This is a genomic window from Streptosporangium sp. 'caverna' (genome assembly GCF_003203775.1).
GTDB classification, from domain to species: domain Bacteria; phylum Actinomycetota; class Actinomycetes; order Streptosporangiales; family Streptosporangiaceae; genus Streptosporangium; species Streptosporangium subroseum.
In genome coordinates, this window is the sequence record NZ_CP029711.1 from 741,481 (window position 1) to 856,823 (window position 115,343).

The following is a 115,343-nucleotide window of genomic DNA, read 5'->3' on the forward strand; positions in this document are numbered from 1 at the left end:
TGTGTTTCATTCATGAAAATCAGGAGTGTGACTCGCATTACAACAGGAGTGCGAATCCCATTACAGGTTAAGTCTTATCGAAGGAAATGTGAGCAACGGGGTTTCAGTGGGCACTGCCTACGTGCGACCGTAGGTGCACGTGTAGTCAGGACGACGCAGGGGCTGCCATGAGAGCGGATGTCTTCGTCGGCAGGAAAACCGAGCTGGCCGACGTCTCCACCCTGCTCGAAAGGGTGCGTCATGTCACGCTGACCGGTCCCGCCGGCGCCGGAAAGACCTGTATCGCGCTGCGCCTGGCCCGTGCTCTGGAACACGAGCTCCCGGGAGACGTCCATGTCGTCGAGCTGGCCGAGGCCCCGGCCGACCTGGAGGTCCTGACCGGCATGCTCGCCGACACGATCGGCGTTCGCAGGCAGCCGGACGTGCCCGTGCTGCGATCCCTGATCGACGAGCTCATCCCACGCCGCAGTGTGATCGTCCTCGACACCTGCGACCGCGTCGTCGGTGCCGTGGGCGTCCTGATCGGCCTGCTGCTGCGGTCGGTCGAGGGACTGCGCGTCCTGAGCACCAGCAGGCAGCGGCTGGGGCTGCCCGGCGAGCACCTCTACCCGGTCGGAGGTCTGCCCGACGCGGATGCCGCCCACCTGCTCGACATTCTCGCCGGCAGCCGGCTCATCGGGACGGACCCGGAGGAGCTCTGCAAACGGCTCGACAACCTGCCCCTGGCGATCGAGCTTGCCGCGGCCGGCCCCGATCCGGGGGAGGCCGACGTCTTCGCCACCGCCCCCGGCACCCGGCGGCACGGTTCGATGCGCGCCGCCTACGGCTGGAGCCACGAGCTCTGCAGTCCGCAGGAGCGCCTCCTGTGGGCTCGGGCGTCGGTCTTCTCCGGCACCTTCGACCTCGAAGCCGCGGAAGGCGTCTGCGCCGGCGGCGTCCTCGGAGCCGAGGAGGTTCTCGACGCCCTGCTCGGCCTGCTCGACAAGTCGATCCTCGCCCGCGAGGAGGGTGAGGGCGGCGTTCGCTACCGCCTGCTCAACACCGTCCGCGAGTTCGGCGCCGTCTGGCTGGAGCGCCTCGGCGAGACGGAGGAGACGGGGCGGCGCCACCGCGACCACTTCCTCGGCCTGTCCGCCCGCGCCGAGATGAGCTGGCAGGGCAGGCAGCTCGAGTGGTACCGGAGGCTGGTGCTCGAATGCGCCAACATGCGCGGGGCCATCGAATACTGCTACTCCCGGCCCGAGGAATACCGCAAGGGCCTTGACCTGGTCGGCAACCTGTGGTTCCTGTGGGCGTGCTGCGGCATGCAGGCCCCCGGGGACGATCTTCTCCAGCGTGGTCTGGAGCTTGACCAAACCCCCAGCCCCGAGCGGGTCAAGGCACTGTGGGTGCACGCCTGGGTCTCGATCCAGCGCGGCGACCTCGACCGGGCGGAGAGCATTCTCACCGAGTGCGCCGCCGAGGACGCCGACGGCTATGCCACGGCCTACGTCAGCCAGTTCCAGGCCCACCTGGCGGTCGTCAGGGGCGATGTGGTGGAGGCCCTCCAGCTCATCCAGCACGCCCGGGTGCGCCACCGCTCGACCGGCAACGTCTTCCCCGGCTTCCTGCCCACCTACACGGTCGTGGCCACCGCCATGATGCTCACGGGCCGTCATGACCAGGCCGTGTCCGTCCTCGAGGAGGGCCGCGAGCTCTGCGAGTCCTGCGGCGACTACTGGACCCTCATACGCCTGGATCTTCTCCTCGGCCAGGCCGAGCATCTTCTCGGCAACACCGCCTCCGCCGTCGTGGCCGCCCGCGGAGCTCTCCGGGGCGCCCGGCTGTTCGGAGACACGATCTCCCTCATGGAGGCGCTCGAGGTGTTCGTCGTGATCGCGGAGACCGACACGAACGACACGTTCGCCGCGACCATGTTCGGCGCGGCCCAGGCCGCCTGGGAGAACGCCGAGGTCCCGCCCAGCCGTTCGCCCATGATCACGAGCCTGCTCCGCAAGGCGGAGCTGAGGTTGCGCGGCCGAATGGGCAGGGCGGAGTTCGAGCGGCTGAACGAAGAGGGAGGGATGATCGGCCTTCGAGCCGCGGTGGAACACGCACTTCAGGGAGCTTTTTCTTGACCTCGCGCGGGAACCTTCCGGCCGAGATGAGCAGTTTCGTCGGCCGTGCCTATGAGCTGGAGGAGATCGGGAAGCTCCTCGCCCGAACCCGTCTGCTCACCTTGCACGGCTCCGGCGGGGTCGGTAAGACGCGCCTGGCCCTGAAGGCCGCGCAGAACGCGCGGAAGGACTATCCCGACGGCGTCTGGGTGGTCGAGCTGTCGCCGGAGACCAACGGCGACCTGCTCGCCGGCCGCATCGCCGGGCTGCTGGGCCTGCACCTGCAGTCCGGACACTCGGTTCTGGAGGCGCTCACCGAGTTCCTCGCCGAGCGGCGCCTGCTCCTGGTCCTCGACACCTGCGAGCACCTGGTCGGCCCCTGCAGCGACCTGATCGTCTCCATCCTGACCGATGCGCCCGACGTCCGGATCATCGCCACCAGCCGCCAGGAGCTCGGCCTCCCCCTGGAGGTCGTCATGGTCGTCAACCCCTTTCCCGTCCCCCCGCCCGAGACCGCCGACCTCGCCAGCTACGACGCGATGAGCCTCTTCCTGGACCGCGCGAAGGCCGTGGCCCCCGGGCTGCGCACGGACGAACGGGCCATGATGGCCGTCGCCCGGCTCTGCCGCAGGCTCGACGGCGTGCCGCTCGCCATCGAGCTGGCGGCCAGCCACATGCGCGGCCTGTCCGCGATCCAGCTCGCCGACCAGCTCGACGACCGGTTCAAGCTGCTGGCCGACGGTGACGGCCTCCTCATCCGCCACTACACGCTGCGCACCGCCGCGGGCTGGAGTCACGAGCTGTGCACTCCCGCCGAACGCCTGCTCTGGGCCCGTCTGTCGGTCTTCGCGGGTGCCTTCGACGTCGAGTCCGCCTGCGGCGTCTGCCAGGACGAACGCCTGCCCGACGTGCCCGCCGTGCTCTCCTCGCTCGCGACGAAGTCCGTTCTCGCGCGGGTGGGCGATCACTACCGCATGCTCGACACCATCAGGGACTACGGGCGTGACTGGCTGAACGAGCTCGGCGAGGGCAACCTCATGATCCGCCGGCACCGCGACCACTACCTGTCCACCGCCCGCCGCATGGACGCCGAGTGGTACGGCCCGCGCCAGCTCGAATGGGCCTACTGGGCGCACAAGGAGCTCCCCAACCTCCGTACGGCCCTCAACCGCTGTCTCACCGCCGGCAACCATCGGGCCGCCCTGGAGCTGAGCGGGGCCCTGTGGGTGCTCTGGTGCCATCTGGGCCTCATCCGGGAGGGCCGCTACTACCTCGACCGCGCGCTGGCCGCCTCCCCCGGCCCCAACCCGGCCAGATCCAAGCCTCTCTGGGCCGTCGCCCACCTCGCGCTCATCCAGGGGGACATGGTCCTGGCCCGCAGCCGGGCCGAGGAGTGCCTCGAGAACGCGCGGCGGTACGGCGACACCGACGCGGAGGCGAACGCCTACCTGCGCCTCGCCGGCAGTTGCCTGTTCACCGCCGACCTCGGCGGCGCGCGGGCGTACGCGCTGGAGGGAGCGGTCAAGTTCCGGGAGACGGACCCGGAATCCGTGAAAGGGCCGTCCATTCCCCTGCTCCTCGCCATGGCGGCCACCTTCGGCGGCGACTTCGACGAGGCGGTGGAGATCCTGCGGGAGGTCCGCCTCCGCTGCGAGGCCTGTGGCGAGCTGTCCCAGCGTTCGCTCTGCGACTACGTTCTCTCCCTCGCCCTTTTCAACCGGGGCGAGGTCGCCGGGGCGGCCGAGGCTGCCAGGGCGTCGCTGGAGGTCAAATGGCAACTGCGCGACGTGGTCGGCAGCGTCCTCGCCATCGACCAGATCGCACGGGTCGCCGCGGCAGCGGGTGACGGCGAGCGCGCCGCCTGGCTCCTGGGCGCCGCCCAGCGCATCTGGATCACCTTCGGCCTGCCCGGCCTCGGAGCCGACGCCATGACCCGCCCTCGCGAGAGCGCCGCGACCCGTGCCATGGACCTGATCGGCCCGGCCGCCTACGCCGTGGCGTTCGAGGAGGGCGCGACCTCCCACATCGAGGCCACCGTGGCCTACGCCCTGAAACCTCTGGAGATCTGACCCTCGGATCCACGGACCGGAGGCGCGGTTAAGGCGGCAGACGCCGCACGGAGATCTGCCCCTCGGATCCGAGGGGCAGGCGGCGCCCGCCGTATGGAGATCCGACCCCCGGATCCGGGGCGAAGGCACCCGCCGCGGGAAGACCCGGCCCCCGGATCCGCGGATCCGGGGGTGGTGAAGAGGCGGCGCCCGCCGCCCGAGCCCGATGATCGTCGCGACCCTCGGCCCGGGAGACGAGACGGACCTCGGGATCGATATCGACGAGGGCCGGGCCTCTCGCGTCCGGTACGGCTAGCGGCTCTCGCCCAGGAACTTGGCGATCCGGCCGACTCCCTCGATGAGGTCGTCGTCGCCGAGGGCGTAGGACAGGCGGAAGTAGCCCGGGGTGCCGAAGGCCTCGCCAGGGACGAGGGCGACCTCGGCCTCCTCAAGGATGAGCTCGGTGAGCTCGGCGGAGGTCTGCGGGCGCCTGCCGCCGAAGTCCTGGCCCAGCAGCCCCTTGACCGACGGGTAGACGTAGAACGCGCCCAGGGGCTCGGGACAGAGCACGCCCGGGATCTCGTTGAGCATCCGGACCATGGTCCGGCGGCGGCGGTCGAAGGCCTCGCGCATCTCGGCGACGGCCGACAGGTCGCCGGTGACGGCGGCCAGGGCCGCGATCTGGGCCACGTTGGAGACGTTGGAGGTGGCGTGCGACTGCAGGTTGGTCGCGGCCTTCACGACGTCCTTGGGGCCGATCAGCCAGCCCACCCGCCAGCCGGTCATCGCGTAGGTCTTGGCGACGCCGTTCAGCACGACGACCTTGTCGCCCAGCTCGGGAACGACGGTGGCGATGCTCGCGAACGTCGCGTCGCCGTAGGTGAGGTGCTCGTAGATCTCGTCCGTGACGACCCACAGGTCGTGCTCGACGGCCCAGCGGCCGATCGCCTCGACCTGCTCGGGGCTGTAGACCGCGCCGGTCGGGTTGGACGGGGAGACGAACAGCAGGACCTTGGTGCGGTCGGTGCGCGCCGCCTCGAGCTGCTCGACGCTCGCGAGATAGCCGGTGGTCTCGTCGGTCACGACGTCGACCTGGACCCCGCCGGCCAGCTTGATGGCCTCGGGATAGGTGGTCCAGTAGGGGGCGATGACCACGACCTCGTCACCGGGGTCGAGCAGCGTGGCGAACGCCTGGTAGACGGCCTGCTTGCCGCCGTTGGTGACCAGCACCTGGGCCGCGCCGACCTGGTAGCCGGAGTCGCGGAGCGTCTTGTCGGCGATGGCCTGCTTGAGCTCGGGGAGGCCGCCGGCCGGCGTGTACTTGTGGAACCGGGGGTTCCGGGCCGCCTCGACGGCCGCCTCGACGATGTAGTCGGGAGTCGCGAAGTTCGGCTCTCCGGCGCCGAAGCCGATGACCGGGCGGCCCGCCGCCTTCATCGCCTTAGCCTTGGCGTCCACGGCGAGCGTGGCGGACTCGGAGATCGCGGAGATGCGTGCTGAGATGCGAGGACGGGTCATGCGTCCATGTTTACAGATCCGCCCCGCCGTCTCCGCTCCTTATCCATGATGCGGACGGCGGGTCACGGTCCCCGCGCGCCGTTCACGATGCGGCCGGCCGGCCGCGGGCACCGCGCGCCGTCCATGAGGCAGACGGCGAGTGACAAGCCGTACAAGCCGTACAAGCACGTAAACGGGTCCTTGATCTGGGCAATCGGCCGCTGGTTCGACGTAGTGGCCATTCCGACGTAGAATCCGACGTGGTCTTTCCGCCGCATGCCTGAACCGGCGGCGTGAGACCGTGAGCCGCGACCAAACTTCGGTCCAACCGATGTATGGTGGTTCATGTCTTAGGGCACTAGCGCAATTGGTAGCGCACCGGTCTCCAAAACCGGCGGTTGAAGGTTCGAGTCCTTCGTGCCCTGCGAGGAGCGGTCCGCGCATCTGGCGTCTAGCGCGCCGCTGATATGCGTTGGACTCGACGGATCAGGTGAGGACTGTGGCGATCGACACGCGCGGCGAAACCGCAGACAAGCCGAGTGGTGAGAAGAAGGCCAAGCGCACTTCTCCCGCCCTTTTTTATCGGCAGATCATAGCTGAGCTGCGTAAGGTCATCTGGCCTACGCGCAAAGAGCTTATCTCTTACACCATCATCGTTCTGGTCTTCGTTGTGATCATGATCGGAATCGTGTCCGTGCTGGACTACGTGTTCACCGAGGGTGTGCTGAGAATCTTCGGCGGAGCCTGAACCGGCATCCGGCGGGTTGTCCCGCGGTCAGTCCATTCAGCCCATCGACGGAAAGAGAATGAGTCACCGTGTCCGAGTCTTCACAGTCGGCTGGCGAGTCCCGCGCGGAGCGCGTGGAGGAGCCGGAAGCCGTCGACGTTGCGGAGGGTTCGCTCGACGAGTCCGATGAGTCGGCCGTCGCTGCCGGATCCGACGTCGACGTCGACGCTGAAACCGAGGCCGAAGAGGCCGCGGCCGGCGCCGTCGACGAGGACGGTGACGTCCTTCCCGGCGCCGAGTCCGATGAGGACGACGCCGACGAGGACGACGACGATTACGACGAGTCCGATGAGGACGACGACGTGGCCGCCGAGGCCGCTGTGGTCTCGGAGGCCGGCGCCGTCGACGAGGACGGCGACGTCCTTCCCGAGGTCGACCTGGTCGAGGAGTTCAAGGACCACCTGCGGAGTCTGTTCGGCGAGTGGTACGTCATCCACTCCTACGCGGGTTACGAGAACCGCGTGAAGTCGAACATCGAGACCCGCACGCAGTCCCTCAACATGGAGGACTACATCTTCCAGGTCGAGGTGCCCACTCACCACGTGACCGAGGTGAAGAGCGGCAAGCGCCAGCTCGTCAAGGAGCGGGTCCTGCCCGGCTACGTGCTGGTCCGGATGGAGCTCACCGACGAGTCCTGGTCCGCGGTGCGTAACACGCCCGGTGTGACCGGCTTTGTCGGCCTGTCCAACAAGCCGAGCCCGCTGAGTCTCGAAGAGGTCGCCAAGCTGCTGGCGCCGGAGCCGTCCGAGGAAGTCAAGAAGTCGACCGCCAAGGCCTCGGCCGCGACCGTCGACTTCGAGGTCGGCGAGTCCGTCACCGTCATGGACGGCCCGTTCGCCACTCTGCCCGCGACGGTCAGTGAGATCAGCGCCGAGTCGCAGAAGCTCAAGGTGCTGGTGTCGATCTTCGGTCGTGAGACCCCGGTTGAGCTCTCGTTCAACCAGGTCTCGAAGATCTGACCGAATCGCATAAACTAAGTCGTTCGGGGGCCGTGCTTCGCGAAGCGCGGCCCGCCGACATGCTCCCCGTGTCTGCGTGGGAGCCGCACCAACCCGATTGAGGACCCGGAGAGAACCATGCCTCCTAAGAAGAAGATCGCGGCACTGGTCAAGGTCCAGCTTCCCGCTGGCCAGGCCACTCCCGCACCGCCGGTCGGTACCGCCCTCGGTCCGCACGGCGTCAACATCATGGAATTCGTGAAGCAGTACAACGCTGCCACCGAGGCCCAGCGCGGCAACATCATCCCCGTTGAGATCACCATCTTCGAGGACCGCAGCTTCGTCTTCATCACGAAGACGCCCCCGGCGCCCGAGCTGATCAAGAAGGCCGCCGGCGTGGCGAAGGGCTCGGCAGTCCCGCAGAAGGACAAGGTCGGCAAGCTCACCAAGGAGCAGCTGCGCCAGATCGCCGAGACCAAGATGCAGGACCTCAACGCCAACGACATCCAGGCGGCCGAGAAGATCATCGCCGGCACCGCCCGGTCGATGGGCATCACGATCGTCGACTAGCAGCACCCGATCATCCGGGCCGGGCGGTGAGACGGACCCCATCGGGATCCGCGACATCGGCCAGGAGTCCGGCAGCGACCGCGACCAAGAGCGCGTTCGTCACCACAACGTCGAAGTAAGTGGAGGGGCCAGGCGCTGGCCCGTACCACGGACACTCGGATTCACAGGAGTGAGCAAGTGAAGCGCAGCAAGGGATACCGCAACGCAGCGGCCCAGATCGACCTCGAGAACCTGTACAGCCCGGCCGAAGCCGCCAAGCTGGCCAAGGACTCCAACGTCGCCAAGTTCGACGCCACCGTCGAGGTCGCCCTGCGACTGGGCATCGACCCCCGCAAGGCGGACCAGATGGTGCGTGGCACCGTCATCCTCCCGCACGGCACCGGTAAGACCGCCCGGGTCCTGGTCTTCGCGACCGGCGACCGTGCAGAGGAAGCCCGCGCCGCGGGTGCCGACATCGTCGGCGCCGACGAGCTGATCGAGGAGGTGGCCAAGGGCCGCCTCGACTTCGACGCCGTCGTCGCCACCCCGGACCTCATGGGCAAGGTCGGCCGCCTCGGCCGCGTGCTCGGCCCGCGTGGTCTGATGCCGAACCCCAAGACCGGCACCGTCACCCCGGCCGTCGGCAAGGCCGTCACCGAGATCAAGGGCGGCAAGATCGAGTTCCGTGCCGACCGGCACGCGAACCTGCACTTCATCATCGGCAAGGTGTCGTTCGGTGAGCGTCAGCTCATCGAGAACTACGCCGCCGCCCTCGACGAGGTGCTGCGTCTGAAGCCGTCCGCGGCCAAGGGCCGCTACGTCAAGAAGGTCGTGTTCGCCACGTCCATGGGCCCCGGCATTCCGGTCGACCCCAACGCGACGCGCGGTCTGACCGCAGAGCTCGACGCCTGATCTCAGGCGCTTTTCGCGAAAGACCTCAACCGAATGGCCATTCGGTTGAGGTCTTTTTTCGTTTCTTCGTTCTTTCGGAGGACGCGCCCGAGTTTGCTGCCACGTAGTGTCGTAGACAAGTTCATCGGGGGACACGAAAGGGTGAAGACGAATGCGTCGATTGGCTCCCGCACTTGCATTGGGAGGGGCCGCGTTGATCGCGGTCGCGGGATGCGGTGCGCAGAGCACCAGCTCCCTCGGAAACGTCAAGCTCGCCGCCGCCGAGGCGGTGCAGCAGAGTGTGCAGAAGGCCGAAGCGGTCACCTCCTACTCCGGCGACGTGGTCCTGGAGGCCACCGGTGGTGACAAGGGCGCGAGCAAGATCCAGGGCAGCCTGCTCTACCAGAGCAAGCCTCAGCTCGCGACCGACATCAGACTGGACACGATCACCTACGGTGGCCAGAACGTGCCCGGCGGGGCGCGGGCCATCCTGTCGGATGACACGGTGTACGTGAAGTCGGAACTCCTCAACAAGTTCGCGGGCGCGACCAAGCCCTGGATCAAGGTGTCGCTCGCCGACGTCGACGCCAAGGGACAGGCCGGGATCAAGGGTTTCATGGACCAGGTCCAGCAGTTCGACCTCGCGAGCACCGTCAAGCTGCTGACCGTGTCGAAGGACGTCAAGGCGGTCGGCACCGAGACGGTCGGCGGAGTGGACACCACGCACTACAGCGGCACCTTCCCGGTGGCCGAAGCCGCCCAGGTGATCGACCCGGCCAGGAGCGAGCAGCTCCAGCAGGATCTCTCGCGGGTCAAGAACGTGAAGTTCGACTTCTGGTCCGACGCGCAGAACCTGCCGCGCAAGGTCACGCTGAGCGGCTCCGAGCAGGGGAACACGTTCAACCTGACGGCGTTCTTCAAGGGCTTCAACGAGCCCGTGGAGATCGCGGCCCCGCCCGCCGACCAGGTGGGCGACCTGCCGAAGAACCACATCGGAAACTGACGCACGCGCGGCTCGCGCCCCCGGCCCCCCGGCCGGGGGCGCGAGCCTTTTTCTTGATCTGGTCGAGCTTTTTCTTCGATTCGGTACGGGTTCCAGGTTTGATTTGGCACAAGTCCCGTCAGGACGTAAGCTGTCAACGCCGAAGACCGCCGGTCGTCATCGGGCCTCATGGCCTGATGACCCAAGGATCCACTTCAGTGGACGGCCTGCGCAGGTTGTGATGTGAGTTTTCATCTGGACTAATCCTCCTTATGTGAGCCCCGCGCGCCTGCGCCGGGGCTCGTTTGCTTTTAGGGGCCTTCACGCCGGCGGCACATCTGGAAGGAGGCCCATGGCGAAGGCAGAAAAGGCAACGGCAGTAGCCGAGCTCACGAGCAGCTTCAACGGCTCCAACGCTGCCGTTCTGACCGAATACCGCGGTCTCACCGTCGCCCAGCTCAAGCAGCTGCGCGTTTCTCTCGGTGAGAATGCGAAGTTCGCCGTGGTGAAGAACACGCTGACCAAGATCGCGGCCACTGAGGCCGGGTTCAGCCAGCTCAACGACCTGCTCGCGGGTCCGTCGGCGATCGCGTTCGTCAACGGCGACGTGGTCGAAGCTGCCAAGAGTCTGCGTGAATTCGCCAAGGCCAACCCCCTCCTGGTCATCAAGGGCGGCGTCGTCGACGGCAAGTCGATGAACCCGGCCGAGATCAGCAAGCTTGCCGACCTCGAGTCGCGCGAGGTTCTCCTCGCGAAGCTGGCCGGCGCCATGAAGGCGAAGCAGGGCCACGCGGCCGCTGTCTTCAACGCGCTGCCCACCAACATGGCTCAGCTGGCCGAGGCCCTGCGCGCCAAGCGCGAAGGCGCCGGCGAGTAGGTCCGCGCAAGCGGTCACAGGGGATTTAACGCATACCGCGGTCCCATTTCTTAGTAGTTAGATTCATACGGAGGAACCACCATGGCGAAGCTCAGCACCGACGAGCTGCTCGACGCTTTCAAGGAAATGACTCTCCTTGAGCTGTCCGACTTCGTGAAGCTCTTCGAGGACACCTTCGACGTCAAGGCTGCCGCCCCGGTCGCCGTTGCCGCCGCTGCCGCCCCCGGCGCCGCTGCCGAAGAGGTCGAGGAGCAGGACGAGTTCGAGGTCATCCTCGAGTCTGCCGGCGAGAAGAAGATCCAGGTCATCAAGGAGATCCGCGCCCTCACGAGCCTGGGCCTCAAGGAGGCCAAGGACCTCGTGGACGGCGCTCCCAAGTCCGTCTTCGATGGCAAGGTCAACAAGGAGCAGGCGGAGAAGGCCAAGGCCGCTCTCGAGGCCGCCGGCGCCGGCGTCACCGTCAAGTAATTCAGTTTCACCACGTAATTCGCTTCACCAGAAAAGGGCGGGTCCACCAGGTGCCGGTGGTCCGCCCTTTTTCTGTTTTCCCGCTTCTGTTCCGTGCCGGCAGACCTTCCGGCCCGGCACGGGAGGAGCGGTACGGGTGCGACGAGGCGCAAAACGGGTAGCCAAAGCCTTCCGTACGGATGTGCGCGGCGGGTTATGATCCGGCGACCGGGGGGCTCGTCGGTTGGGACGAAGGCTCCGTGCTCACCGGCCGGCGTTCCGGAGACCGTGCGATGGGAGAGAACGCATGGCAGTACATGCCGCCCGGCCCCGTCGCCCGCTGGGGATCGCAGGGCCGGTGCTGGGCGTGCTGATCGCGGTGCTGCTGGCCGTGGCATTCTGGGTCGGCAGGGACCTGGGCGCCGCCCAGGCCGCGGCCGATGACAGGCAGGCGGCGATGCGGGTGGCGGGGGCCCACGCGGTCTATCTGCTCTCCGTCAGCCACCAGAGCGTCGACGCGGACATCAAACGCATCCTGGATACTTCCACCGGCCCGGCCAGGACGGAGTACGTCAGGACCGCTGAGGCGCTCAAGGAGGCCACGGTCAAGGGCCGGATCGTCCAGGCGGGCGCGCTCCGTGCCACCGGGCTGGTCTCGCTCAAGGGGACCACGGCTCAGGTGATGGTGGTGGGGGACACGGTGATCCGGAAGGACGGCGATAAGAACGCTCCACAGGAGCGGTTCTACCGATGGAACATGGAGGTCACCAAGATCGGAGGGGTATGGCTCGTGTCAAAGGCGGAGGTGGTCCTGTGAGGCGTGTCTCCCTGTTGGTGATCGGGATGCTGACGGTCGTGGCGCTGGCGCTCACGGCCGTTATCTGGATCATGTTCACCGATCTGAACCGGCTGCGGACGGAGGAGACGGCAGGAGCGGAGGCGCTCGCCGCTGCCCGCTCGGTCGCCTCCGCCATGCTGTCCTACGACTATCGTACAATCGAACAGGATTTCGCAAGAGCAGGCGGTTATACCGCCGGTGGTCTCACATGGCACTACAAGCAGCTTGCCACAACTCTGGTGCCCCAGGCCAGAAAAGAACGGACCGTGCAGCAGGCGACGGTGTCCGGGGCGGGGGTGGAGTCGATAGGTTCCGACCGGGTCGAGGTGTTGTTGTTCATGAGCATGAGCACCGTGAGGACCCTCCCCGGAGAGAAGGAACCCCGGCGGCAGGTCAGTCAGAATCGGGCCCTTTTCGTCATGGTCAAAAAGGATTCTCGCTGGCTGGTCGCGGAGCTGTCCACGCTGCTCGGAAGCCCTCCGAGACCCTAGTCGGCGTGGCGGGTTACCCAATTGTTAGTAAAGCTTCGGTTTGAGATGTGTGCTGCGGGGGGTACATCAGCCACGGCAGCGTCGATCGTCAGTCGAACATCGGCTAGCGTTCGATCCGCCGTGTGACTGAGCGTCAGCCGCACCAGGTCGGGGTACCGTCTTGGACGCGGTGGTGTGCGCAGGTCATCCGGTGGGAAAACTCCCAGCATCTCGGCTATTGCTTGGCCGAAATGTCGGCTCGCGGGCTTGACGTTTCGGCGATGACGGGCGATGCTGCGACCAACGTGGAGCTTGCAGCGAGACTGAAGTGGACAGGTGTGTGCCGTTCGGCTACACTGCCCCTTTGCGCTGCCCTTTGACGACCCGCTTCTTTTGGTGCTCTGATGCATGGTCGTCTGGCGTGCGTGTAGTCAGTCCGCCGCGAGCCCTCGGAAGGACATCCTGTTGGCAGCCTCGCGCAACGCCTTCGCCGTACCCGCCGGTCCCCGTCGTGTGTCTTTCGCACGAATTCAGGAGCCGCTCGAAGTTCCTGACCTTCTCGCTCTCCAGACCGAGTCCTTCGACTGGTTGCTTGGCAACGAGAAGTGGAAGGGGCGGGTCGAGGCGGCTCGCCAGGCCGGGCGCAAGGACGTTCCGGCCCAGTCGGGTCTCGAAGAGATCTTTGAAGAGATCAGTCCCATTGAGGACTTCTCCGGAACCATGTCCCTGTCGTTCCGCGATCACCGGTTCGAGCCGCCAAAGTACTCAGTAGATGAGTGCAAAGACAAGGACATGACCTACTCCGCCCCGATGTTCGTCACGGCGGAGTTCATCAATAACACCACTGGTGAGATCAAGAGCCAGACCGTGTTCATGGGCGACTTCCCGCTCATGACCGGCAAGGGAACGTTCATCATCAACGGCACCGAGCGTGTCGTGGTCTCCCAGTTGGTCCGGTCCCCGGGCGTCTACTTCGACCGTAGTGTCGACAAGACCTCCGACAAGGACCTCTACGGATGCAAGGTGATCCCCTCCCGGGGCGCCTGGCTCGAGTTCGAAATCGACAAGCGCGACAGCGTCGGCGTCCGCATCGACCGCAAGCGCAAGCAGGCCGTAACGGTCCTGCTGAAGGCGCTCGGGTGGACCAGCGAGCAGATTCTTGAGCGTTTCGGACAGTACGAGTCCATGCGCGCAACCCTGGAGAAGGACCACACGGCCGGCCAGGACGATGCTCTGCTGGACATCTACCGCAAGCTGCGTCCTGGCGAGCCGCCGACCAAGGAGTCGGCACAGACGCTGTTGGAGAACCTGTACTTCAACCACAAGCGTTACGACCTCGCGAAGGTCGGCCGCTACAAGATCAACAAGAAGCTCGGAGTCGACAGCGAGATCACGCAGGGCACGCTGACCGAAGAGGACATCGTCGCCACCATCGAATACATCGTCCGGCTCCACGCCGGCGAGGTCTCGATGCCCGGCGCGAACCGGGAGATGGTCGTCGAGACCGACGACATCGACCACTTCGGCAACCGTCGCCTTCGCACGGTCGGCGAGCTCATCCAGAACCAGGTCCGTCTGGGCCTGGCTCGTATGGAGCGCGTCGTCCGCGAGCGGATGACCACTCAGGACGTCGAGGCGATCACGCCGCAGACCCTGATCAACATCCGTCCGGTCGTGGCGTCGATCAAGGAGTTCTTCGGAACCTCCCAGCTGTCGCAGTTCATGGACCAGACCAACCCCCTGGCCGGTCTGACGCACAAGCGTCGTCTGTCCGCGCTGGGCCCCGGTGGTCTGTCCCGTGAGCGGGCCGGCTTCGAGGTCCGTGACGTTCACCCGTCTCACTACGGCCGCATGTGCCCGATCGAGACGCCTGAAGGCCCGAACATCGGTCTGATCGGTTCGCTGGCCTCCTTCGGCCGCGTGAACTCCTTCGGATTCGTCGAGACGCCGTACAGGAAGGTCGTCGACGGCCGGGTCACCGAGCAGGTCGACTACCTGACCGCGGACGAGGAGGACCGGCACGTCATCGCCCAGGCGAACACGCCGATCGGCCCTGACGGAACGTTCCTGGAGCCGCGCGTGCTCGTCCGCCGTAAGGGCGGGGAGTTCGAGTCGCTGCGGGGCAACGAGGTCGACTACATGGACGTCTCGGCACGCCAGATGGTGTCCGTGGCGACCGCGATGATCCCGTTCCTCGAGCACGACGACGCCAACCGCGCGCTCATGGGTTCCAACATGCAGCGCCAGTCGGTGCCGCTGCTCAAGAGCGAGGCGCCGCTGGTCGGCACCGGCATGGAATACCGTGCCGCGACCGACGCCGGCGACGTCATCACCGCGGAGAAGGACGGTGTGGTCGAGGAGGTCTCCGCCGACTACATCACCGTGATGAACGACGACGGCACCCGCACGACCTACCGTGTCGCCAAGTTCAAGCGCTCCAACCAGGGCACCTGCTTCAACCAGAAGCCGATCGTCAAGGAAGGCGATCGGGTCGAGGTGAACCAGGTCGTCGCCGACGGCCCCTGCACCGAAACCGGTGAGATGGCGCTCGGCAAGAACCTGCTCGTGGCGTTCATGCCATGGGAGGGCCACAACTACGAAGACGCGATCATCCTCTCCCAGCGTCTGGTCCAGGACGACGTCCTCTCCTCGATTCACATCGAGGAGCACGAGGTCGACGCCCGTGACACCAAGCTGGGCCCGGAGGAGATCACCCGGGACATCCCGAACGTCTCCGAGGAGGTCCTGGCAGACCTCGACGAGCGCGGCATCATCCGCATCGGCGCCGAGGTCACCACCGGTGACATCCTCGTCGGCAAGGTCACGCCCAAGGGCGAGACCGAGCTGACCCCCGAGGAGCGCCTGCTCCGCGCGATCTTCGGTGAGAAGGCCCGTGAGGTCCGTGACACCTCACTGAAGGTGCCGCACGGCGAGCAGGGCAAGGTCATCGGCGTCCGCGTGTTCAGCCGCGAGGAGGGCGACGAGCTCCCCCCCGGCGTCAACGAGCTGGTCCGCGTCTACGTGGCCCAGAAGCGCAAGATCACCGACGGTGACAAGCTGGCCGGCCGTCACGGCAACAAGGGTGTCATCTCCAAGATCCTTCCGGTCGAGGACATGCCGTTCCTTGAGGACGGCACGGCGGTCGACATCATCCTCAACCCCCTGGGCGTGCCCGGCCGAATGAACGTCGGTCAGGTCCTGGAGACCCACCTCGGGTGGATCGCCGCCAGAGGATGGGATATCTCGGGCATCCAGGAGGCATGGGCCGAGCGGCTACGCGACAAGGGCTTCGCCCAGGTCGCACCGCGGACCAACATGGCCACCCCGGTGTTCGACGGTGCCAACGAGGAAGAGATTATCGGCCTGCTCGACAGCACCCTGGTCAACAGGGACGGCGGGCGCATGGTCGGCGCGAACGGAAAGGCCCAGCTCTTCGACGGCCGTTCCGGCGAGCCGTTCCCGCACCCGGTCTCGGTCGGTTACATCTACATCCTGAAGCTGCTCCACCTGGTCGACGACAAGATCCACGCTCGTTCGACCGGCCCGTACTCCATGATCACCCAGCAGCCGCTCGGTGGTAAGGCCCAGTTCGGTGGACAGCGTTTCGGCGAGATGGAGGTGTGGGCGCTCGAGGCGTACGGCGCCGCCTACGCACTCCAGGAACTGCTCACGATCAAGTCCGACGACGTTCTCGGCCGGGTGAAGGTCTACGAGGCCATCGTCAAGGGCGAGAACATCCCCGAACCGGGCATTCCCGAGTCGTTCAAGGTCCTCATCAAGGAAATGCAGTCGCTGTGCCTGAACGTTGAGGTGCTCTCCAGCGACGGCATGTCCATCGAGATGAGAGACACCGACGAGGACGTCTTCCGCGCTGCGGAAGAGCTCGGCATCGACCTGTCCCGGCGTGAGCCGAGCAGTGTCGAAGAGGTCTGATCCAGAAGCTGAGGAGGGGATTACAAGTGCTCGACGTCAACTTCTTCGACGAGCTTCGGATCGGCCTCGCGACCGCCGACGATATCCGCCAGTGGTCGCACGGCGAGGTCAAGAAGCCCGAGACGATTAACTACCGGACCCTCAAGCCCGAGAAGGACGGACTCTTCTGCGAGAAGATCTTCGGCCCGACCCGGGACTGGGAGTGCTACTGCGGTAAGTACAAGCGCGTCCGCTTCAAGGGCATCATCTGTGAGCGCTGCGGCGTCGAGGTCACTCGCGCCAAGGTGCGTCGTGAGCGGATGGGCCACATCGAGTTGGCCGCGCCCGTCACGCACATCTGGTACTTCAAGGGTGTCCCGTCCCGTCTGGGATACCTGCTCGACCTGGCCCCGAAGGACCTTGAGAAGGTCATCTACTTCGCGGCCTACATGATCACGCATGTCGACAAGGAAATGCGTGAGCGTGACCTGCCCTCGCTCGAGGCGAAGATCTCCGTCGAGCGGCAGCACGTCGAGCAGCGTCGTGACGCCGACATCGAGGCCCGGCAGAGGAAGCTCGAGGCCGATCTGGCCGAGCTGGAGGCCGCCGGGGCCAAGGGCGACCAGCGCCGCAAGGTCCGTGAGGGTGCCGAGCGCGAGATGCGGCAGCTCCGTGACCGGGCCCAGCGCGAGCTGGACCGGCTGGACGAGGTCTGGAGCCGCTTCAAGAACCTCAAGGTCCAGGACCTTGAGGGCGACGAGCTGCTCTACCGCGAGATGCGCGACCGTTTCGGCCGCTACTTCCGCGGTGGCATGGGCGCCCAGGCCATTCAGGAGCGTCTGACCAACTTCGACCTCGCTCTCGAGGCCGAGAACCTGCGCGAGACGATCCGCAGCGGCAAGGGCCAGAAGAAGGCCCGCGCGCTCAAGCGTCTCAAGGTCGTGTCCGCGTTCCTGAACACGCGCAACTCGCCCAACGGCATGGTCCTTGACTGCATCCCGGTCATCCCGCCGGACCTGCGCCCGATGGTGCAGCTCGACGGTGGCCGGTTCGCGACCTCGGACCTGAACGACCTGTACCGTCGCGTGATCAACCGGAACAACCGCCTCAAGCGTCTCCTTGACCTCGGCGCCCCCGAGATCATCGTGAACAACGAGAAGCGGATGCTCCAGGAGGCCGTCGACGCACTGTTCGACAACGGCCGTCGTGGCCGTCCGGTCACGGGCCCCGGCAACCGTCCCCTGAAGTCCCTCAGCGACATGCTGAAGGGCAAGCAGGGCCGGTTCCGCCAGAACCTCCTGGGCAAGCGAGTCGACTACTCCGGCCGTTCGGTCATCGTCGTCGGCCCGCAGCTGAAGCTGCACCAGTGCGGTCTGCCCAAGCAGATGGCGCTGGAGCTCTTCAAGCCCTTCGTGATGAAGCGCCTGGTCGACCTGAACCACGCGCAGAACATCAAGTCGGCCAAGCGGATGGTCGAGCGTGCACGCCCGGTCGTGTGGGATGTCCTCGAAGAGGTCATCACCGAGCACCCCGTGCTGCTCAACCGCGCGCCGACGCTGCACCGTCTGGGCATCCAGGCCTTCGAGCCCCAACTGGTCGAGGGCAAGGCCATCCAGATCCACCCGCTCGTCTGCACCGCGTTCAACGCGGACTTCGACGGCGACCAGATGGCGGTGCACCTGCCGCTGTCGGCCGAGGCTCAGGCCGAAGCCCGCATCCTGATGCTGTCCACCAACAACATCCTGAAGCCGGCGGACGGCAAGCCGGTGACCATGCCCACCCAGGACATGATCATCGGTCTGTACTCCCTGACCACGCTGAAGGACGACACCCAGGGCGGAGTCGGCGAGGGCCGGGCCTTCGGCTCGGTGTCCGAGGCGCTCATGGCCTTCGACCGCCGCGAGCTGGACATCCAGTCCAAGATCCAGATCCGGTTGAGGGGCGACGTCCCGCCGCCCCGCGAGTGGACGGCTCCGGAGGGCTGGGAGCCGGGCGACACCTACCGCCTGGAGACCACGCTCGGCCGCTGCCTGTTCAACCAGACGCTGCCGGCGAACTACCCGTACGTGAACGCGCAGATCGGCAAGAAGCAACTGTCGGTCATCGTCAACGAGCTTGCGGAGAAATACCCCAAGGTCGAGGTCGCGACCGCGCTCGACGCGCTCAAGGACGCCGGCTTCTACTGGGCGACCAGGGCCGGTGTGACGATCTCCATCGAGGACGTCATCGCGCCGCCGAACAAGGCCGAGATCATGGAGACGTACGAGCGCAGGGCCGACAAGGTCCAGCGGGAGTACGAGCGTGGTCTGATCACGGACGAAGAGCGCCGTCAGGAGCTCATCGAGATCTGGACGCACGCGACCAGTGACGTGACCGACGACATGCAGAAGGCGTTCCCGAAGACCAACCCGGTCTGGATGATGGTCCAGTCGGGCGCCCGAGGAAACCTGATGCAGGTCCGCCAGATCTCCGGTATCCGCGGTCTGGTGTCCAACACCAAGGGTGAGACGATCCCGCGTCCGATCAAGGCCTCGTTCCGCGAGGGCCTGTCGGTGCTGGAGTACTTCATCTCCACCCACGGACAGCGGAAGGGCCTCGCGGACACCGCGCTGCGGACCGCCGACTCGGGTTACCTGACCCGTCGTCTGGTGGACGTCGCGCAGGACGTCATCGTCCGCGAGATCGACTGTGGCACCGACCGCGGTGTCCCGCTGCACGTCGGAGAGCGTGACGCCCAGGGCAACCTGGTCAAGGCCGAGAACGCCGAGAGCAACGTGCACGGCCGCATCCTCGCCGAGGATGTGGAGGTCGACGGCAAGGTCATCGTGACCGCGGGTGTCGACATCAACGACATCCACGTCACCGCGCTGGTCGAGGCCGGAGTGGAGACCGTCAGGACCCGCAGCGCTCTCGTCTGCGAGGCCAAGATCGGTGTCTGCGCCACCTGCTACGGCCGGTCGCTCGCGACCGGCAAGCTCGTGGACGTCGGCGAGGCGGTCGGCATCATCGCCGCCCAGTCGATCGGTGAGCCCGGTACCCAGCTGACGATGCGTACCTTCCACACCGGTGGTGTGGCGGGCGCGGACATCACGCATGGTCTGCCCCGTGTCCAGGAGCTCTTCGAGGCGCGCGTCCCCAAGGGCGTCGCCCCGATCAGCGAGGCCGAGGGCCGGGTCCGCATCGACGAGACCGACAAGACCCGGAAGATCGTGGTCGTCCCGGACGACCCCGATGCCGAGGAGATCGCTTACCCGGTCTCCATGCGGTCGCGCATGATGGTCTCCGACGGTCAGCGTGTCGGCGTCGGTCACCAGCTGATCGCCGGTGCGGTCAACCCCAACGAGGTGCTGCGCATCCTCGGCCCCCGGGCCGTGCAGCTGCACCTGGTGGCGGAGGTCCAGCAGGTCTACCGCTCGCAGGGTGTGTCGATCCACGACAAGCACATCGAGATCATCGTCCGGCAGATGCTCAAGCGCGTGAACGTGCTTGAGTCCGGCGATGCCGACATGCTGCCCGGTGAGCTCGTCGAGCGGCCCCGCTTCGAGCGGATCAACCGCGAGTGCGTGGCCGAGGGCGGTACGCCGGCCTCCGGTCGTCCCGTGCTGATGGGCATCACCAAGGCCTCGCTCGCAACCGAGTCCTGGCTGTCGGCGGCGTCCTTCCAGGAGACGACCCGAGTGCTCACCGACGCGGCGATCCACGCCAAGTCGGACTCGCTGCTCGGTCTCAAGGAGAACGTCATCATCGGAAAGCTCATCCCGGCCGGTACGGGCATGCCCCAGTACCGCAACATCCGGGTCGAGCCCACCGAGGAGGCCAAGGCCGCGATGTACACGGTCGGCGGCTACGACGGCTCCGCGGCGGACTACACCTTCGGTTCGGGCTCTGGTGAGGCCGTGCCGCTGGAGGAGTACGACTTCGGTCAGTACAACCGCTAAGTGGTCATAGGCAGCGCCCGGTTCTCCCTTCGGGGGACCGGGCGCTGTTGTCTTGTCAGGGGTTTTTGAGTACCTTCGCCACCACCGCCCGGGTCCTTCACCGGCTCGGATCCCTCCGCGGAGATGTCCGCGCGCCGGGTCTCTTCCCGGGCGCCTTCACCCGCCGGCGCCCCTTCCCGGATCCTCGTCCGTCGAGTTCGGAGGCACCGTGTCCTTTCCTTGACCGGAATGTTGCGGCGAAAGCCGTGCGTTAATGAGGCGAACGGCTGGAGAAGTCCTCTGCGGCGGGTAAACTCAGCACGGACCCAACAGCGGTCGGCCGGAAACCGATCGCGGGAGTCACGGCACGAATACGGGCGCCGATAACGGCGCGCGGCAGACGTAACCGTTTTGACGTGTTGCGTTGGACTAGGTAGTCTTGCCCTTCGTGCCCGTGGCTTCATGGGCTCTCATGCGTGCGCGTCGACAGGTTTCCCGCGGGGAGTCGGCAGAGGCGCCGTATGGCCTCCTCCACTGGACTGGCCTAGCTGGGGTGTGGCGCGGTAATTGCGCGACACGCCCGACCGCGTGGGTCGGAGTGGACGGAAAACCCGCAGGTCATGACACCGGCAGTGCCTGCAAAATGCACGATATTCGAATAACCGGCAAGCACGAACGGAGACGCGGTGCCCACGATTCAGCAGCTGGTCCGCAAGGGCCGCCAGGACAAGGTCACTAAGACCAAGACCCCGGCGCTCAAGGCCAGCCCCCAGCGACGCGGCACCTGCATGCGCGTTTACACCACGACCCCGAAGAAGCCGAACTCCGCCCTCCGCAAGGTCGCGCGTGTCCGGCTCACCAACGGCATCGAGGTCACGGCCTACATCCCCGGTGTCGGCCACAACCTCCAGGAGCACTCCATCGTGCTCGTCCGCGGCGGTCGTGTGAAGGACCTGCCGGGTGTTCGCTACAAGATCATCCGTGGTTCGCTGGACACCCAGGGTGTCCGCAACCGCAAGCAGGCCCGTAGCCGTTACGGCGCGAAGAAGGAGAAGTAAGAATGCCTCGCAAGGGTTCTCCTGGCCGTCGTCAGCTCATGGCTGACCCGGTCCACAACTCGCCGCTGGTCACCGCCCTGATCAACAAGGTGCTCCTGGACGGCAAGCGCTCCATCGCCCAGTCCATCGTGTACGGCGCCCTTGAGGGTGCCAAGGAGAAGACCGGCAACGACCCGGTCGTCACCTTGAAGCGCGCGCTGGACAACGTCAAGCCCACTCTTGAGGTCCGCAGCCGCCGTGTCGGTGGCGCGACCTACCAGGTCCCGGTCGAGGTGCGCGCGGCGCGCAGCACCACCCTGGCCCTGCGCTGGCTGGTGCAGTACTCCCGCGCCCGCCGCGAGAAGACCATGACCGAGCGCCTCATGAACGAACTGCTCGATGCCAGCAACGGCCTCGGCGCCAGCGTCAAGAAGCGCGAGGACACCCACAAGATGGCCGAGTCCAACAAGGCCTTCGCCCACTACCGCTGGTAACAGCGGGTTCGACGAGACGACGAGGACGCGAGAGAAGTGGCCACCACGACCGCTCTTGACCTGGCTATGGTCCGTAACATCGGGATCATGGCCCACATCGACGCGGGCAAGACCACGACGACCGAGCGCATCCTGTTCTACACCGGTATCAACTACAAGATCGGTGAAGTCCACGATGGCGCAGCCACGATGGACTGGATGGAGCAGGAGCAGGAGCGTGGTATTACCATCACCTCCGCCGCTACCACCTGCGAATGGCTCGGCCACACGATCAACATCATCGACACGCCGGGCCACGTGGACTTCACGATCGAGGTGGAGCGCTCGCTCCGCGTCCTCGACGGTGCCGTTGCCGTATTCGACGCCGTCGCCGGTGTCGAGCCCCAGTCGGAGACGGTGTGGCGTCAGGCCGACCGCTACGAAGTCCCCCGCATCTGCTTCGTCAACAAGATGGACCGTGTCGGCGCGGAGTTCCACCGCTGCGTAGACATGATGATCAGCCGCCTGCACGCGACCCCCGCGGTCATCCAGCTTCCCTGGGGCGTCGAGGCTGACTTCAAGGGTGTCATCGACCTGGTGAAGATGAAGGGCCTGCTCTGGAGCGCCGAGGCGGCCAAGGGCGAGATGTACGACATCGTCGACATCCCGGCCGACCACGCCGAGACCGCTCGCGAGTGGCGCGACAAGCTCGTTGAGACCGTCTCGGAGAACGACGACGAGCTCATGGGCCTCTTCCTGGAGGGCATCGAGCCCACCGAGGAGCAGCTTGTCGCGGCGATCCGTCGCGCGACGCTGTCCAGCGCCATCAACCCGGTCCTGACCGGCACCGCGTTCAAGAACAAGGGCGTTCAGCCCCTGCTCGACGCGATCGTCGCCTACCTTCCGGCTCCCATCGACCTCAAGCCCTTCAAGGGCCACGCGGTCGGTAAGGAAGACGAGGTCATCGAGCGCCACGCGGACGTGACCGAGCCTTTCTCCGCACTTGCCTTCAAGATCATGAGCGACCCGCACCTGGGCCGTCTCACCTACATCCGCATCTACTCGGGCACGCTCGAGACCGGCACCGCAGTCGTGAACTCGGTGAAGGGCAAGAAGGAGCGGATCGGCAAGATCTACCAGATGCACGCCAACAAGCGCGAAGAGCGCCCGTCGGCCGTCGCTGGTCAGATCGTCGCCGTCATGGGTCTGAAGGACACCACCACCGGTGACACCCTGGCCGACCCGGCTCACCCCGTGGTCCTGGAGTCGATGAACTTCCCGGCGCCGGTCATCAGCGTCGCCATCGAGCCCAAGACCAAGAGTGACCAGGAGAAGCTGGGCACCGCGATCCAGCGTCTGGCCGAGGAGGACCCGTCCTTCCAGGTCCGTCGTGACGACGAGACCGGGCAGACGGTCATCTGGGGAATGGGTGAGCTCCACCTGGAGATCCTCGTCGACCGGATGCGCCGCGAGTTCCACGTCGAGGCCAACATCGGCCGTCCGCAGGTGGCCTACCGCGAGACCATCCGCCGCAAGGTGGAGAAGATCGACTACGTCCACAAGAAGCAGACCGGTGGTTCCGGCCAGTTCGCCAAGGTCATCATCGACCTTGAGCCGCTGGGCGAGGGCAACGACGGCTACGAGTTCTCCAACAAGGTCTCCGGTGGCCGCATCCCGAGGGAGTACATCCCCTCGGTCGACGCGGGTGCCCAGGAGGCCGCCCAGTTCGGCGTGCTCGCCGGCTACCCCATGGTCGGGGTCAAGGTCACCCTGCAGGACGGTGCCTACCACGAGGTGGACTCGTCCGAAATGGCCTTCAAGATCGCCGGCTCGATGGCCTTCAAGGAGGCCGCGCGCAGGGCGGACGCTGTAATCCTGGAGCCGATGATGGCCGTCGAGGTCACCACGCCCGAGGACTACATGGGTGATGTCATCGGAGACCTCAACAGTCGCCGCGGGCAGATCCAGTCGATGGACGAGCGCTCCGGTGCTCGCATCATCACGGCGCTCGTGCCGCTCTCTGAGATGTTCGGCTACGTGGGCGACCTCCGTAGCAAGACGCAGGGACGCGCGAGCTACAGCATGCAATTCGACTCCTACGCGGAAGTGCCTGTGCACGTCGCCAAGGAGATCGTCGCGAAGGTGCGGGGCGAGTAAGTCCAGCATCCGTTTCGGTGAGGGTGGCGAGGATATCGCCGCCCCACCACCGGAGGGGTGCGGGGCGAGTAAGTCCGGCACCCGTTTCGGTGTGGACGGCGAGAGATCGCCGCCCAGGCCGAGGGGTGCGGGGCGAGAACCTCTCGTCGGCCGGTTCCGGGAGGAACCGGCTTCCCCAAGCCCGAATAAAAAGACGCAAGTCAAGTCAGAATCTCTAAGGAGAGAGCAGTGGCCAAGGCCAAGTTCGAGCGGACCAAGCCGCACGTAAACATCGGCACCATTGGGCACATCGACCACGGCAAGACCACTCTGACCGCGGCGATCACCAAGGTACTCCACGACCGTTTCCCGAACCTCAACGAGGCGACCGCGTTCGACAAGATCGACAAGGCGCCCGAGGAGAAGGCTCGTGGTATCACGATCTCCATCGCGCACGTCGAGTACCAGACCGAGAAGCGCCACTATGCCCACGTGGACTGCCCCGGTCACGCCGACTACGTGAAGAACATGATCACCGGTGCGGCTCAGATGGACGGCGCGATCCTCGTGGTCGCCGCCACCGACGGTCCGATGCCGCAGACGAAGGAGCACGTCCTCCTGGCCCGCCAGGTCGGCGTCCCCTACATCGTGGTTGCCCTTAACAAGGCCGACATGGTGGACGACGAGGAGATCCTGGAGCTCGTCGAGCTCGAGGTCCGTGAGCTTCTCTCGGCTCAGGAGTTCCCCGGCGACGACCTGCCCGTGGTTCGCGTCTCGGCGCTGAAGGCGCTCGAGGGCGACAAGGAGTGGGGCGACTCCATCATCGCGCTCATGGACGCTGTGGACGAGAGTGTCCCCCAGCCGACCCGTGAGACCGAGAAGCCGTTCCTCATGCCGATCGAGGACGTCTTCTCGATCACCGGCCGCGGCACCGTCGTGACCGGTCGTATCGAGCGTGGCATCGTCAAGGTCAACGAGACTGTCGACATCATCGGCATCAAGGAGACCAAGACCACCACCACGGTCACCGGTGTCGAGATGTTCCGCAAGCTGCTCGACGAGGGCCAGGCGGGCGACAACGTCGGTCTGCTCCTCCGCGGCATCAAGCGTGAGGACGTCGAGCGCGGCCAGTGCATCATCAAGCCGGGCACGACCACCCCGCACACCGAGTTCGAGGCTCAGGTCTACATCCTGTCGAAGGACGAGGGTGGCCGCCACACGCCGTTCTTCAACAACTACCGTCCTCAGTTCTACTTCCGTACGACTGACGTGACCGGTGTTGTGACTCTGCCCGAGGGCACCGAGATGGTCATGCCCGGTGACAACACCGAGATGAACGTCGCCCTCATCCAGCCCATCGCGATGGAGGACGGACTCAAGTTCGCCATCCGCGAGGGTGGCCGCACCGTTGGTGCGGGTCGCGTTACCAAGATTCTCAAGTAAGACGATCGCGGAGTGGCGGTCGGCCCTCATCGCAGGGCCGGCCGCCGCACCACAAGGGGGTTCGTGCCGTAAGGCACGCACCTTCACAAAGTCCCACGAACCGTGATCTCGCAGTTGGTTCGGCCGCACGATGACCGAAGTAACTGCCAGATCACGGAAGAAAGCGCAGATCAACAGCGTCTGCTACGTGGGGTTTGGCAATGAACGGCGGCAACAGGCCGCATGTAACTTTTTCAGACGACAGCGAAGGACACCGAGGCCATTATGGCGGGACAGAAGATCCGCATTCGGCTCAAGGCCTATGACCACGAGGTCATCGACGTCTCGGCCAAGAAGATCGTCGAGACGGTGACAAGGACTGGCGCCAAGGTCGCAGGCCCGGTGCCGCTGCCGACCGAGAAGAACGTGTATTGCGTCATCCGCTCGCCGCACAAGTACAAGGACAGCCGCGAGCACTTTGAGATGCGCACGCACAAGCGGCTCATTGACATCATCGATCCCACGCCGAAGACGGTCGACTCGCTTATGCGACTCGACCTCCCCGCCGGCGTCGACATCTCGATCAAGCTCTGAGGGAACGCACTGACATGGCTAAGCAGATCAAGGGCGTCCTGGGCAAGAAGCTCGGCATGACCCAGGTCTTCGACGCAGACAACCGGATGGTCCCGGTGACCGTCGTCGAAGCAGGTCCGTGCGTCGTGACCCGCGTCCGCACCCCCGAGAAGGACGGCTATTCCGCCGTGCAGCTCGGCTTCGGGCAGGTCGACCCGCGGAAGGTCAACAAGCCGCTCGGCGACTACCTGCGCAAGCACGACATCACCCCGCGCCGGTATTTCACGGAGATTCGCACCGACGACGCCGGCAACTACACGCTCGGCCAGGAGCTTCTGGCCGACACCTTCGAAGCCGGCCAGTTCGTCGACGTGACGGGCAAGAGCAAGGGCAAGGGCTTCGCCGGCGTCATGAAGCGTCACGGGTTCAAGGGCCTGGGCGCTTCGCACGGCACGCAGCGCAAGCACCGTTCGCCGGGTTCCATCGGCGGCTGCTCCACTCCGGGCCGGGTCTTCAAGGGCGTACGGATGGCAGGTCGGATGGGTAACGTCCGCACCACCATCCAGAGCCTGAAGGTCCACGCCGTGGACGTCGAGAAGGGTCTCATCCTGATCAAGGGTGCTATCCCCGGCGCCAACGGCAGCCTGGTTCTCGTCCGTACCGCTGCCAAGAAGGGGGCTGCCAAGTGAGCACCATTGACGTCCTCGACGTGAGCGGGACGAAGACCGGCACCGTTGACCTTCCCGAAGACATCTTCGGCGCGAAGGTCAATGTTCCGCTGATTCACCAGGTTGTCGTGGCGCAGCTCGCCGCTCGCCGGCAGGGCACCCACAAGGTCAAGACTCGTGGCGAGGTCCGCGGCGGTGGCAAGAAGCCGTACCGCCAGAAGGGCACCGGTCGCGCCCGTCAGGGTTCGACTCGCGCCCCGCAGTTCGCAGGCGGTGGCATCGTCCACGGCCCGCAGCCGCGTGACTACAGCCAGAAGACTCCCAAGAAGATGAAGGCCGCCGCTCTGCGTGGCGCCCTCTCGGACAGGGCGACCGGGGGCCGCGTTCACGTGGTCAGCGGTCTGGTCGCGGGGGAGACCCCGAAGACCAAGGCGGCTCTCGAGTCGCTGCGCAAGATCACGCAGACTCGTAGCGTCCTGGTCGTTGTTGACGAGGGCGATGAGCTCACCTGGCTGAGCCTGCGCAATGCTCCCGAGGTCCACTTGCTGGATGCCGGGCAGCTGAACACGTACGACGTGCTCTGCTACGACGACGTCGTTTTCACTCAGGAGGCGTACGACCAGGTCGTCACGCGTCTGAGCAAGAGCGGGAAGGAAGACGCCTGATGGAGAAGATCGCCGACCCGCGCGACATCATCATCAAGCCGGTTGTCTCCGAGAAGAGCTACGGCCTGATCGACGAGCACAACAAGTACACGTTCCTGGTGCGGAAGACGGCCAACAAGACGCAGGTCAAGATCGCAGTTGAGAAGATCTTCGGCGTCAAGGTGGCCAGCGTCAACACCATCAACCGCCAGGGCAAGCGCAAGCGGACCAAGTTCGGTCACGGTCAGCGCCCCAGCACCAAGCGAGCAATCGTGAGCCTGGTCGAGGGAGACCGGATTGACATCTTCGGCCAGATCGGCTGACCCGCTCGCTCAGTAAGTACAGGGAGAGCGCCCCTTGCCGGTAGGCAAGGGGCATTCGACCAGATTAACCGACGAAGGATGAACGAATAAGATGGGCATCCGTAAACTCAAGCCGACGACCCCGGGTCGCCGCGGCGCCAGCGTCTCGGACTTTGCCGAGATCACGCGCAGCACGCCCGAGAAGTCGCTGCTTGCTCCCCTTCACAGCAAGGGTGGCCGTAACGTCCACGGCCGAGTCACCACGCGTCACCAGGGTGGCGGTCACAAGCGCGCCTACCGGATCATTGATTTCCGGCGCCACGACAAGGACGGGATTCCGGCCAAGGTCGCTCACATCGAGTACGACCCGAACCGTACCTCCCGTATCGCGCTGCTGCACTTTGCCGACGGGGAGAAGCGCTACATTCTCTGCCCGACCGGCCTCAAGCAGGGCGACAAGATTGAAAACGGCCCCACGGCCGACATCAAGCCGGGCAACTGCCTGCCGCTGCGCAACATCCCGACCGGTACTTTCATCCACGCGGTGGAGCTCCGTCCGGGCGGTGGCGCCAAGCTGGGCCGGTCCGCCGGTGCGCAGATCCAGCTCCTCGCCAAGGAAGGCCAGTACGCCACGCTGCGTATGCCCTCCGGCGAGATGCGCCAGGTCGACGTTCGCTGCCGGGCCTCCATTGGCCAGGTCGGCAACGCCGAGCAGGGCAACATCAACTGGGGCAAGGCCGGCCGTATGCGGTGGAAGGGCAAGCGCCCCACCGTCCGCGGTGTCGCGATGAACCCGGTCGACCACCCGCATGGTGGTGGTGAGGGTAAGACCTCCGGCGGTCGTCACCCGGTTAACCCGAAGGGCAAGCCCGAGGGTCGTACTCGTGCGGCGAACAAGGCCAGCGACCGGCTGATCATCCGTCGTCGGACCAAGCGGAAGAAGCGGTAGGAGCAGCCAAAATGCCACGTAGCCTTAAGAAGGGTCCCTTCGTGGACGACCACCTTCAGAAGAAGGTAGACGTCCAGAACGAGAAGGGCACCAAAAACGTCATCAAGACGTGGTCGCGGCGCTCCATGATCGTGCCCGACATGCTCGGTCACACGATCGCCGTTCACGATGGTCGCAAGCACGTCCCGGTGTTCGTCACCGAAGCGATGATCGGCCACAAGCTGGGCGAGTTCGCGCCGACGCGGACGTTCCGCAGCCACGTCAAGGAAGACCGCCGCAGCCGGCGGTAAGCGCCTGTCGAAGAAGGTAAGAGGAGTAAGCGATGGAAGCCAGGGCTCAGGTGCGATTTGCGCGCCACACGCCCATGAAGGCCCGCCGTGTGGTGGACCTCATTCGCGGGCTGCCCGCTTCGGAGGCGCAGGCCGTGCTGCAGTTCGCTCCCCAGTCGGCGAGCGAGACCGTGTACAAGGTGCTGTCCAGCGCCATTGCCAACGCGGAGCACAACTTCAAGCTCGACCGCGGCACGCTCTTCGTGAGCCGTGCCTGGGTCGATGAAGGCCCGACGCTGAAGCGGTTCCGTCCCCGCGCACAGGGTCGTGCCTATCGGATCAACAAGCGGACCAGCCACATCACCGTGATCGTGGAGTCCCGCGAGCCGAAGGGGAGGACCCGCTAGTGGGTCAGAAGGTTAACCCGCACGGGTTCCGCCTCGGCATCACGACCGACTTCAAGAGCCGGTGGTATGCCGACAAGCTCTACAAGTCGTACGTTGCCGAGGATGTGGCGATCCGTCGCATGCTCAAAAAGGGCATGGAGCGGGCCGGCATCTCCAAGGTGGAGATCGAGCGGACCACCGACCGGGTACAGGTCGACATTCACACCGCCCGTCCGGGCATCGTCATCGGCCGCCGCGGCGCCGAGGCGGACCGGATCCGCGGTGACCTCGAGAAGCTGACCAAGAAGCAGGTCCAGCTGAACATCCTCGAGGTCAAGAACCCCGAGATCGACGCTCAGCTCGTCGCTCAGGGTGTGGCCGAGCAGCTGTCCAGCCGTGTCTCGTTCCGTCGAGCCATGCGTAAGGCGATGCAGTCGGCCATGAAGAGCGGCGCCAAGGGCATCCGGGTGCAGTGCTCCGGTCGTCTGGGCGGCGCTGAGATGTCTCGTTCGGAGTTCTACCGCGAGGGCCGCGTGCCCCTGCACACGCTCCGTGCGGACATCGACTACGGCCTCTACGAGGCCCGTACCACCTTCGGCCGTATCGGCGTGAAGGTGTGGATCTACAAGGGTGAGGCTCCGACCAGCCGCGCCGAGCGTGAGGCGGCTGCCGCCGGCGCTCGTGCGGGCCAGCGCCGTGACCGTGACGACCGTCGCGGCCCCGGTGCGGGTGGCGGCGCCGGCGGCGGCGGTGACCGTCCCCGTCGTGGTGGCGGCCCCGGTGCCGGTGGCGCCCGTCGTGGTGGCGGCGCAGGCGGTGGCCGTGGCGACCGTGCACCCAGGACTGAGGCGGCCTCGCAGGCTGCCCCCGAGACCGGCCCGGCTGCGCAGCCGGGTGCTGAAGGGAGCTGACCATGCTGATCCCGCGCAGGGTCAAGCACCGCAAGCAGCACCGGCCCGACCGTCACGGAGCCGCCAAGGGCGGCACCAGGGTCGTGTTCGGCGAGTTCGGCATTCAGGCGCTTGAGCACTCCTATGTGACCAACCGTCAGATCGAGTCGGCTCGTATTGCCATGACCCGCCACATCAAGCGTGGCGGCAAGGTCTGGATCAACATCTACCCGGACCGTCCCCTCACCAAGAAGCCCGCCGAGACCCGCATGGGTTCCGGTAAGGGTTCACCTGAGTGGTGGATCGCCAACGTCAAGCCCGGTCGCGTCATGTTCGAGCTGTCGGGTGTCGCTGAGCCGGTGGCTCGCGAGGCCCTGCGTCGTGCGATGCACAAGCTCCCCATGAAGTGCCGGTTCGTTAAGCGTGAAGTAGGTGAGGCGTGATGGCTAAGGGCCTGACCGCCGGTGAGCTGCGGGTGGAAGACCAGGACACTCTGGTCAAGAAGCTGAAGGAAGCCAAGGAGGAGCTGTTCAACCTCCGCTTCCAGGCTGCGACCGGCCAGTTGGAGAGCCACGGGCGGCTGCGTGCCGTTCGCCGCGAGATCGCCCGTATCTACACCGTGATGCGCGAGCGGGAGCTCGGCATTGTAACGGTTGAGAAGGAGTCGATCGATGGCTGAGACCGAGACCACTGAGGCAACGACCGAGGCGCGGAATTACCGCAAGACCCGTGAGGGTCTGGTCGTCAGTGACAAGATGGACAAGACTGTCGTGGTCGCTGTTGAGGACCGCGTCAAGCACCCCCTGTACGGCAAGGTCATCCGTAGGACGACCAAGTACAAGGCGCACGACGAGGCCAACGCCTGTGGCGTTGGTGACCGGGTTCTCCTGATGGAGACCAGGCCGCTGTCCGCCAGCAAGCGCTGGCGCGTCATCGAGATCCTCGAGAAGGCCAAGTAAGCAACGCGCCTCGTGGGGGTGGCCCAGCCACCCCCACGGCGGTGTCCAAGGGGGCGAAGTAATCTTCGCCTCGCCTGCGACGGCGGTTGGTTCAGCTGACGTCGGAGGAAAAAGACCCCATCGGTTCCGCAAGGCTCACCCACCGGGTGAGAACCAGCGAGACAAACAGGAGTACAAGTGATCCAGCAGGAGTCGCGACTCAAGGTCGCCGACAACACTGGTGCAAAGGAAGTTCTTTGCATCCGTGTGCTCGGTGGCTCGGGTCGGCGCTACGCGGGAATTGGCGACATCATCGTCGCCACAGTCAAGGACGCCATCCCTGGCGGCACCGTGAAGAAGGGCGACGTCGTCAAGGCTGTCATCGTCCGCACTGTCAAGGAGCGCCGCCGGCCCGACGGCTCCTACATCCGCTTCGACGAGAACGCCGCCGTCATCATCAAGGACAGCGGTGACCCTCGTGGCACGCGTATCTTCGGTCCCGTCGGGCGTGAGCTGCGTGAGAAGAAGTTCATGCGCATCATCTCGCTCGCGCCGGAGGTGTTGTAAATGCCGAAGCTTCATGTGAAAAAGGGTGACCTCGTACTGGTCATCGCCGGTAAGGACAAGGGTGCCAAGGGCCGTGTGATCGCCGCCCACCCGCGCGAGGACCGCGTGGTGGTCGAAGGCGTCAACATGGTCAAGAAGCACTCCAAGGAGACCAACGAGGGCCCGCGCGGCGCCAAGACCGGCGGCGTGCAGACCATGGAGGCTCCCATCCACGTGAGCAACGTCAAGAAGCTCAAGGATGAAGAGAAGCCTGCCAAGGACGAGAAGCCTGCCAAGAAGGAGTCGGCCAAGGCCGCTTCTGACAAGTCGGGTGAGGACAACTGATGACCGCGAACACTGAAGAGCGGACCCTTCCGCGGCTCAAGCAGCGCTATCGCGAGGAAATCATCGCGAAGCTGAATGAGCAGTTCGGGTTCGAGAACATCATGCTGGTGCCCACGATCACCAAGATCAAGGTGAACATGGGTGTCGGCGAGGCCGCGCGCGACTCGAAGCTCATCGACGGCGCCGTCCGCGACCTCACCGTGATCACCGGTCAGAAGCCGGCGGTCGTCCGAGCCCGCAAGTCCATCGCCCAGTTCAAGCTGCGCGAGGGCATGCCGATCGGTGCGCACGTCACGCTGCGCGGCGACCGCATGTGGGAGTTCCTGGACCGGCTGCTCTCACTGGCGCTGCCGCGTATCCGTGACTTCCGCGGCCTGTCGCCCAAGCAGTTCGACGGCAACGGGAACTACACCTTCGGTCTCACCGAGCAGGTCATGTTCCACGAGATCGACCAGGACAAGGTCGATCGCCAGCGTGGTATGGACATCACGGTCGTGACCACCGCTAAGACCGACGACCAGGGCCGGGCGCTGCTGAAGCTCCTCGGCTTTCCGTTCAAGGAGGCCTGATCATGGCGAAGACATCGCTCAAGGTCAAGGCTGCTCGCAAGCCCAAGTTCGAGGTCCGGGGTTACACTCGGTGCTCGCGCTGTGGGCGCCCCCGCGCGGTTTACAAGAAGTTCGGCCTGTGCCGTATCTGCTTCCGCGAGATGGCGCACCGAGGCGAGCTGCCTGGTATCACCAAGTCGAGCTGGTAGCAGTCCGCGCGGAGAGATCCGCACGGCGCCGCCACCCCGTACCTAGAAGTCGTATTCACCGGACGCTGTTTCAAGCGCCCATGACCGCACCGTAGGTCCCTTGTGGAAACCGCGGTGAGGAAGGCCACCGGCCATGACGATGACTGACCCGATCGCAGACATGTTGACCCGTCTGCGAAACGCGAACTCGGCTTACCACGACACCGTGGCGATGCCGTACTCGAAGATCAAGGCGCATATCGCCGAGATCCTCCAGCAGGAGGGTTACATCCAGACCTGGACCGTCGAAGACGCCAAGGTCGGAAAGAACCTCGTGGTGGAGCTCAAGTTCGGGCCGACCCGTGAGCGATCGCTCTCGGGCCTGCGCCGGGTTTCCAAGCCCGGCCTGCGGGTCTATGCAAAGAAAGACAACCTGCCTCGAGTCCTGGGTGGACTGGGCGTCGCGATCATCTCGACGTCCGGTGGCCTCATGACGGACAAGCAGGCCGGCAAGCGTGGAGTGGGCGGGGAAGTCCTCGCCTTCGTTTGGTAGAGGGGAGAAATCACAGCATGTCGAGAATCGGACGGCTGCCCATCCCTGTACCGAACGGCGTGGACGTCGCCATCGACGGCCGGGACGTCACGGTCAAGGGCCCCAAGGGCACACTTTCTCACACGATCGCTGAGCCGATCGAGATCGCCAAGGGCGATGACGGCACTCTTGCCGTCACGCGCCCCAACGATGAAAACAAGGTTCGTGCGCTGCACGGCCTGTCCCGCACGCTGGTCGCCAACATGGTGCTCGGTGTGACTCAGGGCTACTCCAAGACCCTCGAAATCGTGGGTGTCGGTTACCGCGTTCAGGCCAAGAGCCCGACTCAGCTCGAGTTCGCTCTGGGCTTCAGTCACCCGGTGATCATTGACGCTCCCGAGGGTGTCTCCTTCCGCGTCGAAAGGCCGACGCTGTTCCACGTGGACGGCATCGACAAGCAGAAGGTCGGCGAGATCGCCGCAAACATCCGCAAGTTGCGCAAGCCTGACCCGTACAAGGGCAAGGGCGTGCGTTACCAGGGTGAAGTTATCCGCCGCAAGGTCGGAAAGGCTGGTAAGTAGGCATGGCTGGCAAGACTGCGTTCGGCAAGCACACGGCCGCCCGCGCCGTCTCGCGGGCCCGCCGCCACGGCCGAGTCCGCAAGAAGGTTGTTGGCACGGCCACGCGTCCGCGTTTGGTCGTCAACCGCTCCACGAGGCACCTCTTCGTCCAGATCGTCGACGACGCCCAGGGCCACACGCTGGTGAGCGCTTCCACCATGGACGCCTCCCTTCGTACGGCAGAGGGTGCCAAGACGGACAAGGCGAAGCAGGTCGGCGAGCTTCTCGCTCAGCGGGCCAAGGCAGCCGGGATCACCGCGGTGGTGTTCGACCGCGGTGGAAACCGCTACGCGGGCCGCATCGCGGCCCTCGCGGACAGCGCCCGCGAAGGCGGGCTGGAGTTCTGATGACTCCCTCCCGTGGATCGCAACCGATGGCCCGTTTTACGAGTGAGAAGAGGAACCACTAATGGCTGGAGCACCGCGTCGCGGTGGCGCCGCCGGTGGCGAGCGGCGTGACGGTCGTCGTGACGACCGTCGCGGTGGCAACGCTGACAAGGGCGTTTCGTACATCGAGCGCGTCGTAAAGATCAACCGAGTGGCCAAGGTCGTGAAGGGCGGTCGTCGCTTCAGCTTCACCGCCCTCGTCATCGTCGGTGACGGCAACGGCATGGTCGGCGTCGGCTACGGCAAGGCCAAGGAAGTGCCCGCGGCGATCGCCAAGGGTGTCGAAGAGGCCAAGAAGAGTTTCTTCAAGGTCCCTCGCATCCAGGGCACCATCCCGCACATCGTGCAGGGTGAAAGGGCCGCCGGGGTCGTGTTCCTCCGTCCGGCCTCTCCCGGTACCGGCGTTATCGCCGGTGGCCCGGTGCGCGCCGTACTGGAGTGCGCCGGCATTCACGACGTGCTGTCCAAGTCGCTCGGCTCGGACAACCCGATCAACATCGTGCACGCGACGGTGGCCGCTCTGAAGGGCCTCAGCCGCCCCGAGGAGATCGCGGCCCGTCGTGGCCTGCCGATCGAGGACGTCGCTCCCAAGCGCATGCTCAGGGCTCGCGCCGAGGGCATCGCAGAGGCCGCGGCGGCTAGGGCGGTGAGCTAGCCGATGGCACGCCTGAAGATTACCCAGGTCCGCTCGAAGATCGGCGGCAAGCAGAACCAGCGTGACTCGCTGCGTTCGCTCGGTCTGAAGCGAATCGGCGATGTCGTCGTCAAGGAGGACCGCCCGGAGATCCGTGGCATGGTCACCGTGGTGACGCACCTTGTCACCGTGGAAGAGGTCGACTAGACATGGCAGAAAACACTCCGCTCCGTATCCACCACCTGCGTCCGGCTCCGGGCTCCAACAAGTCGAAGGTCCGTAAGGGCCGCGGCGAGGCGTCCAAGGGCAAGACCTCAGGTCGTGGCACCAAGGGCACGAGGGCCAGAAACAAGGTCCCCCTCGGCTTCGAGGGTGGTCAGGTTCCGCTTCAGCGGCGTCTGCCCAAGTTCAAGGGCTTCTCCAACGCCCTGTTCAAGACGACCTACCAGGTCGTCAACCTGGACAGGCTCGGCGAGCTGTTCCCCGAGGGTGGGGACGTCAACGTCGAGACGCTCGTCGCCAACGGTGCCGTCCGGAAGAACCAGCTTGTCAAGGTTCTGGGAACCGGCGACATCTCCGTTGCGTTGAACGTGCAGGCACACGCCTTCTCCAAGAGTGCCAAGGAGAAGATCGCTGCTGCCGGGGGCTCCGTCTCCGAGCTGTAGGTATCACGACGCGGCGCGGAGGCTCATAATGGGCCTCCGCGCCCGTAGTGCGTTAGAGTTCGCTGGACAGTGGGCCTCGACTCATTTCCTTGGGTTCGCTGACTTGAGATGGCAAAGATGGATTACCCCCGCACCATCGCTGACCGACCTCGCCTTTTAGGCGCGCAGGAGGGACCGTGCTGACCGCGTTTACCCGAGCGTTCCGTACGCCGGACCTGCGTAAGAAGTTGCTCTTCACCTTGGGCATCATCGCGCTGTTCCGACTTGGGTCGGTTTTTCCGACCCCGGGTGTACATACCGAGAACATCAGCCGCTGTCTCACTCAGGCGCAGGCCGGAACCAGCGGCAACATTTATGGAATGGTGCAGCTGTTCAGCGGCGGCGCCCTGCTGAAACTTTCAGTGTTCGCGCTCGGCATCATGCCGTACATCACCGCGAGCATCATTCTTCAGCTGCTGGTCGTGGTCATCCCGCGTCTGGAGGCCCTCAAGAAGGAGGGCCAGGCCGGTCAGACCAAGATCACACAGTACACGCGTTACCTTACGGTCGGCCTGGCGATTCTCCAGTCGACCGCCTTCATCGCCCTGGCACGCAGCGGGCAGCTGTTCCCACAGTGTCGTGAAGACATTCTTCTCGACAAGGACAACGTCTTCTCCATCACGGTGATGGTGCTGACGATGACCGCCGGAACCGCCGTCATCATGTGGCTGGGCGAGCTGCTCACCGACCGTGGTGTCGGTAACGGCATGTCCATCCTGATCTTCACCCAGGTCATCGCGGTCTTCCCGTCCGAACTGGTGACGATCGCCCAGACCAAGGGTCTTTTCGTCTTCGCCGTGGTCATGGTGACCGGTATCGCGATGATCGCCTTGGTGGTCATGGTCGAGCAGGCCCAGCGACGGGTTCCGGTGCAGTACGCCAAGCGGATGGTCGGACGCCGGATGTACGGCGGTACCTCGACCTACATCCCGCTGAAGGTGAACCAGGCCGGCATCATCCCGGTCATCTTCGCCTCCTCGTTGCTGTACCTTCCGCAGCTGGTCACGTCGCTCTTCAGCAACGCCCAGGAAGCGCCGAATCCGATCGTCCAGTGGATCTCACAGGAGTTCGGCGGCGGCGGCACCACTCCGACGTACATGATCACGTTCTTCCTGTTGATCGTCTTCTTCACTTACTTCTACGTGTCCATTACCTTCAACCCCGTTGAAGTCGCTGACAACATGAAGAAGTACGGTGGGTTCATCCCGGGTATCCGCCCGGGCCGGCCGACGGCTGAGTACTTGAACTTCGTGCTCACGCGACTCACCGCTCCTGGCGCGCTGTATCTGGGCCTGATCTCCATGGTGCCGATCGTCGCGTTGGCGCTCGTCGGTGCGAGTCAGAACTTCCCGTTCGGAGGGACGAGCATTCTGATCATGGTTGGTGTCGGCCTTGACACCGTGAAGCAGATCGAGAGCCAGCTGCAGCAGCGCAACTACGAAGGCTTCCTGAAATAGTGCGTCTCGTCCTGGTCGGGCCCCCCGGAGCGGGTAAGGGGACACAAGCCCAGTTCGTCGCATCGAACCTGTCCATCCCGAAGATCTCGACAGGTGACATCTTCCGCGCCAATGTCTCGGGTGGCACGGAGCTCGGCAAGCTTGCCAAGGAATACATGGACCGCGGCGACCTCGTACCCGACGAGGTCACCATCGCGATGGTCCGTGACCGCCTCTCGGAGAGCGACGCGCAGGACGGTTTCCTGCTCGACGGCTTCCCCAGGAACGTGCCCCAGGCCGAGATCCTGAAGAAGATGCTCGCTGAGTTCGGGGTCGGTCTGGACCTCGTCTTGGAGCTCGTGGTCGACGACGAGGAGGTCGTCCGCCGGCTGGCAGGTCGTCGCACCTGCAGTCAGTGCGGTCGTATCTGGCATGTCGATTTCGACGACAAGAAGGACGACGTCTGCGACGCCTGCAACGGACGGCTTTACCAGCGGGACGACGACAAGGAGCAGACCGTTCGGCATCGGCTGGAGGTCTACCAGGAGCAGACCGCCCCGCTGGTGTCCTTCTACGCCGACGAGGGCATCCTGGTCGGCGTGGATGCGACTGGTCCGGTGGAAGAGGTCACCCAGCGTGCGATGGAGGCTCTGAGCCCGTTCGCCGATTAGAAATATTCGTCCGGTACGCCATCCATGGGTTCCCATGGGTGGCGTGCTGTCGTTTAGGGCAGAATCGGGGGAATTGAGCTCTCCGATCGCCCGTTGAACCACCCCAGGGGGTGTGCACGTGTTCAAAAAGAACAAGCATGGGATCCAGATAAAAACGCCTGAACAACTGGAGAAGATGCGGGCGGCGGGCCTGGTGGTCGGCCGGACCCTGCAGTTGCTCCGGGAGAGCGTCCGGCCCGGCATGACGCCGCTGGACCTCGACGGGATCGCGGAGAAGGCGATCAGGGACGAAGGCGCGATCCCCTCCTTCAAGGGGTACCAGGGCTTTCCGGCGACGATCTGCGCGTCGGTGAACCACGAGGTCGTCCACGGGATCCCGGGTGACCGGCGGGCCCTGCAGGAGGGCGACATCATCTCCATCGACTGCGGCGCCATCCTGGACGGCTGGCATGGCGACGCGGCCGTCACGGTCCCGATCGGTGAGGTCGACCCCAAGCTGACCGAGCTGATGCGGGTCACCGAGGAGGCCATGTGGCGCGGCATCGCCGTGCTCACCGTGGGCCGCCACCTGTCCGACATCGGCCATGCGGTGGAGAAGTACGTCCGTTCCCAGGGTCGCTACGGCATCCCGCAGGAGTACGGCGGGCACGGCATCGGCACCGAGATGCACATGGACCCTTGGGTCGCCAACCACGGCAAGCCGGGCCGCGGGCCGCGCTTCGAGCCGGGCATGTGCTTCGCCGTCGAGCCGATGGTGAATCTCGGTACGGACAGGACCAAGGTGCTGGCCGACGACTGGACCGTCATCACCGTCGACGGCAAGTCCTCGGCGCACTTCGAGCACAGCGTCGCGGTGACAGATGACGGCCCTCTGGTGCTGACCGCCCTTGACGGCGGAGCGGAGCGGCTTGCCGACCTCGCGAAAGATCCCGAACAGGTAATCTGACAAATCTGGTAGCACTGTCCAGCGGTGAGCGGATGTGTGGTTGACGATGGCGGCTGGTCCGAACACCCGGGCCTCGGACGGAGATCGCGACAAGGTCGCCTCGGTCCTGCGGGAGCACTATGCGCAGGGCCGGCTCACCGTCGAGGAGTTCGACGAGCGGCTGGAGCAGCTCTACACGAGCAGGACGTACGGCGAACTCGCCACGCTCACCTCCGACCTGCCCGACGTTGACCTGCAAGGGCTGTCCAACGCCTCTTCCCGCCTCTCAGAGCGAGGTGGGCGCCCCGGCGGGGTTCAGGCGAGCCACGGAGCCCTGAGGTCCATATGGGCCGTCTGGGCGGTCGCGAGCGGCGTCAACTGGATGGTCTGGTTCATCGTCGGCGCGACCGACGGTTTCGACTTCCCCTATCCGTGGCCGCTGTGGGTGATGGGTCCGTGGGGAGTGATGTTGCTCCTCACCACTGTTGTGACGGGCCGCGGCAGGGATCGCAACCCGTAATAATGCACGCTGGGCGTTGAGTGCGTATTCCTCCGCAGAGCGGCCTGTTGTTTCTTCCTAACGTGAGCGGTGTCCGAACGGCCGGACCCTTCACAGGAGGAAAAAATGAGCAAGGTACGTACCCTTCTCGCCGGAACGGCGCTGGCGGGCGCCCTCGCCGCCGGCATGGCGGCGGCCCCCGCGGCCATGGCCTCGACCCCCACTGCCGCTACTGCCGCCACGGTCGCCGCTCAGCAGGCCCAGAGCTCGTCCAAGCACTTCTTCGGCCCGTACTACTCCGGATTTGGCCGCGGTGAGAACTTCGGACACCGCTCCTCCTTCAAGGGGTACTACACGAAGGACGGCAGCGGCCGCTACTGGTTCTACGGGGACCTGGTCGACCGTGACCGCGACCGCCAGTACAGCTACGTGTGGTTCAGGTGGCACGACCGGTCCGGCTTCCACGCCAAGGTCTTCAAGACCCGCGGAAACCAGCACTTCGACAGGTTCGGCGGCTTCCGCAAGAGCAACGGCTTCAACGACTTCGACATCCGGGTCTGCGAGGGCACCAACAGCTCCGACGACTGCGGCCGCTGGGGCGACGCCTTCTAGGAGAGGATCGCGGCTTTCGGAGAATGCCGATCGATATTCCCCGGCGGGAAAAGCATGATCAGGGAATCGTGATCAAGACAGGTCGATCAAGGAAGTCCCCCGGCGCCAGGTCGCCGGGGGACTTCCTTGCGTCAGGTCCGGGACGTCGCGACTGGGGGCCGGTGGCCCGGCCACTGGCTTCGACCAGGTGAGATGTGCTTACAATGAGGGCACGATTATTCATGCGTCGTGCCGCGTTGCGTGTCCTGCCTTGGATCTGCGGTATCCTGAGTAGCGGTTGTGTCAAGGTACCGGCCGTGTGTTTCGCATTTCCTCGCCCGGTGCCGTACACTCCCTCTTCGGTTCACTATGACCATTGCGCGTCGGCGGTTTCGCAACCGCCGCTCTCAACGAAGCGCTGGGTCGCGGCTGCTTAGTGTTCCGAAGCCTCAGACGACCGATCAGTGAAACGCGAGGGACATGGCCAAGAAAGACGGCGCCATCGAGATCGAGGGCACTGTGGTTGAGTCGCTCCCGAACGCGATGTTCCGGGTGCAGCTCGACAACGGCCATAAGGTCCTGGCCCATATCAGCGGGCGGATGCGGATGCACTACATCCGTATCCTTCCTGACGACAGGGTTGTCGTCGAACTGAGCCCCTACGACCTCAGTCGTGGGCGGATCGTCTACCGATACAAGTAAGCGTCTGAGGGACGAATAAGACTATGAAGGTCAAGCCGAGCGTCAAGAAGATGTGCGACAAGTGCAAGGTGATTCGCCGGCACGGTCGCGTCATGGTGATCTGCGAGAACCTGCGCCACAAGCAGCGTCAGGGTTAGTCGCAGTAACAGGCCTTGCAGGAGTCCGCTCTCCGTAGCGGACTCAACCCATGTAGGGCCGTCAAAGTAATCGCGTTTCACACTTGCGTCGGCGGCTTCGGCCGTACCCCGCAGGAGACCCCCGGTCGGAGGCCGGGGCCCTCACCCCGGGCATGGGGAGGGGAAGTGAGGCGCAGGACCTCCGCCATAAAGAAGGAGAATGCCCGACCATGGCTCGCCTGGTTGGCGTCGACCTCCCCCGCGACAAGCGGCTGGAGATCGCTCTCACCTACATTTTCGGAATCGGTCGCACGCGCGCCCTGGAGACCCTCGAGGCCACCGGCGTGAACGGTGACCTTCGGGTTCACCAGCTCACGGACGAAGAGCTCGTGCCGCTGCGTGACTACATCGAGGCGAACTACAAGATCGAGGGTGACCTCCGTCGCGAAGTTCAGGCCGACATTCGTCGCAAGATCGAGATTCAGTGTTACCAGGGCATTCGGCACCGCCGTGGCCTTCCCGTGCATGGTCAGCGTACGCAGACCAACGCACGCACCCGTAAGGGCAAGAAGAAGACCGTGGCCGGCAAGAAGAAGCCCGGTAAGAAGTAGTCCGCGTAGCCGCAGGACCGAATACCTCAGGAGTGAAGGCAAAGAATGCCTCCTAAGAGCCGCCAGGGCGCACCCAAAAAGGTGCGTCGCAAGGAAAAGAAGAACGTCGCTCATGGGCACGCCCACATCAAGAGCACGTTCAACAACACGATCGTTTCGATCACCGACCCGAACGGGAACGTGATCTCCTGGGCCAGTGCCGGCCACGTCGGGTTCAAGGGCTCTCGTAAGTCCACCCCGTTCGCCGCGCAGATGGCTGCCGAGAACGCCGCTCGCCGGGCCATGGAGCACGGCATGCGCAAGGTCGACGTCTTCGTCAAGGGCCCCGGTTCCGGCCGTGAGACCGCGATCCGTTCGCTTCAGGCGACCGGCCTCGAGGTTGGCTCCATCCAGGACGTCACTCCCGTGCCGCACAACGGCTGCCGTCCGCCCAAGCGCCGTCGCGTCTGACGCCCAGGAGATATAGAAAATGGCTCGTTATACGGGTGCGGACTGCAAGCTCTGCCGTCGAGAGAAGACGAAGCTCTTCCTCAAGGGTAAGAAGTGCGAGTCCGCGAAGTGCCCCATCGAGATCCGTCCTTACCCCCCGGGTGAGCACGGTCGCGGTCGGCCCAAGGAGTCTGAGTACCAGCTCCAGCTTCGTGAGAAGCAGAAGACCCGCCGCATCTACGGCATCCTCGAGAAGCAGTTCCGCAACTACTACGAGGAAGCCAACCGCAAGGGTGGCAAGACCGGCGAGAACCTCCTCCAGATCCTGGAGAGCCGTCTCGACAACGTGGTCTACCGCGCCGGGTTCGCCGAGTCGCGCGACGCCGCTCGCCAGCAGGTCCGTCACGGACACATCCTGGTGAACGGCAAGAAGGTCGACATTCCGTCGTACCGCGTCCGCGAGCACGACATCGTCGAGGTTCGCGAGCGTTCGCGCAACCTCCTTCCCTACGAGGTGGCTCGCGCCACCTCCGGTGACAAGACGTTCCCGGCCTGGCTGGGCGTCATCCCGGACGCCATGCGCGTCCTGGTTCACCAGCTCCCGGTCCGTCAGCAGATTGACACCCAGGTCCAGGAGCAGCTGATCGTCGAGCTCTACTCCAAGTAGAAGCTCTTCAGGTGCCGTGCGGTTCGCCGTACGGCACCTATGCTGTTGTTCGAGCGGCGTCAAATAGCGGGCGCCGCCATGCAAGGGGAGATCTCACATGCTGATCGCTCAGCGCCCGTCCCTCCTCGAGGAGTCCCTCGAAGAGACCCGGTCCAAGTTCATCATCGAGCCGCTGGAGCCGGGTTTCGGTTACACCATCGGCAACTCGCTGCGGCGCACGCTGCTGTCGTCCATTCCGGGCGCGGCCGTGACCAGTATCCGCATCGAGGGTGTGCTGCACGAGTTCACGACCGTGCCGGGGGTCAAGGAGGATGTCACCGACATCATCCTGAACCTCAAGGACCTGGTCGTCTCCTCCGAGCACGACGAGCCCGTGGTGATGTACCTGCGTAAGCAGGGCCCCGGCGACGTCACCGCCGCCGACATCGCGCCTCCGGCCGGTGTCGAGGTGCACAACCCCGAGCTGCGCATCGCCACGCTGAACGGCAAGGCGAAGCTGGAGATGGAGCTGACCGTCGAGCGCGGTCGCGGTTACGTCTCCGCCGCGCAGAACAAGCAGCCGGGCCAGGAGATCGGTCGTATCCCGATCGACTCCATCTACTCCCCGGTTCTCAAGGTCACCTACAAGGTCGAGGCGACCCGTGTCGAGCAGCGCACCGACTTCGACCGTCTGATCCTGGACGTCGAGACGAAGCCGTGCATGAAGCCCCGTGACGCGGTGGCCTCGGCCGGTAAGACCCTCGTCGAGCTGTTCGGCCTCGCCCGCGAGCTGAACGTCGAGGCCGAGGGCATCGACATCGGCCCGTCGCCGACGGACGCGGCCCTGGCCGCCGACCTGGCGCTGCCGATCGAGGAGCTGAACCTCACGGTCCGTTCCTACAACTGCCTCAAGCGCGAGGGCATCCACACCGTGGGTGAACTCGTGGCCCGCAGCGAGCAGGACCTTCTCGATATAAGGAACTTCGGTGCGAAGTCCATCGAAGAGGTCAAGCAGAAGCTGCACGAGATGACGCTCGCGCTGAAGGACTCCCCGCCCGGGTTCGACCCCAGCGCGGTGGCCGGCGGCGGCTACGACGACGACGACAGCGCGTACGTCGAGACCGAGCAGTACTGAGTTTCGCTGAATAACGGGGGTCCACGGGCCCCCGGCCTGACCCCGGTACCTCATACGGCCGGGGCGGGTTAACTCTCAAGGAGAACGAAATGCCTCAGCCAGCAAGGGGTGCCCGCCTCGGCGGAAGCCCGGCTCACGAGCGGCTGATCCTGGCGAACCTCGCCACCCAGTTGTTCCAGCACGGCCGGATCAAGACCACGGTCACCAAGGCCAAGCGCCTGCGTCCGCTGGCCGAGCGGCTGATCACCAAGGCCAAGAAGGGCGACATGCACAACCGTCGCCAGGTCCTGACGGTCGTCCGGGACAAGAGCGTCGTCCACCACCTCTTCACCGAGATCGCGCCGACCTTCGCCGAGCGCCCCGGTGGCTACACCCGGATCACCAAGATCGGCCTTCGTAAGGGCGACGCCGCCCCCATGGCCGTCATCGAGCTGGTGACCGAGCCGCTGAACCCGGTCCGCGTCAGCCAGGCCGCTGCCGCCCCGGCCGCCGCTGCGAAGCCGAAGGCCGAGGAGGCCAAGGCCGAAGAGGCCAAGGCCGAGGAGCCCACCGAGGCCGCCGAGGAGCCGAAGGCTTCCGAGGAGACCGCTGAGGCGACCGAGGCCGCTGAGGCTCCCGCCGAGGAGACCGACAAGAAGGACAACGCCTGATCTTTCAGGTCCTGTGAACGGGCCCGGCAGCTCCTTCTTTCTGGGAGCCGCCGGGCCCGTTTCGTTTTCCGGGAGGAACATCGTGGTACGGCTGCGCCTGGATCTCGCCTATGACGGCACCGACTTCTCCGGCTGGGCGAAGCAGCCCGGACAGCGGACCGTCCAGGGGGAGATAGAGGAGGCGCTCGGCAAGATCCTCCGGCTTCCCGAGCCGCCGACGCTGGTCGTGGCCGGGCGTACCGACGCCGGGGTGCACGCGCGGGGCCAGGTCGCCCACGTGGATCTGGACGCCGGCGGATTCGGCGCGCTGGAGAACCGCTACCGCCGGGAGGAACCCACGGCGGCCCCGCTCTCCGATCCCGGATCGCCGGAGGGCGTTGATGAGCGGCTCCCTGCCCTGTTAAGAAGGCTGTCAGGGGTTCTGCCCCCCGATGTGCGCATTCATCGCGTCACGGTGGCTCCTGGGGGCTTCGACGCCCGGTTCTCGGCGATGTCGCGGCGGTACGCCTACCGGATCTCCGACGCGCCGGGCGGTGTGGACCCGCTCCGCCGGCGCGAAGTCGCCTGGTACAGCCGTGGCCTCAACGTCGACAGGCTGAACGCGGCCGCCGCCCACCTGCTGGGCGAGCATGACTTCGCGGCTTTCTGCAAGAAGCGCGAGGGAGCGACCACGATTCGTGAGCTGCAGCGGCTCGACTGGGTCCGCCAGGAGGGCATCCTCGTCGCGACGGTGGTGGCCGACGCGTTCTGCCACTCGATGGTCCGGGCCCTCGTCGGATCGCTGCTCCCCGTCGGGGAGGGGCGGCTTCCCGTGGACTGGCCCGGCGAGGTGCTGAGGAGCGCCGCACGGGATTCCAAGGTGCATGTCGCACCCGCACACGGTCTCTGCCTCGAAGAGGTGCTCTATCCGGAAGCGGAGGACCTGGCCCGGCGGGCCGTCGAGACCCGCCGGGTGCGCACGCTCAGCGTGTAGGGCGGACGAGATCGTCCGGGTCCGGGGGAGCGCGCTCGCTCAGTTTCTGACGCGGCGCTCCACGACCTTGGCGGTCTGGTCGCGGAAGGCGCTGCTGACCTTGCCCAGGCTCTTCTCCTTCGCGGTCGGCGTGTGGCCGTCGCTGAAGGTGGCGTAACTGAACACGATGTAGCGGCCCCACACCATCCCGGCCGCGTAACCGCCTGCGATGTGCACGCGTTCGGCTCCACTGCCGGCGTTGCCGGGCAGGCTGCGGAACCACAGGTTGTCTTTGAGGTCCTTGGCCTTGTCGGCCTCGATCGCGGACTCACGGGTGGGCAGTACGGCGATCCCCGTGGTCACCGCGTATTTCTTCTTGCTGTCCACATAGGTGGCCCGCAGCACCCGGCGGCAGTCCTGACCGTCCAGCGTGCGGGCGAACTTGCCGGCCGCGGCCTTCCGGCAGTCCTCGGTCAGATTGGTCTTGACCCGGGTGAACGTCGCCCCCGCCAGGGTCACCTTCTTGGTGAAGGCGTCGGGCACGGTCAGCTTGCCCGGGTCGGTCTTCTCGGAGTCGAGCATCGTGGTGTTGATCGGTTCGGGCTCCGGAACCGGATCCTGGGCGGGATCGATGATCTCGGGGGCGGGGATCGGAGCGGATGCGCTCGTCGGGTCCCCGGCACTGATCGACTGGTAGGCGAAGATCGCGCCGGTGGCGATGCCGATCACCACGACCGCGGCCACAGCCGCGATCAGCGCGGTGTTGCCCCGGCTGCGGGCCGGTTCGGCGGGCGGAGACGTCGGGGGCTCGGGGACGACGGCCGAGGCCGGGGTGAACGCGTCGCGCGGGACCAGGGCACCGGATGCGGGGGCCGGCTGGTTGATCGGCGTCGCCACCGGGAGGGGCGGGAACAGCGGCGGAAGCATCGGGATGCCGCCCGGCGGGGTGTCCTGGTCCACGGTGCCCGGAGGCGGCGTCGGCCTGCCCGAATCGGGAGTATGGAAGTCCGCCCCGGGGCGGTGGCCCGGAGCCTGAGGCGAGGCCGGGGCGTGGGTGACCGGTTCGAGGGGCGGCGCGGGCACCTGTGAGATCAGCTCCGGCTCGGACGTCGGGGCCTGCGTGACGGGCGCGGGCATGGGGGACTGGACGGTCGGCCCGGTGGACGGTGCCGAAGAGTAGGGGCCCGCCTCGGATGATCGCGGTGCGGTGGGGGAGTAGGCGCCCGGCTGCGGGGGCGAGGTCTGACCCGGGATAGAGGTCTGACCCGGGGTATAGGGGCCCGCTTCGGGTGGCTGCGGCGCGCCCGGGGGATGGGCGCCCGGCTGGGTGGCCGAGATCTGCCCCGAGGCGTACGGGCCTGCTTCGGGTGACTGCGGCGCGCCCGGGGGATAGGTGCCCGGCTGGATGGATCCCGGGGTGTGTGGGGCCGCTTCGGGTGATCGCGGTGTGGTCGAGGGGTAGGCGCCCGGCTCGGGGGACGAGGCCTGACCCGGGGCATACGGACCCGCTTCGGGTGACTGCGGCCGGCCTGCCTGCTCCTGGTGAGCCCGTACGGAGGACTCGGGCCCTCGGACGCTCTCACCGGGGTCGTCCTGGAAGACCGCGTCGGGCGGCCAGACGGCGATGTCGCCCGGCTCTCCGGGGCGGGCGATCGTCTCCTCGGGGTCGGACCAGACCGGCTCTCCGGTGGCCGCGGGCCAGTGGGTGTCCGGCCAGACCTGCATACCCGCGGCGGCGGCGGTGAAGGCCGGCGGCGGTTGCCACGGTGGGGCTCCGGGCACGATCGGCGCCGTGGGCAGCGGCGGGTTGTTCATCGGAACGGTGCCGGAGGACTCGTCGCCGGCCGACGCGCCCGGCCACGGCGGGCCGGAGGGTTCCGCGGGGGCGGAAGGGCCTGACCACCCCGGGGAGACCGGCTCCCGCGAAGGGGGAGAGGGGGGCGCCCATGTCGGAGGGTTGGACTCCGTACGGGGAGAGCCGGGCCATGTCGCGCCGGAGGGGTCCTGCGTCCCCGGGGAACCGGACCAGGCCGCACCGGGAGGCCTCTGGGGCGCCGGGGAGCCGGGCCGCTGCCCGGGCTGCGGAGAGCCGGGCTGCGGGGAGCCGGACCAGGGCGCGGAAGGCTCGGGCTCGGCCAGCCAGTCGTAGGGGGCGCCGTCGTCGCCGGGAACCGTCCACGGCTGGGCTGCCCCGGGTGCCGGCTCCGGCCATGCCGGGCGGACATAGGGCTGTTCGTCACCTGTGAGATCGGTCCGTGGCACGTGTGGCGAAGGTTGACCGAAACTCGGCGGTGGCGTCGCCGGTGCGGCCGAACCGTCGGCTTCACGTTCGTGCTCGGACCCGGATTCCTGGCCACGCATGTGTCGCAGCCTAGCGATAGCCAGAGATCGTCATGCGTGTATGGGCGTTCTCAGCCGTATCGCCCGACGGTTTTATGGGGCGAAAGTTCCTAAATGAGTGCTTCGTCACGGTCGCTTGCCCGTCAGTGAGCGGCCTTCGAGGGCCGGCGTCACGGTCGCGTCCGCGGCGCCGAAGGCCGCCTGGTTCAGCTTCTTGACCTCGGTCTTCTTCGGCAGGTGCCCGTCCTTGTACTGGAACCAGACCATCACGACGTAGTGCCCGTGCCTCCACTCGCCCACGAATGCCTCACCCGTGCCGAGAAATTTGGTGACCGTGTCCTTACCGGGCAGCGGCTTGATGTATTCCTCCCGCTCCTTACCGGTTCCGGCGGAGACGACATTGGCCGCCCCCGTCGACGTGCTGAGGTTGGCCACCCCCACGGTGCCGATGATCTTTCCCGAGGCGTCGCGGAAACTGGCCCGCAGCAGCTGGTTGCACTTACCACCGGTGAGAGCCTTCTGGAGCTTGCTGCCCACCACGGCGTCGCCGCACTTCTTGTCGGCCCTGCGCGTGGTCATCAGGTAGCTCTGCCCGCCGATCTTCACCTTCTTGTTCTTGAACACCTCGTTCAGGGTGAGAAGGAGGGGGTCGGTCTTACGGGCGGTGGCGAATCCGAACTTGTCGTCGGGGGTGTTGGGCGCCGGGGCGTTGGAGTCCGCGGCGGGGGGACTCGCCGTAGCGGTTGCCGCCGGGGAGTCGGAGTTGGCGAGCATGGCCAGGCCGATGCCTCCGGCGATCAGTACGGCGAGCGCACCGACGGCGATGTAAATCGGACGGCGGGAACGGGGGCCCTCGTCATAGGGGCTCCACCTCTCCTGCCGCGGCCGTTCCTGGCGTTGCGGCGGCGGCTGCTGTTGCCGCGGTGGTGAGGGTGGCTGCTGGGGCTGGGACGGAGGCGGCCACGCACCCTGAGCGGCCCTCGCCCCTTCGGGGGCGCGGTTGTGCGGTGAGGCGTCGAACCAGTGCTCGCCCTGCGCGGGCGGCGACGCGTCAGGCTGGTTGTAAGGCTGGCGGCGCGGCGGCTCCCCGGGAAAACCCATGCGCCGAGACTAGCCCTTTCGACAGGGCCGGTTTACTCAGGAGTAGCCGAAATCCTGGGTCCACCACGGCCCGATCGGGCCGTCCACGGCCCCGACGCCGGTGGCGGTGAGCTTGCAGTTGAGGATGTTGTGCCGGTGGCCGCTGGTCGCCATCCAGCTCCGCACCGCCTCATCGGCCGAGGTGTAGCCACGGCCGATGTTCTCCGCGCCCCCGTCGCCGTAGCCGGCGGTCTCCATCCGATCCCAGGGTGACCCGCCGTTCGGAGAATCGTGGGAGAGCTTGCCGCTGCCGGCCATTTCGGACGAGTGTGCCCTGGCCGACCGGGTCAGCCGCCTGTCGATCCGGAGTGGGGCGCATCCGTGCTTCCTGCGCTCGAGGTTGACGAGCCGGACCGCCTCGCTCTCCATCGCGGCCAGGGCGGGGGTGCCCCCCTGGTCGCCGCCGTTGATGACGGAGGAGAGGCCGTCGTTGGCCGAGCCGTCGATCGAGTTTTCGAGGCTCGGAGCGGAGCTGGGGCGTATGGAGCGGCGCTCCCGCGTCATCGTGGGCATGGCGGAGGGACGGGCGACCCGGACGAGGGGAGTGCGGCGGTCGGTGGCCCGCCCCGGCCTGCCCTGAGCGGTGGGTTTGGGCGTGGGTGTGGGTGTGGATGTGGGTGTGATCGGCTCGGCGTTCAGGTAGATCTGGTTCGGGGGCTCCTCGGCGCGGGTGCCCCGGCCGAGGACGAATCCGGTCAGCAGGACCGCAGCCAGGCACACGAACAGTCCCATACGGCGCAGGCGGGTCCGCTGGGTATGCCGGGGGTGAGGAGGCTGCCACATACCGCTATCAAAGATAGAGATGTTTGCAGTGGGGAAGAAGAGAATGCGGAGAACGTATCGGAACCGTTCTGTGAAGGCTCGTGGGCGACATCCCCCAGCACTGTCCGGTCACGGGTAGACTGCCAGGGACACCGGCGCAGAGTCTGTCTTTTGACCCGCACTCATCCGCGCCGGTATCCTGCTAGTTCGTTGTGTGCGAATTGGTCTCCTTTGCAGACCGATACGCGGCGCGTCCGGCGTCATCTCCTCAGTCTTTGGGAGACGGAAGGTCCGGGCTGTCGTGTGCCCGCACCTACCGACCAAGTTGCTGTCACTTCCGACAGCGCCGAAGACGCGAGCAAAGAAGGCATACGACCGTGCGCACGTACACACCCAAGCCCGCCGAAGTCGAGCGCCAGTGGCACATCATCGATGCCACTGACATCGTGCTTGGCCGGCTGGCCAGCCACGTCGCGATCCTGCTTCGCGGTAAGCACAAGCCGACCTTCGCCAACCACGTCGACACTGGTGATTTCGTCATCATCATCAATGCCGAAAAGGTTGCGCTGACCGGTAACAAGCTTGAGCAGAAGAAGGCGTACCGTCACTCGGGCTACCCCGGCGGTCTGCGTTCCGTTACCTACGGCGAGCTCATGGACAAGCGTCCTGATCGCGCCGTCGAGAAGGCCGTGAAGGGCATGCTGCCCAAGAACGCCCTCGGCCGGAAGATGATCAAGAAGCTCAAGGTTTATGCCGGTTCCGAGCACCCGCACCAGGCGCAGCAGCCTGTGCCCTTCGAGCTCACCCAGATCGCCCAGTAGTCAGCGGCTTGTCGCCAGCAGCGTTGGCCGATGGCCGACGCCGAGTAGGAAAGTTAGAGGAGAACCGTGGCTGAGCCCACCGGTGTCGAGACGCCCGTCGAGGGCGAGCAGGAAGCGTACTCCGCGGAGGAGTTTCCCTCCGAGTACACCTCCGAGTCCACTGCCAGCGGCGAGGCCGCCGTCCGTAAGCCCATCACCACGGGCAATTCGTACGGCACGGGCCGCCGCAAGGAATCCGTAGCCCGCGTGCGCATCGTGCCGGGCACCGGCAAGTGGACGATCAACGGTCGCACGCTTGACAACTATTTCCCGAACAAGGTCCACCAGCAGATCGTCAACGAGCCCTTCGTGGTTCTTGGCGCTGAGGACCAGTTCGACGTCATCGCCCGCATCAACGGCGGCGGCGTCACCGGCCAGGCCGGCGCTCTGCGCATGGGTATCTCCCGCGCGCTGACCCTCCTGGACGTCGAGGTCAACCGCCCGCCGCTGAAGAAGGCAGGCTTCCTGACCCGTGACGCTCGCGCCACCGAGCGCAAGAAGTACGGCCTCAAGAAGGCCCGCAAGGCTCCGCAGTACAGCAAGCGTTAAGTTGGGGCGCCTTTTCGGCACCGACGGGGTACGTGGGGTCGCTGGGCGCGACCTCACGGCCGAGCTCGCCATGGAATTGTCCGTGGCCGCAGCTCATGTCCTCGGCGATGCCGGGGCGTTCCATGCCAGCGTCGGGCGACGAGGTCGTCCGGTCGCCGTCGTAGGCCGGGACCCGCGAGCTTCAGGAGAATTCCTGGAGGCCGCTGTGGTCGCCGGCCTCGCGTCGTCTGGCGTGGACGTCCTCAGGCTCGGCGTACTGCCCACCCCGGCGGTCGCCTACCTCACCACCGCTCTCAGAGCCGACATGGGCGTGATGATCTCCGCCTCCCACAATCCCGCCCCGGACAACGGGATCAAGTTCCTCACTCGCGGCGGCTACAAGCTGCCCGACGCGATGGAGAACGAGATCGAGCAGCGGCTCGACGAGAAGTGGGATCGCCCTGTCGGAGCCTCGGTCGGCCGCGTGCGCGAAGCGTACGGCGAGGCCGATCGTTACGTGTCCCACGTGCTGTCCACCGTCACCGGTCGTCTCGACGGCCTGAACATCGTCCTCGACTGCGCTCACGGCGCCGCCCACATGGTGGCTCCCGAGGCGTTGCTGCGGGCCGGGGCCACGGTCGAGACCATCGGGGCCCGCCCCGACGGTCTCAACATCAACGCCGGAGTCGGTTCCACTCACCTGGACAAGCTCCAGCAGATCGTGGTCTCCCGCGACGCGGACGTCGGTATCGCCTACGACGGCGACGCCGACCGCTGCCTGGCGGTCTCGCACACCGGCGAGGTGATCGACGGCGACCAGATCATGGCCGTGCTGGCCACGGCCATGCACGCCGAGGGGAAACTGGTCGGTGACACCGTGGTCGCCACGGTCATGTCCAACCTGGGCTTCAAGATCGGACTCAAGAACGCCGGCATCGACATGATCGAGACCGCCGTGGGCGACCGATACGTCCTGGAAGCCATGAGGGCGGGCGGCTACAACCTCGGCGGCGAGCAGTCCGGCCACGTCCTCATGCTCGACCACGCCACCACCGGAGACGGTCTGCTGACCTCGCTCCACCTGCTGGCGGTCGTGGCGCGAGAGGGGAAGTCGCTGGCGGAGCTGGCCTCGGTGATGACCCGTCTGCCGCAGGTCCTGGTCAACGTCAGGGATGTCGACCGTGACAAGGTCTCGGCTCCCGCACTGTCCGCGGCGGTCGCCGCGGCGGAGGCGGAGCTCGGGGAGACCGGCCGGGTGCTGATCCGGCCGAGCGGCACCGAGCCGATGATCCGCGTCATGGTCGAGGCCGCCTCCGCAGAGCAGGCCGAGCAGATGGCGGGCCGCCTGGCGGACGTCGTCCGTACGGCCTGCGTCTGAGGCGCGGCCCGCTCCTGAAGCAGTTCGCGACCCCTCGCCGGGTGTGTCCAAACACACCCGGCGAGGGGTTTTTTGAGCCCGCGGTGGGCTGTCCTCTGAGCCCGTGGTGAGTTGAGAGCCGACAAGCCGACGGTGTGGCTGGTCGCCGGCAGCCGATCAGTCTGATTCGGCGAGACATGTCCGTGCCGTCTTGGGGCGCGCACGATGAGCGATAAATGCGCCTTTTATCGAATCGCGATAAAAATGGCGCGGGCACACTCGACGTGTCACCAAGATTGATCTCAGCGCCGGCCGCTGTGCCGCCGCTCCCTCGCCCTTGGGTCTTCGTGGGATGGCCGTCGGCGATATGGCCACGCGAAATAGGCAGAAACCATAGGAAGTATCTGGCATATCCCATGCCGCCACGCCGCCCCTTCGCGTTGATTGACACTCTCCGTAGTTGATCAGAGACTTTGAGTCGTTACGGCTAGATCTCTCGGGGGAGAGGATTTCGGAGCAGGCTCCGGCGAATTCGTCATCCTTCGTGACCAAGAGGTCAGCGACTGGATCACCACGTCGGCGATCTGGAGTCCGATGACCGCGGTCCACCCTGACCCTCAGGACGTTCGCAGATCGGGAAGCCGCGAACATCGAGATCGATCGGGGTATGGACGTGCCTTTCTTCATTGCTGCCCCCGGGCAGGCGGCGTGGATGCCACGTTTCAGGAAAGGGACCGCACGGGTCCTGGCCCTGGCCCTGACCTGCTCGGGGCTGACCGGCACGGCGGCCGTGCTGGCGCCTCGCCCCGCGTCGGCGGCCGGCACGGTCCTGTTCGACCAGCCGTTCCACAACAACACGGCCAACGGAACGGGCGCCGTGACGCTACCCGCCCTGCCGAGCGGCCAGTCGGGTACGAACTTCGCGTGCCTGAGCGCCTCCGGTAACACCAGCACCGGCGTCCTGCGCAGTTGCACCACCGACCCGGACCTTCCGGGCCTCGGCAAGCTGCGGCTGACGAACGCGACGACCGGCAAGGTGGGCGGGGTCTTCGGCGCCGTCAGCGTGCCCACCTCACAGGGCCTCGACGTGACGTTCAACAGTTACCAGTACGGCGGCGGCGGGGCGGACGGCATGAGTTTCGTGCTGGCGGCGGTCGACCCGGCAAGCCCCCAGCCCCCGGCGAACATCGGCCAGTCGGGCGGTGCGCTGGGCTACACCTCCTTCTCCGCGCTCCCCGGCCTGGCCTACGGCTACCTCGGCATCGGCCTCGACGTGTACGGAAACTTCAGCAACAGCGCCTACCAGGGAAGCAGCTGCACGAACCCGGCCTACATCGGGTCGGGCAGCGTCCGGGTGCCCGGCCAGGTCGTCGTCCGCGGGCCCGGCAACGGCACCGTCGGCTACTGCGCGATCAACAGCACCGCCACCTCGACGAGCTCCGCCGCCCTCGCGTTGAGGTCGATCTTACGTACGGCGGTCCCGGTCCAGGTCGGCATCAACCCCACCAACGCGGTCCTCACCACCGCCGCCGGCATGACGATCCCGGCCAACAGCTACCGGGTGCTGGTCACCCTGGTCGGTGGCGTGACCAAGACGCTGACCGGCACTCTTCCCTCGGTCACCTCGGGTCTCTTCCCGGCGAGCTGGCTGAACGCCAACGGGGTCCCCCGGCAGCTCGCGTTCGGCTGGGTGGCCTCCACCGGTGCCGTCACCGACTTCCACGAGGTCGACGAGGCCAAGGTCCTCACGATCAGCGCGGTCCCCGAGCTGACCGTCTCGCAGACCAGCTACAACGCCGCGACGCTGTCGCCGGGTGACGCCGTGACCTACACCGTCGTCGCGGGAGTCGCGGCGGGCATTCCGGAGACCTCCCCGGTCTCGGTGACCCAGACCCTGCCGGCCGGAACGGTGGCCGCGGGGGCGTACGGCACGGGATGGGTCTGCGCGGCGCCGTCCGGGCGGTCCGTCACCTGCACCAACAGCAACGGCCCGTTCGCGGCCGGGGCGACGTTATCGCCGATCACCGTGGTGGGCATCGTCACCGGGACCGGCGTCACGCCGGCGCTGGTTCAGACCACGACCGTGGCCACGGCGTCGTCGGTCGACGCCAATCCGGGCTACTCGTCGTCGACGACCGTCGGCACGCTCCCGTCGACGCCCAGCGGCATCACCCTGAGCTCGACCTCGGGATCGATCGCCGGCGGCGGCGCCGTGACCGTGAGCGGGACGAACATCTCCAACGCGACCGCCATCGAGATCGGCACCGCCGCCCAGCAGCAGGCCGGCACCCCCGTGGTCCTGCTGCCCTGCTCCTCCGGGGTCACCACCGGCTGTTTCGTCAACAACGGCAACGGCACCCTGACCATCCCCTCGATGCCGAGCCGGTCCGCCAGCGGGGCGGTGCGGGTCACCGTCGTCACCCAGGGCCTCGCCGCGTTCGCCGCGTACACCTACCTCGCCGCTCCCGCGGCGCCCACCGCACCCACGGCCACGGCCGGGGTGACCAGCGCGACGGTGAGCTGGACGGCGCCGGCGAACAACGGCAGCCCCATCACCGGCTACGTGGTGACCCCGTACAGGAACGGCGTGGCCCAGACACCGGTGGCCTTCGACGCCTCGGCCACCACCCGGACGCTGACCGGACTGACCGCCGACGTGCCGTACACCTTCACGGTCGCCGCGGTGAACGCGATCGGCACCGGCTCGGCCAGCCCGGCGTCCAACTCGGTCGTCCCCTACAACGTTCCCGGCAAGCCGTCCATCACCGCGGTCACCGCCGGATCCTCGTCCGCGACCCTCACCTGGACGGCGCCGGCGAACAACGGCAGCGCCATCACGAGCTACATCGTCACGCCGTACATCAACGGCGTCGCGCAGCCGACCCAGACGTTCGGCGGCACCGCGACCACCCGGACCGTCACCGGCCTGACACCGGGGGCCTCGTACACGTTCACCGTCACCGCTGTGAACGCGGCCGGCCCAGGCCAGCCCTCCGACCCCTCGACCGCGGTCGTTCCCAACCCCCCGCCGACCCTGCCCTTCCCCGCGCCGCCGGCCGGTGAGGTGGGAGCGCCCTACAGCGTCCCGCTGACCGTGAGCGGGGGCACCGCGCCGTACACCTGGTCGGTCGCCTCGGGCAGCCTGCCGCCGGGCCTCACCCTGAACGCCTCCACCGGCGTGCTGTCGGGCACCCCCACCTCGGCGGGCAGTTATCCCTTCACCGTGCAGGTGACGGACGCCAGCAACCAGAGCGCCACCAAGCCGGTCACCCTGGTCATCGCGCCGCCGCCGACGCTGACGTTCCCCGCGCCACCTGACGGAGAGGTGGGAACTCCCTACAGCATCCCGCTGACCGTGAGCGGCGGCACCGCGCCGTTCGTGTGGTCGATCACCGCGGGCAGCCTGCCGCCGGGCCTCACCCTGAACACCTCCACCGGCCAGCTCTCCGGCACCCCGACCACGGGAGGCGCCTTCAGCTTCACCGTCAGGGTGGTCGACGCCCAGAACCAGAGCACGACCAGGACGGCCAGCGTGACGATCGCGCCGCCGCCGACTTTCACATTTTCCTCGGTCCCGAGTGGTCAGGCGGGGGTCGTCTACAGCTTCCCGCTGACGATGAGCGGGGGGACCGCGCCGTACACCTGGTCGGTCACCGCGGGCAGCCTGCCGCCCGGCCTCACGCTGAACGCCTCCACGGGCCTGGTGTCGGGCACCCCGACGACCACGGGCAGCTATCCGGTCACGGTCCGGGTGACCGATGTCGATGGCCATTTCGATACCAGGTCGGTGACGTTCGTCATCACGCCCGGCCCGCTGGTCGTGGTCAAGACGGCCAACACCTCGTCGGCGGGCCCAGGCGAGACGGTCAACTACACGATCACCGTCAACAACACCGGGCCGAGCGCGTTCACCGGCGCGACGATGAACGACCCGCTGGCGGACGTCCTCGACGACGCGACGTACAACGGGGACGCGACGGCCACCGGCGGCTCGGTGTCCTTCGCCGGTCAGACGGTGAGCTGGACCGGGAACGTGGCGGCCGGTGCGACCGTGACTATCACCTACTCGGTCACGGTGAAGAACCCCGACACCGGAAACAAGGTGCTGGCCAACGCGGTGACCTCGCCGACGGTCGGCAGCACCTGCCCGGCCGGCGGCAGCGACCCCCGGTGCACCGCGACGGTGACGATCTCCGGGCTGTCCATCGTCAAGGTCGCCGACGCCGCGACGACGACTCCCGGCGGAACGGTCCGCTTCACCGTCACGGTGACGAACAACGGCCAGACCCCGTACACGGCCGCGACGTTCGCCGACTCGCTGGCCGGCCTGCTCGACGACGCCGTCTACAACGCCGACGCCGTCGCCACGAGCGGCAACCTGTCGTACACCGGCCCCAACCTGACCTGGACCGGAAACCTCGCGGTCGGCGCCAGCGCGACCATCACCTACTCGGCCACGGCGAGGAACCCCAACACCGGGGACAGGACCATGTCCAACACGGTCTCCTCGTCCACTCCCGGCAGTACCTGCCCGCCGGGAAATCCCGGCGCGCAGTGCACCGCCACCGTCACGGTCCTGATCCCCGCCCTGGTGATCACCAGTAGCGCGGACGTGGCCACCACGACGCCCGGCTCGACCGTCAACTACACGGTCACGGCCACCAACACCGGCCAGACGGCCTACACGGGGACCGGCTTCACCTTCTCCCTCGCGGGCACGCTCGACGACGCCACATACAACGGCGACGCCGTCGCGACGTCGGGCAGCGTCGTCTCCGGTCCCGACGGCGCCCTCACGTGGACCGGGGACCTGCCCATCGGCGCCTCGGTCACCCTCACCGCCTCGGTCACGGTGAACGACCCCGTCACCGGTGAGCAGGTGCTGACGACCTCCGTGACCTCCGCCGCGGCGGGCAACACCTGTCCGGTGGGCAACCAGGCCCCCGCGTGCTTCACCACCGTCCCGGTCCTGATCCCCGGCCTGACGATCACCAAGACGGCTGACGCGTCGACCACGACCCCCGGGTCGGTCGTCAACTACACGGTCGCCGTCACCAACTCGGGGCAGACGCCGTACACCGGGGCGACGTTCGCCGACGCGCTGGCCGGGGTGCTGGACGACGCGACGTACAACGCGGACGCCACCGCGACCAGTGGCTCGGTCGGCTTCGCCGGCTCCACGCTGACCTGGGCCGGCGACCTGGCGGTCGCCGCGACCGCCACGGTCACCTACTCCGTCACCGTCCTCGATCCCGACCCCGGGAACAAGGTGCTCTCCAACACGGTCTCCTCGCCCACCACCGGCAGCAACTGCCCCGCGGGGAGCGGCGACACCCGGTGCGCCGGCGAGGTGACGGTCCTCGTCCCGCAGCTGACGCTCACCACCCAGGCGGACGTCGCCACGACGACCCCGGGGAGCGTCGTCGAGTACACCACCACGCTGGTCAACACCGGGCAGACGCCGTACGCGGGCATCAGCGCCACGATCGACATCTCGGCTCTGTCCGACGACGTGACCTACGACGGCAACCTCACGGCCTCCTCGGGCAGCATCAGCCTGGCTCCGGACGGCTCGGTCGTATGGAGCGGGGACATCGCGGTCGGCGCGACGGTCACCATCGTCGGCTCGGTCACCGTGAACGATCCCGACACCGGCGACAAGATCCTGAGAAGCTCCGTCACGTCCGCCGCGCCGGGCAGCACCTGCCCGGTCATCGGTGCGACGTTGCCCGGCTGCTTCTCCGTCGTCACCGTCCTGGTCCCTGAGCTGACCCTGGACATAACCGCCGACACCCAGACCACCACGCCCGGCTCGACCGTGAACTACACGGTCACGGCCACCAACACGGGGCAGACCGCCTACACCGGCGCCTCGGTGACCAACCTGCTGGCCCAGGTCTTCAACGACGCGGTCTACAACGGGGACGCGACCGCGACCAGCGGCACGGTCGTCTTCGCCGGGTCCAACCTGACCTGGACCGGGGATCTCGCGATCGGCGCGAGCGCCACGGTCACCTACTCGGTGACCGTCCTCGACCCCGATCCCGGCGACAAGCGAATGGTCAACACGCTGGTGTCGAGCACGCCCGGCAGCACCTGCCCGGCCGGCGGCACCGACATCCGGTGCACCGTGACGGTGAGCGTCCTCGTACCGGCGCTGACCGTCGCCAAGACCGCGAACGTCACCACGACGGCGCCCGGGTCGACCGTCGGATACACGGTCACGGTCACCAACTCCGGGCAGACGCCGTACACCGGCTCCACCGTCACCGACGCGCTGGCCGGGGTGCTGGACGACGCGGTCTACAACGGGGACGCGACGGCCACGACGGGCACGGTCGGTTTCGCCGGGACGGACCTGACCTGGACCGGCGATCTGGCGGTCGGGGCGAGCGCGACGATCGCCTACACGGTCACGGTGCGGAGCCCCGACCTCGGAGACGCCCTGCTCTCCAACACCGCCGTCTCGGCCGCCACGGGGAGCAACTGCCGGGCCGGGAGCACCGACCCCAGGTGCGTCTCCTCGGTGCCGGTGGCGCGTCTCGTGCTGGAGCAGAGCTACACCCAGGCCGGTGCGACACCCGGTTCGACGATCACCCTCAATGCCACGTTCACCAACACCGGGCAGGTCCCCTACACGGGGATCGTCGTCTCCAGCCCCAGCGCCGGCACCGTCGACGACGCCATTCCCAACGGTGACCAGGTCGCGAGCTCGGGCACGCTCGTTCTCAGCGCCACCGCCATCACCTGGACCGGGAACATCCCCGTCGGGGGCGTCGTCACCGTCACCGGCACCCTGACGCTCAAGAACCCGCCCACCGGCGACCGGATCGTCACCGGCACCCTGGTCTCCGCCGCCCCGGGTAACAACTGCCCGTCGGGCGGCTCCGACCCCCGCTGTACGGCCCGCCTCGACGTGCTCATCCCCGGCCTGACGATCGTCAAGACCGCCGACACCAGTGCCACGGTCCAGGGAGGCACCGTCGGATACACGGTCACGGTCACCAATTCGGGACAGGCGCCGTACACCGGTGCGACGTTCACCGACGCGCTGGCGGGCGTGCTGGACGACGCGGCCTACAACGGCGACGCGACCGCCACGACGGGCACGGTCGGTTTCGCCGGATCGGATCTGACCTGGACCGGCGATCTGGCGGTCGGCGCGAGTGCGACGATCACCTACTCGGTCACCGTGGGCGATCCCGTCCTCGGGGACAGGTTCATGGTCAACACCGTCTCCTCACCCACCGCCGGCAGCAACTGCGCTGCGGCGAGCGGTAACCAGCAGTGCACCAGCAACGTGGCCGTGCTCGTACCGGCGCTGACGATCACCAAGGCCGCCGATCTCGAGGTGGCGGTGCCCGGAAGCACGATCACCTACACGATCACCGCCGCCAACACCGGACAGCTCCCCTACACGGGGGCGACGTTCACCGACGCGCTGGCGGGCGTGCTGAACGACGCGGCCTACAACGGCGACGCGACCGCCACGACGGGCACGGTCGGCTTCGCCGGATCGGATCTGACCTGGACCGGCGATCTGGCGGTCGGCGCGAGCACGACCATCACCTACACGGTCACGGTCGACAACCCGGCGACCGGCGACCTGAACCTGGTGAACGCGATCACCTCTGCCACCCCCGCCAACAACTGCCCGACGGGCGGAACCGACATCCGCTGCGGCGTCAGCATCCCGGTCACCGAGGCCACCACGCTGACGTTCGACAAGGCCACGAGCACCGCCTCGGTCGCGTCGGGCGAGTCGGTCACCTACACCGTCACGATCAGCAACAGCGGGCTGACACCGTACGTCGGCGCGACGTTCACCGACTCGCTCGCCGACGTGCTGGACGACGCGACCTACAACGGCGACGCCGCGGCCGGAACGGGCACCGTCACCTATACCGAACCCGATCTGACCTGGACCGGGACCGTCCCGGCCGAGGGGTCGACCACGGTCACCTACTCGGTGACGGCGAACCCCCCGGGCTCAGGAAACGGGCTCCTCTCCAACGCGCTGGTGTCGGACTCGGCAGGCGGCAACTGCGCCGTCGGGAGCACCGACCCCCGCTGCACCGAGACGGTGACCGTGGCGGGGCTGGAGCTGCTGGTCTTCGCCGACACGGATGACATCACACCGGGCGAGGTCGTGCGCTTCACCAACTTCATCACCAACACGGGGCAGACGCCGTACAACGGGATCACCGTCCTCATCAACGGGAGCGCCATCTTCGACGACGCCGTCCCCAACGGAGACCAGATCGCCACCTCCGGGTCGCTGATCCGGGGCGGCACCGGGCTGGTGTGGACCGGGGACATCCCCGTGGGCGGCAGCGTCGTGGTGACCGGCACGTTGACGGTGAACAACCCAGACACCGGCGACAGGGTGATGACCAGTGCCCTGTCCTCCGCGGCGCAGGGCAGCAGCTGCCCCGTGGCGACCACTCCCGGCTGCTCCGTCTCCGTCTTCGTGCTGATCCCCGCCCTGACGATCACCAAGGTCGCCGACAGGTCCGCGGTGGTTCCGGGAGGAGCGGTGGCCTACACCGTCACGATCGCCAACACCGGGGAGACCCCGTACGACGGGGCCACCGTCACGGACTCACTCGCCGGGGTGCTGGACGAGGCGACCTACAACGGGGACGCGACCGCCACGACCGGCACGGTCGGCCTCGCCGGTCAGACCCTGACCTGGACCGGTGACCTGGCCGTCGGGGCGACCGCGACCGTCACCTACTCGGTCACCACCGACAACCCCGCCCTGGGTGACAAGCTCCTGACCAACGCGGCCACGTCCACCGAGGTGGGCAACACCTGCCCGCCCGCCAGCGGGAACACGGCCTGCGACGCGAGAGTCGTCGTCCTCACCCCGATTCTGACGATCGCGAAGACCGCCGACAGGACCTCGGCCACACCCGGTGGGACGGTCACCTACACGATCACAGCCACCAACACCGGTCAGGTCCCCTTCGCCGCGGCGAACCTCTCCGACGCGCTGGCCGGGGTGCTGGACGACGCGACCTACAACGGCGACGCGACCGCCACGAGGGGAACGGTCGGCTTCGCCGGCCAGGCCGTCACCTGGACCGGCGGCCTCAACCCCGGCCAGGCGGTCACCGTCACCTACAGCGTCACGGTCGACAACCCGGGAACCGGCGATCAGAGGCTGACCAATGCCGTCACCTCCACCACCTCGGGCGCCACCTGTCCCGTCGGTGGCACCGACACCCGCTGCTTCAGTGAAGTCCTGATCTCCAGGATCACGATCACGAACTCGGCGGACGTCGCCACGACCACTCCGACCGGGGTGGTGCGCTACACGGTCACGATCGCGAACACCGGGCAGACACCGTACAACGCCGCCGCGGTGGACGGCCTGCTCGCCGGAGTGGTGGACGACGCGATCTACAACGGCGACGGGACGGCCTCGTCGGGCCAGCTCACCTTCGTTCCCGGGAGCGGCGAGGCGATGTGGCAGGGCGCCCTCGCGGTCGGCCAGACCGTCACCGTCACCTTCTCGGTGACCGTGCGGAACCCGGATCCGGGGGACAGGGTCCTGAACTCCGTCATGACCTCGGCCACCCCGGGGACCAACTGCCCCGTCGGCGGCACCGACCCGGCCTGCGCCTCGTCCGTGACCGTGCTGATCCCCGCCCTGGACGTCTCCAAGAGCGCCGACAGGGCCACGGTCACCCCCGGCGGCACCGTCACCTACACGATCACGGTCGCCAACTCCGGCCAGACCCCGTACACCGGGGCGACGGTGACCGACCAGCTCACGAAGGTGCTCCCGGACGCCGCCTACAACGGCGACGCGACCGCCACGACCGGCACGGTCGTCTTCACCAGCCCCAACCTGACCTGGACCGGTGATCTCGCCGTCGGCGCGAGCGCCACGATCACCTATTCGGTGACCGTCCTCGACCCCGACCCCGGCGACAAGCAGATCGTCAACAGGACGTTCTCCAACGAGCTGGGCAGCACCTGCCCGTCCACCGGGTCCACCCCGGCGTGCACGACGCTCGTCACCGTGCTCGTCCCCGCCCTGTCCGTCACCAAGGTCGCGGACACCGTCACCACCACGCCCGGCTCCACGGTCGGTTACACGATCACCGTCGCGAACACCGGCCAGACCCCGTACACCGGGGCGGCCGTCACCGACGCGCTCGCGGATGTGCTGGACGACGCGGTCTACAACGGGGACGCGACGGCCACGACCGGCGGTGTCGTGTTCGCCGGTTCGGACCTGACCTGGACCGGCGACCTGGCGGTCGGCGCGACCGCGACGGTCACGTACTCGGTCACCGTTCGCGCCCCCGACCCCGGCGACAAGGCCATGACCAACAGCGTCGCCTCGTCCGCGCCGGGCAGCACCTGCCCGGCAGGCGGCGGCGGTCCCGCCTGCACCGTCACCGTCACCGTCCTGATCCCCGGGCTGGCGGTCTCCACCACGGCGAACAAGGCGACCACGACCCCCGGCGAGAGCGTACGGTTCACGATCACGATCGAGAACACCGGCCAGACCCCGTACACCGGGGCGGCCGTCACCGACGCGCTCGCGGATGTGCTGGACGACGCGGTCTACAACGGGGACGCGACGGCCACGACCGGCGGTGTCGTGTTCGCCGGTTCGGACCTGACCTGGACCGGCGACCTGGCGGTAGGCGCGACCGCGACCGTCACCTACACGGTGACGGTCGACGACCCCAGCACCGGGGACAAGGTCATGAGCAGCGTCGTCGCCTCGTCCGCGCCGGGCAGCACCTGCCCGGCAGGCGGCGGCGGTCCCGCCTGCACCGCCACCGTCACCGTCCTGATCCCGGCGCTGAGCATCACCCAGACAGCCGACGTGGCGACCACGACCCCCGGGGGCACGATCGTCTACACGATCGCGCTCACCAACACCGGGCAGACGGACTACGCCGCGGCCACCGTCGTCTCCGCGCTCGACGGGCTGTTCCCGGACACGATCTACAACGGGGACGCGACCGCCACCACCGGCACCCTCGACTACACGGCGCCGAAGCTGACCTGGACCGGTGCCCTCGCGATCGGCGCGAGCGCCATGATCACCTATTCCGTCACGGTGAAGGACCCCGACCCCGGTGACAAGGCCCTGACCAGCAACGTGACCTCGCCGACCCCGGGCAGCACCTGCCCGGTGGACGGCACCGACCCCGCCTGCACGACGTTCGTGCGGGTCCTCGTGCCGGCACTGACGATCACCAAGGCCGCCGACACCGCCGTCGTCGTCGCCGGCAGCACCGTGCACTACACGGTGACGATCGCCAACACCGGAGAGACCCCCTACGCCGGTGCCACGGTCACCGACGCGCTGGCCGGCGTGCTCGACGACGCCGTCTACCAGAACGACGCGGCCGCCTCCGTCGGCACCGTCGTCTACGCCGCCCCGGTGCTGACCTGGAACGGTGATCTCGCGGTCGGTGAGATCGCCACGGTCACCTATTCGGTGGCCGTCACCTACCCCGCCTCCGGCGACCGCGTCCTGAACAACGCCGTCACCTCCGCCGACCCCGGTTCCACCTGTCTGGCGGGAACCGATCCCGGCTGCGCCGCGACCGTCACCATCCTCGTCCCGGCGCTGACCATCACCATGACATCGGACACCAACGGTGACATCGTGGCGAGCGGCACCGTCCACTACACGATCGTGGCCGCCAACACCGGTGAGGCCCCCTACGCCGCCGCGACGCTCAGCGCCCTGCTTGCGGGAGTGCTCGACGACGCGACGTACAACGGGGACGCGGCCGCCTCCGGCGGCACACTCTCCTTCGCGGGCACCACCCTGGACTGGACGGGTGCGCTGCCCGTGAACGCGACCGCGGTCATCACCTTCAGCGTCACCGTCAACGCCCTGGTCACCGGTGACGGGGTCCTCGACGCCCAGGTCATCTCGGCGATGACCGGCAGCACCTGCCCCGCGGGAGGCACCGATCCCGGTTGCTCCAGCTCGATCACCGTGACGCCCACGAGCATCGCCATGACGGATCTGATCAACGAGTTCACGCTGACGGGCATGCCGGACACGACCGTGCGCGGCACGGAGGTGGTGACGATGACCGTCACCACGAACAGCGTCAACGGCTACACCGTCACCGCGCAGGCGAACTCTTCCGAGCTCGTCCCCGCGACGCCCGGCGTGACCGACCGCATCCCGGTCGCGAACCTGCGCGTCCGCGAGAGCGGCACCTCGACCTTCTCGCCGCTCTCGGCGACGACCCCGGTCGTCGTCCACCAGCAGTCCGGTCCCTCGGCACCCGGTGGGGACGCCATCGGCAACGACTACGAGGTGGACATTCCCTTCGTCGCGGCCGATCGCTACTCCACAACGATCGACTACGTCGCGATAACCCCGTGACCTGCCATCTCCCTCCGTACCACCACAGACCATTCACCTCTGTACATGACCGAATCATTCACCTCTGTATGTGAAATGCGAAGGAGAAGCCATGACAGGCACCTCTCACCCCGGCGCCGTACGGCGTGCCGCCGTCGCCTGCGGACTCGGCGTGATCCTTGCCGCCGTCCTCGCCGGCCCCTCCTCGGCGGCGCTCTCGCCGGATCCGTCGCCGGGGGACGGCGGCAAGAAGACGGCGACCCGGGAGGAGGCCGGGGGTAAGGCAGCCGCCGGAGAGAAGGCGGGCGGGAGGGCAGCCGCCGGCGAGAAGGCGGATGCCGGAAAAGAGGCCGCCGGAGAGAGAGACGGTGGAGGAAAGGAGACCGGTGGAAAGGCGTCCGCCGCGAAGGCCGCCGCTGGGAACGTGTCCGCCGGGAACGTCCCGAGGCTGAGCATCAGCGTCGACAACGGCCGGACCGCCGCCCAGGAGGGGGACCGGCTCACCTACACCGTCACCGTCCGCAACATCGGCACTGCGGGCGCCCGAAACCTCCACCTCACCCAGAGCCTGCCGCCCGGCCTCAAGTTCGTCTCCACCGACGGGCACGGCGCGGTGCGGCACGGGCAGATCGTCTGGTCGGCGGACGTGAGGGCGGGCAAGGATGTCACCTTCCACACCACCGCCAAGGTGCAGGACACACCGGACCAGCTGTTGCGCCTGGCCACCGTCGCCTGCGCGAGCACCGGAGCGGACGCCAAACCGATCGTCTGCGCCACCCACTCCGACGAGCTGCCGGCCGGCGCCGCCGCGGCCGAGGCCGCCCGCCTGGCGGCCAACCCGGCAACGGGCACCCTGCGTTACGTCCTGATGGGGATCGGGCTGCTGATCGTGGCGGTGGCCGGAACGCTGGTCGCCCGCCGCGCGAGACGCCAAGCCCGCCTGCGGCTACCGTCCTGACCACGCTGGTCTGGAGCGTCACGATCTTTCTACGGGGTCTCGGCAGGCGGGATTACGCGGTCGCGGTCCGTACGGCCCGCGTCTGAACCATCCGAGCACGGCCCGCGCATCGGATGCGGGGGCCGTGCTCTTCTGTTCAGGAGTGGGAGCTGAGCTGGCCGTCCAGCGTCCAGATGCCGACCTCCACACCGGTCACCCTGCTCCGGTAAAGCTCGCGTTCGGCCAGGATGCAGAGGTCGCCCAGGCCGAGCTTGGCCATCACGTGATCGGAGAAGGGCGTCCCGGTTCCCGCTCCCGAAAGGAGCGACCGGAGGAAGCTTTCACCCCACTCGACGGTGTGGAGCACCCACGGTGCCTCCCCGATGATCACGAGTTCGAGGAGCTTGCTCAGTTTGTCGGCGTACTGCCTACGGAGCCGACCGTCTGAGAGTTGAGCGATGTGATTGCCCGTCTCGATCACAGCGGTGACGGGCAGGATGAGATCACACGCTCGTTTCTCCTCCAGCGCTCGCAGCACGTTCTTTCGGTCCTGATTCTTCCCCGGGACGTCGAGGAGGTTGCAGAGCACCGAGGTGTCGACGAACTCGACCCTGCGACCCACCGTTAGCCGATTCCCATGAGCCGGTCGAACTCGGTGAAGTCACGAGCCGGAGCAGAGCGGGGCTGCTCCAGAAGCCCGGATGTGACGACCGTACCGAGATCACCTTGAGCCATCAGGCTGGGATACCCGTCCACCTCCGGAAGTTTCCGAAGGTGGGAAAGACCGGTGTCACGGTCGCGAGAGCAGACGATGACATGTTGGTGGTCTTCCGGTCCCAGAGCCGAAAGCAGCGCGGGGCTGTGTGTTGTGAAGATCACTCGGGAGGCGTCTTCCTGTGTGGCCTGCCTGACCAGGTCAAGTATCTGGGTTGCCTGGGAGGGGTGCAGGCCGTTCTCCAACTCTTCGATCACCAGAGTCGGGGATCTTCCATCGCCTTCCGTGCCGCGCACGCCGAGATCGAGATCCTGTCCTTGGCGGAGCAGGCTCGTGGCGATGGCAGCGAATCTCAGCAGGCCGTCGCTCATCTCCCGGGCCGGGGTGATGGCCCCGTCCTCCCTGAGAGCCAGCATCACGTCGTTGAGTTCCGAACGGATCACCTCGATCCCCGTCACCTCGTGTTCGACGAGATTCTGCACGCGGGTGACGAGTTGCCGGAACCGCTGGGGATCGTGATCGGCCATGTGGCCGATCACGGCCGGGAGGTTCTCGGCGGTCCTGCGGAGTTTTGTGTCGCGACTGGGGACGTACTGCCGCATGAGGTGAGGAACGGGGTCCAGATGGAAGACTCCGCGAAGCGTCTCCAGGACGTCCTCCGCGGCCGCGCGGACATGGCGCTCGGCCTCCGTCTCGCCCGTCAATCGGAGAGGGAGCTGGCTGGTGAGCAGCCGGGTGGAGCGGAACGACGCTCTGGGGTCTCGCCCTCGGCGGCCGTTGTACCAGGTGGCGTCGATGCTGCCGGACCCGGGCTGTGCGTCTGCCGTCCTGAGAAGATCATGCATGTCTCGGCGTGATGGATTACGCGTCGAGCGGCTCTTTCCTGAAAAGCCGACAAGAGTTTCGCTGATGATTTCCGGCTCTGGACGGACCTGGATTGTGACGTCGAGATTTACCCAGAAGTAGCCTCTCTCGCCGACTCGATTGGCGGCAACGACGGTGCACCCCAACCGGAATCGGTCCGTCCCATGGGGAGGGCACCCCTCTATGCCTCCGCGTAGCGGCCCCTCGTCGCCTCGCCGGCTGTCGAGCGCATCCACAAGGTCCGCCCCGGTGGCCAGGCGGGAGAGCACCTCAAGCCCGTCGAGCGCGTTCGACTTTCCGCTGCTGTTGCGGCCGATGAGTGCCGTCATGCCGCCCAGGGGCAGAGTCGCCTCACGAAAGGTCTTGAACTCGATGAGGCGTAGCTCGGTCAGGAACGGCTTCATATCCGAACGCTACATGTGCGCCCCCGGCCGAGGGGGCGCACATGGCGGGAGAGATCTACTCGTCGCCGGTGAGGGAGAAGCTGCGCAGGCGCTGGCCCGCCCAGAAGACCGCACCGATGGTCACGATGAGGAGGGCCGGGATGGCGAAGCTGAGCTTTATCTCGGTGGTGAAGAACGCAGAGGACGACAGTTGGTCGGCGATCGACTGGGCCCACTGCTGGATGGAGAACTTCCGGGCGCCGGGCACGAAGTTGCCCACCACGCCCTCCCAGACGAGCGCGTAGATGATGCCGATCGTGACCGCGTGCCGGGTCAGCACGCCCAGCAGCATGAACACCGCCGCGTAGGCGATGCCGCCGATGAAGGAGCCCAGGGCGAAGCCGTACGCGATCCCGGATTCGAGGTTGACCAGCAGATAGGCCGCGATGAAGGTCGGCACGGCGGCGAACAGCGCGAGCATCGAGGCGGCGACCAGGAACTTGGTCTGGGCGATGACCGGCCGGGAGATCGGCTTGGCCAGCAGGTGGATGATCGTGCCGTCGTCGATCTCGGGGGCGATCACCCCGGTTCCCGCGATCAGGCCCAGCAGCGGCAGCATGGTGCCGATGGCGAAGGTCTGCATGAGCGTGACCGTGGTCCGCTCGTCGGTGACGCCGAGCAACCGCAGCAGGAGGGCCAGGCCGATCAGCACCAGGGGCAGCAGGATCAGCAGCCAGATCCGCCGGCGGCCGAGCAGCGCCCGGTAGGAGATTCCAGCGATGACACCGTTCATGGTCAGCCGCTCCTGTTGATCAGATAGGAGAAGACGCTCTCCAGGTCTTCGTCGGCCGGGGAGATTCGCCAGATCCGCACGTCCGCTTCCTTGGCGACCTTGGGCAGCAGCCGGGTGAAGCGCCGGAAGTCCACGGCCTGCACCTCCAGGCCCGCCTCGGTCAGGGAGACCGCGCCCGAGGAGACGTCGGCGATCAGGGCGGCCGCCAGGCGGCGGTCGTCGCTGGAGCTGACCCGGAACAGGTGCGGCCGGTCGGTCATCCGGCGGCGGATCTCGCGGAAGTCGCCCGAGGCGGCGTGGCGGCCGGCGACCAGGACCTCGATGTGCTGGGCGACCCGTTCCACCTCCTCCAGGATGTGCGAGCTGAACAGGATGGTCTTGCCCGCCGTGCCCATGTCGCGGACGAGATCCATCAGGTGCATGCGCTGGCGCGGGTCCATGCCGTTGAACGGCTCGTCGAGCAGCAGGACCTGCGGGTCGTGCACGAGCGCCGCCGCCACCTTGACGCGCTGGCGCATGCCCTTGGAGTAGGTCTCGATCCTGCGGTCCTTGGCGCTCTCCATCTCCACCAGGGCGAGTGCCTTGCGGGCGGCGTCGTCGGGGTTGGGGAGACGGTGGAGCCTGGCGCTGGACAGCACGAACTGCCAGCCGGTGAGGAAGCCGTAGACGGCCTCGCGCTCGGGGACCAGGCCGATCGAGCGGTAGATCTCGTGGTTGTGCCAGATCCGGGCGCCGTCCAGGGTCACGGTGCCGCCGGAGGGGGCCAGGAAACCGGCCATCATGTGCAGCAGGGTGGACTTGCCCGCGCCGTTGGGGCCGAGCAGGCCGGTGACGCCGGGGCCGACGGTCATCGTGATGTCGTTGACGGCGACCACGTTGCCGTACCAGCGGGAGACCTGAGCCAGTTCGATGTTCATCGCGAGGCCGCCTTCCGGTATCGCATGATCAGGGCTGTCACGGACAGGGCGATCAGCGCGAGCATGATCACTATCGCGACCACGGTCCCGGCGCCCGACGGGTAGATGCTGCTCTGCGCGGGCTTCGCCCCGAAGATCCCGACCTGCACGGCCGCGTCCACCAGGAAGAACGGGTTGATCAGCCAGGCCCACGCGGCGGCGGTGTCGTTGCCCATCGACTCCATCGTCGCGAACAGCACGGTGGAGACGGCGGAGGTGAGCAGGTAGAAGGCGATGACCGAGGCCACGCCCAGCCCGCGCCGGGGGGTGAAGGAGGCGATCGCCACGCCGATGCAGGCCAGCAGCACCGCGTAGCAGACCGCTCCGGCCATGCTGGTCAGGTAGGCGGCGGTGGGGGTGTCCCCGGGCAGGTCGATGAGCATCTCGCCGATGAAGAGCACGGTGAGCGGTACGGCCAGGAGCAGGAACATCGCCGTCGTCATCGCCGCGAGCTTCGCGCCGACGTAGTCCACCAGCGTCACCGGGCGCGACAGGTAGAGCGGCAGCACCCGGAAGCGCAGGTCGGGCGCCACCGTGTACGGCGCCTGCGAGGCCAGGAAGATCGCGAGTACGGCCTGCATGATGGCCGCGTACTCGGTGTAGCCCAGCCCCTTCTGCTTGACCACCGCCATGATCGCGATGGAGACGACCGCGGGCAGCATCATCACGCCCACGAGCAGGAAGGGGATGATCTTCGCGCGGGCCGTGCGGCCGAGCCCGAACACTCCGCGCAGGCTGTGCACGGTCAGCGCCAGGACGGCGCGGCCGCGGCCGAGCCGTGCCCCGTCGTAGTGGCGGTATCCGATGTCGTGAATGACACCCGTGGATTCAGACATTGACGGGCTCCCGGAAGACGTCCTCGATGCGCTGGCGGCCCTGTTCCATGCGGATGAGAGAGAGGTCGAGCTCGCAGACCGCGTCGCGGAGCGTGTCGAAGGTCTCCGGCGCGCGGACGTGGACCAGGAGCATCCGGCCGTGGAAGGTGACGGTCTCGCCCAGTTCGGTGAGGCGGGCGGCCAGGGCCTCCTGGCCCTCCTCCACCTCGACCGTGACGGTCTGGGTGCTCTGGGTGAACTCGCCGATGGCCGAGGAACGCAGCAGCTTGCCGCCGTCGATCACGATGACGTGGTCGCAGACCCGCTCCAGCTCGCCCAGCAGGTGGGAGGTGACCAGCACGCTGATGCCGAACTCGGAGCCGATCCTGCGGATCAGCGCGAGCATCTCGTCGCGCCCCTGCGGGTCGAGGCCGTTGGTGGGCTCGTCCAGCAGGACCAGGCGCGGGTCGTGCACCAGGGCCTGGGCCAGCTTGACCCGCTGTTTCATGCCGGTGGAGTAGCCGCCCATCGCGCGGTAACGCTCTTCGTAGAGTCCCACGTGGCGCAGCACGTCGGCGGCGCGCTCCCGGGCGGCGGTGCGTGTCAGGCCCGACATCTGGGCCATGTGTACGGTGAACTCGGTGGCGGACAGGTCGGGCGGCAGGCAGTCGTGCTCGGGCATGTAACCCACGACCCGGCGGATCTCCGCGCCTCGGGTCGTCACGTCCATGCCGAGCACCTGAGCGGTTCCGCCGGAAGGTTCGAGCAGCCCCAGCAGGATCTTGATCAGCGTCGATTTGCCCGCGCCGTTGGCGCCGACCAGGCCCGTCACGCCGGGACCGACGGTGACGGTGAGCTGGTCGAGCGCCGTTACCCGGGGGAAACGTCTGGTTAGTCCCTCGGTGGCGAGGATAGTCATGCTCGGACACTATCTACCGCGTGTCGTAAATTCCTCCGCCACACGAACGAGTTTCCCCTCCTCCATAAGGGCAGGTGCGACCCCTACTCGTGCGCGGGTTTCCGCCTTGATCGCCCCGGAAGTCGCATGTCGAACCGGGACCAGTAGGCCTTTTGGATGAGTAGCGTCACCATGCCAGAGATGATCATGCCTGCGATGTTCACCCCGAGCTGGATCGCCGATCCCGCCATGTCTCCCCAGCGGGCGAGCGCGCCGGCCACCGCGAAGTATCCGGCGGCGGGGACCGTGGTCACCGAGATGAAGACGCCGACCAGAGCCGATGACTTGCCCGCGGTGACGGAGAGCACCCCGGCGGCACCGGCGAGCAGCGCCACGATGAACGACCATCTGTCGGGTTTGACGATGAAGCCGATCTCCTTGTGGTCGATCAGAGAGGACGGTTCGATCCAGCCGAGCCAGTGGAAGACCAGGGCGCAGGCGAAGGTGGTCGCGATGGCGGATGCGAAACCGATGGCCAGCGCACGCAGGGCGCGGCCGATCAGGTGCCGGTCCTTCTGGATCAGGCCGAAGCAGATGGCCGCGATCGCGCCGAACTCCGGCCCGAGCACCATCGCGCCGACGATCAGGATCGGCGAGTTGACGATCACACCGATCGCCGCGATCTGCGTGGCGATCGCGAGGAAGGTCAGAAAGGCCCAGGTGAGCCTGGAGTCGTCCTCGACCCGCTGGGAGAACTCCGCCCAGACCACGGCGTCGTCCCCATCACCCGGTGCCGCCTCCTGGGCGTGATCGGCCGCCTCGGAGATCGACAGGTCGACCTCTTCGACCGCGATCGACCCCTCCGCGCACAGGCCGAGAGACCGGAGCCTCTCGATCACCTCGTTGGCGGCCTCCCGCGCGACGTCGAACTGGATCAGGTCGCCTCTGGGGGAGCGGGCCACGCCGGGCAGCACCACGAGGTTGGTGACGCCGACGGCCTCGTCGAGTATCTCCAGTATCCGGGTCGACAGCTCAGGTGGGCTGATCACGCGTAGATGGAGCACGACCCAACCCTAGGACCCGCGTCGCGGCTCGGCGGACGGGCCTCGGAGCCCGTCCGGGAGTCAGATGCGGCGGAGCCGTACGCGCTGGATCGAGTGGTTCGGGCCCTTGTACAGCACCAGGCCGGCCCGTCCCCGGGTGGGGGCGATGTTCTCCACGAGGTTGCGCTCGTTGATGTCGCGCCACACGTTCTCGGCGAACGTGGTCGCCTCCTCGGCCGACAGCTCGGCGAGATACTTGAAGTAGGACTTGGGATCCTCGAAGGCGGTCCGCCGGAGCTTGTGGAAGCGGTCCACGTACCAGTTGCGGATGTGCTCGACCTTGGCGTCCACGTAGATCGAGAAGTCGAAGTAGTCGTTGACCGCGAGCGCGGTGGGCGGGGCGGGCTGCAGGACGTTGAGGCCCTCGACGATGAGGATGTCGGGCCTGTGCACGGTCTGGGTCGCGCCGGGCACGATGTCGTACTCCAGGTGGCTGTAGACCGGAGCCGTGACCTCGGGCAGCCCCGCCTTGACGTCGGCGACGAACCTGACGAGGGCCCGCCGGTCGTAGCTCTCCGGGAAGCCCTTCCTGTGCGTGATGTTCTTCTCGGTGAGGACCTGGTTCGGGTAGAGGAAGCTGTCGGTGGTGATCAGTTCCACCCTGGGGTGTTCCGGCCAGCGGGCCAGCAGGGTGTGGAGCAGCCGGGCCGTGGTGGACTTGCCGACCGCGACGCTGCCCGCGATGCCCAGGATGTACGGCGCGGGCCGCTGACTGGCCCCGAGGAAGGTGTTGAGTGCCGCGCTGCGCTGCCTGGCCCCGGTGAAGTGCAGGTTCAGCAGCCGGGTGAGCGGCAGGTAGATGTCGGTGACCTCGGCCAGGTCTATCGGATCGTCGACGCCGCGCAGCTCCTCGAGTTCGTCCGCGGTGAGCGTCAGCGGCGTGTTCTTGCGGAGCTCGCTCCACTGCGCCCGGCTCAGTTGCACGTATGGTGACGCCGTGTCTAACCCGTTGGCCATGGTTCCGAAGCCTACTGATCGGCCGGCGGCGCCCTCAGGGGGGTACGGCGTTGCCCGATGCCGGGCAGGAATCTTGGGTTCCCACGGGGGTTCTCCATAGGCTCAGCGGCCGATCTCTCAAGGTGAAGGGGGTTGGCCATGTGCGGAATAGTGGGATACACCGGTCATCGTCAGGCGGTCGAGGTGGTGGTCGAGGGGCTCGGGCGGCTGGAGTACCGCGGGTACGACTCGGCGGGGATAGCCCTGGTCGGTGACGACGGCGACCTGATCGTGGAGAAAAGGGCGGGAAAGCTGGCCAATCTGCGGTCCATCCTGGTCTCCCGGCCCCCGGCGATGGCGACGGCCGGGATCGGGCACACCCGGTGGGCCACACACGGCGCGCCGACCGACCGCAACGCCCACCCGCACACCGACTGTGACGGGCGGATAGCGGTCATCCACAACGGGATCATCGAGAACTTCGCCGCGCTCAGGACGGAGCTGGAGAGCGAGGGGCACAAGCTCGTCTCCGAGACCGACACCGAGGTGGTGGCGCACATGCTGGAGGAGTTCGCCGTCGGCGGCCTGGCGGAGGCGATGCGCCGGGTGTGCCTGCGCCTGGAGGGGGCGTTCACGCTGCTCGCGGTCTCGCTGGACGAGCCGGGCGTGGTGGTGGGGGCGCGAAGGAACTCACCGCTGGTGGTCGGGCGGGGGGAGGGGGAGAACTTCCTCGGTTCGGACGTCGCGGCGTTCATCGCCTACACGCGCGAGGCGATCGAACTGGGGCAGGACCAGGTGGTCGAGCTGCGGACGTCGGGGATCACGATCACCGACTTCCACGGCCGTCCCGCCGAGACGAGGGATTATCACGTCAACTGGGACGCCTCGGCCGCCGAGAAGGGCGGCTACGACTACTTCATGCTCAAGGAGATCGCCGAGCAGCCTCAGGCCGTGGCGGACACGCTGCTGGGCAGGGTCGACTCGGAGGGCCTGCTGGTGCTGGACGAGATGCGGCTGTCGGACCAGGAGCTGCGGGACATCAACAAGATCATCGTCGTCGCGTGCGGAACCTCCTATCACGCCGGACTTATCGCGAAATATGCCATTGAGCACTGGGCCGGGGTGCCATGCGAGGTCGAACTGGCCAGCGAGTTCCGCTACCGGGATCCGATCCTCAACCGCGACACGCTGGTCATGGTGATCACCCAGTCCGGCGAGACCATGGACACGCTCATGGCCGTACGGCACGCCCGCGACCAGCGGTCGCGGGTACTGGCCGTCTGCAACGTGAACGGCTCCACGATCTCGCGCGAGTCCGACGCCGTCCTCTACACCCATGCGGGCCCGGAGATCGCGGTCGCCTCCACCAAGGCCTTCCTCACCCAGCTCGTCGCCTGCTATCTCGTGGCGCTCTATCTCGCCCAGGTCCGGGGGACCAGGTTCGGCGACGAGATCTCCCAGATCATGAACCGGCTGGCCGAGATGCCGTCCAAGGTGAACGAGGTGCTCGAGACCGTGGAGCCGGTCCGCGCGCTGGCCAGATCGCTGGCCACCGAGCGGTGCGTGCTCTTCCTCGGCCGGCACGTGGGGTTCCCCGTGGCGCTGGAGGGGGCGTTGAAGCTCAAGGAACTGGCCTACATGCACGCCGAGGGCTTCGCGGCGGGCGAGCTCAAGCACGGCCCGATCGCGTTGATCGACGAGGGGCTCCCGGTCGTGGTCGTCGTCCCGTCCCCGATCGGCCAGCGCGTGATCCACGACAAGATCGTGTCCAATATCCAGGAGATCCGGGCCAGGGGCGCCAGGACCATCGTCATCGCCGAGGAGGGCGACACGGCGGTCGAGCCCTACGCCGACACGCTGATCCGCATCCCGGCCGTCCCGACCCTGCTCCAGCCGCTGGTCGCCACGGTGCCGCTCCAGGTCTTCGCCTGCGAGCTGGCCGCCGCCAAGGGCCACGACGTCGATCAGCCCCGCAACCTGGCCAAGTCGGTCACGGTGGAGTAGGGGCGGGGTCGTCACGGTGATCGCCCACGGGCGCGTGCCCACGACCAGGGCGGCGATCGCCGCCGACCGGAGGAGGTCGGCCGGCGGGGAACCGCTCGGCAGGGGGAGGGAGCCCGGCCAGAGAATGTCGAGCGCGAAGACCGCACCGCCGGTGGCCGGCACGTGAGCGGAACGGGACCGGGTGGCGAGCACGGCCGCGATCACCGTCAGCGCGGCGGCCGTGAAGATGCGAGGGTGACCAAGCTCACATCCCGGGAAATAAAGATCTAAAAGGCCACCTTAGCCGGTCTCACCTCGGAGTTCGGGTTGCAATCCACAGCCTGTGGATAACTCCTATGGATTGCGAGTGCCCATAAGTGGGAAAGGAGTGGAGGCACTCTTTTGTCCGGTTAATTAGCGATTAATGCCATATAGCGGATTCGAGGGTAGCGGGTTAACGTGACGCGAATCCGTCGAACGGAACGGAAGCGGACGAATCTTCTCCCCTGGACGCCCTCACGGAACGTCGAACCGCACCCGTGATTTCGATCGTGACGCGCCCCCGAGCGCCGACCCCTGGACACCTCCACGCAACGTCGAACCACGCCCCTCGCCTCGGAAGCGGCCGATCGGAGCCGTGGGTGACGGGCCGGACGGTGGATGCCGCTCAGGCCCCCGGAGTCGCCCGCCGGCATATTTCCCCGACCCGTGACGGGGGCGTCGCCATCGCCTACGTGATCGCCGGAGGTTAGATTCGGTGGAATGCGGACCGCGTACACCTCCGACCAGATCAGGGCGGCCGAGGCGGCACTGATGGCCACCGTGCCCGAGGGCACCCTCATGGAGCGGGCGGCCACCGGGCTCGCCGTGATCTGCGCCAGGATGCTCGGCGCGGTGTACGGCTCCCGCGTCGTGCTGCTCGTCGGCAGCGGCGACAACGGCGGCGACGCCCTCTACGCCGGGGCGCGCCTGGCGTCCAGGGGAGCCAGGGTGGACGCGATCCTCGCCGGGTCGCGGGTCCATGCCGGGGGGCTGGAGGCCCTGCGCCGGGCGGGGGGCCGCACGTCGGACGCTCGCGACGACGCCGCGGTCCGAGGGCTCGTCGGGGCGGCGGTCCTGGTCGTGGACGGGCTGGTCGGGATCGGCGGGACCGGGCCGTTGCGCGAGCCGTACGCGACCCTCGCCGGGCTCGCGAACGACGCGCCCGGCGAGGTGATCGCGGTGGACGTGCCGAGCGGAGTGGACGCGGCCGACGGGCGGGTCGACGGGACCGCGATCACGGCGGACGCCACCGTCACGTTCGGGGCCTGGAAGACGGGACTGCTCGTCGATCCGGGCTCGCGGTACGCGGGGCGGGCGGAGCTCGTCGACATCGGGCTCGGCCCCTACCTGCCGGACCCCGACGCGTCCGCGCTGACCGACGCGGACGTGGCGCTGCGGCTGCCCAGACCTGACGCCACCTCCGACAAATACCGCCGGGGCGTCATCGGGATCGCGGCCGGGAGCGAGCGCTACACCGGGGCCGCGGTGCTGGCCGTGGGCGGGGCGATCCGGGCCGGGGCGGGCATGGTCCGCTACGCGGGCGTCGCCGAGCCGGTGGCGCAGGTGCGGGCCCGCTGGCCCGAGACCGTGATCACGACGCTCGCACCGGGGGAGGGGATCGAGGAGGTGGGCCGCGTGCAGGCGTGGGTGCTCGGACCCGGGCTCGGCACCGACGAGGACGCGCTCGCCATCGCCCGTTCGGTGCTGGCGAGCGATGTCCCGGTGCTCGTGGACGCCGACGCGCTGACGCTGGTCGCCAAGGACAGGACGCTGCTCCGCCGTACCGCACCCGTGCTGATCACTCCGCACGCGGGCGAGCTGTCGCGGCTGCTGGACGTGCCACGGGCGCGGATCGAGGCGCGAGGGTTGGAGCACGTACGGCGGGCGGCGGCGGAGCTGGGCGTGACCGTGCTGCTCAAGGGCTCGACCACGCTGGTCGCCGAGGAGGGGCGGCCGGTCAGGATCAACCCCACCGGCAGCCCGTGGCTGGCCACCGGCGGCACCGGTGACGTGCTCGCCGGACTCACCGGCACGCTGCTGGCCGCGGGCCTCGGCGGGTACGACGCGGCCTCCTGCGCCGCCTATCTCCACGGAATCGCCGGTCAACGCGGACCGCTCGCCGCCGGGGACGTCGTCGAGGCGATCCCCGAGGTGGTGAGATCGATCATGAATCGGCCCCGGGAAGACGGCTGACCTGCCAGACTGGAAAAATGAGCTCTCCGATGACTCCTGCCGAAGCGCGGGTGAACCTCTCAGCGATCAGGGACAATCTCGCGCTGCTCAGGAGTCACGCTCCGGGCGCCGAGACCATGGTCGCGGTCAAGGCCGACGCCTACGGGCACGGGCTGATCCCCGGCGCGCGGGCCTGCCTTGCGGGCGGGGCCGACCGCCTGGGCACCGCCTATGTCCGCGAGGCCCTGGAGCTGCGGGCCGCGGGGATCACCGCGCCCATCCTGTCGTGGATCATCCCGCCGAACGAGCCGCTGGACGAGGCGGTCCAGCAGGACATCGAGCTGTCCGCGGCCTCTCCCGGGCTGGTGGACGCGATCGCCGGGGCCGCGGGCCGCGCGGGCAGGGCCGCCAGGGTGCATCTGAAGGTCGACACCGGCATGTCGCGCGGCGGCGCGGCGCTCGCGGAATGGCCCGCGCTGCTGGACCGGGCGCTGGGCAGGCAGGCCGAGGGCACGATCGAGATCGTCGGGCTCTGGTCGCACTTCGCCTGCGCCGACATGCCGGGAGACCCCTCCATAGCGCTCCAGCTCGCCGCCTTCGACGAGGCCCTGGCCGTCGCCGACAAGGCGGGCGTCAGGGGCTCCCACATCATCAGGCACATCGCCAACTCGGCGGCGATCCTGACGCTGCCGCAGGCGCGCTACGACATGGTGCGGCCGGGCATCGCGACCTTCGGCCTGAGCCCCGTGCCCGAGCTCGGAGATTTCGGGCTGCGCCCCGCGATGACCCTGGTGGCACGGATAGCCCTGGTCAAGCGGGTGCCCGCGGATTCCGGTGTGTCCTATGGGCACCTGTATGTCACAGATCGGGAAACCACGCTTGGGCTGGTCCCCCTCGGGTATGCGGACGGGATCCTGAGGCACGCCACCAACCGGGCGGAGGTGCTGGCGGGGGGCCGGCGGCGGCGGATCGCCGGGCGGGTCTGCATGGACCAGTTCATGATCGACGTGGGAGACGACCCACTGGCGGAAGGTGACGAGGTGGTCCTGTTCGGTGACGGTTCGCAGGGCGAGCCGACCGCACAGGAGTGGGCGGATTCCCTTGGCACGATCACGCATGAGATCGTGACCAGGATCGGTTCGCGGGTTCCACGCGTTTACCGGTGAGAGGCGTTTCAGGGGGTCGCATGAGTGTCATCACACGGCGCAAGGTCGGCATCGCGGGCGCGGTCGTCGGTGTCGCGTCCGCCGGCGTGGCCGCCGTGGCCTTCGCCAAGCGGTATGCCGTCGGCCGCATCAGGCTCCGTCCCGATCTGGAGTCGAGCGAGCCGCTGGGCGAGCTGCGCGGGCGCCCCGTCACGGTCGCCACCTCCGACGGAGTGAAGCTCTACGCGGAGGTGGACGGCCAGGAGGACGCCCCGCTGACCGTGGTGTTCTGCCACGGCTACACGCTCAATCTCGACTCCTGGCACTACCAGCGGCGCGACCTGTGCGACTCCTACCGCCTGGTCCTGTGGGACCAGCGCTCCCACGGGCGTTCGCCGCGCACCATGGACGGAAACTGCACGATCGACCGGCTCGGCGACGACCTCGCCGAGGTGATCGAGGCGCTGGTTCCCGGTCCGTGTGTGCTGGTCGGGCACTCCATGGGCGGTATGACGATCATGGCGCTGGCCGATCGGCACCCCGAGCTGTTCCGCGACAAGATCAAGGGGGTCGCGCTGATCTCCACCTCCTCCGGCAAGCTGGCCGAGATCTCCCTGGGCCTGCCCGCGATGCTGTCCAAGGCCGTGCACAAGGTCACGCCGGGCACGGTGTCGATACTGAGCCGGGGCGGCACGCTGGTGGACAGGAGTCGCCAGGTGGGAAACGACGTGGCCTTCCTGGCCCTGCGTCACCTGGGCTTCGGAGACTCCAAGAGCGTCAGCCCCACGGTGGTGGACTTCGCGGAGTCGATGATCCGCTCGACCCCGTTCGAGGTGATCGCCGAGTTCTATCCGGCGCTGATGTCGCACGACAAACTGAGCGCGCTGAGCGTCCTGAACGACGTGCCGACGTCCATCATGGTCGGTGACAAGGACTGGCTGACGCCCGTCGAACACAGCAAGGCGATGGCGGCGGCGCTGCCCCGGGCCCAGTTCACCGAGGTGCCCAACAGCTCGCACCTGGTCCAGCTGGAGCGGCCGACCGTCGTCAACGACGCGCTGCGTGACCTGCTCAAGCGGGCGGTCGCGAACGACGCTGACGACACTGACGGCGCGAACGACATGAACGACACGGACGGCGCCGGTGACGCAGACGGCACGGACGGTACGGATGACGCAGACGGATCGACGGGAGTGACAGAGAAGTGAGAGTCGTGGCGACCGCGGAGGAGATGCGGGAGCTGGGAGCCGAGCTCGCCGGTCTCCTGCGCCCGGGGGACCTGGCGATCCTGTCGGGGCCGCTCGGCGCCGGCAAGACGACCCTGGTCCAGGGAATCGCCGACGGGCTCAAGGTGCGCGGCCCGATCACCTCGCCCACCTTCGTCATCGCCAGGGTGCACCCCTCGCTGTCGGACGGCCCGGCGCTGGTGCACGCGGACGCCTACCGGCTCGGCGGTGACCTGGAGGTCGACGACCTGGACCTGGACGCCTCGCTGGAGGACTCGGTGACGGTCGTGGAGTGGGGCGAGGGGTTGGTGGAGGGGCTCGCCGACGACCGGCTGGAGATCCTCATCGAACGCGGCGAGTCGGACGAGGCCGGTGAGGCCCGGACCGTACGACTTCGCGGGATAGGCGCGCGCTGGGAGGGTGTCGTCTAATTCGCCCCCGTAGGCAGGGGAACCCTGGCACCCTGGCACTACTTCCCATCTTGATATAGATCATCCGGGTCGAAGATCGACTATGGCGGGTTTGCCCATGTTTAATGGGGAAGAGGTGGGAAATCGTGCCGGGCGAGGGTCGTCGGCCGGAGTGCGAAGTGGAGTTCGACGGTGCCAGAGGTCAAGCATGTCGCGGTTCTAGGGGCCATCGCCTTTTTCGGGATGGTCGGATGCACGGCCGAGGCAAACTCGGGGAGCCCCACGGGGACGGCTACCTCGCCGGATCCGGCGATCAGCCGACAGGACATCGAGGTGCAGCTGCAACCGGCCCGCGCCAAGGCCGGAGACAAGGTGTGGGTGCTGGCGAACTGCCCGATCCCCCAGGGGGGACCCGAGCATCGGGGCACCGCCTCCTCCAAGATCTTCCGTATCCCGGTCACCCTCGATCCGATCCTGACGACGCCCACCCCCGACCCCTCGGCCACCGCCACACCCACGCCCCGACCGTGGGTCCGCGGCCAGGCCACGGTCGCGGCGGGCACCGCGGTAGGCGTCTATGAGATCAACGCCAGGTGCGACGGGACCAACGACACCGGCAAGGCCAACCTCAGGATCGTGGCGTCGACCACGCCGAGTGCCACCCCCAAGCCCAGCACCACCAGGACCATCATCAGCACCAGGGCGCCGGAGACGGGCGGCGGCGGCACCGCGGCCGGCGGTCCCGAGGACTCGAGCATGCCGCTCGGCATGACCGGTCTCCTGCTCGGCGCGGCGCTCGCGGGCGGCATCGGCTTCGCGGTCGTGCGTCGCCGCCGTTCGTAGATCTCGATGGCCGAACCCACTCGCTGGTCACGGATCGTCCTGGCCGGAGTCATCACCGGTGCCGTGCTGGTCGCGTTCAACAGGGTCGGCGGCGAGGAGGAGAAGCCGCCGGCCCGCGCCGCGGTCGTGCCCAGCCGCATCGACATCCCCTCGCTGGGCATCAAGGCGCCCCTGATGAAGCTGGGCGTGAAGGACGGCGCGGTCGAGCTTCCGCCGTACGAGAAGCCGCAGACCGCGGGCTGGGTCAAGGACAGCGCGGTCCCCGGCGACCAGGGTCCCGCGGTGATTCTCGGGCATGTGGACACCAAGACCGCCCCGGCGGTCTTCTACAAGCTCAAGGACATGCGGGAGGGACAGGAGATCAAGGTCGTGCGGAGTGACGGCAAGGTCGCCCGGTATCGGGTGGACTCCATCGAGCGGGTGAGCAAGAACGAGTTCCCCGCCGACAAGGTCTACCTTGAGGACGGCCTCCGGCTGATCACCTGCGGGGGCAACTTCGACTGGGACAAGCACGAATATCGCGACAACCTCATCGTCTACGCCACTCTCGTCAAGACCTGAGACGGCCCGTTCCGGCGCTTCCCATGCCTTGCAACGGTGCGATCTGACACTTCCCGCGTCTCACAAGGGCTCGTTTGTCGCTTCCCGCGTCTCGGGACGGCGTGCTCTGACGCTTCCCGCGTCTCATAACGGTGCGTTTTGACATTTCCCGCGCCTCGCAACGGCGTGCTCTGACACTTCCCGCGCCTCACGAAGGCATGCTCCGGCGCTTTCCACGCGCACAACGGAGTGCTCCGGTCCCGCCGGTTTCGGCCGGTCGGAGCGTGATCGCATCCGGCGGACCGCGCTCGGAACACGCCCCCGGACTCTCCCGCCGGGGCCGTCCCCGGCCCTTGTGGAGCAGGACGGATCCTTGCCCGTCGCAGAACGAGCTAGGCTAACTGTTCGTGCTGGTCCTGGCTTTTGATACCGCGACCCCCGCCGTCACCGCAGCGCTGCACGACGGCGAGAGGGTTCTCGCCGAGTCGACGACGATTGACGCGCGTCGCCACGGCGAATTGCTCGTGCCCACGATCGAGACGGTCCTGCGGGAGGCCGGAGCCTCGCTCCGCGACGTCACCGTCGTCGTCGCCGGCTCCGGGCCCGGTCCCTACACCGGGCTGAGGGTCGGCCTGATGACCGCTCAGGCTCTCGCGACGTCCCTGGGCGTCCCGGCGTACGGCGTGTGCACGCTCGACGCCGTCGCCTACGGCAGCGGGCTGACCGAGCCGTTCCTGGTGGCCACCGACGCCCGGCGCAAGGAGGTGTTCTGGGGCCACTACCAGGACCTCCGGACCCGGCTGTCCGGACCCGCGGTGGACAAGCCCCAGGAGCTTCCCGGGGAGATCCCGCTGGTCGGCGCCGGCGGGCGAATGTACGCCGAGACGGTCGGCGCCTCCCGCCTGCTGGACGCGCCCGACTACCCCTTCGCGGGAGCCCTGGCGGCGCTGGCCGCCGAGCAGCTCGGCGAGCGGGACGTCCGGGAGGTGGTCGAGAGCGGCACGCATCCCGTGCTGAGCCTGCCCCTCCCGATCTACCTGCGCCGTCCCGACGCCCAGGTGCCCTCGGCGTCCAAGAAGGTCTCCTCGTGACCGCGGTGCTGCGCCAGATGACCGTGGACGACCTGCCCTCGGTCATGAAGATCGAGCGGGAGACCTTCCCCGCGGACGCGTGGAGCGAGGGCATGCTCCGCGGCGAGCTGGGCGACCAGCCCAGGACGCGCCACTACGTGGTGGCCCTGGTGGACGACGAGATCGTCGGCTACGCCGGGCTCTTCGCGGCGGGGGACCAGGCGGACGTGCAGACCATCGCCGTCCTGGCCGAGAAGCAGCGGACCGGGATCGGCAGCGCCATGCTGACCGAGCTGCTGGCCGAGGCCGTACGGCGGGGCGCACAGTCGATCTTCCTGGAGGTGCGCGCCGACAACCCGGGCGCGCAGGCGGTGTACGGCGGTTTCGGATTCGAGCGGATCGGCGTGCGCCGCGGCTACTACGAGGACGGCACCGACGCGATCATGATGAAGAAGGACCTCAATGCGTGACGAACCTCTGGTCCTGGGCATCGAGACCTCCTGTGACGAGACAGGGGTGGGCATCGTCCAGGGGCACACCCTGCTGGCCAACACGATCGCCTCCAGCGTCGAGCAGCACGCCCGCTTCGGCGGGGTGGTGCCCGAGGTCGCCTCCAGGGCGCACCTTGAGGCGATGACGCCCACCATCGAGCGGGCCCTGGAGCGCGCGGGCCTGCGTTTCACCGACATCGACGCGATCGCGGTGACCGCGGGACCCGGCCTGTCCGGCGCGCTGCTCGTCGGCGTCGCCGCCGCCAAGGCGTACTCGCTGGGCCTGGGCGTGCCGCTGTACGGCGTCAACCACCTGGCCGCCCACGTGGCCGTCGACCAGCTCGAACACGGCGCCCTGCCCAAGCCGTGCATCGCCCTGCTGGTATCGGGCGGGCACTCGTCCCTGCTGCTGGTGCCCGACGTGGCCAAGGACGTCGTCTCGCTGGGATCCACGGTGGACGACGCCGCGGGCGAGGCGTTCGACAAGGTGGCCCGCGTGCTCGGCCTGCCATTCCCCGGCGGCCCCTACATCGACCGGGCGGCCCGCGAGGGTTCCGGCACGGCCATCGCGTTCCCCCGCGGCAAGCGCGACGACGGGACGCTCGACTTCTCGTTCTCCGGTCTGAAGACCGCCGTGGCACGGTGGGTCGAGGCCCGGGAGCGCTCCGGCGAGTCGATCCACGTGCCCGACGTGGCGGCGTCGTTCCAGGAGGCGGTCGTCGACGTGCTGACCCGCAAGGCACTGCAGGCGTGCGCGAAGTACGACGTCCAGGACCTGCTGATCGGCGGCGGTGTGGCGGCCAACTCCCGCCTGCGTGCCCTCGCCCAAGAACGCTGCGACGCGGCCGGAGTGCGGCTCCGCGTCCCCAGCCCGGGACTGTGCACGGACAACGGGGCCATGGTGGCCGCGCTGGGCTCCGACCTCGTGGCCGCCGGTGTCACGCCGTCCCGGCTGGACATCCCGGCGGACTCCTCCCTGCCGATCACCACCGTCCACCTGTGATCCCGGGTCGTCAAGGCATGACCATCGTTCACGTATGACCCTGGCGTCGCCGAGGCGTGACCACCGTGCACGGGTGATCTCGGCGTCGCCGAGTCATGATCGCCTTCCACGCGCGCTCTCCGCTCTCACACGGAGTGGAGGGTGAGCGTCGGGTAGTCGGTGTAACCGCGGTGGTCGCCGCCGAAGGCCGTGGTGAAGTCGGCCTCGTTGAGCGTCGCGCCCAGGCGCAGACGGATCGGCAGGTCGGGGTTGGCCAGGAACGACTTGCCCAGCGAGACCAGGTCGGCGCCCCGGCTCAGCCAGTGGGCACTGGCCTCGGCGGGATCGGCGAACGACGAGTCGTTGGCGATGAGCGTGTTCGGCCAGAGCGCGCGGATCCGCTCGTTGAGCTCCTCCGAGGGGCTCACCACGAGGTGCAGGTAGGCCAGGTCGAGCTCGGAGAGCGCGGAGACCAGTGCCGGGTAGACCTCGTGCATGTCGTCCTCGACCAGGTCGCCGGCGCCGTTTCCGGGGGAGATCCTGATGCCGACCCGGGATGCGCCGATCGCGTTCACGACCGCCTTGGCGGTCTCCACGGCGAACCGGATCCTGCCGTCCACGGACCCGCCGAAGCCGTCCTCGCGCAGGTTGGCGTTCTGTGACAGGAACTGGTGGATGAGATAGCCGTTCGCGCCGTGCAGCTCGACCCCGTCGAAGCCCGCCTCGATGGCGCGGACGGCGGCGGCGGCGAAGTCCTGAACGGCCTCCTCGATCTCGGAGGCGGACAGCTCCACGGGGACCGGGATGTCCTGCATGCCGTTCGGCGTGAACATCTGCGTCGCGGGCTGTACGGCGGACGGCCCGACCGGCAGTCCGCCGGTGTTGTCGGGGTGGCCGATCCGGCCGGCGTGCATGATCTGGGCGAAGATCCGGCCGCCCGCCGCGTGGACGGCGTCCGTGACCTCTCGCCAGCCGGTCACCTGCTCGTCGGTGTGCAGGCCCGGAGTGTTCATGTAGCCCTTACCCGCCTGGCTCGGCTGGATTCCCTCGGTGATGATCAGGCCGGCGGAGGCCCGCTGGGCGTAGTAGAGGGCGGTCAGAGAGGAGGGGATCCCGTCGACATAGGCCCGGGAGCGCGTCATGGGGGCCATCACGAGGCGGTTGGGCAGTTGAAGTCCGGCGAGCGTGAACGGTGAGAAGGACATGACCATTCCTTTCATGGCCGACCAACTTGGCCAGCCAATGAGCATTTATACAACTTGGCCGACCAACTTGCAAGCGGTAGGCTCAAGGGGAAACAGGAGGAACCTGACATGGCTGAGCCGCTGCTCATTGAGGGTGTCGACGAGATCGAGACGCGCGACGACGACGAGAACGACCTAAGCTGTCTGATGGCTCAGGCGGCGCGTGGACATCGAGTGCTGCTCGCCGGTCTTCTCGCGGAGGTCGACCTCTACCCGGGCCAGGAACGCGTGATGGCAGCCCTCTGGGACAACGGTCCGCAGTCACAGAACGCCCTGGCGAAGATCCTCGGCATTGACGTGTCGACGATGACCAAGAGCCTGCAACGCCTTGAGCGCAGTGGGTTCGTCAGCCGCAGCCCCTGTCCGACCAACCGGCGCATCAGCATTGTGGACACCACACCGGCGGGTGACGCGCTGCGGCCGGAGATCTGCAGGGTGCTGACCGAGGCCAACCGGCGGATGACCCAGGGACTGACGCCCGAGCAGGCCGGGGTGCTGTCGTCCCTGCTCGCCTTGGTCCGGGACAACCTGTGCCCCGAGGCGATGGCGGCCGCGGCCGCACGCCCGGCCGGAGGCAATCTCAAGGCGCGGCCCATCCCCTGACGGCCGGAACCGGCACGGGGAACACCACGTGACGGCAGGAGTTCGACGCGGGCGCATCGCCTGACCGCCGGAGCCGACATGGGGAACACCATGTGACAACTGGAGCATGCTGCGGGCGCGCTTCGTGATCACCGAAGTTTGCTGCGGGCGCACTTCGTGACCGCCGGAACTTGATATGGGCACATCGCATGACCGGCGGAGCTTGATGCGGGCGCATCGCGTGACCGCAGGGGGACGCGATGCGGTGGTCAGTCCTTGTCGGCGCGGGCGGGACGGAGAAGCGCTTCGGCGAGGGCCAGCATGGTCTCCTCAAGAGCGCCGAGACGGCGGGTGAGGTCGGTGCGGACGGGCTCCACGATCGCCCCGAGGGCCTCGGTGAGCTGGGCGCGGTCGGGCTGGGCGCGGAGCAGGTCGGCCAGCGGGACGAGGGCGGCCTCGGTCTGGGCGACGTGCTGCTCCAGGGAGTCGAAGCGCCTGCCCTGACCGTCGGTCTGGACGTCGATGAGCGCGCCGACGTTCTTGTGCACGTCGCCGATGTTGAGGGTGGCGGGCAGCCTGTCGACGCGCTCGTCCACGGACTCCAGGCGCTCGGCGGTCTTCTCCGCACGGCCGTCCAGTGCGCACAGGCGGGAGTCGATCACTTCGATCCGGCTGGTGACACGGCCCTCGATGTCGTCGAGGCGCTCGTCGATCGTGTCGAAGCGGCCGTCGACGATGATCTGGCGGCCGTCCAGCCGGTCGATGCGGCTCTCGACGCCGTCGGCCCGGTCGTCGATCCGGGGCATGAGCAGGTCGATCTTGCCGTTCGTCCGTTCGACGGCGGCGAGCAGGCGGTCGGTCGCACCGTCGACGGCCTCCCGCACGCTCGCGGGCAGGTCGAGCATCCCGGCCTCCAGGCGCCCGGTGCGCTGAACGAGGTCGGCCAGCGACCTGTCCAGGCGGGTGAACCGGTGGGCCGCGACCTCCATCTGGGAGTGGAGCCGGCCGAAATGCTCGACCAGCTCCTTCAGCCGGCCGTCGACGCCCTGGGTGCCGTCCACGACGGTCTGGAGGCGGATGAGCGCCTCGTCCACGCTCTCGCCGACGGTGCCGAGATCGGCCCAGAGACTCGGCAGCTCGCCGAGAGGGGTGACCCGGTCGCGGACGGTGTCGACCCGCTGGCCCAGGGCGCCGACGCGTTCGCCCACGGTGTCCACGTGGTCGCGGACCGCCTCGACGTGCTGGGCCAGGCCCTCCGCCCAGGCCGGAGGGCGGACGGAGATGTCGTCCAGGCGGCCGTGGACGGACTCCAGCGTGCCGCTCAGCCCGCCGAGCTCGCGCTCCCTTACCTCTCGCAGCAACCACTCCATGCCTTCGAGGCGCTGGCGGATCTCGTCCAGCACCGCGCCCTGGGTCCGCTGCTCGTAGACGTGGTCCTGTGCCGCGCGGGCGAGGAGCTCGCGCATCCGGTCGGAGATAGCAGTCTGACTGCCTGCCTGGAGCAGGGTGTGGTCGGAGTGATCCACCGAAAGCTCCTTCACTCGCCGACGGTCAGCCGCGCGGTGGGATTGGTTCATTTCGCTGTTGAACGCGGTCAAACCGCACGCGAGGGAGCGAACTCTCGCCCGGCAATCCTAGCCTTCTGATCAAGGTTTAACGAGGTCGAATTTGAAAGATCGTAATTGTCAATGAATTGTCCGAGTTTGCCGTTTCGGCTGGTCAGCATGGATCGCATATGAAGGCGAACGGCCTGTCGATGATTCGGGTAAGAATGACGACCGCGGATTTGTCTCCGGAAAGTCGTAGGTCTTTCCGCAATTTGTCGACATCGACCGCCGAGCCGCGTTTCTTGATCGTCGCATTGCCGACTCCGCGCTCGCGGAGCGCGGCCCGCAGCCGCTTGAGCGAGAACGGCAGCGTCTCGTGGACCTCGTACCGGGACGCCCACGGTGTCCGTACGGCGACGTCCCCGGTGATGTAGGCGATGTGCGGATCGAGCAGGTGACCTTCGACCGTCGCGGCGATCTCCGCGACCAGATGGGCCCGGATCGCCGCGCCGTCCGGCTCGTAGATGTAACGGCCGACCGGACCGTGTTCGGCCTGGCCCAGGTCGGGGTCGGGCGTCATCGTGTCGCCCGACGGCAGGATCGTGGCCCTGCGATCTGTCTCGCCCGCCAGGGCGCCGCACCAGATCACGGCCTCCTTGACGTCGCCCTTGTGGGAGACCCACTCGGCCTCCGCCCCGGCGGGGATGAACTCGTAGGGGATCCCGGGGGCGACCTTGAGGCAGGCCGACCTCGCCTTCGCCACCATCTCCAGCACGTCGGGCCAGGGAGGCGAGTAGCCCATGGGGTCGAAGGTCCTGCCCCGGGCGGTACGGCGGGCGGGATCGGCGAACAGGACGTCGAACGCCGCCGGGTCGATCGCTCCGGCGTCCGCCGTACGGACGGAGACCCGGTCGCCGAATCCCAGGGCCTCGGCGTTGGCCTGGGCGATCGCCGCGGTGAGGGGGTCGACGTCCACGGCCTCGACGGTGCATCCGGCCCTGGCCAGCGCGAGGAGGTCGCCGCCGATGCCGCAGCAGACGTCGGCGACCCGGGAGCCGGGGGCGACGCGACGCGTCCTGTGGTCGGCGACCTCACGGCGGGTGGCCTGTTCCAGACCGGCCTGCGTGAAGTACATGAGATCGGCGTCGGCGCCGAACTTCTCCCTCGCCCTCCGCCTGAGCCCGGCCTGGGTGAGCGCCGCGGAGGTCAGGCCGGCGTCGTAGATCTTCCTGAGCCGGGTCACCGCCGCCACCGGGTCGTCGCCGACGGTCTCGGCCGCGGCCGTCAGGGCCTCCTGGCCGCGGGGTGTCAGCAGCTCCCGGAATGCGTCAAGGTCCACGTCGTCTGACGTTACCGCCTGGCGGGGACGCGGCCTTCGCCTCGCTCCGGCATCCCGGCGGGGCCGGAGCGCGTGTTCCGCCGGGTTCCCCGGGGCGCCTCGGCTCCTCGGCGTCCTCCGGCGTTGCCCGGTATGTCGCTCGATGCTCCCCTGCGTTCCCCGATGTTCCTTGATGGTTCATCACCTACATGGGCAGGTGCTGCCAGGTGGGAAGGGTAGTTTTGAGGGGGGTTGTGCATAGCTTGACGTTCGCGTGAAGCGCAGAAGGGCCATCCCGTGTTGACTGTCAAGCCCTCCTTGCATACTGTTCCGTATTGGCACTCTCCCGGTGAGAGTGCCAGATACATGCGACGAGGCAGGTCTGACACCCGCGACGGCAGACCGCTGGTCGCCTCTTCTAGATCATTCAAATCTGAAGGGGAGGTCCGACGTGACGACCGCCACCAAGGTTCCCGTTAAGCCGCTCGGCGACCGCATTGTGGTCCAGCCGCTTGAGGCAGAGCAGACCACCGCTTCCGGTCTGGTTATCCCAGACACCGCCAAGGAGAAGCCGCAAGAGGGCAAAGTCCTCGCGGCCGGTCCCGGCAACTGGGACGACAAGGGCGAGAAGCGGATTCCGCTCGATGTCGAAGTGGGTGACGTGGTCCTCTACAGCAAGTACGGCGGCACCGAGGTGAAGTACAGCGGCGAGGAGTACCTGGTGCTCTCCGCCCGCGACGTGCTCGCCGTCATCGAGAAGTAGTTCCAGCTTCATAAAGGTGACGTATCGAGCCCCGGGTCGCGTGAGCGCCCGGGGCTTTGATGCGCCGACGTACTTATAGAGGGGATTGTTATGCCGAAGATCCTGTCGTTCGAGGAGGACGCACGCCGCGCTCTTGAGCGTGGTGTGAACGCCCTTGCGGACGCCGTGAAGGTGACCCTCGGCCCGCGCGGCCGTAACGTCGTCATCGACAAGAAGTTCGGTGCGCCGACCATCACCAACGACGGTGTCACCATCGCCCGTGAGGTCGAGCTGGAGAAGCCGTACGAGAACCTCGGCGCCCAGCTGGCCAAGGAAGTCGCCACCAAGACCAACGACGTCGCGGGTGACGGCACCACCACCGCGACCGTTCTGGCCCAGGCGATGGTCCGTGAGGGTCTGCGTAACGTCGCCGCCGGCGCCCAGCCGCTCTCGCTCAAGCGTGGCATCGACCTCGCGGCCAAGGCCGTCAGCGACAAGCTGATCGAGTCCGCCCGCCCGGTCGAGGACAAGAAGGAGATCGCGCACGTCGCGACGATCTCCGCGCAGGACGTCAAGATCGGCGAGCTGATCGCCGAGGCGTTCGACAAGGTGGGCAAGGACGGTGTCATCACCGTCGAAGAGTCCAACAGCATGGGCCTGGAGCTGGAGTTCACCGAAGGCCTCCAGTTCGACAAGGGCTACCTGTCGCCCTACATGGTGACCGACCAGGAGCGCATGGAAGCGGTCCTGGAGGACCCCTACATCCTGATCACCCAGAGCAAGATCGGCTCTGTCGCGGAGTTCCTGCCGCTGCTGGAGAAGATCGCTCAGTCCAAGAAGGCGCTGCTCGTCATCGCCGAGGACGTCGAGGGTGAGGCCCTCGCGGTCCTGGTCACGAACAAGATTCGTGGCACCTTCACCTCCGTCGCCGTCAAGGCTCCGGGCTTCGGTGACCGCCGCAAGGCCATGCTGCAGGACATCGCCGTCCTCACCGGTGGCCAGGTCGTCAGCGAGGAGATCGGCCTGAAGCTGGAGTACGTCGGTCTCGAGGTGCTCGGCACCGCCCGCCGCATCGTGATCACCAAGGACTCCACCACCGTCGTGGACGGCGCCGGTGACGCGCAGGCGATCGCCGACCGCGTCAAGGAGATCAAGCTCGCCATCGAGCAGTCCGACTCCGACTGGGACCGCGAGAAGCTCCAGGAGCGCCTCGCCAAGCTCTCCGGCGGCGTCTGCGTGCTCAAGGTCGGCGCGGCCACCGAGGTGGAGCTCAAGGAGAAGAAGCACCGTCTCGAGGACGCCATCTCCGCGACCCGTGCGGCGATCGAGGAGGGCATCGTCTCCGGCGGTGGCTCCGCGCTCATCCACGTCTCCAAGATCCTGGACGACCTGGGTCTGACCGGTGACGAGGCGACCGGTGTCTCCATCGTCCGCAAGGCGCTCATCGAGCCGGCTCGCTGGATCGCTGAGAACGCCGGTCTCGAGGGTTACGTCGTGACGACCAAGGTGGCCGAACTGTCCACCGGTCAGGGCTTCAACGCGGCCACCGGCGAGTACGGCGACCTGATCGCTCAGGGCGTCATCGACCCGGTCAAGGTCACCCGCTCGGCCGTCCAGAACGCCGCCTCCATCGCCGGCATGCTGCTGACGACCGAGGTTCTCGTGGTGGACAAGCCCGAGGAAGAGGCTCCGGACGCCGGTGCCAACGGCCATGGTCACGGCCACGGTCACTGATCTTCGTTGGTCCGTACGGCTCGCGTCCCCCCGAGGGGTGCGAGCCGTTCGCGTTTTGCGGTAAACCAAAAGGCCCTGCGAAGCGTCATGGCATGATGCGCGGAAGACCAAACGTCGTTCTAACAAATAGTCGGCTTATTTGGTAATCCAATGAAATATTGGTACAAATTCGAGTCGTTGCTGTCATCACTCGATTACTCCCCGTTATCGCCGCTTCAATGTGACCAATCCGTAGCCGTTTGCGATGACGACAGGCCATACCAGGGCGGGCATCATGCCTAACGTGACCGAGGGATGCGTCGCCGACGCCAAAAATGGGGTAAGGCTTGCGACGAGATCTGAAGGGACCGCCCATAGGGATGATCTCAAAGATCTGACGAGGCTCGCCGTTCAGGGAGATCGCACAGCGATCGAATCTCTGATCGCGCAGCTGAGGCCAATGGTTGTCCGTTATTGCCGTGGTCGTCTTGGCCGGGTTTCTGGCCAGTATCACATCGCGGACGATGTGGCCCAAGAAGTGTGTATCGCAGTGCTGTCCGCACTGCCCCGCTACCGGGACATGGGACGCCCTTTCGCGTCCTTCGTCTTCGGCATCGCGTCTCACAAGGTGGCCGACGCGTTGCGTAGTTCCGTACGATCCGCCGTACCCACCCAGGATCTCCCTGACGGGCCCGACGAGGGGCCCGGGCCGGAGGAGACGGTGGTGCGCTACATCGAGGCCGAGCACGCGCGCCGGCTGCTGTCCAGGCTCCCCGACAACCAGCGCGAACTGCTCATGCTCCGAGTGGTGTCAGGTCTTTCCGCCGAGGAGACCGGTAATGTACTGGGCATGTCACCAGGCGCGGTCCGCGTTGCCCAGCACCGGGCGCTGGCCCGGCTACGGGCGATGGCGGAGCTGGAGTCGATAGCTTGACCGTGGAGCAGTCGAGCGGTGATCAGAAACGAGAACCTGGAGCGCAGGGCGGGACTGGCGAGGACCCGGAGCGAGCACGATCATGACAACGGTTCATCCGCGACGTCCGGCTCGAAAGTACGGGCCGGACGAGGACCCGGCAGTGGCCGAGACCGACGCCGTCCTGGAGGCGCTCTCCCTCAGGAAGCCCGTCGCGAGCCTCGACGCCATGGTCGGGCTGCTGTCGGCGCTGATCGACGATGTCGATCAGCAGGGGCCTTCGGTGCCGATCACACCGCCCACCGATCAGCGGCGCTCTTCGGTGTCGATCACACCGTCGACGTAACCGCGGGCGTACTCCCAGCTCACGTAGTCGGTGGGGTTGGGCTGGTAGGCGGGTTCGTGCACCTGCGGCTGGCCGTTCTCGATCATCTGGCGCAGGTTGCCGCGCAGCAGCTCCCAGTTGAAGTAGTGCTGCTCGCCGCACTCGGGACAGTCGAGGACCAGGCCGAGCACGCCCTGGGGCTCCAGCAGGGATCGGAAGACCTCCACGTCGGCGAGGTCGGTCATGGCCTCGTCGCGCTCGTCCGAGGTCAGCGGCTCGGGATCGTCAGGCTCACCCAGCGCCGCCGCCGGGTCGTCGGGGTCATCCGCGAACGGGTCGCGAGGGACATCGTCGAGCACGATCCCACCTTATGGTCTGGATGTGACAGACAGGTTCTGAACTATACGAGCCGGGTGCTCGCGGGTGGGCTCCGGGTCGCACGATTGAAGCGGCCTGTGCGGGCCGGGTTCCGGAGAGCTTCGGGTCACATGATCGCGGGGGCCTGCGGGCCGGGCGCCCTGCGGCCTCTGAGGCGTACGAGCCACGTGTTGCAAGAGCCGGTCCCTGAGGCGTACGAGCTACGTGTGTTGCACGAGCCGGCCGCGGCGCCTCGGCGACGGGTTGTGTCGGCCTGCCGCGACGCGAGGCCTCAGGGGTGTGTCACACGAGCCAGCCGCGGCGCGAGGCCTCCACGCCCGCCTGGAACCGCGACTGCGCGCCCAGCTCGGCCATGGCGTCGGCGAACCGGGAGCGCACCGTCCTGACCGAGACCCCGAGCTGCCGGGCGATCATCTCGTCGGAGACCCCCTGACCGGCCAGCCGCAGCACCTGTATCACGCCGTCGCCGCGGTGCGTCCACGGCAGCGGTGCCGCGCGGGCCCACAGCTCCTCGAAGAAGGAGCGCAGCGCGGCCACCACCACGACGGCTCTGACCAGGTGGAAGTTGTAGGCGTTCTCCGCGAGGGTGCCGCCCCACTGGGCGGGCATGCCCGCGGCGTCGGCCCCCGCGACGAGGAACCAGCTCGGCACCACGTCGAGGGTGCGGACCTGGGCCCCCGCCCGCTCGAACTGGTCCAGCTTGTCGCGCAGGCCGGATATCCCCAGCGTGTGGACCGGGATGATGAACCGGGAGGAGAGCAGGTCGGTGCGCTGGGCCGCGATCCACTGGTCGGCGTACCGGTGCGCGAAGTCGTTCACCGTCCGCTTGTCGGGAATGGCCGACAGCAACTCCATCGGCGGCGTCTGGATCGCCATGCCGATCACGCTCTCGTAGAGCTCGTCGGCCCCGCCGACCAGGGTCACGGGGAACTGGCCGGCCTGGTAGTCGCGTCCGGCGTCGTACTGGTGGATGAAACCGCGGATCGACCCGAGCACGGTGTCGATCCTGCGGCTCTCCGCGGCCAGCCGGTCCAGTCGCTCGGCGACCAGGTGGCCGAGGGCCGTGGCGGGGTGCCGGGCGAGATACTCCCCGCCCTGCTCGTCGACCACGCCGAGCCTCACGAGGATGGCCAGCTCGCGGTCGAGCAGCTCCGGTGAGCCGTTGGTGGCCTCGGCGAGTTCGGCGCAGGTGGCGCGGTGCAGGCGCAGCACCGCGTTGTAGAGCGAGGTCTGGGCCGGGGTGAGACCCAGGGTCTCCAGCGGGTCGAGCGGTGCGGGTGTGTCAGTACGCATCGGCGAGGGGCTCCTGAAATGACACGGGTCTGGCGAGGATAACCCGGTGAATCATCCCTGTCCGGGCGTTGCTCCTAACTGATACGACAGTGTGTGCAACTTCGTGCAATTGCACGTTTGTACATTGCGGGTGAACCGATCGTGACGCAGGCTTGACGCAGCGTCGGCACCGGATACGAGTCACGTCGCCACCCGGACGCGGAGGGGGGTTCGGTGGCATGCCAGACGCCTCGTGCCGGTGCCGGTGATTCGGGAGGCCGAGCGGGTCACCGACCGCTCGGCCTCCCGCCTTTTCCCGAGGGTGTTCCGCGGATTCGGGCGGGCCGAGCGGGTCATCGACCACTCGGTCCCTCGGCTTTTCCCGGGGGTGTCCCGCAGGTTTGGCCGCAGACTCTAAACTGTGATCCGGGGGTCGGCGCCTTTCCCCATTATGAGAGCGCCGTGGTAGGAGGTTTGCAGATGGCCAAGTTCACCGAACCGGGGCTCACGTTCGACGATGTGCTCCTGGTGCCCGCCTATTCGGATCTGCAGCCGGGTGAGGCGGATACCACCACGCGCCTGTCGCGCGGGATCACTCTCCGGATCCCGCTGGTCTCCGCTGCGATGGACACCGTGACCGAGGCCCGGATGGCGGTGGCGATGGCCCGTCAGGGCGGCATCGGCATCCTGCACCGCAACCTCTCCATCGAGGACCAGGCCCAGCAGGCCGACCTCGTCAAGCGCTCCGAGGCCGGGATGGTCACCAACCCGGTCACCTGCTCGCCGGACGACACCCTCGCCGACGTCGAGCGGCTCTGCGCGACCTACCGGATCTCCGGTGTCCCGGTGACCGACGCGAGCGGCGTGCTCGTCGGCATCGTCACCAACCGCGACATGCGCTTCGAGACCGACCAGGGCCGTTCCGTGCGCGAGGTCATGACCCCGATGCCGCTGGTCACCGCGCCGGTCGGGGTCTCCAGGGACGGCGCGTACGAGCTGCTCAGGCAGAACAAGATCGAAAAGCTCCCGCTGATCGACGCCGACGGGCGGCTCCGCGGGCTCATCACCGTCAAGGACTTCACCAAGAGCGAGCAGTATCCGCTCGCCACCAAGGACGCCGATGGCCGGCTCGTCGTGGGGGCGGCCATCGGCGTCGGGGACGACGCCGAGAAGCGGGCGGCGGCCCTGATCGAGGCCGGCGTCGATGTGATCATCGTGGACGTCGCCCACGGTCACTCCAAGGGCCTGGCCGACATGATCGCCAAGATCAAGGCCAACAGCCGGGTCGAGGTGATCGGCGGCAACATCTCCACCCGCGCGGGCGCCCAGATGCTGGTCGACGCCGGGGCCGACGCGGTCAAGGTCGGCGTCGGGCCGGGCTCCATCTGCACCACCCGCGTGGTCGCCGGTGTCGGCGCCCCGCAGGTGACGGCGATCCACGAGGCCTCCCTGGCCGCCGGTCCCGCCGGGGTGCCGGTGATCGGCGACGGCGGCCTCCAATACTCGGGTGACATCGTCAAGGCCATCGCGGCCGGGGCCAACACGGTCATGCTGGGGTCGCTCCTCGCGGGCTGCGAGGAGTCTCCGGGTGAGCTGATCTTCATCAACGGCAAGCAGTTCAAGTCCTACCGGGGGATGGGCTCGCTCGGCGCGGTCCGCAACCGCGAGCGCGGCGGCACCTCCTTCAGCAAGGACCGCTACGCCCAGGCCGACGTCGGCACCGAGGACAAGTTCATCCCCGAGGGCATCGAGGGCCAGGTCCCCTACCGCGGCCCGGTCGCCGCGGTGGCCCACCAGCTCATCGGCGGCCTGCGCCAGGGCATGTGGTACTCCGGATGCCGCACGGTCGCGGAGATGCACAGCAAGTGCGAGCTCATGCCGATCACCTCGGCGGGCCTCAAGGAGAGCCACCCGCACGACATCCAGATGACGGTCGAGGCTCCGAACTACCACGGTCGCTAGGTTTCCGGAGGACGGGGATCCGCCGAGCTCAGCGAGCAGGCGAGCCACATCGGCACTGTACGGTCCGCGCCCACCTGGCGTGAGTATCCATACACGCATGAAGGAAAGACATATATATGACTCAGGTGGAGATCGGGCGCGGCAAGAACGGCCGTCGTGCCTACGCGCTCGACGAGATCGGCATCGTCCCATCCCGTCGCACCCGCGATCCGGAGGAGGTTTCGATCTCCTGGCAGATCGACGCCTACCGGTTCGAACTGCCCGTCGTGGTGAGCCCCATGGACAGCGTGGTCTCGCCGAAGACCGCGATCGAGGTCGGGCGGCTCGGCGGTCTCGCGGTGCTGGACCTCGAAGGTCTCTGGACCCGCTACGAGGACCCGACGTCACTGCTGGCGGAGGTGGCGGAGCTCAAGGGTGAGGCCGCCACGAGGCGGTTGCAGGAGATCTACAACGCGCCGATCAGGGAAGAGCTGATCGGCCGGCGCATCGGGGAGATCCGCGCCGCCGGGGTGGCCACGGCCGTCCGCCTGTCCCCGCAGCGCACGGTCCAGTACCACAAGGCCGTCATCGACGCGGGCGTGGACATCTTCGTGATCCGCGGCACCACGGTCTCCGCCGAGCACGTCTCCGGCAGGGCCGAGCCGCTGAACCTCAAGCAGTTCATCTACGAGCTCGACGTTCCGGTGATCGTCGGAGGTTGCGCCACCTACACCGCGGCGCTGCACCTGATGCGGACCGGTGCGGCGGGCGTTCTCGTCGGTTTCGGCGGCGGCGCCTCGCACACCACCCGCACGGTGCTGGGCGTGGTGGTGCCGATGGCCACCGCGATCTCCGACGTGGCCGCGGCTCGCCGCGACTACATGGACGAGTCCGGCGGCCGGTACGTCCACGTCATCGCCGACGGCGGCATGGGCACCTCCGGTGACATCGCCAAGGCGATCGCCGTGGGCGCCGACGCGGTCATGGTCGGCTCGCCGCTGGCGAGGGCCACCGAGGCTCCCGGCCACGGCTTCCACTGGGGGTCCGAGGCACAGCACCCCGAGCTTCCCCGGGGCAAGCGGGTCAAGTTCGACACGGTCGGCACGCTGGAGCAGATCCTGCACGGCCCCTCCTCCGTGGCCGACGGCTCGATGAACCTGATGGGCGCGCTCAAGCGCACGATGGCCACCGCCGGATACTCCGACCTCAAGGAGTTCCAGCGGGTCGAGGTCGTCGTGGCCCCGCACATCGGCTGACATCCCTTTCGAACGCCCGGTCTCCGCGGAGGCCGGGCGTTCGGCGTTTCCCCGCCCGTTTGTTGTCTCCCCGCCGATCCGGCGCCTCCCCGCGCATCCGGTGTTTCCCCGTGGGTTCGAAACTTTCACGTTCGTCCGGTGTTTCCTGTGGGTCCGGAGCTTCCTTGATCGCCCGTTGTCTTCCTGCGGGTATGGCGCCATCCGGCGGACCGGTCGCTCTCCAGCCCGACCGCGGTCCTCGGCCGTGAGGTGCGCTGCGCGGGAGGCCCTGAAAGTGACGTATAGGGGAAAATCTGTGAACATTCACATGTGTTGGATGATCAAGAACTCCGGATCGCCCTCAGAGACGGCCCCTTCCACGCCGCGCTCCGTGCGGCGGTGGAGGCACGCGGCCTGACCCTGAGCAGGCTCCGCCAGAATCTGGAGGAACGCGGCCTGCGGGTCGGGATGACGAGCCTGAGCTACTGGCAGCAGGGCCTGCGCCGTCCCGAGCGGCCCGAGTCGCTGCGTGCCGTACGCGCGCTGGAGGAGATCCTCGTCCTGCCGCCCCGCTCGCTCATGGCCCTCCTCGGCCCGCCCCGCCCCCGGGGTCGCGGTCCCGGAGAGCCGCCGCAGAGCACCCTGCCGTACTCCGCGATCATGGAGTCCTCCCACACCCTGTCGGCCCTGCTGCAGGATCTGGACGGGGTGGCCGACGACCGGCGCCTGCACATCGCCACGATGTACGAGACGGTGCAGGTCGGGCTGGACCGCAGCATCGTCCGGCGCGAGACGCTCCAGGTGGTGCGGGCGCACGAGGACGCCGCCGATCGTTACATCATGATCTACTGGGGCGACCTGGGATGCGACGTGGAACGCGTGCGGATCCGCGCGCTCGAGGACTGCAGGGTCGGCCGGGTCCGCCGCGACGGGCCGACCGCCCTGGTGGTGGCGGAGCTGTTGTTCGACCGGGTCCTCCAGACGGGGGACACCCAGGTGATCCGTTACGAGCTGGCCGACCCGAGCGGTGTGGAGACCGCCAGGTACGAACGGGGTTTCCGCTTTCCCGCCGGCCAGTACGTGCTCCGGGTGAACTTCACGCCCGCCGCCCTTCCGGCCGGCGTCCGCCGTTTCACCCGCCCCGATCCCGGTGCCCACGAGCACGACCAGGGCGAACTCGTCCTCAACGCCCACCACGCCGTCCACCTGGTGGCCGACACGCTCGAACCCGGTCTGATCGGCATCCAGTGGAACTGGCCGTGATCGACCCGTGGACGTGGCGGGCGGCACCGGTTGTGATCGGTCCGTTGGGACGTGGTGAGCGGCATCGCCGGTCGTGATCGGCCTGTTGGGACGTGGCGGACGACGACGCCGGTTGTGATCGGCCCGTCGGGGCCTGGCGGGCGGCATCGTCGGTCGAGACCGGCCCGTGGAGGGGCCGTCAGCGGTGATCGGCTCGCCGGGACGGCCTGAGCGGTGGCCTCACCGGGGCTCGGTGATCCAGGCCCCCTGCCGCATGACCCCGGCGACCTCCAGCTCGTCGGTGAGCACCACGAGGTCGGCCTGCTTGCCGACCGCCACCGAGCCCAGGCGGTCGGCGAGGCCGAGCACCCGGGCGGGGGTGAGCGAGGCGATCTCGGCCGCCTCGCTCAGGGACAGCCCGACCTCCCGGACGGCGCGCCGGAACGCGACGTCCATGGTCAGGGTGCTGCCCGCGATGGTGCCGCCCTCGGCCAGCCGTGCCACCCCGTCGGTGACGTTGACCTTCATCGTGCCGAGCCCGTAGACGCCGTCGCCCGCCCCCGCGGCCGCCATCGCGTCGGTGATCAGCGCGGTGCGGCCGGGGCCCGCGACGTCGTAGGCCAGGCGGACCATCGCCGGGTGCGCGTGCACACCGTCGTTGATCAGCTCGACCGTGACGCGCTCGTCCTCGAGGAGAGCGGCGATCGGTCCCGGGTCGCGGTGGTGCAGCGGCGGCATCGCGTTGTAGAGGTGGGTCGCGACGCTGCCGCCCGCCTCGATGCCCGCGATGGTCTGTTCGTAGGTGGCGTCGCTGTGCCCGAGAGCGGCGATCACGTTGTTCGCGACCGCCTCCCGGATGGTGTCCAGCGCGCCGGGCAGCTCGGCGGCGATGGTGAGCATCTTCACATGGCCGCGCCCGGCCTTGAGCAGCCCGGTGAGCTCCTGCGCCGACGGCTCCCGCAGCAGGGCCGGGTTGTGCGCGCCGCAGCGGGCACCGGAGATGTAGGGGCCCTCGAAGTGGATCCCGGCCAGCAGGCCCTCCTCGCACAGGTCGGCCAGGGCGGAGGTGGCTCTGGCGAGGTCGTCCAGGGCCGCGGTGACCAGGCTGGCCATGAGCGTGGTGGTGCCGTGCAGGCCGTGCAGGGCGGCGATTCGGCTCGCCTGCTCCGGATCACCCGTCGGGAAGGAACCACCGGCTCCGCCGTGGCTGTGGATGTCGACGAAACCCGGCACGACGTACCGGCCGCCGAGACCGTGGCCGGGGCCGGGGGCGGCGCCCTGGCCGATGTGGGTGATCCGGCCATCTTCGATGGTGAGCCAGCCTCCGTGGACACCTTGGGGGGTCACGATGCGGGCGTCGGTGAGTGTGATGCTCATGGAACCATCCTCTCCGGTTCTCGGGTGCCGGCCGTCATCGAATTTCCCCTGCGTGGAGACTCCGGGCTCCGGGTGCGGAGACTCCGGGCTCGGGCCGCCGGGGATATCAGGGGATGCCGGAGATCTCAGGGGGAGAGGATGACGGATCTGGTGAGGTGGAGCGGCTCGTCCGGGTTGAGCCCCCCGGCGTGTGCCCGTGCCACGGCCACCCGCTGGATCTTGATGAGCTCGGCCATGGGGTCGAGGGTGCTCTCCAGGAACGATCCGCCGGTGGCCTCGACCTCGCCGCGCAGCCCCTCGGGGGCCTCGCCGAGCATCCAGGTGATCCTTCCCGGCCCGGCGATGCTGATCGGGCCGTGCCGGTACTCCATCGCCGGGTAGGCCTCGGTCCACGCCCGGCAGGCCTCGCGCATCTTCAGCCCGGCCTCCAGGGCCAGGCCGTAGGCCCAGTCGCGGCCCAGGAACGTGAACTGCTCGGCGGTGATCAGCTCGTCGGGGAGCGGAGCGGAGAGAGCGCGCTCGGCGTCGGCGATCGCGTCGGTCAGGTCCTCGCCGAGGTGGGCGCGGAGCAGGGCGAGCTGGGCGGTGGCGAACCGGGTCTGCACGACCGATCTCTCGTCGGCGAAGTCGAGCACCACGACCTCGTGAGCGAGCCCCACGACCGGGGTGTCCGGGTCCGCGGTGATCGCGGTGATCCTGGTGCCCGGCGCCTTCGTGCCGATCTCCTCCAGCAGTTCCAGCACCTCGGTGGTGGTGCCCGACCGGGTCAGCGCGAGCACCCGGTCGTAGGAGCGGCCGGGCAGCGGCGCCTCGGACGCGGCGAACGCGTCGGTCTCACCGTGTCCCGCCCCCTCCCGCAGCGCCGCGTAGGCCTGCGCGACGAACCAGGAGGTGCCGCAGCCGACCACGGCCACGCGCTCGCCTCGCTGAGGCAGCGCGTCGGCCGGGACCATGCCGGCGGCACGACGCCAGCAGTCGGGCTGGGACGCGATCTCGGCTTCGGTGTGCGTGGTCACGCGTTACCTCCTGGAGCGGCCTGCTTCTGATTGGTTGTCGCCGGTAGCGAGCATAGTTATGCGGGCGGAAACCCGGACGAGGACGCTTACCGGCCGGACTCCATGAGCGCGAGGTAGCCGTCTTCGAGGGTCGGCTCGGACGGCTGGGCCGAAGGGTCGGGGGAGGCGGCCGCGAGGACCCTGTAGCGCGTTCCCCCGCCGTCGGGGCGGGAGCCCACGATCCTGCCCCGCGAGGGCGCGGGACCGGGAGTGGTCACCGTCCAGATCTGCCGGTCGGCCCGCGAGACCAACTCCCCGACGTCCCCCTGGAACACCAGACGGCCCTTGGCGAGCACGGCCAGGAACCGGCAGGTCTGCGCCACGTCCTCGACGATGTGCGTGCTGAGCAGGACGGTGCGATCTTCCGCGAACTCGGTCAGCAGACCGCGCAGCCGGATGCGCTCCTCGGGGTCCAGCCCGGTCGTAGGCTCGTCCACGATGAGCAGGCGGGGATCGGCGAGCAGCGCCTGGGCGATGCCGACCCGCCGCAGCATCCCGCCGGAGAAGCCCTTGAGCTTGTGGTCGGCGTGCTCGGTGAGCGCGACCGTCTCCAGCAGTTCGCCGATCCTGCGTCGCCGGAGGGAACGGGAGTCGAGTCCCTTGAGCAGGGCGATGTAGTCCAGAAACCGCCGCGCGGTCAGGTCGGGGTAGACCCCGAGCTCCTGGGGGAGGTATCCGAGCACCCGGTGTACGGCCAGGCGCCCGTCGGCGGCGGTGATGTCGTGCCCGCCGACGCGGACCGTCCCGGAGGTGGGCCTGAGCAGTCCCGCCAGGATGCGCATGAGCGTGGTCTTGCCCGCTCCGTTCGAGCCGAGCAGGCCGTACATGCCGGTCGGCACGTCGAGGTCGATCCCGTTGAGGGCGTGGACGTCGCCCCCGTAGGTCTTGGTCAGGCGGGAGATCTCGATGCGCATGTCAGGACTCCGTCCGGATGGTGTGGAGACGGGCGAGGAAGAGTACGGCCACCGCGAGCGCGATCATCACGCCGATCCAGAGGAAGGCGACGGCCGGTGTGGCCTCGGGCCGCAGGAAGTTCAGTGAGGCGCCGGGCGACGGGCCGTAGACGATGCCCTCGGGCGGCAGGATGACGTTCGGGGGAATCGTCAGATCCGAGCCGTAGTCGAGGAAGCCGTAGGCCACATACTCGTTTTTGGCCGCGAAGATGCTGCGGGACAGGGTCGGCATCATGGTGGCGGGGATGAGGTTCCCCCAGAACCAGTAGACGACGAACAGCACGCGGAAGAGCATGACCGGCATCAGCAGGGGCCCGGCCAGGGCGAGCGCCCCGAGGAAGAGCAGTCCGGGGACGATGGCCGTCACGAAGAACGTCACCGCCCAGCCCAGCGCCGCGGGCTCTCCCTCGGTGATCGCGTAGGCCACGGCCCGGCCGAAGTAGGCGAGCGTCAGCGGCACGGCGGTGGCCGCGCACGTGCCGAGATACTTGCCGATCAGACGGCCGGTGCGACCGGCCGGGGTCGCGTCCAGGACCCCGGCGACGCCGAGCAGCCGGTCACGGACGAGCCGGTCGGCGAGCAGGCATCCGTAGACGATGGGCAGCAGGGACATGAGCAGGGTGGCCGACGAGACCATCGCCGTCTTCGAGGTGAGCCCCTGGCCGAAGCCCAGGTCCAGCGTCACGTACGTCGAGCCGGAGGTGGCGACGGTCGCCGCGTAGGTCAGTCCGTAGACGATCCACAGGACGGGCCGGCGGATCTGCATGCGAAATTCGTACCGCATGGTCGCGATCATTCGGCCTCACCTCCGAGGGTCCGCTCGGCGTTGCCGAGCAGGGGCCAGGCCGCCGCGACGAGCAGCAGCGCGGTCGACAGCAGGGTCAGCCGGTTGGGCAGCCACTCGGCAGCGGCTCCCCAGCGCGTGGTGGGGAACAGGTAGAGCAGCCGGGGCACCGCGCTCTCCCGCAGAACGCCGGAGAACGCCTGCTCGAACACCCAGACGGACGCGACGACGGAGGTGGCGGCCGCGGCGCTGCGGAGGGTGACCGCGGCGAGCAGTCCCAGGGCCGACAGCCAGAGCAGGGGGGACAGCCAGGTGAGCTGGCCGGTCAGGCCCCCGGGTGCGCCGGGTATCAGCTCCCACCAGCCGGTGGCGACGAGCAGCACCGAGGCGGCCAGGGCGCAGAGAGCCGCCCATCCGACCGTCACCGTCAGGCGGCGCAGCAGGATCGGGCGATATCCCCCGGGCAGGGTGAGCAGCAGTTCCACGGCGCGATCCCGGCCGATCAGCGAGGCGGCCGTGATACCCGCCACGAGCGGGATTCCCGTTTCCACGGCTCCCAGGAGGAACCACGCCGTGTTCCCCTCCCGGGAGCCGAGCCACGTGCCGAACGCGGCGAGGGTCGAGATGAGGAGGACAAGGGCCGGGGGCGCCAGCAGGGCCGCGGGACCGGCTCTCCGTATCTCGTGCGACCAGAGATCGAGGGATTTCATAACCGGTGAGTTGCACGGGCCCGCCGGATCGGTTCACCTTTGCCCACGATCATCACGGCGGCGAGCGCCAGGGCCAGGGCGAGGACGACCGTGACCGAGTTGGTCGTCCAGAGGCCCTGGAGGCCCTCCAGGGCGGGGACGCCGGCGAAGGCCAGCGCGTGGACGCCCCACAGCGCCAGTGCGACGCCTGTTGCGCCCTCCGGATTCCAGCACACCGACAGCAGCAGGCTGAGCGCCGAGAGCGTCGCCATGGGTCCCAGCCACGTCGTGATCAGTGAGGTCAGTCCCAGGGGAGTCGCGTTCAGCAGGGCCAGCACCGCCGAGGAGAGCAGCGCCAGGATCAGGTCGCACCCGAAGACCAGGGTCACCCGTGCCAGGAGGATGACCCGTGGTGACGTCGGGGTGACGGCCACCAGTTCGAAGGCCCTGTCGTTTTCCGGGCCGTACGATCCGGCGACGCCGGCGGCGGCGATCAGAGGGACGATCAGGGCGAGCACGAACTCCGAGGCACCGCTTCTGGCCAGGGTGAAGCCCACACCGACCACCATGATCAGAGCGGAGGCCAGCCAGATCGCCGGATGCAGGAGCCGGGCCTCCATCGTCAGCAGCACCCACGCCCTGTACGGCCTCGGCCGGGCGGGTGTCTCCACGCGGTCGTGCGCGGCCCTCACCAGAACGGTTCGCACGATCTCCGGCCCGGGGGGAGGCGGAATGCCGTCGTGGATTCCCGACAGTTCAGGCCATTCGTTCATCGAGACACCCCCTCAGGGTCGTTCGGGCATGGTGCAGGCGGCTTTTCACCGTGCCGACCGGAATCCCCAGCACGTCGGCGATCTCCCGGTGGCTCAGGTCGTTGAGAAAGGCGAGCACGACGACCTCGCGTTGCGCCAGTGGCAGCCGTGCCAGCGCCGCCTGCACCCGGTCGCCGCCCACGGCCAGCTCCTCCGGCCCGGGCAGCGCGTCGACCATCTCCGCGCCGTCGGGCGGTTCGGCCGGGAGGGGAGGCGGGAGACCGCGTAGCCGGTTGTGCGCCTGCCTGCGCGCCACCCCGAACAGCCAGGTGCTCACGGTGGAGCGGTTCCGGTAGGTGCCCGCGGAGCGCCACACGGCCAGCAACGTGTCCTGGAGGATCTCCTCGGCCGTGCCCCGATCTCCGGCCAGCCGGTAGAGGAAGGCGAACAACGGCCTGGAGTATCGCTCGTACAGCTCGGTCAGCGCGCTCGCGTCACCGTCCGCCACCCGGGCCAGGACGAACGCGTCTGCCTCCTGGGCACGCGAACGACGGCCCGCGACGCCGAACCAGCGCAGCGCGATCGTCTGATCTCCCCCATCCACGACAGGTGTGTAGCGCGGGCACCGTCCCCGGGTTCACCCAAACGTTCGAGGATGTGTCCCGCGATCTCGCCGTGGCCGATCCTCGGCGCTCGATCTTCGAGCGGTCGGCCCTGGTCAGGTGGGGATTTTCCGCCGCAGGCGACAAGAATTGACGGAAAGGCCCCCCGCTGTCCACCGGCGTGTCGCCCGGATCCTGCCCGGCGTTCGCTACTGGTCAGTAGTGATGCTTATGGTTGGTGGGTAGATAGATGGCGTAATACGACAAGCCGGACTCCAGGGGGATGCAGCATGACGGCGCGAATGGGCACCGCACGGCTCGGTCCTGCCGAACGGACCGCCGCACTGAACCAGATGGCCGCCGAAGAGCTGGACGTCGTGGTGATCGGTGGCGGGGTCGTCGGCGCGGGGGTCGCACTGGACGCGGCCACCCGAGGGTTAAGCGTCGGACTGCTGGAGGCACGCGACTTCGCCTCCGGCACCTCGTCCAGGTCCTCCAAACTCATCCACGGCGGGCTGCGTTACCTGGAGCAGCTCAACTTCGACCTGGTGAGAGAGGCGCTCCAGGAACGGGCCCTGCTGCTCCAGCGCATCGCCCCGCACCTGGTCCGGCCGGTGCCGTTCCTGATGCCGCTCACGCACGTCGGCTGGGAACGGCCGTACATCGGGGCAGGCCTGGTGATGTACGACATGCTGGGCTTCTCCTTCGGGTTCACCCGGGGCGTTCCCGGGCACCGGCACCTGTCACGCAAGCGGGCGTTGCGGATCGCGCCCTCGCTGCGGCGGACGGCGTTCACCGGTGCGGTGCAGTACTGGGACGCCCAGGTCGACGACGCCCGCTACGTGGTGACCATGCTGCGGACCGCCGCGACCTACGGGGCCAACATCGCCTCGCGGGCGCAGGTGGTGGGCTTCCTGCGCGAGGGGGAGCGGGTCACCGGCGTCCGGGTGCGCGACCTGGAGGCCGGGCGTGAGCTGGACGTACGGGCCCGGCAGGTGGTCAACGCCACCGGGGTGTGGACCGACGACATCCAGGCGATGGTCGGCGGCCGGGGACAGATCCACGTGCGCGCCTCCAAGGGCGTCCACCTGGTGGTGCCGCGCGACCGGATCCACTCGCTGACCGGGATCATCCTGCGCACCGAGAAGTCGGTGCTGTTCGTGATCCCCTGGGGCCGTCACTGGATCATCGGGACCACCGACACCGAGTGGGAGCTGGACCGGGCGCACCCGGCGGCCTCCCGCTCCGACATCGACTACGTGCTCGACCACGTGAACGCGGTGCTCTCGGTGCCGCTGACCCGCGAGGACGTCGAGGGCGTCTACGCCGGGCTGCGCCCGCTGCTGTCCGGGGAGTCGGAGGAGACGTCCAAGCTCTCCCGCGAGCACGTGGTGGCCCATCCGGTGCCGGGGCTGGTCATGGTGGCCGGAGGGAAGTACACGACGTACCGGGTCATGGCCAAGGACGCCGTGGACGCGGTGGCACACGGCCTGGACCAGCGGGTCCCGCCCTCGTGCACCGACCGGGTCCCGCTGTCCGGGGCGGAGGGGTATCAGGCGCTGTGGAACTCCCGGCAGCGGCTGGCCCAGTCCTCGGGGCTGCACGTGGCCAGGATCGAGCACCTGCTCCAGCGGTACGGGTCGATGATCGACGAGATTCTGGCGTTGATCGAGCAGGATCCGTCGCTCGGCAAGCCGCTGACCGGCGCGGACGACTACCTCAGGGCGGAGGTCGTCTACGCGGCCAGCCACGAGGGCGCCCGGCACGTGAACGACGTGCTGACCCGGCGGACGCGCATCTCGATCGAGACCTTCCACCGGGGGCTGGACGTGGTCGAGGAGACCGCCGAGCTGCTCGCCGGGCCGCTGGGCTGGGACAACGAGCAGGTCAAGAGCGAGGTGAAGTACTACACGAAGCGCGTCGAGGCCGAACGGCTCTCCCAGGAGCAGGACACCGACCAGGAGGCCGACGCGATCCGCCTCGGCGCCCCCGAGATCGTGCCGGTGGCGAGCCCCGACCCGAAGCCCGTGTAGGTGTGCGGCTCCCGCCGTGAAGGCGGGAGCCGCAGGGGGAGTCAAGCGCCGTGGGTACGGCTCCCGCCGTGGAGGCGGGAGCCGCAGGGGGACCTAGCGGGTGAAGGCCTGGAACTCGGCGGCGCGCAGCTGGTCCCTGGCCGGGCTGGCGGTGGCGCAGTCGGTGGCGGAGTTGGGGTCGTTGTCCTGCTCACCGGCGTAGAGCGGGTTGCCGGTGCACTGGGTGGAGACGGCCCGCAGGGTCAGGTGGGTCGCCTTGGTGGTCGGGATCTTGAAGGACTCGATGACCAGGTCGGCGCCGCGAGGACGCGGCAGGCTGGTCTGGAAGGCGTCTGCGGGGCTGGTGTAGACCCGCTTGTAGGAGTCGGGGGCCGAACAGTCCTTCTTGGTGGCGTCGCAGGCCAGGACCTCGAAGGCGCGCAGGGCGCTGAAGCGGTTCTGCGTGCCGGGGTCGGCCGGGTCGTTGATGCTGGGCCGGAGCATGGCGCTGACCTGGACCCTGCGGACCTCCACGGGCTTGGTTCCGGCCAGGTCGACGGTGACGGACTTGCCCTTGACCGGACCGGTGAGCGAGGCCCAGTTCGTGGCCTCGGTCTCGTCGATCAGCTGGGCGTGGTTGACGCCGTCACCCGCCGCCGTCGCACCCAGTGCGGCGGAGGCGTGGTTCTTCGCCAGGGGCAGCAGCAGCGGCAGCTTCACACCGGGCAGCACCGCGTACTTGAGCCGGGTGTGCCCGAACCCGTTGCCCGTGACCACGAAGTCGTAGACACCGGGGGTCATCTCCACGGTGTCGCCGAGGTCGGTCGCCGGGTCGGTGTCGGCCACCGGCACGACGCGGCCCTCGTAGTCGCCGACGTAGAGCCTGAGCGCCGCGTCCTTGGCGTCCAGCAGCGGCTTGAGCTGCAGGCTGCCGTTCTTGCCCTTGGGGTCGACGAAGCTCGGGGTCGGGTCGGGGTCGTTGCCTCCCACGCTCGCCGCGCCCTCGCCGAGGCCGTGCTCGGCGAACGCCCGCCACATGATCGCCTGGTTCGCGCCGCCGAAGCGGATGGCGTCCGCCGCGAGAAGCGCGTCGCGGTGGTCGACGTAGCTGACCGCGCCGGAGGCCATCAGCAGCAGGGCGTCGAAGGAGACCTGCGCCCAGCGGCGGTTTCCGGGGCACTGGGCCACCGGGGTCCGGCCGTCGGCGCACGCCTTCTGCTTGGCGGGGCTGCCCTCGCCGTACCGCTGGATGAAGGCCTTGCGCACGTCGTACTGGGTGGCGGACCAGATCTCGCCGTCCGCGTGCACCTGCGTGCCGACGATGTCGTAGGAGATGTCGCTGTAGTTCAGCGGGGACTTGGACATGTCGTAGTTGCGGATGCCCGCCTTCTTGTCGCCGGTGACGTAGCCGCCGGTGACGTAGGGGGTGTCGCCCGCGGGACGGAAGCCGTACTCGTAGAGCTGTTCCATGGCGAACAGGTCGGAGGTGCTCTCGTTCATGGCACCGGCCTGGGCGCCGCTCCATCCGGCGTTCGGGCCGCCGATCATACGACCGGAGATCGCGTGGGTGTACTCATGTCCGATCACCGACATGTCGTAGTCGCCGTCCACGCACGGCGCGTAGAACGAGCCCGCGATCGGCTGCCAGAGATACATGTTGGTGATCGGCGCGACCCCGTCGGGGCCGGTGATCTGGTTGGCGTTGTCACGCACGCTGAGCACCCGGGCGCCCGCCTGCGCGTTGCCCCGCTCGGGGTCGCCGCCGAGGCCGCCCCGGTCGCCGTTGTCGCTCTGCATGTTCCAGGCGGTCTCGGTGAAGCCGAGCCGGTAGGACCAGTCGTGCATCCGGTTGTGCATGGCGTGCAGGTTCGCCATCGCGGCCTCGAGGTCGGCCTCGCCCGGCTGGTCGAACGTGGCCGGGTCGCACTTGGCCGTGTACCACTTGTTGGTCCAGGGGTAGGCGTAGGTCCGGCTCGGCGTGATCACGTTGCTGCGGGTGCCGACGCTGTTGGAGCTGCCGCTGGCCCGGTTCTCGACGGTCCTGGTCGCGTTGCCGATGCTGGTGTTCGTCGGCGCGCCCGTGACGTGGTCCACGTCCCAGGCCTTGCCCGTGCCGGGGTCGCCGCCGACCACGTAGTCGCAGCGGGCGCCGGACGTGTAGCACCACGTCTGGCGGGTGTCGGTGGAGGAGTAGTTGGCCGGCGGGTTGGCCGGGAAGGCCTCCCAGCTGGGGTTGTCCGGGGCGCTGCTCTGGTCGTAGTCGTGGTCCACGAGGTTCTCGCGGGTCAGGATCTCGCCGCTGACCGCGTCCACGTGGGTGGTGTAGCCAGCGGCCTCGCTCTCCGCATCGCCGATCAGGACGACCTGGAAGGCGTTGTGGATCCCGTCAGGTGCGGGCACCGCGACGGGGGTGGCCTGCTTGGTCCGTGCCGTGGCCAGGTCGATCCCGCCGTCCCTGGCCGCGATCTCCAGCGCCTGCTGCTCGGTGATGCCCGCGGCGGGGGGCGCCTCGGTCGAACGCGACAGGGTCGAGGTGACGTGAACGATCTTGCCGTCCTTCACGCCGACCGCGACCTGCCCGTCCACGCCCGCCGGCAGGCCGCCGAACTTCTGCCGGAGCAGTACGGCGTAGCCGTCCCCGATGGGGTTGACCGCGATCTTCTCCAGCCCGTCCACGGCTTCGCCGGAGAGGCCGAAGAGGGTCTCGTTCGCCTTGATGTAGGCCCGCGCGGCCTGTTCGGGGTCGGAGCCCAGCCCCTCGGCGAGGGGTGCGGAGTCGGTGATGACGGCCGGGGTGCCGAGGGTGTTCCACCGGATCGTCGCGGTGCTCGCGGATCTGGACAGCGAGACCGGGGGTGCGACGCTGCCCTGCCGGTTGTCCAGGTCCGGCTTGGCGCTCTGCTCGGCCTGGAAATCGTGGATCTTGGGGGACTGCCCGCCGGGTTCACCGTTGGCGATACCCGGAAGGGGAAGGGCGAGCACCGCGGTCGCGGCTGCGATGACGGTGATGCGTAACCAGGGTTTGGTCGACACCGATCCTCCTGCGTAGATCTGGCCGTCGTCGGCCATGCCACCTGTGGATCACAGGTGGTGCGCAAGAAGTAACACCGATCAAGAGTTCTGACAAGATCTTGTAAAGGATGATATGTCAGTGTAATAGGAGCTCCAGTGGTGATCGCCGAAAATCCCATGGAGTCCGGGATCTTCGCTGGTGAAGGGTGATTCCGGGGTCGGGGAACGTGCCGCCACGTACCCGCTCAGGGCCGTCGCCCCGGCGGCCGGGGCGGCCCGAGCCCGATCGCCACCGGCCCGCACCCTCACCCGTCAGTTCACCGACCAGCTCGGCGTCCCACCCGCCCGCCGGCTGCTGGAACGCCGCCTGGCCGCCACCCGCGCCCTGCTGGAGGAGACCGACCTGCCCGTCGAGACCATCGCCACCCGCGTCGGCCTCTCCTCGGCGGTCAGCCTCCGCCGCCGCTTCCACACCGCCCTGCGCACCACCCCGGCCGTTTGCCGCCGCTCCTTCCGCTGAAGGTCCCGGGCGGTTCCATCGTGATCACGACCGGGGGTGGCCATACTCGATCTTTACCGGGCCGGGAACGGACCCTGTCCGATCAGGCCGGAAGCGGGGCGGTCAGGAGAAGGGGATCCAGGCCTGGTCGGCGAGGCCGTTCATGTCGCTGACCTTCAGACCCAGATCGGAGACCGTCCAGAGGCTGTCGCCGATGACGATCGAGCGGCGGATGCCCGGGTCGTAGGGGGCGAAGTCGGCGCCGCTCGCGGGCTTGGGCTTGGGGTGGACGACGGTGCCGGTCCTGGTGACGGCGGAATCATCGATCTTGAGGACCAGGGCCGAGCCGTTGGTCTGCTCGGTGCCGTTCCAGGTGTTCAGCGGCAGGACGGCCGTTCCCGTCTTGGCCCAGTAGAGGAAGGCGTGCGGATCCCACTCGGCCTCGGAGCCGGAGTCCTTCTGGAACATCTGCGACAGGCGGCGCGGGTTGGCCGGGTCGCTGACGTCGAACAGCGAGACCTGGGTGCCCAGGGTGCGGCCCTGCTCGCTCGCCTCCTGGCCGACGCCGATCAGCCGTCCATCGCCCGCCGGGTGCAGGTACGCCGAGTAGCCGGTGATCTTCAGCTCGCCGGTCTTCCTCGGTGCGGCCGGGTCGCGCAGGTCGAGCGTGTAGAGCGGGTCGACCTGCCTGAACGTCACCACGTAGCCGACGGGGCCGATGAAGCGGACGGAGTAGATCCGCTCGCCGTCGCCCAGGCCGCCGACCTCGCCGACCTTGCCCAGGGTGTCGGCCTTGAGCACGTAGACGGCGCTGGAACTGCTCTGCCCGGCGGTCGAGGTGGTGGCGACCCGCAGATATCCCTCGTGCTCCGACAGGGAGTACTGGTTGAGCAGCCGGCCCGGCACCTTGCCCGAGGCGACGTAGCGGGGCGCGCCGGGCGCGGTGATGTCGAACCGGTGAACCTCGGTCTCCTCCGGCGGCTCGACCGGCGTGTCCGGGGGCACGGGAGTCGGCTCGGAGGCCGGGGGCACCGGGGTCGCCGTGAGGGTGGGGGAGGCCGGGGCCGCCGCCGGGGTTCGCGTGAGGGTGGGGGCGGGCGTGGGATTCACGGGGACCGGCGGCTCCGACGGCGTCGACTCGGACCGGGGCGCCGCCGGGGTCGCCTTCGGGAGCTCCGTCGCGGTGGGCGCCGACGGCGCGGAGTCGTCGATGATCGGTGTCCTGACCGTCCGGGGCCACCACCAGCGCGGGTTGCTGGTCACGTACAGGCTGCCGCCGGTGCCGTAGACCGTGTCACCGTCGGCCGCCACGCCGATCGGCGCGGTCTCGGCGATCCCGGTGACCCCCGGTGACAGGTCCAGGCTGTGCACGGTCAGCATCGACGTCCCGGTGTACTCGGCGGGATGGCTGATCTGCTCGCACCCGACCGACTTCTTCGAGGTCGTGCCGTCCGCGGCGGTCACCTCGAACGTCGGCAGCCACGCCTCGATCGGCGTCTTGGCCACGACGTCCATGTTCCGCCGGGTGCGCTCGCTCTCGGAGAGGCCGGGCCCGGCGTCGGGGAAGTTGATCTCGGGCTGGCTGCGGACCACGACCCGCACCGTCGAGCCGACCATCCTGGCGTCCACGTGGGCGCCGCTCGGGGTGAGCGAGCCGATCACCTTCGGCGCGCCGGACAGGTCGACGAGAACGTAACGGGGTCCGGAACTCGCGGGCCGCTTGGCCATCGCGCCGAACGGGATGATCCCGCCCCCGGAGAACAGCACCAGCGCCCGGTCCCCGCTGATCAACAGATCGGCCGGAGCCCAGGCCTGCTCGGTGTCCACAAGCTTGAGCGTGCCGGTGACCTTCCTGGTCGCGGCGTCCACCACCCGCAGCACGCCGCGGTTCACGGTGATCACCCGGTTGCCGTCGGTCTTCACCAGGTCCGGCTCGTCCACCCCGGCCTCGTGCACGTTCGTGGTCGAGTGCTCGGGCGCGCCCGACGCGTCCTTGGCCGCGGTGGCGTCCGAGCGCATGGCAGGGCGCGCGTCCGCATACATGATCATTGGGCCGCCGATGCCCCAGGGGCCGACGTTCTTCGCCGTCTCCGTCCGCAACCCGGTCAGCATGTCGTCGCAACCGCTGTAGGAGACCAGCTTGATGTTGCCCAGATCGACCGGTGTCGTACGGCTCGCGCCGGTCCTCGCCTCTGCCGACGGGCCGGTCCTCGCCTCTGTCGAACTGCACGCCGTGGCGAGCAGGGCGGCGGCGAGGGTGACGGCGCCGGCCGTACGGATCGATGTCCTCATGCCCCTACGACGGATCGCGCGGGCACTCGGTTCAACCCCCGAGGCGCGCTTCCACGCCGACCCTCGTCTCCGGCCGGCAACGCCGAGGGACGGTTTCACACCGGCCCTCGCCTCCAACCCACAACGCCGAGGGGCGCTTCCACACCGTCCCCTCGCCTCCGGTCCGCAGCGCCGAGGGCGCGCTCCCGCGCGGGCTCTCGCCTCCGGTCCGCGACCCGGAACACCGGCCGCCGTTCCGGGTAGCCAGGGATTGTCCCGCGCGATTACCCTGCGGTCATGGCTGTCACTCTTGGAGCAACGCGGACCCTCGACCCGAACATGATCGAGCGCATCGTCCGGCAGGTCACCTCCAGCGAGAAGACCCAGGAGATCGTCGCGCCGTTCACCGGCGAGCCCCTCGCCGAGCTGCCCGTCTCCACGGCCAAGGACGTCCAAGCCGCCTACGCCGTGGCCCGGGAGGCGGGCAAGGCCTGGGCCGCGCTGCCCGTGCGCGAACGGATCAAGCCCTTCCTCCAGCTGCACGACGCCATCCTCGACCGCCGCGACGAGATCCTCGACCTGGTCCAGTGGGAGACCGGCAAGGCCCGCAGGCACGCCTTCGAGGAGGTCCTCGACGTCGCGGGCTGCACGCTCTACTACGTACGGCGGGCGCCCGGCCTCCTGGAGCCCAGGTCGCGCGCGGGCATCTTCCCCGTCGCGACGAAGACGGCCGAGGTGCGCCGGCCCAAGGGGACCGTGGCCCTGATCTCCCCGTGGAACTACCCGCTGTCGCTCGGTGTCACCGACGTCGTCCCGGCCCTGCTCGCGGGCAACACCGTGGTCCACAAGCCCGACACCCAGACCGCCCTGTCCACGCTGTGGACGATCGACCTGCTGGTCTCCCTCGGGATGCCCCGCGAGATCTGGCAGGTCGTCCTCGGCGACCCCGCCGAGATCGGTGACGCGCTGATCGAGGACGCCGACTACGTGGCGTTCACCGGCTCCACCCGCGGCGGCCGGAAGATCGCCGAAGCGGCGGCCAAGCGGCTGATCGGCTGCTCACTGGAGCTCGGCGGCAAGAATCCGATGATCGTCCTCGACGACGCGGACCTGGACGTGGCGGCCCAGGGCGCGCTGCGCGCCTGCTTCACCAACGCCGGGCAGCTGTGCCTGTCCATCGAGCGGCTCTACGTCCACGACGCCGTGTACGACGCGTTCGTGGAGAAGTTCGTCCGCCAGACGCGGAACATGAAGCTCGGTTCCGGGCTCGACTGGAACGTGCAGATGGGCTCCCTGACCTCCCGGCGCCAGCTCGACGCGGTCGGCGCCCACGTGGACGACGCCGTCGCGAAGGGGGCCGAGGTCCTCACCGGCGGAAAGGCCCGCCCCGACATCGGCCCGCTGTTCTACGAGCCCACCATCCTGGCCGGTGTGGACGAGAGCATGGACCTGTGCCGCGCCGAGACCTTCGGCCCGGTCGTCGCGATCTACCGGTTCGCAGGCGAGGACGAGGCGGTCGAGAAGGCCAACGACACCGACTACGGCCTCAACGCCGCCATCTGGACCCGGGACCTGTCCCGCGGACGCGCGCTCGCCTCCCGGATCAACGCCGGAACCGTCAACGTCAACGAGGGGTACGGCTCGGCCTACGCCTCCTACGACGCGCCCATGGGCGGGATGAAATCCTCGGGGCTCGGCCGGCGCCACGGGACCGAGGGCCTGCTGAAGTACACCGAGGCGCAGACCATCTCCAGCCAGGCCTCCTGGCTGGGCTTCGAGCCGATCCTCGGCATGGGCTACGACAAGTACGCCGACACGCTCGCGGGCCTGCTCAAGATCATGAAACAGCTCCACCTGAAGTAAAACCCCGAGATCAGAGCCTCGGGAGCCGAGGACGGTGTGCGCATCGGCGAGATCTGGTCGTCGTCGGCATCACCCAGTCGGCCACCGCCCCCGTCGAGCCATGATCATCGGAAAGAGCGCCCTCGACGGTCACGGAGCTCCGGCGGCCACGGATCAGATCATCGCGTGGCAGAGGAGCTCGCGATCCTCGACGGGAAGTCTGCGCTGGAGACGGTGCGCGCGAATCAGGGAGTCCGCGATTTCACAGACCCGTGCGATTTCCACCTCCATCGGCGAGATCTCGGCCAGATGGTTGTCGTGCAGCCAGGTCACCACTTCCGCCCACGACCAGAGGCTCACGCGGGGACGCCGGACCTTCGGCGCGGGAAACCCGCCGGGGCCCCGGCGGCCGACGGACCAGTGATCAGCCGTGGCGAAGGTCCGTCCGGTCCGCTCGGCGATCTCGCCGAGCGTCACGAGATCCTCGCTCACTCCGGTGACCTCGACTCCCGCGGCCCGGCCCTGGGAGATCGCCGAGGCGATCGCCTCCACCGCTGTGGACGCCTCGCGGTCGAACGCGGCGACGCCGGGCCCGCCCGTGACGGGATCGAGCGACACCGTGGCATCGTCCCATCCCGCTTCGTACAGGACATCGATCGTCTCTTCGCCGATCGGGGCTGTGAAGTGCAGCTCGAAGCTGTAGGCGGTCATGAAACCCACTCTCCCTCCGATAGATCGTCTTCAGGGCCGTGCGGACACCGGTCGGCGAGACGGCGAAGGCGTCTGGCGTGAATCTCCGGCGAACGCGGGGTCGACCAGATGGATGTCGGCGGCCTGCGACCCCGATGTCCTCCGGGACGTGAAGCGCGTCCCCATGCGTGACCTCCGGCCTTTTCGATGATCCACCCGGCGGCGATCAGATGGTCGATCGCCGCTCGGATCTCTTTGTCGGGATGCCGAGCCATGTAGAGGTAATGATACATTTTGTAGAGCTAACTCTACACAGTGCGATAACTCGTTGGCCGGAGGGTGTTCGCCGGCGTTGGCGGTTCGTCATGAGGTCGAGCAGTATCCCCGTGTGATGTGGAACATTGATGAGTTCGTACGCGCGGCCGGGGTGACCGTCGACGAGCTGGCCGCCTACGTGGACGAGAGCCAGCGGGGTCTGCCGCCCGTCATCGGCCGCAGGCCCCCGCGCGAGCTGGCCGAGCGGCTCGGGCTCGCGCGGTGGATGCGAGACGGGGGGATGACCCCGGAGAGCTACGGGGAGTTCCTGCGCGCCTATCTCGCCGAGGGCACCAGGCTGCACCACCCGGCCTATCTGGCCCACCAGATCGCCTCGCCCGACTTCCCCGCCGCGCTCGCCGACTTCGTCCACGGCGCGGCCAACAACCCGATGGCGATCTACGAGATGGGCGCCTCGGCGGCGACGGTCGAGTTCGAGGTCCTGCGCTGGATGCTCGGCAAGGTCGGGTACGGCGAGGCGGGCGGCGGCGTGCTCACCCACGGGGGATCTCTGGCCAACCTCACCGCCCTGCTGGCCGCGCGGGCGGCCGCCGCACCGGACGCGTGGACCGACGGGGTCCCCGGCG

General features: G+C 67.9%; 105 protein-coding genes and 1 tRNA gene (1 of these 106 running past the window's edge). 79 read left to right on the forward strand and 27 right to left on the reverse strand.

All coding sequences use genetic code 11. The features are described 5' to 3' along the window. Positions 1 to 167: 167 nt before the first annotated feature. The gene (locus DKM19_RS03505; RefSeq protein ID WP_110694467.1) at positions 168 to 2,117 is read left to right on the forward strand and encodes a hypothetical protein; all 1,950 of its coding nucleotides are present in this window, start codon (positions 168 to 170) and stop codon (positions 2,115 to 2,117) included. After that, entirely contained in the window at positions 2,114 to 4,165 is a 2,052-nt protein-coding gene (locus DKM19_RS03510) for an AAA family ATPase (protein WP_110694468.1), read from the forward strand. Before DKM19_RS03505 ends, DKM19_RS03510 begins: the two co-directional genes overlap by 4 nt. 291 nt (positions 4,166 to 4,456) lie before the next feature. On the opposite strand, the gene DKM19_RS03515 is transcribed toward DKM19_RS03510, so the two are convergent. Next, complete coding sequence (locus tag DKM19_RS03515) at positions 4,457 to 5,662, reverse strand: pyridoxal phosphate-dependent aminotransferase (RefSeq protein ID WP_110694469.1); 1,206 nt, start codon at positions 5,660 to 5,662, stop codon at positions 4,457 to 4,459. 331 nt (positions 5,663 to 5,993) lie between these two features. Between DKM19_RS03515 and DKM19_RS03520 the strand changes: the two genes are divergently transcribed. The 50 genes from DKM19_RS03520 to truA all read left to right on the forward strand — a co-directional run bounded on the left by DKM19_RS03520 (position 5,994) and on the right by truA (position 44,823). Then, positions 5,994 to 6,066 (forward strand) — tRNA-Trp (locus tag DKM19_RS03520). A gap of 74 nt (positions 6,067 to 6,140) precedes the next feature. Next, positions 6,141 to 6,389 carry a preprotein translocase subunit SecE gene (gene secE, locus DKM19_RS03525; RefSeq protein WP_089210234.1) on the forward strand — a complete coding sequence of 83 codons (249 nt, stop codon included), beginning with the start codon at positions 6,141 to 6,143 and terminating at the stop codon, positions 6,387 to 6,389. A 68-nt stretch (positions 6,390 to 6,457) separates the two neighbouring features. Beyond that, complete coding sequence (nusG, locus tag DKM19_RS03530) at positions 6,458 to 7,387, forward strand: transcription termination/antitermination protein NusG (RefSeq protein ID WP_204358642.1); 930 nt, start codon at positions 6,458 to 6,460, stop codon at positions 7,385 to 7,387. Between the two features lie 117 nt (positions 7,388 to 7,504). Then, positions 7,505 to 7,936, forward strand: coding sequence for a 50S ribosomal protein L11 (gene rplK, locus DKM19_RS03535; protein ID WP_110694471.1), 432 nt, complete (start codon positions 7,505 to 7,507; stop codon positions 7,934 to 7,936). A gap of 177 nt (positions 7,937 to 8,113) precedes the next feature. Continuing rightward, positions 8,114 to 8,827: a 50S ribosomal protein L1 gene (gene rplA, locus DKM19_RS03540; RefSeq protein ID WP_110694472.1), complete on the forward strand. Its 714-nt coding sequence runs from the start codon at positions 8,114 to 8,116 to the stop codon at positions 8,825 to 8,827. Between the two features lie 151 nt (positions 8,828 to 8,978). Continuing rightward, a complete protein-coding gene (locus tag DKM19_RS03545; RefSeq protein ID WP_110694473.1) occupies positions 8,979 to 9,809 on the forward strand; it encodes a DUF1396 domain-containing protein in 831 nt (276 codons plus the stop codon). Positions 9,810 to 10,140: 331 nt separating this feature from the next. Continuing rightward, a complete protein-coding gene (gene rplJ, locus DKM19_RS03550; protein ID WP_089210191.1) occupies positions 10,141 to 10,665 on the forward strand; it encodes a 50S ribosomal protein L10 in 525 nt (174 codons plus the stop codon). A gap of 81 nt (positions 10,666 to 10,746) precedes the next feature. Beyond that, positions 10,747 to 11,133 (forward strand): 50S ribosomal protein L7/L12, encoded by a 387-nt coding sequence (gene rplL, locus DKM19_RS03555; RefSeq protein ID WP_089210190.1) that lies wholly within the window; start codon positions 10,747 to 10,749, stop codon positions 11,131 to 11,133. Between the two features lie 286 nt (positions 11,134 to 11,419). Next, on the forward strand, positions 11,420 to 11,929 hold the full coding sequence (locus DKM19_RS03560) for a hypothetical protein (RefSeq protein WP_110694474.1): 510 nt from the start codon (positions 11,420 to 11,422) through the stop codon (positions 11,927 to 11,929). A gap of 26 nt (positions 11,930 to 11,955) precedes the next feature. Beyond that, positions 11,956 to 12,441: a hypothetical protein gene (locus DKM19_RS03565; protein ID WP_239514064.1), complete on the forward strand. Its 486-nt coding sequence runs from the start codon at positions 11,956 to 11,958 to the stop codon at positions 12,439 to 12,441. 444 nt (positions 12,442 to 12,885) lie between these two features. Continuing rightward, positions 12,886 to 16,353 (forward strand): DNA-directed RNA polymerase subunit beta, encoded by a 3,468-nt coding sequence (gene rpoB, locus DKM19_RS03570; RefSeq protein WP_239514065.1) that lies wholly within the window; start codon positions 12,886 to 12,888, stop codon positions 16,351 to 16,353. Positions 16,354 to 16,379: 26 nt separating this feature from the next. Beyond that, positions 16,380 to 20,270: a DNA-directed RNA polymerase subunit beta' gene (locus tag DKM19_RS03575; protein WP_110694477.1), complete on the forward strand. Its 3,891-nt coding sequence runs from the start codon at positions 16,380 to 16,382 to the stop codon at positions 20,268 to 20,270. Positions 20,271 to 20,935: 665 nt separating this feature from the next. Beyond that, positions 20,936 to 21,307 carry a 30S ribosomal protein S12 gene (gene rpsL / locus DKM19_RS03580; protein WP_012887826.1) on the forward strand — a complete coding sequence of 124 codons (372 nt, stop codon included), beginning with the start codon at positions 20,936 to 20,938 and terminating at the stop codon, positions 21,305 to 21,307. A gap of 2 nt (positions 21,308 to 21,309) precedes the next feature. Continuing rightward, positions 21,310 to 21,780, forward strand: a complete 471-nt coding sequence (gene rpsG / locus DKM19_RS03585; protein ID WP_012887827.1) for a 30S ribosomal protein S7 — start codon at positions 21,310 to 21,312, stop codon at positions 21,778 to 21,780. Positions 21,781 to 21,846: 66 nt separating this feature from the next. After that, entirely contained in the window at positions 21,847 to 23,916 is a 2,070-nt protein-coding gene (gene fusA, locus DKM19_RS03590) for an elongation factor G (protein WP_110694478.1), read from the forward strand. Between the two features lie 228 nt (positions 23,917 to 24,144). After that, entirely contained in the window at positions 24,145 to 25,338 is a 1,194-nt protein-coding gene (gene tuf, locus DKM19_RS03595) for an elongation factor Tu (protein WP_089210185.1), read from the forward strand. 264 nt (positions 25,339 to 25,602) lie between these two features. Next, entirely contained in the window at positions 25,603 to 25,911 is a 309-nt protein-coding gene (rpsJ, locus tag DKM19_RS03600; RefSeq protein WP_030912931.1) for a 30S ribosomal protein S10, read from the forward strand. 14 nt (positions 25,912 to 25,925) lie between these two features. Further along, positions 25,926 to 26,579 carry a 50S ribosomal protein L3 gene (gene rplC / locus DKM19_RS03605; protein WP_089210184.1) on the forward strand — a complete coding sequence of 218 codons (654 nt, stop codon included), beginning with the start codon at positions 25,926 to 25,928 and terminating at the stop codon, positions 26,577 to 26,579. Then, a complete protein-coding gene (rplD, locus tag DKM19_RS03610; protein ID WP_110694479.1) occupies positions 26,576 to 27,223 on the forward strand; it encodes a 50S ribosomal protein L4 in 648 nt (215 codons plus the stop codon). Before rplC ends, rplD begins: the two co-directional genes overlap by 4 nt. Then, positions 27,223 to 27,525: a 50S ribosomal protein L23 gene (gene rplW, locus DKM19_RS03615; RefSeq protein WP_089210182.1), complete on the forward strand. Its 303-nt coding sequence runs from the start codon at positions 27,223 to 27,225 to the stop codon at positions 27,523 to 27,525. The genes rplD and rplW overlap by 1 nt, the downstream gene beginning before the upstream one ends. A 91-nt stretch (positions 27,526 to 27,616) precedes the next feature. Then, on the forward strand, positions 27,617 to 28,453 hold the full coding sequence (gene rplB, locus DKM19_RS03620; RefSeq protein WP_089210181.1) for a 50S ribosomal protein L2: 837 nt from the start codon (positions 27,617 to 27,619) through the stop codon (positions 28,451 to 28,453). 11 nt (positions 28,454 to 28,464) lie between these two features. After that, positions 28,465 to 28,743, forward strand: coding sequence for a 30S ribosomal protein S19 (rpsS, locus tag DKM19_RS03625; RefSeq protein ID WP_089210180.1), 279 nt, complete (start codon positions 28,465 to 28,467; stop codon positions 28,741 to 28,743). Between the two features lie 32 nt (positions 28,744 to 28,775). Continuing rightward, positions 28,776 to 29,129 carry a 50S ribosomal protein L22 gene (gene rplV / locus DKM19_RS03630; RefSeq protein WP_089210179.1) on the forward strand — a complete coding sequence of 118 codons (354 nt, stop codon included), beginning with the start codon at positions 28,776 to 28,778 and terminating at the stop codon, positions 29,127 to 29,129. Beyond that, on the forward strand, positions 29,129 to 30,019 hold the full coding sequence (gene rpsC / locus DKM19_RS03635) for a 30S ribosomal protein S3 (protein WP_110694480.1): 891 nt from the start codon (positions 29,129 to 29,131) through the stop codon (positions 30,017 to 30,019). The genes rplV and rpsC overlap by 1 nt, the downstream gene beginning before the upstream one ends. Before the next feature lie 2 nt (positions 30,020 to 30,021). After that, positions 30,022 to 30,441 (forward strand): 50S ribosomal protein L16, encoded by a 420-nt coding sequence (gene rplP / locus DKM19_RS03640; RefSeq protein ID WP_012887838.1) that lies wholly within the window; start codon positions 30,022 to 30,024, stop codon positions 30,439 to 30,441. Next, positions 30,441 to 30,677 carry a 50S ribosomal protein L29 gene (rpmC, locus tag DKM19_RS03645; protein ID WP_089210232.1) on the forward strand — a complete coding sequence of 79 codons (237 nt, stop codon included), beginning with the start codon at positions 30,441 to 30,443 and terminating at the stop codon, positions 30,675 to 30,677. The genes rplP and rpmC overlap by 1 nt, the downstream gene beginning before the upstream one ends. Continuing rightward, complete coding sequence (gene rpsQ, locus DKM19_RS03650) at positions 30,670 to 30,957, forward strand: 30S ribosomal protein S17 (RefSeq protein WP_089210177.1); 288 nt, start codon at positions 30,670 to 30,672, stop codon at positions 30,955 to 30,957. Before rpmC ends, rpsQ begins: the two co-directional genes overlap by 8 nt. Positions 30,958 to 31,134: 177 nt before the next feature. Beyond that, entirely contained in the window at positions 31,135 to 31,503 is a 369-nt protein-coding gene (rplN, locus tag DKM19_RS03655) for a 50S ribosomal protein L14 (protein ID WP_089210176.1), read from the forward strand. Next, the gene (gene rplX / locus DKM19_RS03660) at positions 31,504 to 31,827 is read left to right on the forward strand and encodes a 50S ribosomal protein L24 (protein ID WP_110694481.1); all 324 of its coding nucleotides are present in this window, start codon (positions 31,504 to 31,506) and stop codon (positions 31,825 to 31,827) included. It begins immediately after the preceding gene. After that, complete coding sequence (rplE, locus tag DKM19_RS03665) at positions 31,827 to 32,396, forward strand: 50S ribosomal protein L5 (protein ID WP_089210174.1); 570 nt, start codon at positions 31,827 to 31,829, stop codon at positions 32,394 to 32,396. Before rplX ends, rplE begins: the two co-directional genes overlap by 1 nt. 2 nt (positions 32,397 to 32,398) lie before the next feature. Continuing rightward, on the forward strand, positions 32,399 to 32,584 hold the full coding sequence (locus DKM19_RS03670; RefSeq protein WP_089210173.1) for a type Z 30S ribosomal protein S14: 186 nt from the start codon (positions 32,399 to 32,401) through the stop codon (positions 32,582 to 32,584). Between the two features lie 133 nt (positions 32,585 to 32,717). Further along, on the forward strand, positions 32,718 to 33,116 hold the full coding sequence (rpsH, locus tag DKM19_RS03675; RefSeq protein ID WP_089210172.1) for a 30S ribosomal protein S8: 399 nt from the start codon (positions 32,718 to 32,720) through the stop codon (positions 33,114 to 33,116). 17 nt (positions 33,117 to 33,133) lie between these two features. Continuing rightward, on the forward strand, positions 33,134 to 33,676 hold the full coding sequence (rplF, locus tag DKM19_RS03680) for a 50S ribosomal protein L6 (RefSeq protein WP_089210171.1): 543 nt from the start codon (positions 33,134 to 33,136) through the stop codon (positions 33,674 to 33,676). Positions 33,677 to 33,678: 2 nt separating this feature from the next. Then, positions 33,679 to 34,062, forward strand: a complete 384-nt coding sequence (rplR, locus tag DKM19_RS03685; protein WP_089210170.1) for a 50S ribosomal protein L18 — start codon at positions 33,679 to 33,681, stop codon at positions 34,060 to 34,062. 61 nt (positions 34,063 to 34,123) lie between these two features. Beyond that, on the forward strand, positions 34,124 to 34,756 hold the full coding sequence (rpsE, locus tag DKM19_RS03690; RefSeq protein ID WP_089210169.1) for a 30S ribosomal protein S5: 633 nt from the start codon (positions 34,124 to 34,126) through the stop codon (positions 34,754 to 34,756). 3 nt (positions 34,757 to 34,759) lie between these two features. Beyond that, positions 34,760 to 34,942 (forward strand): 50S ribosomal protein L30, encoded by a 183-nt coding sequence (gene rpmD, locus DKM19_RS03695; RefSeq protein ID WP_012887849.1) that lies wholly within the window; start codon positions 34,760 to 34,762, stop codon positions 34,940 to 34,942. Between the two features lie 2 nt (positions 34,943 to 34,944). After that, on the forward strand, positions 34,945 to 35,400 hold the full coding sequence (rplO, locus tag DKM19_RS03700; RefSeq protein WP_110694482.1) for a 50S ribosomal protein L15: 456 nt from the start codon (positions 34,945 to 34,947) through the stop codon (positions 35,398 to 35,400). A 176-nt stretch (positions 35,401 to 35,576) separates the two neighbouring features. Further along, positions 35,577 to 36,896, forward strand: coding sequence for a preprotein translocase subunit SecY (secY, locus tag DKM19_RS03705; protein WP_089210167.1), 1,320 nt, complete (start codon positions 35,577 to 35,579; stop codon positions 36,894 to 36,896). After that, entirely contained in the window at positions 36,896 to 37,546 is a 651-nt protein-coding gene (locus DKM19_RS03710) for an adenylate kinase (protein WP_089210166.1), read from the forward strand. Before secY ends, DKM19_RS03710 begins: the two co-directional genes overlap by 1 nt. 118 nt (positions 37,547 to 37,664) lie before the next feature. Next, positions 37,665 to 38,492, forward strand: coding sequence for a type I methionyl aminopeptidase (map, locus tag DKM19_RS03715; protein ID WP_110705461.1), 828 nt, complete (start codon positions 37,665 to 37,667; stop codon positions 38,490 to 38,492). Positions 38,493 to 38,538: 46 nt separating this feature from the next. Continuing rightward, entirely contained in the window at positions 38,539 to 38,991 is a 453-nt protein-coding gene (locus DKM19_RS03720; protein ID WP_110705462.1) for a DUF1707 domain-containing protein, read from the forward strand. Positions 38,992 to 39,096: 105 nt separating this feature from the next. Beyond that, a complete protein-coding gene (locus tag DKM19_RS03725) occupies positions 39,097 to 39,582 on the forward strand; it encodes a hypothetical protein (RefSeq protein ID WP_110694483.1) in 486 nt (161 codons plus the stop codon). 459 nt (positions 39,583 to 40,041) lie between these two features. After that, positions 40,042 to 40,263 carry a translation initiation factor IF-1 gene (infA, locus tag DKM19_RS03730; RefSeq protein WP_012887858.1) on the forward strand — a complete coding sequence of 74 codons (222 nt, stop codon included), beginning with the start codon at positions 40,042 to 40,044 and terminating at the stop codon, positions 40,261 to 40,263. Positions 40,264 to 40,286: 23 nt separating this feature from the next. Next, complete coding sequence (gene rpmJ / locus DKM19_RS03735; RefSeq protein WP_089210163.1) at positions 40,287 to 40,400, forward strand: 50S ribosomal protein L36; 114 nt, start codon at positions 40,287 to 40,289, stop codon at positions 40,398 to 40,400. A gap of 209 nt (positions 40,401 to 40,609) precedes the next feature. Beyond that, positions 40,610 to 40,990 (forward strand): 30S ribosomal protein S13, encoded by a 381-nt coding sequence (gene rpsM, locus DKM19_RS03740; RefSeq protein ID WP_089210162.1) that lies wholly within the window; start codon positions 40,610 to 40,612, stop codon positions 40,988 to 40,990. 45 nt (positions 40,991 to 41,035) lie between these two features. After that, on the forward strand, positions 41,036 to 41,440 hold the full coding sequence (gene rpsK / locus DKM19_RS03745) for a 30S ribosomal protein S11 (protein WP_020542285.1): 405 nt from the start codon (positions 41,036 to 41,038) through the stop codon (positions 41,438 to 41,440). Positions 41,441 to 41,459: 19 nt separating this feature from the next. Continuing rightward, positions 41,460 to 42,086 carry a 30S ribosomal protein S4 gene (rpsD, locus tag DKM19_RS03750; RefSeq protein ID WP_089210161.1) on the forward strand — a complete coding sequence of 209 codons (627 nt, stop codon included), beginning with the start codon at positions 41,460 to 41,462 and terminating at the stop codon, positions 42,084 to 42,086. A gap of 97 nt (positions 42,087 to 42,183) precedes the next feature. Further along, positions 42,184 to 43,200 carry a DNA-directed RNA polymerase subunit alpha gene (locus tag DKM19_RS03755; RefSeq protein ID WP_089210160.1) on the forward strand — a complete coding sequence of 339 codons (1,017 nt, stop codon included), beginning with the start codon at positions 42,184 to 42,186 and terminating at the stop codon, positions 43,198 to 43,200. A gap of 89 nt (positions 43,201 to 43,289) precedes the next feature. Then, positions 43,290 to 43,850: a 50S ribosomal protein L17 gene (gene rplQ, locus DKM19_RS03760; RefSeq protein ID WP_110694484.1), complete on the forward strand. Its 561-nt coding sequence runs from the start codon at positions 43,290 to 43,292 to the stop codon at positions 43,848 to 43,850. An 82-nt stretch (positions 43,851 to 43,932) separates the two neighbouring features. Next, positions 43,933 to 44,823 (forward strand): tRNA pseudouridine(38-40) synthase TruA, encoded by an 891-nt coding sequence (gene truA / locus DKM19_RS03765; RefSeq protein ID WP_110705463.1) that lies wholly within the window; start codon positions 43,933 to 43,935, stop codon positions 44,821 to 44,823. 39 nt (positions 44,824 to 44,862) lie between these two features. Here the strand turns inward: truA and DKM19_RS49275 are convergent, their stop codons facing one another. The 3 genes from DKM19_RS49275 to DKM19_RS03790 all read right to left on the reverse strand — a co-directional run bounded on the left by DKM19_RS49275 (position 44,863) and on the right by DKM19_RS03790 (position 49,065). Beyond that, positions 44,863 to 47,064, reverse strand: a complete 2,202-nt coding sequence (locus DKM19_RS49275; protein ID WP_162641278.1) for a hypothetical protein — start codon at positions 47,062 to 47,064, stop codon at positions 44,863 to 44,865. Positions 47,065 to 47,268: 204 nt separating this feature from the next. Continuing rightward, on the reverse strand, positions 47,269 to 48,243 hold the full coding sequence (locus DKM19_RS03785; RefSeq protein ID WP_162641279.1) for a hypothetical protein: 975 nt from the start codon (positions 48,241 to 48,243) through the stop codon (positions 47,269 to 47,271). Between the two features lie 36 nt (positions 48,244 to 48,279). After that, on the reverse strand, positions 48,280 to 49,065 hold the full coding sequence (locus DKM19_RS03790; RefSeq protein ID WP_110694489.1) for a CAP domain-containing protein: 786 nt from the start codon (positions 49,063 to 49,065) through the stop codon (positions 48,280 to 48,282). A gap of 356 nt (positions 49,066 to 49,421) precedes the next feature. Here DKM19_RS03790 and rplM point away from each other — a divergent pair, with 356 nt between their 5' ends. The 5 genes from rplM to DKM19_RS03815 all read left to right on the forward strand — a co-directional run bounded on the left by rplM (position 49,422) and on the right by DKM19_RS03815 (position 65,105). Next, a complete protein-coding gene (gene rplM / locus DKM19_RS03795; RefSeq protein ID WP_110694490.1) occupies positions 49,422 to 49,865 on the forward strand; it encodes a 50S ribosomal protein L13 in 444 nt (147 codons plus the stop codon). Positions 49,866 to 49,931: 66 nt separating this feature from the next. Beyond that, the gene (gene rpsI / locus DKM19_RS03800) at positions 49,932 to 50,453 is read left to right on the forward strand and encodes a 30S ribosomal protein S9 (protein WP_089210153.1); all 522 of its coding nucleotides are present in this window, start codon (positions 49,932 to 49,934) and stop codon (positions 50,451 to 50,453) included. A 1-nt stretch (position 50,454) separates the two neighbouring features. Next, positions 50,455 to 51,810 (forward strand): phosphoglucosamine mutase, encoded by a 1,356-nt coding sequence (glmM, locus tag DKM19_RS03805; protein WP_110694491.1) that lies wholly within the window; start codon positions 50,455 to 50,457, stop codon positions 51,808 to 51,810. 691 nt (positions 51,811 to 52,501) lie between these two features. Continuing rightward, positions 52,502 to 64,168, forward strand: coding sequence for a putative Ig domain-containing protein (locus DKM19_RS03810; protein ID WP_305000294.1), 11,667 nt, complete (start codon positions 52,502 to 52,504; stop codon positions 64,166 to 64,168). Positions 64,169 to 64,259: 91 nt separating this feature from the next. Further along, complete coding sequence (locus DKM19_RS03815; RefSeq protein WP_110694493.1) at positions 64,260 to 65,105, forward strand: DUF11 domain-containing protein; 846 nt, start codon at positions 64,260 to 64,262, stop codon at positions 65,103 to 65,105. A gap of 136 nt (positions 65,106 to 65,241) precedes the next feature. Here DKM19_RS03815 and DKM19_RS03820 read toward each other — a convergent pair whose 3' ends face one another. From DKM19_RS03820 to coaA, 8 genes are all read right to left on the reverse strand, one after another. Next, a complete protein-coding gene (locus tag DKM19_RS03820; RefSeq protein ID WP_110694494.1) occupies positions 65,242 to 65,706 on the reverse strand; it encodes a hypothetical protein in 465 nt (154 codons plus the stop codon). Between the two features lie 2 nt (positions 65,707 to 65,708). After that, entirely contained in the window at positions 65,709 to 67,067 is a 1,359-nt protein-coding gene (locus DKM19_RS03825) for an AAA family ATPase (RefSeq protein WP_110694495.1), read from the reverse strand. A gap of 55 nt (positions 67,068 to 67,122) precedes the next feature. Continuing rightward, a complete protein-coding gene (locus DKM19_RS03830) occupies positions 67,123 to 67,839 on the reverse strand; it encodes an ABC transporter permease subunit (RefSeq protein WP_110694496.1) in 717 nt (238 codons plus the stop codon). 2 nt (positions 67,840 to 67,841) lie between these two features. Next, positions 67,842 to 68,756 carry an ABC transporter ATP-binding protein gene (locus DKM19_RS03835; RefSeq protein WP_110694497.1) on the reverse strand — a complete coding sequence of 305 codons (915 nt, stop codon included), beginning with the start codon at positions 68,754 to 68,756 and terminating at the stop codon, positions 67,842 to 67,844. Then, a complete protein-coding gene (locus tag DKM19_RS03840) occupies positions 68,753 to 69,631 on the reverse strand; it encodes an ABC transporter permease (protein ID WP_110694498.1) in 879 nt (292 codons plus the stop codon). The genes DKM19_RS03835 and DKM19_RS03840 overlap by 4 nt, the downstream gene beginning before the upstream one ends. Then, a complete protein-coding gene (locus DKM19_RS03845) occupies positions 69,624 to 70,529 on the reverse strand; it encodes an ABC transporter ATP-binding protein (RefSeq protein ID WP_110694499.1) in 906 nt (301 codons plus the stop codon). Before DKM19_RS03845 ends, DKM19_RS03840 begins: the two co-directional genes overlap by 8 nt. A gap of 83 nt (positions 70,530 to 70,612) precedes the next feature. Next, positions 70,613 to 71,572, reverse strand: coding sequence for a DUF389 domain-containing protein (locus tag DKM19_RS03850; RefSeq protein ID WP_110694500.1), 960 nt, complete (start codon positions 71,570 to 71,572; stop codon positions 70,613 to 70,615). Between the two features lie 60 nt (positions 71,573 to 71,632). Continuing rightward, positions 71,633 to 72,568: a type I pantothenate kinase gene (coaA, locus tag DKM19_RS03855; protein WP_110694501.1), complete on the reverse strand. Its 936-nt coding sequence runs from the start codon at positions 72,566 to 72,568 to the stop codon at positions 71,633 to 71,635. A 138-nt stretch (positions 72,569 to 72,706) separates the two neighbouring features. Here coaA and glmS point away from each other — a divergent pair, with 138 nt between their 5' ends. The 10 genes from glmS (at position 72,707) to tsaD (ending at position 83,472) form a co-directional block, all read left to right on the forward strand. Beyond that, a complete protein-coding gene (glmS, locus tag DKM19_RS03860) occupies positions 72,707 to 74,551 on the forward strand; it encodes a glutamine--fructose-6-phosphate transaminase (isomerizing) (protein ID WP_110694502.1) in 1,845 nt (614 codons plus the stop codon). A 741-nt stretch (positions 74,552 to 75,292) separates the two neighbouring features. Further along, positions 75,293 to 76,765 carry an NAD(P)H-hydrate dehydratase gene (locus DKM19_RS03865; protein WP_110694503.1) on the forward strand — a complete coding sequence of 491 codons (1,473 nt, stop codon included), beginning with the start codon at positions 75,293 to 75,295 and terminating at the stop codon, positions 76,763 to 76,765. Positions 76,766 to 76,794: 29 nt separating this feature from the next. Beyond that, positions 76,795 to 77,910 (forward strand): alanine racemase, encoded by a 1,116-nt coding sequence (gene alr, locus DKM19_RS03870; RefSeq protein WP_110694504.1) that lies wholly within the window; start codon positions 76,795 to 76,797, stop codon positions 77,908 to 77,910. Positions 77,911 to 77,930: 20 nt separating this feature from the next. Further along, positions 77,931 to 79,097, forward strand: coding sequence for an alpha/beta fold hydrolase (locus tag DKM19_RS03875; RefSeq protein WP_110694505.1), 1,167 nt, complete (start codon positions 77,931 to 77,933; stop codon positions 79,095 to 79,097). Next, a complete protein-coding gene (gene tsaE / locus DKM19_RS03880) occupies positions 79,094 to 79,546 on the forward strand; it encodes a tRNA (adenosine(37)-N6)-threonylcarbamoyltransferase complex ATPase subunit type 1 TsaE (RefSeq protein WP_110694506.1) in 453 nt (150 codons plus the stop codon). Before DKM19_RS03875 ends, tsaE begins: the two co-directional genes overlap by 4 nt. A gap of 312 nt (positions 79,547 to 79,858) precedes the next feature. Further along, positions 79,859 to 80,368 carry a hypothetical protein gene (locus tag DKM19_RS03885; protein ID WP_110694507.1) on the forward strand — a complete coding sequence of 170 codons (510 nt, stop codon included), beginning with the start codon at positions 79,859 to 79,861 and terminating at the stop codon, positions 80,366 to 80,368. 6 nt (positions 80,369 to 80,374) lie between these two features. Then, a complete protein-coding gene (locus DKM19_RS03890; protein ID WP_110694508.1) occupies positions 80,375 to 80,929 on the forward strand; it encodes a class F sortase in 555 nt (184 codons plus the stop codon). A 386-nt stretch (positions 80,930 to 81,315) separates the two neighbouring features. Next, entirely contained in the window at positions 81,316 to 81,999 is a 684-nt protein-coding gene (tsaB, locus tag DKM19_RS03895) for a tRNA (adenosine(37)-N6)-threonylcarbamoyltransferase complex dimerization subunit type 1 TsaB (RefSeq protein ID WP_110694509.1), read from the forward strand. A 17-nt stretch (positions 82,000 to 82,016) separates the two neighbouring features. Then, positions 82,017 to 82,448 carry a ribosomal protein S18-alanine N-acetyltransferase gene (rimI, locus tag DKM19_RS03900; RefSeq protein WP_089209376.1) on the forward strand — a complete coding sequence of 144 codons (432 nt, stop codon included), beginning with the start codon at positions 82,017 to 82,019 and terminating at the stop codon, positions 82,446 to 82,448. Further along, positions 82,441 to 83,472, forward strand: a complete 1,032-nt coding sequence (gene tsaD, locus DKM19_RS03905) for a tRNA (adenosine(37)-N6)-threonylcarbamoyltransferase complex transferase subunit TsaD (protein ID WP_110694510.1) — start codon at positions 82,441 to 82,443, stop codon at positions 83,470 to 83,472. The genes rimI and tsaD overlap by 8 nt, the downstream gene beginning before the upstream one ends. Before the next feature lie 125 nt (positions 83,473 to 83,597). Here the strand turns inward: tsaD and DKM19_RS03910 are convergent, their stop codons facing one another. Continuing rightward, positions 83,598 to 84,662 carry an alkene reductase gene (locus DKM19_RS03910; RefSeq protein ID WP_110694511.1) on the reverse strand — a complete coding sequence of 355 codons (1,065 nt, stop codon included), beginning with the start codon at positions 84,660 to 84,662 and terminating at the stop codon, positions 83,598 to 83,600. Between the two features lie 102 nt (positions 84,663 to 84,764). Between DKM19_RS03910 and DKM19_RS03915 the strand changes: the two genes are divergently transcribed. Then, the gene (locus tag DKM19_RS03915) at positions 84,765 to 85,298 is read left to right on the forward strand and encodes a MarR family winged helix-turn-helix transcriptional regulator (protein WP_110694512.1); all 534 of its coding nucleotides are present in this window, start codon (positions 84,765 to 84,767) and stop codon (positions 85,296 to 85,298) included. A gap of 248 nt (positions 85,299 to 85,546) precedes the next feature. Here the strand turns inward: DKM19_RS03915 and DKM19_RS03920 are convergent, their stop codons facing one another. After that, positions 85,547 to 86,803: a hypothetical protein gene (locus tag DKM19_RS03920; protein WP_162641281.1), complete on the reverse strand. Its 1,257-nt coding sequence runs from the start codon at positions 86,801 to 86,803 to the stop codon at positions 85,547 to 85,549. A 193-nt stretch (positions 86,804 to 86,996) separates the two neighbouring features. Continuing rightward, positions 86,997 to 88,163 (reverse strand): class I SAM-dependent methyltransferase, encoded by a 1,167-nt coding sequence (locus tag DKM19_RS03925; protein ID WP_110694514.1) that lies wholly within the window; start codon positions 88,161 to 88,163, stop codon positions 86,997 to 86,999. Positions 88,164 to 88,593: 430 nt separating this feature from the next. Between DKM19_RS03925 and groES the strand changes: the two genes are divergently transcribed. The 4 genes from groES to DKM19_RS03945 all read left to right on the forward strand — a co-directional run bounded on the left by groES (position 88,594) and on the right by DKM19_RS03945 (position 91,856). Further along, complete coding sequence (gene groES / locus DKM19_RS03930; protein ID WP_089209295.1) at positions 88,594 to 88,905, forward strand: co-chaperone GroES; 312 nt, start codon at positions 88,594 to 88,596, stop codon at positions 88,903 to 88,905. Between the two features lie 90 nt (positions 88,906 to 88,995). Next, positions 88,996 to 90,618, forward strand: a complete 1,623-nt coding sequence (gene groL, locus DKM19_RS03935) for a chaperonin GroEL (RefSeq protein WP_110694515.1) — start codon at positions 88,996 to 88,998, stop codon at positions 90,616 to 90,618. Positions 90,619 to 90,892: 274 nt separating this feature from the next. Continuing rightward, the gene (locus DKM19_RS03940; RefSeq protein ID WP_089209297.1) at positions 90,893 to 91,531 is read left to right on the forward strand and encodes a sigma-70 family RNA polymerase sigma factor; all 639 of its coding nucleotides are present in this window, start codon (positions 90,893 to 90,895) and stop codon (positions 91,529 to 91,531) included. A gap of 142 nt (positions 91,532 to 91,673) precedes the next feature. Continuing rightward, the gene (locus tag DKM19_RS03945; RefSeq protein ID WP_110694516.1) at positions 91,674 to 91,856 is read left to right on the forward strand and encodes a hypothetical protein; all 183 of its coding nucleotides are present in this window, start codon (positions 91,674 to 91,676) and stop codon (positions 91,854 to 91,856) included. Here DKM19_RS03945 and DKM19_RS03950 read toward each other — a convergent pair. Together DKM19_RS03950 and DKM19_RS03955 are read right to left on the reverse strand one after the other, a co-directional pair. Next, positions 91,817 to 92,194 carry a DUF5319 family protein gene (locus DKM19_RS03950; protein ID WP_089209299.1) on the reverse strand — a complete coding sequence of 126 codons (378 nt, stop codon included), beginning with the start codon at positions 92,192 to 92,194 and terminating at the stop codon, positions 91,817 to 91,819. The two genes, DKM19_RS03945 and DKM19_RS03950, sit on opposite strands and share 40 nt — an antisense overlap. Positions 92,195 to 92,495: 301 nt before the next feature. Beyond that, entirely contained in the window at positions 92,496 to 93,506 is a 1,011-nt protein-coding gene (locus DKM19_RS03955; protein ID WP_110694517.1) for a helix-turn-helix transcriptional regulator, read from the reverse strand. Between the two features lie 459 nt (positions 93,507 to 93,965). Between DKM19_RS03955 and guaB the strand changes: the two genes are divergently transcribed. The 3 genes from guaB to DKM19_RS03970 all read left to right on the forward strand — a co-directional run bounded on the left by guaB (position 93,966) and on the right by DKM19_RS03970 (position 97,924). Then, positions 93,966 to 95,447, forward strand: coding sequence for an IMP dehydrogenase (guaB, locus tag DKM19_RS03960; protein WP_110694518.1), 1,482 nt, complete (start codon positions 93,966 to 93,968; stop codon positions 95,445 to 95,447). A gap of 116 nt (positions 95,448 to 95,563) precedes the next feature. Beyond that, positions 95,564 to 96,682: a GuaB3 family IMP dehydrogenase-related protein gene (locus tag DKM19_RS03965; RefSeq protein WP_204358644.1), complete on the forward strand. Its 1,119-nt coding sequence runs from the start codon at positions 95,564 to 95,566 to the stop codon at positions 96,680 to 96,682. A 309-nt stretch (positions 96,683 to 96,991) separates the two neighbouring features. Next, positions 96,992 to 97,924 carry a hypothetical protein gene (locus DKM19_RS03970; RefSeq protein ID WP_110694519.1) on the forward strand — a complete coding sequence of 311 codons (933 nt, stop codon included), beginning with the start codon at positions 96,992 to 96,994 and terminating at the stop codon, positions 97,922 to 97,924. A gap of 219 nt (positions 97,925 to 98,143) precedes the next feature. Here DKM19_RS03970 and nagA read toward each other — a convergent pair whose 3' ends face one another. From nagA to DKM19_RS04005, 7 genes are all read right to left on the reverse strand, one after another. Beyond that, entirely contained in the window at positions 98,144 to 99,280 is a 1,137-nt protein-coding gene (nagA, locus tag DKM19_RS03975; protein ID WP_110694520.1) for an N-acetylglucosamine-6-phosphate deacetylase, read from the reverse strand. A 125-nt stretch (positions 99,281 to 99,405) separates the two neighbouring features. Beyond that, positions 99,406 to 100,296, reverse strand: coding sequence for an SIS domain-containing protein (locus tag DKM19_RS03980; RefSeq protein ID WP_204358645.1), 891 nt, complete (start codon positions 100,294 to 100,296; stop codon positions 99,406 to 99,408). A gap of 86 nt (positions 100,297 to 100,382) precedes the next feature. Then, positions 100,383 to 101,249: an ABC transporter ATP-binding protein gene (locus DKM19_RS03985; RefSeq protein ID WP_110694521.1), complete on the reverse strand. Its 867-nt coding sequence runs from the start codon at positions 101,247 to 101,249 to the stop codon at positions 100,383 to 100,385. Between the two features lies 1 nt (position 101,250). After that, positions 101,251 to 102,072, reverse strand: coding sequence for a hypothetical protein (locus DKM19_RS03990; protein ID WP_162641282.1), 822 nt, complete (start codon positions 102,070 to 102,072; stop codon positions 101,251 to 101,253). Between the two features lie 8 nt (positions 102,073 to 102,080). Then, the gene (locus DKM19_RS03995) at positions 102,081 to 102,782 is read right to left on the reverse strand and encodes a hypothetical protein (protein WP_110694523.1); all 702 of its coding nucleotides are present in this window, start codon (positions 102,780 to 102,782) and stop codon (positions 102,081 to 102,083) included. Then, complete coding sequence (locus DKM19_RS04000) at positions 102,779 to 103,534, reverse strand: hypothetical protein (RefSeq protein WP_110694524.1); 756 nt, start codon at positions 103,532 to 103,534, stop codon at positions 102,779 to 102,781. Before DKM19_RS04000 ends, DKM19_RS03995 begins: the two co-directional genes overlap by 4 nt. Beyond that, positions 103,518 to 104,117: an RNA polymerase sigma factor gene (locus DKM19_RS04005; protein WP_239514066.1), complete on the reverse strand. Its 600-nt coding sequence runs from the start codon at positions 104,115 to 104,117 to the stop codon at positions 103,518 to 103,520. Before DKM19_RS04005 ends, DKM19_RS04000 begins: the two co-directional genes overlap by 17 nt. 288 nt (positions 104,118 to 104,405) lie before the next feature. Between DKM19_RS04005 and glpD the strand changes: the two genes are divergently transcribed. After that, the gene (glpD, locus tag DKM19_RS04010; RefSeq protein WP_110694525.1) at positions 104,406 to 106,148 is read left to right on the forward strand and encodes a glycerol-3-phosphate dehydrogenase; all 1,743 of its coding nucleotides are present in this window, start codon (positions 104,406 to 104,408) and stop codon (positions 106,146 to 106,148) included. 93 nt (positions 106,149 to 106,241) lie between these two features. Here glpD and DKM19_RS04015 read toward each other — a convergent pair whose 3' ends face one another. Next, positions 106,242 to 109,160, reverse strand: a complete 2,919-nt coding sequence (locus DKM19_RS04015; protein WP_239514067.1) for a M36 family metallopeptidase — start codon at positions 109,158 to 109,160, stop codon at positions 106,242 to 106,244. A 178-nt stretch (positions 109,161 to 109,338) separates the two neighbouring features. Between DKM19_RS04015 and DKM19_RS04020 the strand changes: the two genes are divergently transcribed. Continuing rightward, positions 109,339 to 109,659: a helix-turn-helix domain-containing protein gene (locus DKM19_RS04020; RefSeq protein ID WP_369987951.1), complete on the forward strand. Its 321-nt coding sequence runs from the start codon at positions 109,339 to 109,341 to the stop codon at positions 109,657 to 109,659. Positions 109,660 to 109,761: 102 nt separating this feature from the next. Here the strand turns inward: DKM19_RS04020 and DKM19_RS04025 are convergent, their stop codons facing one another. Next, entirely contained in the window at positions 109,762 to 111,930 is a 2,169-nt protein-coding gene (locus DKM19_RS04025; protein ID WP_110694527.1) for a beta-propeller domain-containing protein, read from the reverse strand. A gap of 276 nt (positions 111,931 to 112,206) precedes the next feature. Between DKM19_RS04025 and DKM19_RS04030 the strand changes: the two genes are divergently transcribed. After that, positions 112,207 to 113,772 carry a succinic semialdehyde dehydrogenase gene (locus DKM19_RS04030; protein ID WP_110694528.1) on the forward strand — a complete coding sequence of 522 codons (1,566 nt, stop codon included), beginning with the start codon at positions 112,207 to 112,209 and terminating at the stop codon, positions 113,770 to 113,772. Between the two features lie 153 nt (positions 113,773 to 113,925). Here the strand turns inward: DKM19_RS04030 and DKM19_RS04035 are convergent, their stop codons facing one another. Beyond that, a complete protein-coding gene (locus DKM19_RS04035) occupies positions 113,926 to 114,462 on the reverse strand; it encodes a hypothetical protein (protein ID WP_110694529.1) in 537 nt (178 codons plus the stop codon). Between the two features lie 331 nt (positions 114,463 to 114,793). On the opposite strand from DKM19_RS04035, the gene DKM19_RS04045 reads away from it, so the two are divergent. Further along, positions 114,794 to 115,343, forward strand: the 5' portion of a protein-coding gene (locus DKM19_RS04045) for a pyridoxal-dependent decarboxylase (RefSeq protein WP_162641283.1). Its footprint extends 878 nt past the window's final position; only the first 550 of its 1,428 coding nucleotides appear in the window; it begins with the start codon at positions 114,794 to 114,796; its stop codon lies off the right edge, out of view.

Excerpts from the sequence above, each read along its gene's own strand:
- guaB (WP_110694518.1), top strand. The coding sequence starts at position 93,966 with ATGGCCAAGTTCACCGAACCGGGGCTCACGTTCGACGATGTGCTCCTG.
- DKM19_RS03505 (WP_110694467.1), top strand. The coding sequence starts at position 168 with ATGAGAGCGGATGTCTTCGTCGGCAGGAAAACCGAGCTGGCCGACGTC.
- rplR (WP_089210170.1), top strand. The coding sequence starts at position 33,679 with ATGGCTGGCAAGACTGCGTTCGGCAAGCACACGGCCGCCCGCGCCGTC.
- DKM19_RS03990 (WP_162641282.1), bottom strand. The coding sequence starts at position 102,072 with ATGCGGTACGAATTTCGCATGCAGATCCGCCGGCCCGTCCTGTGGATC.
- rplL (WP_089210190.1), top strand. The coding sequence starts at position 10,747 with ATGGCGAAGCTCAGCACCGACGAGCTGCTCGACGCTTTCAAGGAAATG.
- rplW (WP_089210182.1), top strand. The coding sequence starts at position 27,223 with ATGGAGAAGATCGCCGACCCGCGCGACATCATCATCAAGCCGGTTGTC.
- groL (WP_110694515.1), top strand. The coding sequence starts at position 88,996 with ATGCCGAAGATCCTGTCGTTCGAGGAGGACGCACGCCGCGCTCTTGAG.
- rplF (WP_089210171.1), top strand. The coding sequence starts at position 33,134 with ATGTCGAGAATCGGACGGCTGCCCATCCCTGTACCGAACGGCGTGGAC.
- DKM19_RS03825 (WP_110694495.1), bottom strand. The coding sequence starts at position 67,067 with ATGAAGCCGTTCCTGACCGAGCTACGCCTCATCGAGTTCAAGACCTTT.
- rpsS (WP_089210180.1), top strand. The coding sequence starts at position 28,465 with ATGCCACGTAGCCTTAAGAAGGGTCCCTTCGTGGACGACCACCTTCAG.
- DKM19_RS03955 (WP_110694517.1), bottom strand. The coding sequence starts at position 93,506 with ATGCGTACTGACACACCCGCACCGCTCGACCCGCTGGAGACCCTGGGT.
- DKM19_RS03995 (WP_110694523.1), bottom strand. The coding sequence starts at position 102,782 with ATGAAATCCCTCGATCTCTGGTCGCACGAGATACGGAGAGCCGGTCCC.
- DKM19_RS03840 (WP_110694498.1), bottom strand. The coding sequence starts at position 69,631 with ATGTCTGAATCCACGGGTGTCATTCACGACATCGGATACCGCCACTAC.
- infA (WP_012887858.1), top strand. The coding sequence starts at position 40,042 with ATGGCCAAGAAAGACGGCGCCATCGAGATCGAGGGCACTGTGGTTGAG.
- DKM19_RS03670 (WP_089210173.1), top strand. The coding sequence starts at position 32,399 with ATGGCGAAGACATCGCTCAAGGTCAAGGCTGCTCGCAAGCCCAAGTTC.
- fusA (WP_110694478.1), top strand. The coding sequence starts at position 21,847 with ATGGTCCGTAACATCGGGATCATGGCCCACATCGACGCGGGCAAGACC.
- rpsJ (WP_030912931.1), top strand. The coding sequence starts at position 25,603 with ATGGCGGGACAGAAGATCCGCATTCGGCTCAAGGCCTATGACCACGAG.
- DKM19_RS04035 (WP_110694529.1), bottom strand. The coding sequence starts at position 114,462 with ATGACCGCCTACAGCTTCGAGCTGCACTTCACAGCCCCGATCGGCGAA.
- rimI (WP_089209376.1), top strand. The coding sequence starts at position 82,017 with ATGACCGTGGACGACCTGCCCTCGGTCATGAAGATCGAGCGGGAGACC.
- DKM19_RS03865 (WP_110694503.1), top strand. The coding sequence starts at position 75,293 with ATGCGGACCGCGTACACCTCCGACCAGATCAGGGCGGCCGAGGCGGCA.
- DKM19_RS03910 (WP_110694511.1), bottom strand. The coding sequence starts at position 84,662 with ATGGTCATGTCCTTCTCACCGTTCACGCTCGCCGGACTTCAACTGCCC.
- DKM19_RS03725 (WP_110694483.1), top strand. The coding sequence starts at position 39,097 with ATGAGCAAGGTACGTACCCTTCTCGCCGGAACGGCGCTGGCGGGCGCC.
- DKM19_RS03790 (WP_110694489.1), bottom strand. The coding sequence starts at position 49,065 with ATGTGGCAGCCTCCTCACCCCCGGCATACCCAGCGGACCCGCCTGCGC.
- DKM19_RS03915 (WP_110694512.1), top strand. The coding sequence starts at position 84,765 with ATGGCTGAGCCGCTGCTCATTGAGGGTGTCGACGAGATCGAGACGCGC.
- DKM19_RS03720 (WP_110705462.1), top strand. The coding sequence starts at position 38,539 with ATGGCGGCTGGTCCGAACACCCGGGCCTCGGACGGAGATCGCGACAAG.
- DKM19_RS04000 (WP_110694524.1), bottom strand. The coding sequence starts at position 103,534 with ATGAACGAATGGCCTGAACTGTCGGGAATCCACGACGGCATTCCGCCT.
- rplX (WP_110694481.1), top strand. The coding sequence starts at position 31,504 with ATGCCGAAGCTTCATGTGAAAAAGGGTGACCTCGTACTGGTCATCGCC.
- DKM19_RS03810 (WP_305000294.1), top strand. The coding sequence starts at position 52,502 with ATGCCACGTTTCAGGAAAGGGACCGCACGGGTCCTGGCCCTGGCCCTG.
- rpsH (WP_089210172.1), top strand. The coding sequence starts at position 32,718 with ATGACGATGACTGACCCGATCGCAGACATGTTGACCCGTCTGCGAAAC.
- rpsD (WP_089210161.1), top strand. The coding sequence starts at position 41,460 with ATGGCTCGTTATACGGGTGCGGACTGCAAGCTCTGCCGTCGAGAGAAG.
- rpsG (WP_012887827.1), top strand. The coding sequence starts at position 21,310 with ATGCCTCGCAAGGGTTCTCCTGGCCGTCGTCAGCTCATGGCTGACCCG.
- alr (WP_110694504.1), top strand. The coding sequence starts at position 76,795 with ATGACTCCTGCCGAAGCGCGGGTGAACCTCTCAGCGATCAGGGACAAT.
- rplQ (WP_110694484.1), top strand. The coding sequence starts at position 43,290 with ATGCCTCAGCCAGCAAGGGGTGCCCGCCTCGGCGGAAGCCCGGCTCAC.
- rpmJ (WP_089210163.1), top strand. The coding sequence starts at position 40,287 with ATGAAGGTCAAGCCGAGCGTCAAGAAGATGTGCGACAAGTGCAAGGTG.
- rplK (WP_110694471.1), top strand. The coding sequence starts at position 7,505 with ATGCCTCCTAAGAAGAAGATCGCGGCACTGGTCAAGGTCCAGCTTCCC.
- nagA (WP_110694520.1), bottom strand. The coding sequence starts at position 99,280 with ATGAGCATCACACTCACCGACGCCCGCATCGTGACCCCCCAAGGTGTC.
- tsaD (WP_110694510.1), top strand. The coding sequence starts at position 82,441 with ATGCGTGACGAACCTCTGGTCCTGGGCATCGAGACCTCCTGTGACGAG.
- DKM19_RS03515 (WP_110694469.1), bottom strand. The coding sequence starts at position 5,662 with ATGACCCGTCCTCGCATCTCAGCACGCATCTCCGCGATCTCCGAGTCC.
- rplC (WP_089210184.1), top strand. The coding sequence starts at position 25,926 with ATGGCTAAGCAGATCAAGGGCGTCCTGGGCAAGAAGCTCGGCATGACC.
- DKM19_RS03985 (WP_110694521.1), bottom strand. The coding sequence starts at position 101,249 with ATGCGCATCGAGATCTCCCGCCTGACCAAGACCTACGGGGGCGACGTC.
- rpsK (WP_020542285.1), top strand. The coding sequence starts at position 41,036 with ATGCCTCCTAAGAGCCGCCAGGGCGCACCCAAAAAGGTGCGTCGCAAG.
- DKM19_RS03890 (WP_110694508.1), top strand. The coding sequence starts at position 80,375 with ATGGCCGAACCCACTCGCTGGTCACGGATCGTCCTGGCCGGAGTCATC.
- DKM19_RS03845 (WP_110694499.1), bottom strand. The coding sequence starts at position 70,529 with ATGACTATCCTCGCCACCGAGGGACTAACCAGACGTTTCCCCCGGGTA.
- rplE (WP_089210174.1), top strand. The coding sequence starts at position 31,827 with ATGACCGCGAACACTGAAGAGCGGACCCTTCCGCGGCTCAAGCAGCGC.
- DKM19_RS03830 (WP_110694496.1), bottom strand. The coding sequence starts at position 67,839 with ATGAACGGTGTCATCGCTGGAATCTCCTACCGGGCGCTGCTCGGCCGC.
- rplJ (WP_089210191.1), top strand. The coding sequence starts at position 10,141 with ATGGCGAAGGCAGAAAAGGCAACGGCAGTAGCCGAGCTCACGAGCAGC.
- DKM19_RS03965 (WP_204358644.1), top strand. The coding sequence starts at position 95,564 with ATGACTCAGGTGGAGATCGGGCGCGGCAAGAACGGCCGTCGTGCCTAC.
- rpmC (WP_089210232.1), top strand. The coding sequence starts at position 30,441 with ATGGCTAAGGGCCTGACCGCCGGTGAGCTGCGGGTGGAAGACCAGGAC.
- glpD (WP_110694525.1), top strand. The coding sequence starts at position 104,406 with ATGACGGCGCGAATGGGCACCGCACGGCTCGGTCCTGCCGAACGGACC.
- DKM19_RS03815 (WP_110694493.1), top strand. The coding sequence starts at position 64,260 with ATGACAGGCACCTCTCACCCCGGCGCCGTACGGCGTGCCGCCGTCGCC.
- DKM19_RS03875 (WP_110694505.1), top strand. The coding sequence starts at position 77,931 with ATGAGTGTCATCACACGGCGCAAGGTCGGCATCGCGGGCGCGGTCGTC.
- coaA (WP_110694501.1), bottom strand. The coding sequence starts at position 72,568 with ATGGCCAACGGGTTAGACACGGCGTCACCATACGTGCAACTGAGCCGG.
- DKM19_RS03835 (WP_110694497.1), bottom strand. The coding sequence starts at position 68,756 with ATGAACATCGAACTGGCTCAGGTCTCCCGCTGGTACGGCAACGTGGTC.
- DKM19_RS04025 (WP_110694527.1), bottom strand. The coding sequence starts at position 111,930 with ATGAGGACATCGATCCGTACGGCCGGCGCCGTCACCCTCGCCGCCGCC.
- DKM19_RS03755 (WP_089210160.1), top strand. The coding sequence starts at position 42,184 with ATGCTGATCGCTCAGCGCCCGTCCCTCCTCGAGGAGTCCCTCGAAGAG.
- rpsQ (WP_089210177.1), top strand. The coding sequence starts at position 30,670 with ATGGCTGAGACCGAGACCACTGAGGCAACGACCGAGGCGCGGAATTAC.
- rplB (WP_089210181.1), top strand. The coding sequence starts at position 27,617 with ATGGGCATCCGTAAACTCAAGCCGACGACCCCGGGTCGCCGCGGCGCC.
- rpsM (WP_089210162.1), top strand. The coding sequence starts at position 40,610 with ATGGCTCGCCTGGTTGGCGTCGACCTCCCCCGCGACAAGCGGCTGGAG.
- DKM19_RS04030 (WP_110694528.1), top strand. The coding sequence starts at position 112,207 with ATGGCTGTCACTCTTGGAGCAACGCGGACCCTCGACCCGAACATGATC.
- DKM19_RS03560 (WP_110694474.1), top strand. The coding sequence starts at position 11,420 with ATGGCAGTACATGCCGCCCGGCCCCGTCGCCCGCTGGGGATCGCAGGG.
- rplV (WP_089210179.1), top strand. The coding sequence starts at position 28,776 with ATGGAAGCCAGGGCTCAGGTGCGATTTGCGCGCCACACGCCCATGAAG.
- DKM19_RS03785 (WP_162641279.1), bottom strand. The coding sequence starts at position 48,243 with ATGGGTTTTCCCGGGGAGCCGCCGCGCCGCCAGCCTTACAACCAGCCT.
- DKM19_RS03940 (WP_089209297.1), top strand. The coding sequence starts at position 90,893 with ATGCCTAACGTGACCGAGGGATGCGTCGCCGACGCCAAAAATGGGGTA.
- DKM19_RS03545 (WP_110694473.1), top strand. The coding sequence starts at position 8,979 with ATGCGTCGATTGGCTCCCGCACTTGCATTGGGAGGGGCCGCGTTGATC.
- DKM19_RS03565 (WP_239514064.1), top strand. The coding sequence starts at position 11,956 with ATGCTGACGGTCGTGGCGCTGGCGCTCACGGCCGTTATCTGGATCATG.
- rplP (WP_012887838.1), top strand. The coding sequence starts at position 30,022 with ATGCTGATCCCGCGCAGGGTCAAGCACCGCAAGCAGCACCGGCCCGAC.
- glmS (WP_110694502.1), top strand. The coding sequence starts at position 72,707 with ATGTGCGGAATAGTGGGATACACCGGTCATCGTCAGGCGGTCGAGGTG.
- rpmD (WP_012887849.1), top strand. The coding sequence starts at position 34,760 with ATGGCACGCCTGAAGATTACCCAGGTCCGCTCGAAGATCGGCGGCAAG.
- rpsE (WP_089210169.1), top strand. The coding sequence starts at position 34,124 with ATGGCTGGAGCACCGCGTCGCGGTGGCGCCGCCGGTGGCGAGCGGCGT.
- rplO (WP_110694482.1), top strand. The coding sequence starts at position 34,945 with ATGGCAGAAAACACTCCGCTCCGTATCCACCACCTGCGTCCGGCTCCG.